The organism is Psychromonas sp. B3M02 (assembly GCF_003318165.1).
GTDB lineage: Bacteria > Pseudomonadota > Gammaproteobacteria > Enterobacterales > Psychromonadaceae > Psychromonas.
Map to the genome: position 1 here is coordinate 1 of NZ_QOCB01000013.1, position 88,279 is coordinate 88,279.

The window sequence follows — 88,279 nt, forward strand, 5'->3', positions numbered from 1 at the left end:
CAAGTAAAATAGATCAGTTAGTTACTATGATTGGTATTATTCAACTAAGCTTCTTCTACAGTTAATACACCCACTTGCATATTCACTATTTTCACTTCAGTACCTGCCATTAAAGGTTGTTTCGATTTTACTTTCCAATCAATTCCTGAATAACGATGGGTCACTGTTTTACCCAATAAAAGATCTTCTTCTAGCGTAAATGTTTCACCCACCATGCCATTATCAACTTGATGCGATTCAACTTTATTCTGCATACGTTTCATTGGCTGCCAACTGATTAATGCCACCAGCGATGAGATCACTGCTGTTGCTAATAATGCATTCACTAAGGTTTCAGGTAACAAACCCAAGGCCATCAATACGCCGGTAATAATGGTGCCTATACCCACAAATAATAAAACAAAAGTGGAAAAGCCTAATACTAAGACCTCAATCACCAGAAAGATAAGCCCCAGTACTACTAAGCTTTGTGGTAAATGTGTAAGAAAGTAGTCAATCATTAGCTTTTACCTTTATTCAAGCTAGTAATAATAGTCATCGCCTGTGCAACCATTGATGCAGCATCATTGCCGCTATCTGGTAGTAATACCACAGATGACTCTTTAGCAATGGCTTGTTTAGCCTGAATCGCTTTAGTTGCAAGGTCTAACTGAATCGCTTTTTGTCCTGACTCTGTATTCGCAGCCTCACCGACTTTATTTAAGGCTTCAGCTTGTGCTTCTGCCACGGCAATAATCGCTTCCGCTTCACCTTGTGCACGTAATACTTGCTCTTCTTTTTCAGCTTGAGCTTGTAACACCACAGATTGTTTTTGACCTTCCGCCACATTAATGGCCGCTTGACGGTCACCTTCAGACTCTAAAATTTGCGCACGTTTAACACGCTCTGCTTTCATTTGTGTTTCCATCGCTTCCATTACGGTGGTTGGTGGCACGATATCTTTGATCTCATAACGTAAAACCTGAATACCCCATGGTCCTGCCGCCTCATTAATTGAAGCAACAATATTAGTGTTTAATACATCGCGCTCTTCAAAGGTTTTGTCTAGCTCCATTTTACCCAGCTCTGAACGCATAGTCGTTTGTGATAATTGCGTTACTGCAAAGACATAATCATCAACACCATATGTGGCTTTGTAAGGGTCTAATACGCGGAAGAACAGCACACCATCAACACTTAATGAAATATTATCTCGCGTGATCGCACTTTGACTTGGTACATCAACGGCTTGCTCTTTTAATGAGCGGTCAGCACCAATATGATCAATAAAAGGCACTAAGAAATTTAATCCGGCTTCACGTGTTGATTGATATTTACCGAACCTCTCCACTAGGTAAGCACGGTTTTGTGGCACAAAAATAATCGATTTCTTTAAAATGATCACCACTAATATCAAGATAAAAACCTGTATATTGAATATATACTCCAATAAGATATCCATGTTTGCTTCCTTTTGTAGATGAGATAAATAATAGATTTAGTAAATTTTAAAATGCCCTGACAACAAGCTAACAACCGTCACTATCAGCCAATTTTATGAATGCATTTCAATATCATACAGTAAAGGATATGTGAAATACGTTGCACCATTAACAATATTTCCATTAAGCTTGTTTATATTAATACGCAGCTTTGCACTATTCAGCTCACTATATAAAAAAACCTACATCCAAAAGATGTAAATATCTCTCACAAAGGAAAAGTAATGTCACAAAAAGTTTATTGCATCGCCATGTTTCGCGCGAAGCCAGGTAAAGAAGACGCATTATTCAAGATACTTCAATCACTAGAGCCTAACTCTCAACGAGAAGATGGCTGCATTCAATACTTGGTGACAAGACAAATAGAAAACCCATTTGCAACAGGTGAAAGTTACCCTTTTGTGTTTAATGAAATTTGGGCAAATAAAGCGGCTTTTGAGGCACATTGTCAACGTAAAGAGATAGTGGCTTTTTTTGAAGAACAATGTGTTGCAGAAGATGGTTTAGTAGAAGCACACAATGTCTGTGTTTATAGTGATCAGCCTGCGAACTTCGACGCGCCGAAGCTATAACTTCACTGTAATGAAGAGTCAAATTTACTGACCAAAGCCAGCATTACTGCTTTGGTCGCTTAATTAAAGAGGTTAGTTAAGTAATAAGGCCTTTTTACTTAATAATTTTGTCCAGCCCCCCACAAACTGTTATTGTAGCGATCATTATTAGCCGATCAGGAAATTATTATCGTGAGTGACACCTCTTTTGCAAGTTTGCCTTTATCAAAGAGCCTTTTAAGTAATCTAGAATCATTAAAATATCAGCAAATGACTGAGATACAGGCACAATCTTTACCGCTCATTCTAAAAGGTGAAGATGTGATTGCACAGGGTAAAACCGGCTCAGGTAAAACTGCGGCATTTACGCTTGGTATTTTACATCACTTACGTGTTAAACAGTTTAATATTCAGTCTTTAGTGATCTGCCCTACGCGAGAATTAGCCGACCAAGTGGCCGCTGAGATAAGAAAATTAGCGCGTGCTATTCATAACATTAAAGTACTGACTTTATGTGGCGGTACACCGTTGGGCCCACAAGCGGGATCTCTAGAACATGGTGCACATATTATCGTTGGTACACCAGGGCGTATTCAAGATCACCTAAAGCGTGGTTCATTAAACTTACAAAACCTATCAGTACTGGTGCTTGATGAAGCAGATCGTATGTTGGAAATGGGTTTCCAAGATGCCATTGATACCGTGATTGAACATTGTCCAAAACAACGACAAACACTGCTGTTCAGTGCAACTTTCCCAGAAGGTATTCAACAAATTGCTAAGCGTATCTTAACAGAGCCAAAACAGGTCACAGTGGCTGCAACCCATGATAATGCCAGTATTGAGCAAACCTTCTATTCAGTTCAAAATAACCAGGACCGTATGCTGGCCTTACGTTTATTACTGAATCGTCACCAGCCTGATTCAAGTGTTGTGTTTTGTAATACTAAGCGCGAAGTACAAGAAGTAGCAGAAGAGTTAGCAAACCGAGGTTACACTGCGCTGGCTTTACATGGTGATTTAGAGCAAAAAGATCGTGACCAAGCCTTGATCCGTTTTGCCAATAAAAGTGCTCGCATATTAGTGGCAACAGATGTCGCGGCGCGTGGTTTAGATATTGATAACTTAAGTGCGGTATTTAACTTCCATGTTGCACACGATCAAGAAGTGCACGTTCACCGTGTTGGACGTACTGGCCGTGCAGGCAGTAAAGGTCTTGCGTTTACTTTTTACAGTAACAAAGACGATTACCGTATCAAATTATTAGAAGATATCTTAGATCGCAATATTAGCGCCAGTGAGTTACCTGACCCAAGCCTTTTAGATGTGTCTCCTGCTCCATCGGAGATGGTGACTATCCGCATTGAAGGAGGTAAGAAACAAAAAATCCGTCCAGGTGATATCGTAGGTGCATTAACTGGAAATGATGGCATTACAGGACAACAAATCGGCAAGATATCAGTGTCTGATTTTTGGTCTTATGTCGCCGTTAGCCGTGAACATTTAAAAATTGCCTTTAAAAAGCTCAGCGAAGGTAAGTTAAAAGGCAGAAAATTCCGAGTAATGGTAGTGCGCGGTTAATTTTTAACAATGTGAATACAATGCGCTATTGAGAGATATAAGAATTCAATGGCGCTTCATAAACATATCAAATAAACCAGGTTTAAATTTAAAAACAATAACTTAATCTAAAATTCACCCTGCCTATTTTGTAAACCTTCATCCCATTAAAAAAATAACGATTTGTTTAATTTCCTTGATTATTCCTTTTGTAACAGAATGTATCATCGCAAAAAAATAAAGTAAGTAAATGTAACTTAATCGATTTTAGTGTTGGGCTTCAATAACGCCCTCCCCTTATCTCTATATACTCCATTTCAAGTTAGCAGCAGCGCTTTTAAACATTTAATCAACGACGATTATGAGCAACAATGGAGAATCACTCATGAACTTATTCGGCAATTTACAAAAAGTAGGGAAGTCATTAATGCTTCCTGTATCCGTATTACCTATTGCAGGTATTTTATTAGGTGTGGGTGCCGCTAAATTTAGCATACTACCAGATGTAGTATCACAGCTAATGGAGCAAGCAGGCGGTGCAGTCTTTGGTAACATGGCATTATTATTTGCTATCGGTGTAGCACTTGGTTTTACTAAAAATGATGGTGTATCAGCCCTAGCTGCTGCAGTGGGTTATTACATCATGATGCAAACCATTGAAACATTAGCACCAGGCGCGAACACAGGTGTACTAGGTGGCATCATCGCCGGTGGTATTGCAGCAGCCATGTTTAATCGCTTCTACAATATTTCATTACCTGATTACCTTGGATTCTTTGCAGGTAAACGTGCAGTGCCAATTATGACCGGCTTTGCTGCGATTATTATGGGTGCAATATTAGCCGTAGTTTGGCCTCCAATTGGTGCAGGTATTGCCTCATTCTCACATTGGGCAGCAAACCAAAACCCAACGGTGGCATTCGGTCTTTACGGTGTGATTGAGCGTTCATTAATTCCATTTGGTTTACACCATATCTGGAATGTGCCTTTCTTCTTTGAAGCAGGTTCATGTGTGAATGCTAATGGTGAGCAACTAAACGGTATTTTAACTTGTTACCTATCTGCTGATGATGCAACACGTGCTGCAGGTAATGGTTTCGGTCAATTAGCCGGTGGTTACATGTTCAAAATGTTTGGTCTACCAGCAGCAGCGATTGCTATTGCACACTCAGCTAAACCTGAGAACCGCGCAAAAGTAATGGGTATCATGTTATCAGCTGCATTAACATCATTCTTAACAGGTATTACAGAACCAATCGAATTCTCATTCATGTTCGTAGCACCAGTTTTATACGCAATCCACGCTTTATTAGCAGGTTCAGCATTTGTTGTAACAAACATGTTAGGTATGGTTCACGGTACTTCGTTCTCACACGGTTTAATTGACTTCCTAGTACTGTCAGCAAACGCTCAAAAAATCGTTTACTTTGTGATTATTGGTCTAGTTTACGCAGCGGTTTACTACACATTATTCAGAGTAGTAATCAAAGCACTTAACCTTAAAACACCAGGTCGTGAAGATGAGGAACAAGAAGCATCAGCAGTATTAAACAACGAAGAGATGTCTTCAGCGTTAGTAGCTGCATTCGGTGGTAAAGAGAATATCGCAAACCTAGATGCCTGTATTACACGCTTACGTATCAGCGTTGAAGATATCAAGCTAGTTGACCAAGCTGGTCTTAAAAAATTAGGTGCCGCAGGTGTTGTTGTCTCTGGTAACGGTGTACAAGCTATCTTTGGTACGCGCTCTGATAACTTAAAAACGGATATGGAAGCTTACTTAGGCAGATAATCCAATCAAAAACTAACTTGCTAATGACGGATGATTAGCAAGTTGCTAAGCAAGGTGGTCATAAATTCAGAGATAATACTGAATAGATGACCACCTTTTTTGATTTCCACTATTTTTCCCCCTCAATCCCGTTAAACTATCAAACTTCAACATTGTGTGTTAAAAAAGTCATATTGTTTATTGTTTTATAACCATAAAGGATATGCGATTGACCACGCCAATAACGATTCAATTCAATGATGCTATTGATACAATCTCTGAACAAGACTGGCAAACCTTAAGCCATTCCAACAACCCTTTTGTTGATTATCACTTTTTTAAAGCACTTGAAACGAGTCAATCCGTTAGTATCAATCAAGGTTGGCAAGCACACCACCTGGTAGCAAAGTCGCAGGAGCAACCTGTTGCGGTAATGCCCATGTATTTAAAAAGTCACTCTTGGGGCGAATATGTCTTTGACTGGGATTGGGCGGATGCTTTTGAGCGTTATGATTTAGATTATTACCCTAAACTCGTGTCTACTATCCCTTTTACCCCCGTAGAAAGTAACAAAGTACTCTCATCTACTTTGCAGGTCAGCGACCTATTTTCAACCTTAATTGAGTATTGTGAACAGCAGCATATTAATAGCTGGCACATTTTATTTACTGAGCAAATAAAAACACCTTTACCTGAAGATGTGTATCAACGTAATACGGTTCAATTTCATTGGTTTAATCGCGGTTACCAAGATATTAATGACTTCTTTGCTACTTTCACCTCTCGTAAAAGAAGAGCAACCAGAAAGGAAAGACTATCTATTGCTCAACAAGGTTTGACAATACGTCATTTAAACGGTCATCAAATCACTGAAAAAGAGATAGCGTTTTTCTATTTAACCTACCAAATCACCTATTTAAAGCGTGGCCATCAACCACATTTAAATATCGATTTTTTTAAACAGATCATCTCCTCTATGCCAGATAACATTTTATTAATCATCGCCAGTGACCAAGATGAAGATGTTGCCTGCGCGCTATTTTTTCACGATGACTCACAATTATATGGTCGTTACTGGGGCGCAACGGGCTACTACAACAATTTGCATTTTGAGCTCTGTTATTACCAAGGTATTGAGTTTTGCATCAATCACAACCTGAGTCGTTTTAACCCAGGAACACAAGGAGAACATAAGATCCAAAGAGGCTTTGAACCCGTATTAACCTATTCATATCATTGGATTATGCATCCTGGCTTTAAACAGGCAATCAAAGATTTTTGTCAACAAGAGCGATCGCATATGCTAACGTACCAAGCACAATGTCGTGCATTATTACCCTTCAAAAAAGCAGATAAATAACGATGACAAACAAACCTTATTCGCAAGCTTCTGAAAATAATAAAACACCTATTCTAGCTATTTTAAAAGAGGTTTTTGCAGACAAGAAACAGATACTAGAAATAGGCTCGGGTACAGGACAACACGCCATTTTTTTTGCACAGCATTTACCACATCTATTGTGGCAAACCAGTGACCTTATTATTCATCATCAAGGGATTAAAATGTGGTTAGATGAGTGCACTTTAAGTAATGTCCAGCCCCCTATTTTACTCGACTTGCATCATGATTGGCCGACACCAACTAATCATATTCCTCTTGATGGTGTCTATACTGCTAACACCTTGCATATCATCAGTTGGTCATTAGTTATTAAGTTCTTTGAAGGTATCTCAACAAACTTACCCGTCGCAGGTAAAGTGTGTATCTATGGCCCTTTTAAGTATCAAGGTGAATTTACCAGTGACAGTAATGCGGATTTTGATTTATGGCTGAAGGAGAGAGATAGCCACAGTGGTATTCGTGATATAGAAGATATTTTATTACTGGCCGATTCCGCAGGGCTTAAGTTGATAGAAGACTACAAAATGCCTGCCAATAATCAATTATTATACTTTGAGAAAATCATATAAAAGGCAGTCAGAAGAGACTAAATTTTAATAGCATTGTAAAATGCCTATAATTAATCAAAAATAATCATCACAATAATATATGATTGTTGGCATACAGATAGGGTTATACCCATTACATTAATTAAGTGGACCTATTAAAGTAGGTCAGTAATGAGTTTGATAGGTATTATACCTCCTAATACAAGTGTGAGACATAAGATGAAAGATTCGGAAAACTTCAGCGTCCGTGTAAACTTTAGGCCACAACAGAGTGTTGCTGTGCCTGCGGAAACAAGCTTACATTGGGGGAGAATTATCACCTGTTTATTGCTAGTTGTATTAGTGATCGCCTTAATAATTGGACTTTCACAACCCTTTTTAATCCAACAAAAGCCAACTATCGAAAACACTAATGATGCTAGTGCTTTGAACTCGACTAATACTTCACAACCTAATCAAGATATCGCTAAACCGGATACTAAACCTCTCAATGCACCACTAGCGTTAAACACTGAAATATCATCTAACCAACAGGCTATCAATGTAAATAAAACAAGTGTTGTTGCCGTAGCAGAAAATAAGCCACAACTAAATATAGCACCCAAGCAAGAGCAGATTATCGATACCAATGATGTTGCACTAGCTAGCGTTACAGAAAATCTACAAGATCAGAATATTGATGCTAAACAACTACAAACAACGATTGCCGAGGATCCAACAGTCATTTCTGAAGATGAAGATCAGGCATCCATAGCCTTAGAAAGTACTCAACAAGCGGTTATCGACATCAACAACATTGATCAGATACAAGCTGAATCAATACCTGAAACTGAAGCCGTTAACTTAGCAACAAACAACATTAACCAGTTTTCAGAAGAAACAAGTAAAGGCGATGATGCTTTTACTGATATAGATGCCCATGTTAGCAATACTAATATTGAAGACACTTCAACCGCTGACCTTGACGCTGTAGAAGAGCCACAACAGGAAAAAGTGGTTGAGCGTAAACCAACTATTATCGTGGATAATGAAACAGAAATTAATGAGCAACACCTTCTTGCACAACATATCACTCTGCCACCTTCTACCTTATTAATACAAGGCACAGTGCAACGCTTATCAGATCATATTAATCGCTTTCAAATAGCCCCTATGGTGGAAGATCATGAACCATTAGGCACCATTAATGATATCGAATTTGAAGATGGAACACTCACGATATATGCCTTTTCTGAAGTCTACGACCTTAAAGATACCGTGCTCTATTATGTTTGGAGTTTAAATGGGCGAGATGTTGCAACTGTACCGATTAAGATAGGCGCTGACCGATGGAGAAGTCATTCCACCAAATTTATTGAACCAAGCATGAAAGGTCAATGGTCAGTAAAGTTACAAAACTCACAGGGTGACACCTTAGCTATTAACCAATTTACTTATGAGCCATAGTAAAACCAGTAAAATAGTAAATTAAAGTAATGTCCTCAAATAAAAAAGCCACTGATAAACGCTATCAGTGGCTTTGTTGTTTATAGCAAACGAGTCATTAATGTAACTTAGGATCAAAGGGTTTTGATAAGCTCATCGGTGTTGATAGTTTCTGTTTTAAAGAGTTGGAGCTGATTAATACCATCACAATCAAGGTTGCTAGATAAGGCATCATCGCTAGCAAGTTAGGTGAGATATCAAAACCAAAACCTTGCATCACTAAATGCAAAATAGATGCAATACCAAATAGGTAAGCCCCTAACATCAAATACCCTACTCGCCATGAAGCAAATACCACCAGTGCAAGTGCAATCCAGCCACGCCCTGCGCTCATATTTTCCATCCACATAGGTGTATAAGAAAGTGATAAATATGCACCAGCTAAACCAGCCATTGCACCGCCAAATAAAGTGGCTAAATATCTAATTTTAATCACCTTAATGCCCAGTGCATTAGCCGAATGAGGGTTTTCACCTACTGCTCTGACGGTTAAACCAACACGGGTTTTGTGTAATACCCACCAGGTTGCGCCTGCAATGAAGAAACTCAAGTAGATTAGAATATCTTGATTAAACAGCAGGTCACCAATAAAAGGAATATCACTTAAAAATGGAATCGCTATCGCTTTAAAACCAGGGATAGTTGAGCCGACTAAACTTCCACCCATAAAAGAGCTTAAACCGATGCTGAAAATCGTTAAAGCTAATCCCGTTGCTACTTGGCTCGTATTTAAACTTAACGCTAATGCACCAAATAAGAGGGCCATGATCATACCGGCAACCATGGCTAGTGACATCCCTAAAAATAAGTTACCAGTATAATAAGCACCAGCAAAACCTGCCATTGCGCCCATTAGCACCATTCCCTCCTGGCCTAAATTAAGCACACCTGATTTTTCAGTAACCAACTCACCTAGGGCTATGAGTAATAAAGGTGTACCGGTTTTCAATGCAGCAATTAAGATTTGTTGAATGAGTTCCATATCCATGTTGAGATCCTTTCTATTTATTGCTGTCACTGTTAGTGACTAATTCACTATCAGCTGAACTTGGTAAAACTGGTTTTTCAGGTAACGCTTTAGACTTGAATGAGACTTTATAATTAATTAAAAAGTCACATGCGAGCATAAAGAACAATAAAATGCCTTGAAATAAACCTGTGATGGCAGTAGGTAAACCTAACTCTATTTGCGCTAAATCACTGCCCATGTATAAACAGCCCATAAATAACGCTGAAATAATAATGCCAAATGGATTTAAGCGGCCTAGATAAGCCACAATAATCGCAGCATATCCGTAACCAGGTGAAACAGAAGGAATCAATTGACCTATCGGACCTGTTACTTCAGCAGCGCCAGCAAAACCAGCTAATGCACCGGCAAATAACATCACACCCCACACCACTTTATTACTGCTAAAGCCTGCATAACGAGCTGCAGCTTTATCTTCACCATACACGCGCACAATAAACCCAGGTAAGGTTTTAAACAGTGTAATTCCTGTAATAATCGCAATCACAACTGCGATAACAATACTGATCGATGCACGCCCTTCTTCTTGAATTAGGGGTAATAAAATGGCATCCGCAAACATTGCTGATTCAGGAAACCCAAAACCTTGCGGATCTGCTAAAGGCCCATGCACCGCCCATAGCAAGGTATATAAACCAATATAATTGAGCATAATAGTTGATAGAATAATATTGGTTTTGAAGAAACGATCTAAGGCTGTTGGAATAGCTGCCCACAACGCACCTGAAATAACACCTGACATCAAGATCAGCGTAATCATACCAATGCCGGCATCTTCACCAGCTTGAATGGCAAAATAACTACTGACAACAGCACCGATCAATAACTGCCCTTCCGCACCAATATTCCAAATATTGGCGCGAAAACAGATAGCTAGACCAGTAGCACAGAGCATTAAAGGAGCTGCTTTTACCATTAACTCGCCGATATTATAACTATCGCTCAGTGGCATGATCACAAACACTTCAAAGGCTTTGATTGGGCTCACTTCCAATAATACAAACATTAAACTAGACGCTAACATGGTTAAGGCAATGGCAATAAAGGGTGATAACCAAGCCATTAATTTTGCGCTTTCTATGCGCGGTTGAACACTAAGCATGGTTTGCCTCCTTGTGATCGATAAAGCCACCAGCAATCCATTTTCCGATCTCTTCAATATCTGTGTTTTGTGTTTCTACAATAGGAGATAAGCGCCCTTCATATAATGCGGTTAATCGGTCGCAGACAACAAACAACTCATCAATATCTTCCGATACGATCAGAATGGCTGCACCTTGCTCTCGTAATGCAATTAACTGCCGATGAATCGCACTGGCAGCACCTATATCAACCCCCCAAGTCGGATGAGCACAAATTAATACGCTAGGTGCTTGCTGCACTTCTCGACCAATTATAAATTTTTGTAAGTTACCACCAGACAAACTTTTTGATTGCGAGGTTTGATTATGGCATTTAACGTTATTATCACTGATAATTTTCTTGGCTAAGGCTTTGAGTTTGTTACCAAGAATAAAACCACCTTGAGTCAATGAAGCAGTATTAGTGAGTAAAGTATTATCAGTCAGGCTCATCTCTGGCACGGCTCCCTGACCTAATCGATCAGCAGGCACATAAGCCATGCCTAACGCTCTTCTTGCTCCAGCGTTTAAATGACCAATCTGTTTATCGGCGAAGGTAATACTGGCTTTATCAGCCCGTGTATCTTCACCACTTAAAGCTTCTAATAAATCCTCTTGTCCATTACCTGCAACACCTGCCACCCCTAATATTTCACCTTTTCTTAGGGTTAAACACACATCCGTTAACCCACAACCAAAGGGGTTGGTAGGTGCTAGGTTCAATTGTTGTGCAGAGAAAATAACTTCCTCGGTTAACACTTTAGGGTAGCTTTCAGAGAGTATCGCTTCACTCCCAACCATCATTCTGGCAATCGATTCTGGCGTTTCCTGAGCAGGGATACATTCACCCGTTACTAGACCACCACGTAAAATAACAGCTCGATCACATAGCTCCGTGACCTCTTTTAGTTTATGGCTGATAAATAAAACACTACCGCCTTCACTGGCGAGTTTTTTTAATACTCTGAATAAACCAGAGACTTCGTGGGGTGTTAATACGGAAGTGGGCTCATCTAAAATCAGTAGTTTTACGTTTTGAATGAGACAACGAAGTATCTCAACCCGTTGTCTTTCACCAATACTCAAGCTATGAACATAACGATCCGGATCAACATGCAGGTCATACTTTTTACTGATATCAATGATCTCTTGGCGTAGATCGGTTAATTGCTCAACAAACTCTTTATCTAAGCCGAGTTCTATATTTTCTTGAACAGTTAAGGTTTCAAATACTGAAAAGTGTTGAAACACCATACCGATGCCCATGGCACGCGCTTGATTTGGGGAGTTAATATCAACTTCTCGGTTATCCCAAAAAATAGCACCAGTATCGGGTTTATTCACCCCATAAATCATTTTAACTAAGGTGGATTTACCTGCACCATTTTCACCTAATAATGCTAATATTTCGCCCTTGTTCAGGCTCATATTGACATTGTCATTGGCAATCACACCAGGAAAGATTTTACTCACATTCCATAGTTTGAGTAGCGGAAAATTTGCCATATTATCGTTGCTTCCTTATTCGACTTCCATGCACTATATTGCTCATTCAATGCTTTACTTTGATTGTGTCTCTTCATTACGATATTCATAGGTATCTGCAAAACGGGATAATATCCATTCACCGGCCGTTACTTCCTGGTAAGGAGAAACTTCACCTTTGTCTACACAAGAGGCAATCGTACTCACCGGTGTATCAAAATTTGGCTCGACAAAAAATGGCATTGAAAAACGTGTTGTTTGAGAAGATGGGCTAGTCACGCGATGCTTTGTCGATTTATAACAATCGTTTGTCCAACGTTGCATCAAATCACCAATGTTGACGACGAAACTATCTTCAACCGGTGTGGCATCAATCCAATCACCCTCTCTATTTTGTACCTGTAAACCACCTATTTGATCCTGATACAACAAGGTAATACAACCATAATCCGTATGTGCACCTGCACCATTTTGTTGCCCCTGTTGTGGTGGGTAATGAATCAGACGTAATACACTCACTGGGTAGCTAAAATACTGACTAAAAAAATCAATGGGCAGTGATAATGCAAGAGCCATTGCTTTTAAAATTCTCAAAGCAACTTCCATACTGAGTTGATACTGTTGTTGCATTAGTTGAATAAAACCATCTACATTCGGGTATTGATTTGGTCCATATAAGTCGCTGCAACGAGCGACTTGAGGATGATATGGGCTAAGGTCTAAGGCCATATCAAAGGTTTCTTTATAGTCGCTTGGACCATTTGGGTCTAGTTTTTCAGCACTCACTTGCCCCCACCCTCGGTGATTGCTTGAATGCTGAATATTAATTTTTTGTTTAGCAAACTCAGGTAAAGAGAAAAAGGTGTTTGCCATCGCTTGTACATTAGAAAATTGCTGTTTAGGGATACCATGACCCGTTACGTAAAAGAATCCAGTATCTCGGCATGCTTTATCAATAGCTTCAATAACATCAGACCATTGGCTAATATCATCACTTTGCAACGCCGTAATATCAATAATGGGAAGGTTTAAGGTCATCCGATTTTCCTAACATTTTATTTATGGGTAGAGGGAAACTTAGTGTTAGCGCACTAACACTAAGTGAGGTTATTGCTTATTGAGGAATTTTGGCATCGATACCTTCTACGTACCACATCACACCCGCTAACTCTTCATCAGTTAACGTTTTACCTGCAGGAATAACTTCATTACCTTGGTTATCATTCATAGGACCAGTGAATGGATGGAATTCACCTGATTTAATTTTTGCTTCAGTCTCGCTGATGGCAGTTTTAATCTCATCACTTAGGTTTGGATTAACAGAAACGATTTGTAAAATCTCTTCTTTAAATCCCCCCCAGTAATCTTCTGGTTTCCATGTGTTATCCATGATTTTTTGCACTGTATCTATGTAGTATGGTCCCCAATGGTCACGTACCGAAAACATATGTGCATTAGGTGCAAAGTGGCTCATATCAGAAGCTTGACCAATACCCATTTTGCCACGTTTCTCTGCAGCAATAAGCGGTGCAGGACTATCTGTATGCTGTATGATCACATCAGCACCTTGGTCCATTAACGCATTGGCAGCATCTGCTTCTTTGCCTGGATCGTACCAAGTACTTACCCAAACGATTTTCATTTTAATATCTGGATTAACACTTTTAGCGCCCAAGTAAACGGCATTGATATCACGAATAACTTCTGGAATTGGGAATGAAGCGATGTAACCAAGCACGTTAGACTCTGTTTCCATACCCGCAGCAACACCTGATACATAACGGCCTTGATAAGTACTTAATAAATACGTACCAACATTCTTACCACGTTTGTAACCAGTAGCGTTTTCAAAATGCACTTTAGGGAAACGTTTTGCCACTTTAATGGTTGGATTCATAAACCCAAAAGAGGTGGTGAAAATAACATCATGACCTGATTTTGCTAACTGAGTAATAACACGTTCGGCATCGGCTCCTTCCGGCACATTTTCTACATAGGTGGTTTCCACTTTGCCATCAAAATGTTTCTCTAACTCTAAACGGCCTTGGTCGTGCTCATAACTCCAACCATGGTCACCTACAGGGCCCACATACACAAACCCCACTTTTAGTGGATCATCCGCAGCTTGTGTTGCAGGTAATAAAAATGCATTAACGGCTAATGCTGCCGCCGTCACTAATTTGTTGAACTTCATAAATAACTCCCTTTTATTTAACATCAATTAACATTTAACCTAAGGGCTGAAGCAAAAAGCAGACCAAGAAACGTTCAAAAAATAAAAAGCCTGCTATACCTAGCGGCACAGCCCTTTTCGGAAAATATTAGTACGAGTTATTCATCACTTTTTATGTTGACTTGTCCCCTTTTGGTGCATTTTCCTGACCATTTGCACAAATTATAAGATTCCCATTATTGTGAATTTACAAAGCATTGTTCACGCATCTAACAAACTCAGAAAATAGCCCTTCACCTATTATTTCGCTCAATAATAGCCTTAAATTCTGCAACGTTCATTTTCACTTTGTAACCAAATTTTTTTCAATGTTACAAAGTAAAAAAACATCTCAAAAAATAACAATGGCCCCTAATATCCAAACTCAATAAAACAGATACATATCAACTACTAGGCTAGTTTTTAAGCATAAAAACACAAACCTTAATAGGCCAACTATGTTGAGTTAAATAGCGTTAATTGCCTCTCTCCCCCTGCTTACTTCACCCTATAACTCGTTACATACAAGTTACTTTTTGTTACTTAAAATCAATAACATAAGTGACAGTGATCGCTTTTTGATTATCTATCTTCCCTATAATGCTCAGCCACTTATCGATATCGACATCACAAGTAAACAAGCTAAATGTTCGGTATCGCTGGCACTTTATGGATAAAACAATATTTAAATATTCTGCTTTATCTTCAAACGACAAGGAAAATGTATGCATTATCAAAGATCAGTCATTTCATGTGTTGTCTCTCTGGCATTACTCACTGGATGTAACAATGCAGTTGATCAAACCACAGAGGATGAAACCATTACATCTAGTGTTGAGTCTAAAGTCCCTTATTTTGCCGATTGGCCGCAAATCAATAGCGCCGTTGCCGTTGACCCAACTATTGAAGCGGCTATTGTTACTATTCTTGAGCAAATGACCCTAGAAGAAAAAGTAGGTCAAATGATTCAACCCGATCTACGTGAAGTGACCGTAGAAGAAGCTAAACAATATAAGTTAGGTTCATTATTAAACGGCGGTGGAGCTTGGCCGAATGATGATAAATATGCCACGGCATCTGATTGGGCAGAAAAAGCAGACGAATATTATGACGCCCTAGCAGAAGCCTATGAAGATAGACCTTTTAAGATCCCTTTTATGTGGGCAACAGACGCCGTTCACGGTCATAACAATGTCTACCGAGCCACAGTATTTCCACATAATATTGGTTTAGGTGCAGCCAATAACCCTGACTTAATCTATGAGATAGGTGTTGCCACTGCACAAGAAATTGTAGCAACTGGCCTAGATTGGACCTTCGCGCCTACCGTCGCTGCACCTCGCGATTACCGCTGGGGGCGTGTCTATGAAGGTTACTCAGAAGATCCTGAAATTATTTATCAATTTGCAGGGCAAATGGTGGCAGGCCTACAAGGTGGTGCAGAAGGACTAAAAGGTCAAACCAATGTTATCTCTAACGTAAAACATTGGGTGGGTGACGGCGGCACTTATGATGGAGAAGACCGAGGCGAAAATCACTATAGCGAAGAGTACCTTAGAAATATCCATGCAACCGGATACTTTGCCGGCTTAGATGCGGGTGCGCAAGTGGTAATGAGTTCCTTCAATTCATGGCACAACGAAGCTAATTATGACCAGACAGAAAGCGGTGAGTACAATTATAAACTACACGGTAGCAAATACTTATTAAATGATATCTTGAAAGAAAAAATGGGATTCGATGGAATTATTGTCACCGACTGGAATGGCCAACAAGAGATCACAGGTTGTACTGCTGCAAACTGTCCAGAAGCAGTGAATGCCGGTAATGATGTTTTCATGGTAACGTCAAGAAGTGATTGGCAAGCTTTCTATAATAATGTCATTGATCAAGTCAATGATGGCACTATCTCAATAGAACGCATTAATGATGCCGTTACACGTATCCTACGTGTGAAAATGCGAGCAGACCTATGGAACAAACCTAAACCGTCAGAGCGTGAATTAGCCGGAAATACGGATATCTTAGGCTCAGATGAACATAGAGCTTTAGCGCGACAAGCAGTGAGCGAATCATTAGTGTTACTTAAAAACAACAATGATCTATTGCCTTTAAGTAAAGAGGCGACTTATATAGTCACGGGTAGTGCTGCTAATGACATTCAAAAGCAAACCGGTGGATGGAGCTTAACATGGCAAGGCACTGAAAATACTATTGAAGATGATTTCCCTGGAGCAACCACGCTGTTAATGGCGCTGCAAGATACAGTAGGTACTGAACAGGTATTTACCGATGCCTCTGAAGCACCTGAAGATGCGATTGCCATCGTGGTGATAGGTGAAGATCCTTATGCAGAAATGTTTGGTGATATCAAATCAACACAAACACTACAATTTTCATCTTTAGATAGCACTTACGCTGCAGACCTTGCAACGGTGCAAGCAATGAAAGAAGCGGGCCATAAAGTAGTGACTGTCTTCTATTCTGGTCGCCCTCTTTATGTCAATGAAGAGATCAATGCCTCAGATGCCTTTATTGCGGCTTGGTTACCAGGTACTGAAGCCGGCGGTATCACTGATGTGTTATTTGCAGAAAACGACATGGACTTTACTGGACGCCTCTCCTACTCATGGCCTATGACAGTTTGCTCAACCACTATCAATCGCCATGCTCCGAATATTACAGATTACAGTACGCCTGTAGATGGCAGTACTGGGGAATTAATTGAACAAGATATTGAAGGCGAAAATAAACCGCTATTCCCTTATGGTTATGGATTAGGTTACGCTGCTAGCGATACCCAATCAGTGACCACTGACTTAGACAATATTGAACTTGATCAACGTAATTATGGCTGTGGTCAAACCGAACCTGACACAGATACCGCGACGGTCAATTTAGAAATATATGGTCGAGAATCATCTGGTGAATTCACCGCTCGTATCAGTGGTGAAGCCAATGGATGGGCCGGTGTAGAGGTATCAAATGGTTCAGAAACGACCATTGGTTCCGTCACCACTACACCTATTAACTACTTACATCAACAAGATGCAATTAGTGTGAACTTTAGTGGAGAATCAGCAGCACAAGTGTATTTACAGACCAGCGATACCAGCGGTATCGATAAATACAGTTATGTGAATGCCGAGGCTACTTTGCAATTTGATATCGACATGAAAAGCACTGCGCCAGAGAGCCTTATCCTAGCGGCACATTGTGAATGGCCATGTTTAGGTGAAATCGCGATCAATAAGGTATTACCCGATGCAAGCGCGGCAGATGAAAGTAATTGGACAACTATCAAGATCCCGTTATCTTGTTTAGTTGACGAAGGCATGGACTTTTCTGTAGTGAATACTCCTTTCTTACTGTATTCAACGGAAGCCGTAGAATTTAACTTAGGTGAAATTCGTTACGTACCCAACAGCATAGATGCAGCGGAAGACGCGATCAGCTGTGAAGCATTACAAGAAGATGCCCTAGCACCATTAGATAGTGATGACCTAGCCGTGCGAGATACTTGGCTTAATATCAGCACTTATCAAACCACAACAGAGGATTGGTCTAGTATCGACGGTCATGTCACTTATAGTGAAGAAACTATCGACGACCAAACAATCTTATCCATTGTTTACGATGCAACTAGCCCTGAAAGTTATAAAGGTATTGTGAGTATTGATGGAGATGCGCAAAACCTATCTAACTATGCAGACGGGACGCTAACTTTTGACTTATATATTGAAAGTTACGGAGAGCCTGCGAATGAAGGGGAAACCGCTACGGAAGGATTGGTGATCAAAATGGAATCTGAAAATGGAGTTGGCAATGATTTCCTACTTCCTAAAGCCAACTACAACACCGGAGAATGGTATACAGTGGTCACTAACGTGAGTGATTTAAATACTGGTACTTTGGATATCACCACTATCAATAAACCCTTAGCATTACTCGCTTCTTGGGGATCTTCTCAAGCTGGCTTTAGTTTTAAAGTAAAAAATATACAGTTAACTGAATAAAGCTAATCAACCTTAAGGTACTAGCCGTTCTGCTAGTACCTTATTTTCCTTTCCTTTCCTTTCCTTTCCTTTCCTTTCCTTTCCTTCAAAATTTATTGCAATTGATCTAAAGTAAGCCAATAAGCGTAATAGTTAAAAAGCATTTTTAAAGGAATAAAATCATGTTTAAACATCTATTACCTGCACTATTTTTGTGCCTCACATCAATGAGCAGTTACGCTAATATTGAAATCCAATTTCGCGATGGTGCACCAAAAGATAAATTTACCATCAGCAATAACAGTCAATGTACGCTTCAAAACTTGATGATTAACATTGACCTAACTAAGAGCGCGGGACGCTTAATTTTTGATACCAGCGCCTCAGGTCAAGGGGTAGAAGTCTTCCAACCCTTCGAAGTTACTGCAGGTAACATCACGCTGCATACTAGCGATAAAGTCAACGATGGCGATAAACAACTAGCTTTACTGATTAAAACCATGAATGCCCAAGAGATTGTAAGCTTCACCATTGACGTTGATGACACATTAAGTAATAGCGAATTAGGCAATATTCGTGTAACCAGCTCTGAAATTGCACAAGGTAATGTCAGCGCAAGCATTAGAGGAAACAAGGCCATCCAAGCTGCTTTTGATAATAGTGGTAAAGCGATACTGCTCATGGAAGGCTGCTCTGTGTAAGTGTCATTGTTCGGATTTCACGGTAAAACCCGAACACTTAAACGCCAAACAGCAGCTTCATGGCATATCAATAGCGCTTTATTTAGAGGTTAACGCTTTGACCATCACACTAAGTTGCTGCACAGCCTCTTCAGCGCTCAAAGACTCGCTATTAAAGTAATCACTGATAAGCTGAATAATTTGCCCCTGCTGATGGCTACTGGTTGCCATATTTTGGGTAAATGATGGTACTTTCACTTTATTATCAAAATCTTGTGCTGACTGTTTTGAACAAGCATCAAAACCGCTTAAGTCTACATTTTGGCGTGCTGGAATAGACCCTTTTACCTTGCTAAATTCAATTTGAAACTCAGGTGAGATTAATGTGTTGACGAAGGTTTTTTGATTCGCTAATTCAATCTCTGTATTGACTTTTTTAAACAAAACAAAGCTATCAATATTATAGCTAAATACCCCTTCTGTGCCCGGTGCTGGTACACATTGGTAATCTTTTAATGCTTCTTTACCCGCAGCAGTCCAGCTCCCTTTCACCCAATCTCCCATAAAGAACATTGCGGCTTGATCATTAATAAACGACTGTGAAGCCCAAAACCAATCTTGCCCCTGTTGTGCAATGGACGTGTAAGCATGTAAACGCTTAAATAGCTTAAAAGCTTCAACCATCTCAGTAGAGTTAATGACGCTATTATCAAAGTGAACAAAGGCTTTAATATAGTTCTCTGGACCTAATACAGAAATAGCCACAGATTCAAATAACAATGCATCTTGCCAAGGTGTGCCTCCCATGGATAAAGGTTTAACTCCTTTGGCTTGGATAAAATCAGCCACAGCAAAGAACTGTTTCCAGGTTTTAGGCGCAGCTAAACCAAAACGTTTAAAAATGTTGCTATTTAACCATAACCAGTTAACCCGATGAATATTAATAGGAACGCCCATATATTCTTGGTCAACGGAAACATCATCAATCACTACTTCCGGTAAAAAGTTAGTCCAAGCCTGGGTATCCACTAGCTGATCGATGGACACTAACATGCTTAACTTATCCCATTCATTAATATCTGGCCCTTTGATCTGAGCTGCTTCTGGTGGTGTGCCTGATAAAGCGCGCATCTGTAATACATGGATAGCGCCATCACCGCCGCCGCCAACAATTGCAAAGTCTTCAAACTCAATATCATTGACTTTAAGGTGATCAACCAACACTTGTTTTGATTGTAATTCTCCGGGTTCCGTCCACCAGTGTAATACTTCAAAAGGCGCTGCTTGCAAGCTATTAGAGAGCACCAATGCTCCTGAGCACACAAGTATCGATAAAGGAGATAAGATAGTTTTTTTCATTAACATGCTCTTGGAAGAATGACACATACCGCTAAGCCACCCTGCGGATGATTGAACAGATGGATTTCACCACCATGTGCTTGAATGATATTACGAGCAATACCCAAACCTAAACCATGCCCTTGTTTATCATTATGTAAACGCACATAAGGTGTAAATATTGAACTTAAATCAGAATCTGCAATACCCGGACCTTGGTCCCTTACTGTAATCACTAATGAGTGCGCGGAATCTTTGACAAATACATCAACTTTGCCGCCATATTTCACACCGTTATCAATAACATTAGATAAGGCTCTTTTTAAGGCATGCGGTTTGCCTCGGAAGGTTTCATTGGTATTAATATGTAATGAGATAATCTCTTTTTGTGTACCAACAATCTGCTTTAACAATTTATGGATATTAATATTCTCAATATTTTCATGGATATTGGTGTCTTTCACTGTTTGTAATGCCGCTTTAACCAGCATTTCTAGATCTTCTAAATCAACATTAAAAGCATCTGTTTGTTTTTCATCTTCTAATAACTCTGCGCGTAAACGTAAACGAGTGATCGGTGTTTTTAAATCATGTGATATTGAACGAAATACCTCTTCTCTATCTTTGATATAGCTTTGCAGTTTTTGCTGCATATGGTTAAAGGCACGCGTAGCGGCAACAATTTCAGTTGCCCCCTGCTCTACTAAAGGTGGTTTAGTGAAGTCGATACTGAACTCACCTACCGCCGATGCTAAATTCTTTAAGGGCTGTGTTTGCCAATAAAAAATCAGATAGATAAACATTAATAAAATAAAGGTAGTCACTGTTATCGACACAAACTGCTGTGTTGATATTGGAGACGGATCATCTAATAAATAAGGGGGTGGTAATACTGCCGCTAGGTATAACCATTCATTTTCACCTAACTCCATTTGTAACACCAAAATTGGCGGACTCACCGACGGAATCATTAAACTATAAGCGCCCCAAGATGGTGGTAAATCTTTAAGTAGAATATTGTTATTAATAACATGCAAGTCATCAGGACTAGAAAACTCTAGATAAAGCGCTCTATGCTCCCCCAATTTTTTCTGCACAATATTTTTCATATCACCCAACACTTGCTGCTTTAAATCACTGTCATTAATCGGGTTAATATCGATCATCTTTTTATTTAAAGACACAAAGAAACGGGAGCCACCTAAATCACGAAGTTGCTCTAACACCAAGTGACGATAACTATTGGGTAATTTTTGAAAAAACGAGATAGTACTGACGGCACTGTTCGCTAAGTTTTGGGCATTAGCGATCACCGCATTTTTTTCAGTATCAGCGATCTGTGTTACCCAAAAAAGGCTGGTTAAGCTTTGTGCCAATACCACTGACACTATGGTCAGTAACAACATTCTCGAGATTAAGGAACCAAATAGCTTTCTAATATAGGCCATATTTTACCAAATTTACTTATTCAGTGAGCTGCTGTATTTCAGCAATAAAAACGTAACCCGCACCACGCACTGTTTTAATGATTTGCGGTTGCTTTGCATCGTCGCCAAGGTTCTGGCGTAAACGACTTAGGTGTACATCAATGGCACGTTCGTTTGAAAAGGCATCACGACCATGAAGAGTTTGGCAAATTTTATCTCTGGAAATAGCCTGATTAGGGTTTTCTAAGAATAACATTAGTAGTTGGAAATCCGCGCCAGTTAAGGGCAAGCTCTCACCGTTATCATTTAATAAAGTTTGTTGTAACGCATCCAGCTTCCACTGCGCAAACTTCATAAAGCGTGGTTTTACCGAATCAATGGCTGCTTTATGGAAAGCACTGCGACGTAATAAAGCTTTGATCCGTGCCAATAATTCACGCGGACTAAAAGGTTTCGCCATATAGTCATCCGCACCAATTTCTAAGCCTAAAACTCTGTCCACTTCGTCGGAGTTTGCAGTTAGCATAATAATAGGCACATTAGAGGTTTGACGAACACGCTGACATAATACAAAACCATCATCACCTGGCATCATAATATCTAGTACAATCAAGTCTGGTTGATGCACTGATAATTGCTTTTCCATCGCAACACCGTCTTCAGCAGCAATCACTGAAAAGCCTACTTTACTTAAATATTCAGATAACAACTCTCGAATTGTTTTATCGTCATCGACCACTAAAATCTGTTTACTATTTGACACATGCACTCGCTTATTAAAGAAAAGATTTACTCAGAAAAATATCACCGAAAGAGAAACCATTTTAAACTAAACAGATGATCGCAAACAATAAACTGCATGGTTTTGTTGTAGAGTATTGATTCAACCCGCAAAAACACAACAAAATCACTAAAAAAACACACAAATAAAAAGGCTATTATTCAAACAAAAATATAGTTAAGCGATTTAATTTCAACAACATAGAGACACTACTAATTTTAATTTAAATAAACCTGTTTTTTAAGCTTGCACTGACTAAAAACGATGATAAAATGCGCGCGTTTTCAAATTCAACTCAAATTATTTTAACGATTAACTATTAAACGGAGGCCTATACAATGCAAACACTTAACATTGACTCATCTAGATCTCTGAATCGTTATTTTAACCCCCAAAAACAATACTCATTACAACATCGAGAACGTACAGTCGAACCTTGAGCCATTTGCCTTAAGAAACTGTAAAACCCGTACCGAATATTTGTAATTAATCTATTGCTATGCCCTATTTACTCAATTTATTTTTATAAATTGATGTATTTTAATTTTTCCAATTTAGTGGAGCGTAAAATGCCAAACGTCCTAAATTTAGCACCAGAATGTCACTCTTTAAACGATTCAGAAGTACCTGTTGTGACTTCACCGTATGACTTAACACCCGATGAAGTGTTACTAAGTCAAGAACACTATGAATCTGAAGTGCGTTCATACCCACGTCGTTTGCCGATTGCTATCAAAAGCAGTCGAGGTGCAATTGTAGAGGACACTAAAGGTCAAGTGTATCTGGACTGTTTAGCATGTGCTGGTGCATTGCCATTAGGTTATAACCACAGTGAAATTAACCAAGTATTGATTAACCAAATTAATATGGGTGTGCCTCACCAAACGTTGGATTTAACCACACCAAGCAAAGATGCATTTATCAAAGCTGTGATGCAGTTTTTACCGACTAACTTTGCTAAAACAGCACGTATTCAATTTTGTGGTCCTTCTGGCGCAGACGCTGTTGAAGCGGCAATAAAATTAGCTAAGTTGTACACTAAACGTAATACCATGATGTCATTCCAAGGTGCTTACCACGGCATGACGAATGGCTCACTAGCATTAACGGGCAACTTAGGCTCTAAAAGTCGTCGTACAGGCTTAATGTCAGACGTGCACTTTATGCCATTCCCATACAGCTTCCGTTGTAAGTTTGGCTTAGGTGGTGAGGCTGGCGCACAGCAAAGTATTCGTTATATTGAATCAGTATTATGTGATGACGAGTCAGGTATCACTAAACCTGCAGCGATTATTGTTGAGCCAATCCAAGGTGAAGGTGGTGTGATCCCAGCGCCTAAAGAATGGTTACAAGAGTTACGTCGTATTACTACCGAGCATGGCATTTTATTGATCTTTGATGAAGTACAATGTGGTATTGGTCGTAGTGGCGATCACTTTGCTTTTGAAGAATCAGGCATTGAACCAGATATCCTGATCCTATCTAAAGCGATTGGTGGTGGTATGCCGATGTCGATTATTCTTTACCATGAGAAATTCGATTGCTGGAATGCAGGTGAGCACACAGGTACGTTCCGTGGTAACCAATTAGCCATGGCAAGTGGAGCAAAAACATTAGAAATCATCCAACGTGATAATTTAGCAGACAATGCAGCACAACGTGGTGAGCAACTACGTGACGGTTTACGACGCGTACAAGCCAACTTCCCACAGATTGGTGATGTACGTGGTCGTGGGTTAATGAATGGTATTGAAATAGTTAAACCAGGCGAAACAAATGGTTTAGGGCAAGCCGTTGCAGATCCGCAATTAGCTATCGCCATCCAACGTGCCGCGTTAGAGTTAGGCTTGATCATTGAAAAAGGTGGACGCCAAGGTGCGGTATTACGCTTCTTACCACCACTCGTGATCAGTGAAGTACAAATTAACTTTGTGATTGAAACGATCGAAAAAGCGATCAGTATTGCAGTGGAAGCACAATAATGACAGCAAGCAATAACTGGTCAGCGTATTTTGCTCAGCTTGGTGAAAACCAAGCTTTTGAGCAAGCAACGGCACAGACTAAAGCAGCCATTGACGGTTTATTTCAACATGCAACTAAGCCCTACTCAGGGCTTGAACCTGCATTATTAAAACAGCAACTTAACGGCGTTGATTTTTCACAACCTGCACCACTTGCAGAAGTGATTGAAACCACCAACGAATTAATCGCTAAAAATTCATTATTGGTACAGCACCCGCATACTATTGCTCATTTACATACGCCGCCTTTAATTGCGTCGATTGTCGCTGAACATTTTATTGCTGCATTAAACCAATCTATGGATTCTTGGGATCAAGCACCTGCTGCTACGTTTGTTGAGCAGCAAATGGTTGATTGGTTATGCGCAACATACCAACTTGGCGAGCGTGCCGATGGTGTATTTACCAGCGGTGGCACACAAAGTAACTTAATGGGTTTATTATTAGCCCGTGACTGGTATGCATACCAACAATCGCAACATGATATTCAACAAGATGGTCTGCCACACTATGCTCAAAAAATGCGTATTATTTGCTCTGATAAAAGTCACTTCACGGTACAAAAATCAGCGTCATTAATGGGCTTAGGTGAGCGCAGTGTTGTATTGGTAAAAACCAATGTACAAGGTCAAATTGATGTTGATGAATTACAGCTAACTATTGATGCATTAAAAGCGCAGGATCTATTACCTTTTGCAGTTGTAGCTATGGCAGGAACAACCGACCATGGTGCAATTGATGACTTAGAAGCGGTTGTTAATATTGCACGTAACGCAGGTTGTTGGTCACATGTTGATGGCGCTTATGGTGCAGCATTACAATTAAGTGAACAACATAAAGGTCGCCTTAAAGGCATTGAACTTGCTGACTCTGTGAGTGTTGATTTCCATAAACTGTTTTATCAAACAATCAGTTGTGGTGCTTTATTGATTAAAGATAAAGCCAACTTCAATACCCTATTACATCACGCTGATTACTTAAACCGTGAAGGCGATGAACTGCCAAACTTAGTAGACAAAAGTATCGCTACTACCAAACGTTTTGATGCATTAAAAATGTTCATGACATTAAAAGCAGTGGGTGAAAAACAGTTCGGTGAATTTTACGACCACCTGTTGTCATTAACCCAGGAAGTGGCAGATAAGATCAATCAAAACCCACACTTTGAGTTATGTTGTACACCATTGCTGTCAACAGTATTATTCCGTTTATCAAGTAAGATTCAAGGTGAGCTTAATGATGTCGAGTTCAATCAATTACATCAAACCTTGCGTTTACAACTATTAACTAGCGGTGAAGCTGTGATTGCAGAAACGAAAGTTGATGGTCAACTAGTGCTTAAATTTACGTTATTAAACCCATGTTTAAACAGCGCAGATTTTGATTCATTAATCGCTAAGATTGAAACTACTGCCTTGCAGTTAATCAATCAGTAACAATTTAAAAGTCGTTTTAATATAACAACAGACTAACAATGAGATTACTAACACTAGCGTTTCTCGCTAGTAGTTAGCTAAGCAATACACGAAAGAATAAATATAGGGATCAACATGTCTGTACTACAAATAGGCGCCGGTGGCGTAGGATGGGTGATAGCACATAAATGTGCACAAAATAACGATGTTTTTGGCGATATTACTATTGCTTCTCGTACTTTATCTAAGTGTGAGAAGATCATTACTTCTATCAAAGGTCGTAATAACCTAAAAGACAGTAGTAAATATATTAGTGCCGTTAAAGTAGATGCCGATGATGTGGCTGCTTTAGTTGCATTAATCAATCAAGTACAACCTGATTTAGTGATAAATGCAGGCCCACCATGGGTTAATGTGGCCATCATGGAAGCTTGTGTACAAACTAAAACCGCTTACCTAGACACGTCAGTAGCCACTGATTTATGTAGCCCAGGTCAACAAGTACCTGAAGCTTACGACCCACAATGGGCCTTTGCTGAGCGCTTTAAAGAAGCAGGTATCACAGGCATTTTAGGTGCTGGTTTTGATCCTGGTGTGGTGAGTGTATTTGCTGCCTATGCACACAAACACCTATTTGATGAAATTGACAGCATCGATGTAATGGATGTTAATGCCGGTGATCACGGTCAGAAGTTTGCAACCAACTTTGACCCTGAAACCAACATGCTAGAGATCCAAGGTGACTCTTTCTATTACGAAGACAAACAATGGCATCAAGTGCCTTGTCATAGCCGTATGATGGAATTTGATTTTCCAGTAGTTGGTAAGCAAAAAGTCTACTCAATGGCCCATGATGAAGTACGTTCAATGGCTGAATATATTCCAGCTAAACGTATTGAGTTCTGGATGGGTTTCTCAGACAGTTACCTAAACTACTTCAATGTAATGCGTACTATCGGTCTATTAAGTACAGAGCCAGTTACCACTTGTGACGGCATCACTGTTGAACCATTAAAAGTATTAAAAGCGATCTTGCCTGACCCAACCTCTTTAGCACCAGGTTACACAGGTAAAACCTGTATTGGTACTTGGTTACGTGGTAAAAAAGATGGGGTGGCAAAAAGTGTGTTTATCTACAACATATGTGACCATAAAGCCTCATACAATGAAGTTGAACACCAAGCGATCTCTTACACAACAGGTGTACCTGCGATCACTGCTGCATTACTTTACTTCCAAGGAAAATGGAGTGATAAAGGTCTGTTTAATGTTGAACAGTTAAACCCAGATCATTTCTTAGAGCTAATGCCAACAATTGGTTTAACGTGGGAAGTAATGGAACTACCAGCCGAGTAACCAGACCCCCCTTTGTATCTACTATGGCGAAGTATTTACTTCGCCATCTTTTTATTCGAGTAAATAAAAGACTATGGCAGTACTTGATAAATCATCAAAAGACAGTTTAAACACCCCTTACTTTATGATTAACGAACAAGCGTTAATTAATAATCTTGAAAAAGCCAAACAGTTAAAAGCGATCTCAGGCGCTAAATTAGTGCTGGCTTTAAAGTGCTTTTCAACTTGGGGTACCTTTGACACTATCAAACCCTATTTAGACGGCACAACCAGCTCAGGGCCTTATGAAGTAAGATTAGGACACGAAAAGTTTGGTGGTGAAACTCATGCTTATAGTGTTGGTTATTCCGATGCGGATATCGAAGCAGTAAAACCACTATCAGATAAGATTATCTTTAACTCATTATCACAGCTAAATCACCATTATCAGCAGTGTAAAGAGGATGCCTCATTAGGTTTACGTATCAACCCTGAAATGAGCGTAGCCGGTCAAGACTTAGCCAATCCAGCGCGCCCATATTCACGCTTAGGGGTGAAGCAATCATTATTAGACTTATCTGTGACTGATAAAGTAGATGGTTTTATGTTTCATATGAACTGTGAAAATAAAGATGTAGATGCGTTTATCAAGGTATTAGATCATATCTCCTCTACCTTTGCTGCTTACTTAGATAAATTGTCATGGTTAAGTTTAGGGGGAGGTATCTTTTTTACTTACCCTGGTTACCCAATTGAAAAGCTTGGTTTAGCCTTAAAAGCCTTTGCTGAAAAACATGATTTGCAAGTGTACCTTGAGCCTGGTGAAGCCATCATTACTCGTACTGCTGACTTAGTGGTAAGCGTCATTGATATTGTTGAAAACGAAAAGCAAACCGCCATTGTAGATAGCGCCACAGAAGCACATCGATTGGATACATTAATTTATAATGAGCCTGCTTCGGTAAAAGAAGCGTCAGAAGATGGTCAATTCCCCTATGTGATTGGCTCTTGCTCTTGTTTAGCAGGCGATCAATTTTGTGAAACTCAATTTGCACAGCCTTTACAGATAGGTCAAAAATTGCATCTATTAGATAGCGCTGGTTATACCATGGTTAAACTTAACTGGTTTAATGGCCTGAAAATGCCAAGCATTTACTTTGAAAAGGTAAATGGACAAATTGAAGTATTAAATGAGTTTGGTTATGAAGACTTTAAAGGCACTTTAGGGCGTTAAAGCATCAATCCCGAAAAGTAAAATGCCCATCAATCAGAGTAAAAGATGGGCATTTTTAACTAAAGATTAACTGGACAAAAACTATTCCTACTGAGTAGCACCTTGTTCTTTTGCCTCTTGCACTTTAGCCACCTGTGCTTGTAACTTTTTCTGAATATTATTTAAATCAATCAGCGAATATTTATATTCAATAAAGTCTTTTACGTTAGTCGCAGCACTTAGTTTTAAGTAATAAATGGCTTTATCCAAGGCATTATTATTCATGTGCCAATGTGCTAAGTAATAGTAAGCCTCACATAAACGTTGTGCTAACTCTTCGTTAGTTTGGATGCCATTAGCAATATTATCGAAGAAATCTTCCTCCGATAAATCACCATTAATCACTTCTACAATCGCCCAAGCAAAACGCTTATCATCATCTGCCTTCTGCACATTATCTAATTGTGTTTCTGCAGCAGCTAAATCCACTTGTGAATTGATAATGTAACGCCACAACACACGATAAGGGTCACTTTTATCAAGGTCATAGAAGTGCTCTATATCCTGTTGCGCGCCATCCAATCGCCCGACTAATGATAAACCAATGGCACGGTGCAAATAGCTATATTGCATAGTATCTGATAATTCAATCGCAGAATCAAAGGCATCAAAGGCTTCATCGTAGGCTTCCCCCAATAATAAATACACACCCAGTGAGTTATAAGACTCAGCTAGAGTAGGATCTAAATTAATGGATTGGGTAAAGTCATAACGACTGTGAGCGCTAAGTCCCATACGGTCATAGATTAAACCACGTTCGTATAATAATACTGCACGTTGTTTATCATCAATATTTTCTTTATCTGCAATAAGTTGGGTAAGTCGCAACAGCTTTACTTCATCTTGGTAAGTAACCTGTACTGGTGTTGCAATAGGGAAGACGGAGTTTCCTTGTCCCGTGGCGGCTAGTGTATAACTTTTATTTTCATTATTTAAGCTTGAACAAGCAGTGAGTGTAACAACTGAGAAAACTAGAAATAATTCTTTTAAAGATATTTGCATGGTTAAACCCTTCTAAACAAGAGTTTCAAGAGTGTACTATATCTAAGATAATGTAAAGTTTTGCCTTACAATTGAACAATTAATCAATGAATTACGTTTAAAAATACTACTGAACTGGTATTGGTATAACAAAAAAGCACTGCAATGCAGTGCTTTTTAGTGGTGAAAATAACCTTATCAATTACATAATGGCATCTTGATCTGCGCCTTCTTTTTCCACAACTTCTGGAATCATATGGTCGCGAGAAATCCCTAATTTAATGGCTAATGCACTTGCCACGTAAATAGATGAGTAAGTACCAACAAAAATACCAATCAATAATGCGGTTGCAAACCCATGAATAAGCTCACCACCCACTACAAACAATGAAACCAAGGTTAAAATAGTTGTACCTGAGGTAATAATCGTACGGCTCAATGTTTGCGTTAAAGATTTATCAACAATATCAGAAGGAGTATCTGATGCTAATAAACGGAAGTTTTCACGAATACGGTCAAATACTACGATAGTATCATTTAACGAGTAACCAACTACCGCTAGTAACGCCGCTAATACCGTTAAATCAAATTCAATTTGGAATAACGAAAAAATACCTAAAGTAATAATGATATCGTGTGCCAGTGCTAATACAGAGCCCATTGCTAGACGCCATTCAAAACGCATACTTACGTATAACATGATACAGACCAGTGCGATAATGATAGCGATACCGCCATTTTCAGCTAGCTCATCTCCTACATTGGGACCAACAAACTCGATACGACGCATATCTACGTTACCAAAGTCTGCATTTGTTAATGCATCTAACACTTGGTTACCGATCACTTGCCCTTTTACACCTTCGCGAGGCGCTAAACGCACCATCACTTCATGACTACTGCCAAAGTGTTGCACAACTGCATCTGGGAATTCAGCATCCGCTAAAGTAGTACGCACATTTTCAAGGTTAGCAGGTTGTTCAAAACCTACTTCAATCAATGTACCACCAGTAAAGTCTAATCCCCAATTTAGCCAGTTAATGCTTAGCGTCACAACAGAAAGGATCACTAGTATTAACGATAACCAGGTTGCAGGATTTGCAAATTTCATGAAGCCAATAGTTTGCTTCGTTTTAATTATTTCAAACATAGTGCCCCCTGCTTAGATAGAAAGTTTTTTAATGTCATTACGTCCACCCCACACGGCATTAACAATTGCACGTGTACCGAAGATAGATGTAAACATTGAAGTTAAAATACCGATTGCTAGTGTTACCGCAAACCCTTTCACTGGACCTGTACCCACTGCGAATAAAATAACCGCTGTAATAAAGGTAGTAATGTTTGCATCTGCAATGGTTGATAACGCATTTGAGTAACCTTCGTTTATTGAGCGTTGAACAGATTTACCTGCTTTCAGCTCTTCACGAATACGCTCAAAAATAAGTACGTTAGCATCAACCGCCATACCAATTGTTAGCACAATACCTGCAATACCCGGTAAGGTTAATGTAGCCCCTGGAATGAGCGACATGAAACCAACAATCATCACTAGGTTTAGAATCAAAGCCGCATTCGCCACTACGCCAAACTTACGGTAATAGATGAGCATAAAGATCACCACAGCTAATAGACCATAAATCATCGCTTTCATACCATTATCGATATTTTGCTGACCTAGGCTTGGCCCGATAGTACGTTCTTCTACGATTTGAATCGGTGCAGTTAAGGCACCGGCACGCAGTAATAAAGCTAAATTATGTGCTTCAGCAGTATTATCTAAGCCAGTAATACGGAAACTACGACCCAATTGTGCTTGGATAGTCGCAACGTTAGCCACTTCAATACGTTTTTCAGTTTCAGCTTTACCGTTAGCTTTTTTCTTACCCGTTGGTAAATACTCAATGAATAGTGTAGCCATTGGTTTACCAATATTATCTTTAGTAAAGCGAGACATTTTACTGCCGCCTTGTGAATCTAAAGAAATATTAACCTGTGCACGACCATATTCATCTGCGCCAGACTGCGCATCCACAATGTGGTTACCGGTTAAAATAATTTTCTTCTTAACAACAACAGGTAAACCATCACGTTCTTTATATAACGCAGAAGATGCAGGAATTCGTCCAGCTAATGCATCAGACACATCAGTATCAGAATCAACCGCATGGAATTCTAACGTTGCTGTCGCACCTAAAATTTCTTTAGCACGAGCAGTATCTTGAATACCAGGTAGCTCAACCACGATACGGTCTTCACCTTGACGTTGTACTAATGGTTCAGCAACACCTAACTCATTAACACGGTTACGTAAAATACCTAAGTTTTGCTCTAACGCATCATTTTTTGCAGACTTGAGTTTTTCATCTGTCATGCTAACGGTTAGGTAGAAAGTACCACCCGTCTCTTTTTCTGCGAAGCTGTAACCTGGATTTAGTGGCTTCAAGTAATCAACAGCATCATCTAAGATATCTTGAGAAGTAAAACGAACAATCACGCCCGTTTGTGTTGATGCTTTTTCAATGCCACGATAACGGATTTTTTGTTCACGCAATTCAGAACGTAAATCTTGAACTAGCTGATCTTGCTCTTTGCTGATCGCTTCGTCCATGTCAACTTCCATTAAGAAGTGAACACCACCACGTAAATCTAAGCCTAATTTTAATGGCCCACCACCAATAGCTTCTAACCATCCAGGTGTTGCAGCCGCTAAGTTAAGGGCTGTTACAAAACCATCACCAATGTTGGCGCGGATTGCTTCGCTAGCGAGTAATTGATCTTCACTTGAAGTCAATCTAACAAGAATTTGTCCATCTTCTAGGATGGTAGATTTTGGTGAAATATTAGTTTGTTTAAGGATATCTTGTACTTTGTCTAAAGTAGATAATTCAACTTTAGCACCACGAGTCGCTGAGACTTGTACAGCAGGATCTTCACCATAAAGATTTGGAGCAGCATAAACTAGGGTAAATAAAACGATAAACCCGAGTAGTAAATACTTCCAAAGAGGGTATTTGTTTAACACGATAATGTCCTTTAATTGACGCTAAAGGTAAAAAACTAACACCGTAGTATTGGGAAATACATTATCACGATGTTAGTCGTCAAAAAGGCAGGATAACCTGCCTTTTTTATTTAGATTGATTTAAGCGTACCTTTAGGTAGTACAGCTGTAATAAAATCTCTTTTGATTACGATAGTGTTATTTTCATTTAACTCTATTTGAACGTATTCACTTTCAGCACTGATTTTAGCAACACGGCCGATTAAACCACCAGTTGTTAGTATTTCATCATTTTTGCTGATGCTTTCCATCAGGTTTTTATGCTCTTTAGTACGACGCGCTTGTGGGCGGTAGATCATAAAGTAGAAAATAGCTGCAAAAACTACCAACATAAAAATCATTTGCATGCCGCCGCCATCTGCTGGTGCGCCTTCAGCTGCTGCATGTGCTTGAGAGATAAATAAACTCATGTTATATCCTTTATTGTATAAAAATTAAACTATCTAATGGTTTGGTAATAGTATTGTGTTATCAATTATTTAGAACTGGTTTTTCTTTTCCAATTCGCTTATAAAATATATCAACAAACTCGTCTAATGTACCTTCTGAAATGGCATCACGCAAACCTTTCATCAAACGTTGGTAATAACGTAAGTTATGGATCGTGTTTAAGCGTGCCCCAAGGATCTCTCCACACTTGTCAAGATGGTATAAATAAGCACGAGAATAGTTTTTACAAGTGTAACAATCACACTCAGCATCTAATGGACTTTGGTCTTCACGATGCTTAGCATTACGAATCTTAACCACACCATCAGTAGTAAATAGATGGCCATTTCGTGCATTACGTGTTGGCATTACACAGTCAAACATATCCACACCACGACGCACACCTTCAACTAAATCTTCAGGTTTACCTACGCCCATTAAGTAACGTGGTTTGTCTTCAGGGATCTTAGGTGCAATGTATTCTAAAATGCGGTGCATATCTTCTTTTGGCTCACCTACCGCTAAACCACCAATGGCATAACCGTCAAAACCAATTTTCGCTAGGCCTTCTAAAGACACATCACGTAAATGCTCATAACAACCACCTTGAATAATACCAAACAATGCATTTGGGTTTTTCTGTTCATCAAAACGTTTACGGCTACGTTCAGCCCAACGTAATGATAATTTCATTGAAACATCCGCTTCTTGCTCAGTAGCAGGGTAAGCAGTACATTCATCAAAGATCATCACAATATCTGACCCTAGGTCATATTGAATATCCATTGATACTTCCGGTGATAGGAACACTTGGTCACCGTTTACTGGGCTTCTAAAGTAAACGCCCTCTTCTTTGATTTTACGCATTTTACCCAGGCTGAATACTTGGAAACCACCTGAGTCAGTTAAGATTGGACCTTTCCAGTTCATAAAATCATGTAAGTCACCGTGCTGACGGATCACTTCTTGCCCTGGACGTAACCAAAGATGGAAAGTATTACCTAATAAAATTTCTGCACCTGTTGCATCCACTTCTTCAGGTGTCATCCCTTTTACCGTGCCGTAAGTACCCACAGGCATGAATGCAGGTGTTTCAACCGTACCGCGGTCAAAGGTTAAACGGCCACGACGTGCACGGCCATCTGTTTTAATTAATTCGTATTTCATGGTTTTCCTTATCAGAGAAACAGTCTGATTTTAATTGTACAAACATCGCATTATGCGCTGAGCTTTAACTCAACAAAGCGCTAAAGTGAGTTTTTATGTTGATTTTTTAGTTAAGAACATAGCATCACCGTAACTAAAGAAACGGTATTTTTCTTGTATTGCTGTTTGGTATGCATGGTCAATATTTTCTTTACCAGAAAACGCACTCACCAACATCAACAAGGTTGATTCAGATAAGTGGAAGTTAGTCACCATGGCATCAACCAATTGAAACTCATAACCCGGATAAATAAAGATACTAGTTTCAGAGAAGAACGGCGCTAATGGCAGCCCTTTTGCTAACGTGACACTGGCAGCACTTTCAATAGAACGTACTGATGTAGTTCCTACGGCAATGACTCGTCCGCCTGCTGCTTTGGTAGCAATAATTTTATCAACCACTTGCTGTGACACTTCTGCGTATTCACTGTGCATTTGATGATCGAGTATATTATCTACTTTTACTGGCTGAAATGTACCTGCACCTACATGCAAAGTAACAAAGGCTGAATCCGCACCTTTAGCAGCTATTTTATCAAGAATAGCTTGATCAAAATGTAAGCCAGCTGTCGGTGCAGCCACGGCACCTGGATTTTTGTTATAGACAGTTTGGTAACGTTCTTTATCAGCATCTTCATCAGGTCTATCAATATAAGGCGGTAACGGCATATGCCCGATACGCTCCAATATTTGTAACACACTGTCATCACTGTCTACTTTGATTTCAAACAAAGGACCTTGACGTTGTACCATTTCCGCGTTGACAGCATTTTCTAATAATAATTTGCAGCCTGGTTTAGGAGATTTAGAACTACGGACATGCGCAAGAAAAGTTGTTTCATCAATAACACGCTCTACCAATACTTCTATTTTGCCGCCTGTTTCTTTAGTGCCAAATAAACGAGCTGGGATCACTCGCGTATCGTTGAAGATCAACAGGTCTTTTTCATCCACTAAGTCGATAATATCAGTGAAGTTTAAATGCTGTAATTGGCCGCTATTAGCCTCTAATGAAAGTAGACGGCTATTAGTACGTTCTGGCATTGGATAACGCGCAATCAATTCTTCAGGCAGGTGAAAAGAAAAATCAGCAACTTTCATGTAACGGTTCCAGTAAATAAAAGGCGCAGTATACCTGATGCTAGAAAGGCTGCAAAGGGTTGTCGTTAAAATGAAAAAAGGCGTAGATAATCAGATTACCTACGCCTAAAAAGTGTGCAAAACATGGTCGTATCAGTTAATTAACCTGTTTGCTATCACTCTTCAATCAGAGAATTGATCTCTTCTTCTGTTGCATGACGAACATCGATACCTTTAACTAAGTAAACGACTTGTTCACAGATATTTTGACATCTGTCACCAATGCGCTCAATCGCACGTGCAGATGCTAGTACGTTAAGTACAAAAGGGACAGAGCGCGGATCTTCCATCATGAAAGTCATTAATTCGCGTAGGATACTTTCATACTGACGATTTACTTTTTTGTCTTCGTTATGTACTGCAATCGCTGTATTAAGGTCTAAACGCGTGAATGAATCCAGTGAGTTATGTAGCATTTTAATAACAATTTGCCCCATGTTTTCTAGCCCGATCAACGACGGTACTTTTTTACCATGGTTTTCAATTGCCATTTTAGCGATAGCTGCAACACTGTCACCTACACGTTCTAACTCTGTCACCGTTTTCATAATCGTTAAGATTAAACGAAGATCCGTTGCAGCAGGTTGACGTTTAGCGATGATACGAGAACATTCTTGGTCAACACGTGTTTCAAATTGATTCACTTCGTTGTCTTTTACAATCACTTCACGCGCGAGCTCTAAATCGTTGTCTGCCATTGCAGTTAATGCATCAATTAATTGCTGTTCAATTAGGCCGCCCATTTGCATAACTTGGTTACGCACACTCTCCAGCTCAGTATTAAACTGACCTGAAATGTGACGGTTTAAATTTAAGTTTTCCATTTTAGCTCCTTATTTAACCGTAACGTCCGGTAATGTAATCTTCTGTTTGTTTTTGAGTTGGTGAAGTAAATAGTGTATTCGTATCAGAATATTCAATTAGCTTACCCATGTACATAAATGCAGTTTGGTCTGATACACGCGCAGCCTGTTGCATATTATGCGTTACAATCACCACCGTGAATTTTTTCTTCAATTCTGTAATCAGCTCTTCAACGGTTAATGTTGAAATTGGATCCAATGCTGATGTTGGTTCATCCAGTAATAAGACTTCTGGACCAATCGCAATCGCTCGCGCAATAACAAGACGTTGTTGCTGACCACCTGATAAACCAAACGCGTTATCGTGTAGACGGTCTTTCACTTCATTCCATAATGCGGCACCACGTAATGAGGTTTCACATGCTTCATCTAATGTGCGACGGTCATTGATACCCTGTAGGCGTAAACCGTACACAACATTTTCGTAGATAGACTTTGGAAATGGATTCGGGCGTTGGAATACCATACCAATTCGGCGACGTAGTGATGCCACATCTACTGATTTATCGTAAATGTTAATGCCATGTAGTTCGATATTGCCATCTACTCGACAGATTTCCACTAGGTCATTCATACGGTTAATACAACGTAGTAACGTAGATTTACCACAACCAGATGGGCCGATAAATGCAGTTACTTTACCTTTCGGTATTTTCATTGATACGTTGTGAAGTGCTTGTTTATCACCGTAAAACAAGTCTAAGTTTTTAATTTCTAACGCTGTATTCTCAGGCGTTAGCGTATTTAAATCATTTGTTTTCGCGTTTAAGTTTGATAAATCAATCATTGTCATTCCTACTCTTTATTCACGCACACTAATGTGCGTGATTTTGTAATGTCTAATACGTTAATAGTTAGTGTTAACTTTTAATCACTCTTACCTGTTAATGTTCTAATGCTCTGTATTTTTCACGTAAGTTATTACGAATTGCGATAGCTGCTAAGTTTAAGCCGATAATCACTGTCACTAATAAGAATGACGTTGCATAAACTAATGGACGTGCCGCTTCTACATTCGGGCTTTGGAAACCAACATCATAGATATGGAAACCAAGGTGCATGAATTTTCTTTCTAAATGCAAGTATGGGAAGTTGCCATCAACGGGTAATGTCGGTGCAATTTTTACCACCCCTACCAGCATCAATGGTGCAACTTCACCAGCAGCACGTGCTACCGCTAAAATAAGACCTGTCATAATTGCAGGGCTCGCCATAGGAATAACAATTCTCCATAACGTTTCAGATTTTGTTGCACCTAATGCTAACGAACCTTCACGTAATGTGCTTGGGATACGGCTTAATCCTTCTTCTGTTGAAACGATAACAACAGGTAAAGTAAGAATAGCTAATGTTAAAGCAGCCCATAAAACACCTGGAGAACCAAACGTTGGTGATGGTAATGCTTCAGGGTAAAGTAACTGATCGATACTGCCACCCAAGATATAAACAAAGAAACCTAAACCAAATACACCGTATACAATTGAAGGCACACCCGATAAGTTAATTACCGCTATACGAATGAATTTAGTGATACTGTTTTTACCTGCATACTCATGTAAGTAGATAGCAGCAACGACACCAAATGGCGTCACAATCACAGCCATTAACATTACCATGAATACCGTTCCGAAGATCGCAGGGAATACCCCACCTTCTGTATTTGCTTCTCGTGGATCATCATGTACGAACTTGTACACTTGATGTAACCAATGTCCTACTTTTTGAAAGAAGTTCATATCGTTTGGCTGATAGAAATCAAGTATATAAGATAAAGGCATGCTAACCGAGCGCCCTGTCATATCTTTAACAACAACACTATCGCGTTTCGCTTGGTCACGATAACTAAATAACTCGTTCTCTAAGCCTAAATACTCTGCGCGTAATGCGTCACTTTGCGCTTTAAACTCAGCGATTTTAGCATCGGTTAATTCACCATCTAATTCAACCTTACGTTGCTCTAAACGAATATTCGCTAGGTCATTATTAATACGGCCAATATCACCGGTTAATAAGTCATGTTCTTTATCACGAAACTCTAATGCACGGTCAAGACGCTGATCTAATTCATCAATTAAGTTTGCTTGATCGATTGGTAGTGTTGTTTCACCTTCTTTTATCGCTTCAAGATAACCGTAAAAGTTACCGTTTTTAGTACGCTCAAATACAACAATATCATGAGCTACTTTTTTATCTTTAATATAAGTTTCTAGAATCCATTGAAAATCTAAATCAACATATTCACGGTTACCAATTTTAAGTAAGAAGCGATCTAATGAATCGGCTTCATCTTCTAATCCAGTCACACCACCATCAATTAATTGTTGCTTCAATACATGTTCAGTATCGTAAATTTCACCGATTAATACCGACTTTTCTGCCTGCTGATTTTCAATTGAAAACTCATACACAGTGGCAGGCCAGAAGAAACTTAACCCTCTCCAACCTATTAATAAAATTAACCCAATTACTGCGATTAAACTCAAACTTACAGCACCACCTGTCATCCAAATCCACGGTGTGCCTGATTTAAACCATTTACCCATAATAACTAACTCCTATTTATAGGCTTGAATATTTTTCACGCAGACGCTGACGAACAAACTCAGCGACCGTGTTGAAGAAGAAGGTGAAGATAAACAGCACAAATGCAGCGAGGAACAATACGCGATAATGTGAACTACCTACTTCTGACTCTGGCATTTCTACGGCGATGTTAGCCGATAACGTACGCATACCTTCGAATATATTCCAATCCATAATAGGTGTGTTACCTGTTGCCATTAATACAATCATTGTTTCACCCACAGCACGTCCCATACCCATCATAACAGCAGAGAAAATACCTGGACTAGCAGTTAAAATAACCACTTTAGCCAATGTCTGCCAGCGCGTCGCACCTAATGCCAGTGAACCCATCGTTAAACTTTTAGGCACACTGAAAATGGCATCTTCAGCAATTGAGAAGATAGTTGGAATAACCGCAAAGCCCATCGCAATACCTACGATTAATGAGTTACGTTGGTCAAAGTTGATACCTAGGTCATTGGTTAGGAATACGCGTGTATCGCCATTAAATAACCATAACTCCAAGGTTTCACTAAAGGCCATTGAGAAGTAACCAGTGAAAACTAGGATAGGTAATAAAACTAAAGGTAATACGCCTTCACTAACTTTATCGCTCATTGATTTAGGTAAATTCGTCCAAATTATCGCAGCCACTAAAATACTGGCTGGTAAAGTAATTAATAGAAGAATAATACCCGGTAACTGATTTTCAACGATTGGTGCTAACCATAGTCCAGCTAAGAAACCGAGAATAACCGTTGGCAATGCTTCCATGATTTCAACGGTTGGTTTGATGTAAGAACGAATCCCCGGAGACATGAAGTATGCCGTGTAAATCGCCGCTGATATAGCAATAGGTACCGCAAATAACATGGCATAAAATGCAGCTTTGATAGTACCGAATGAAATAGGCACTAAACTCATTTTTGCTTCAAAATCATCACTTGCAGAGGTTGACTGCCAGATATATTGTGGCTCTGGGTAACCCTCATACCACACTTCTTGCCATAGTGCTGACCATGTAATTTCAGGATGTTCATTATCAACAGAGTACAGTTTGATAACGTCTTTATCTGATACTAGAATTGCATTAGCACGTGGAGAGATAGCAATATTCAACGCACCCGCTTTAGAGATAGACTCAGTTAATAATTCAGTATTACCTGTTGTATGGAAAATCGACAACTCACCTGCTTCTGTTGTAGTCAAAAAACCTTTACGGTAAAACTCAGGAACAATATGAGTCACTTTAGCAGGCGCTTTAAAATCACGAATAAAGGTAAATTCACGTTTGTTTTCACCCAACACTTCAAACCACTGGCTAATCACACCATTTTCATTGGCAACCAGTAATGAGCTTGCACCAGTAAGTAACTGAATATTATTAACGTTAGTGCCTTTAGCATTCACTTTAAACACCGAATCAATATGGATATCATCGGTATCACTAATGTCGTAGACCATTAAGTCATTAGCGCTACGTACAAATAACTTACGCAGATTAGGCGTTAACAATAACTGGTCAACCTTGTTTGGAAAACCAGGTAATGTAAATAACTCTTGAGACCATTCAACGTCACCGGTCATGAAGTTTTCTTCACCTGATACCAGCATGTAAACGCCTTCGCCATCATCATTTACCGCAGCAATACCCGCGTTTTCTTCATTCATTTCAAAGGCTAAATGATGTAAAGGTTGTTGATTTTCTGAAACGACAAAAACGTCTTCTCCCAATGGGAAATCCAATTCAGGTGTAATTAATCGTTTATCATTTGGATAACTTGTTGCAAAGCTAGGCTTAACGATTTTTACTTCACCTTGCATATTAGTTAATGCAAAAATGCCACTTGCAGGCATTGTTTTAGTGATTTCGTTAGTATCTTCAAAGGCTTGATATTGGAGTAACGACTGACCTAAATCATCGTCCCTTAAAGAATAAAAACGTAATAAACCTTGCTCATCCATTTGGTAAGCAACTTCATTTTGTTCATCTATACCCTGTGCATAGATTGGTGTCGCGTCTTTACGTTGAAATGATTGCGTTTCTTCGATACTTACTGGCGCAAAAATTGGGAAAACAACGTATAAAAGGTACCCGAAAATTAGCAACAACGTGACCAGCACTAACGAGCCGCCTGTTGTTACCCCATATTTTACTAATTTATCCTTAACCACTCGCTTTTTATTTGCTTGTAGCGTGGTCGCTAAATCACGTTCCATTTACTATCTCCAACATCATTGATGGCGAGGATTATATTTCTCTTTTGTGACAGTTATATTACAGCTGTCATGATACTGCTATTTAGCAAGGAGATAGTTTATATTTTAAACAAACTGAAGTGAGAAAGCGCTTTTGAGGAGTTCGAAAGGTAAATTTTGAGCAAAAAAAAGGAGACATAAATGTCTCCTTCTTCAATACTATTTAATCAATAATGATTAAGCTAGCGCTTTTTTAGCAACTTCTACTAAATGTGCAAATGTTGCTTTATCAAATACAGCAATATCAGCTAAGATCTTACGATCGATTTCAACAGAAGCCTTTTTAAGACCATTGATGAAACGGCTGTAAGATAATCCGCTTAAACGAGATGCAGCGTTAATACGTGCGATCCATAGTTGACGGAACTGACGTTTACGTTGACGACGGTCACGGTAAGCGTATTGACCAGCTTTAGTTACTGCTTGAACTGCTACGCGATAAACACGTGAGCGAGCTCCGTAATAACCTTTAGCTTGTTTTAAGACTTTTTTATGGCGTGCACGAGCTTGTACACCGCGTTTTACTCTTGGCATTTTATATATTCCTTACTTAAGCGAATGGTAACATTCTGTTAATACTAGGTACGTCTACTTTTGCTACCATGCTTTGAGCACGTAGGTGGCGTTTACGTTTAGTAGATTTCTTAGTAAGGATATGACGTAAGTGAGATTGCTTACGTTTAAAACCACCAGAAGCAGTCTTTTTAAAGCGCTTTGCAGCACCTTTGTTAGATTTCATTTTAGGCATTGCGAACTCCGCATTGTTAAAATATTTAAATTAAACCAGTAAGGCGAGTAAATAATGCGAATACTTTCATATTCGCACTTCAATACTTCTTTATGCCTTAGCTAGCACGTTTAGGGCCAAGTACCATCACCATTTGACGACCTTCCAGTTTAGGGAAAGATTCGACAGTCGAGATTTCTACTAAATCGTTTTTAACGCGATTTAATAATTCCATCCCAAGTGATTGATGCGCCATTTCACGACCACGAAAACGTAGCGTTACTTTGGCTTTGTTACCCTCTTCTAGAAAGCGAACCAGGCTGCGTAGTTTTACCTGATAGTCGCCATCATCAGTCCCAGGACGGAATTTTATTTCCTTCAACTGAACCTGTTTCTGATTCTTCCGTTGTTCTTTAACGGATTTACTCTTTTCAAAGAGAAATTTGCCATAGTTCATGATGCGACAAACTGGCGGCTCGGCATTTGGACTAATTTCAACCAAGTCCAGGTCTGCTTCAAATGCCATGTCTTTAGCTTCTTCTAAAGAAACAATACCAACAGGTTTGCCTTCTGCGTCAGAAAGACGTACTTCAGTACCAGTTATTTCATCGTTTAAACGATGTTTGTTAGCCGTTTGAGGGCCTTTTTTTGCACCTTTTATAACAAATTCCTCCAAGTAATTAATGTTATGAGCGGGAAATGATCTCTTGCTTCACATGGTCAATGAAATTATCAACCTGCATTTTACCAAGGTCATCACCCTTACGTGTTCTTACTGCTACTTCGTTAGCTTCAACTTCTTGGTCACCGATAACGAGAAGGTATGGAACACGCTTTAATGTATGCTCGCGGATTTTAAAGCCTATCTTCTCATTTCTCAAGTCCGAAATGGCTCTAATACCCATTTTTTTCAATTTATTGACTACTTCTGTAACAAATTCTGACTGTTTATCAGTAATATTCATTACAACCACCTGTTGAGGTGATAACCAAGTTGGGTAAATACCCGCATATTCTTCAGTTAAGATACCGATGAAACGTTCTAAAGAACCTAAAATCGCACGGTGAATCATAACCGGAGTATGACGTTCGTTATCTTCGCCTACATAAGTAGCGTCTAAACGACCTGGCATTGAGAAGTCTAACTGTATTGTACCACATTGCCACGCACGACCTAAACAATCATATAAAGTAAATTCGATTTTTGGACCATAGAAAGCACCTTCTCCTGGTAAGTATTCGAATTTAACACCATTTTCGTCTAATGCATGTGCTAACGCAGCTTCAGATTTATCCCATGTTGCATCATCACCAACACGTTTTTCTGGACGAGTAGATAATTTAACCACGATATCTTCAAAGCCGAATGTTTTGTAACATTCAAATACCATGTTGATACACGCAGATACTTCTTCAAGGATTTGCTCTTCAGTACAGAAGATATGTGCATCATCTTGAGTGAAACCACGAACACGCATTAATCCATGTAAAGAACCTGATGGTTCATTACGATGACATGAGCCAAATTCAGATAAACGCAATGGTAAGTCACGGTATGATTTTAAACCTTGATTAAAGATTTGTACGTGACCAGGACAGTTCATTGGTTTAATTGCGTAATCACGGTTTTCACTACAAGTACAGAACATACCGTCTTTGTATTTATCCCAGTGACCCGATTTTTCCCATAATGAACGGTCTAAAATTTGTGGTGCTTTTACTTCTTGGTAACCAAAGGCAACTGTTTGCTCACGAATATAGCTTTCTAGTTCGCGGAAAATAGTCCAACCGTTTGGATGCCAGAACACCATACCCGGTGCTTCTTCTTGCATGTGGTAAAGATCTAACTGTTTACCAATTTTACGATGGTCACGTTTTGCAGCTTCTTCAAGACGCTTGAGGTAACCATTTAACTGTTTTTTATCTGCCCAAGCCGTACCATAGATACGTTGTAGCATTTTATTGTCCGAGTCTGCACGCCAGTATGCGCCCGACACTTTCATTAATTTAAACCACTGGCTAAATTTCATCATAGGTACGTGTGGACCACGACACATATCTACATATTCTTCGTGATGGTACAAACCTGGGCGATCATCTTTATCAATACCTTCAAGAATCTCTAATTTGTATGGTTCATTACGCTCTTTAAATACAGCGATAGCCTCATCAACGCTTACTTTCTTTTTCACAACTTTATAATTAGTTTTCACCAACTGTTGCATGCGTTTTTCAATTTTAGCTAACTCTTCATCATTAATGGTAACCTCTAAATCTACGTCGTAGTAGAAACCATTATCAATGGTAGGACCGATTGCCATTTTAGCTTCAGGGTACAATTGTTTAATTGCATGACCTAATAAATGTGCACATGAGTGACGTAATATTTCTAAACCTTCATCATCTTTACTGGTGATGATAGCTACTTCAGCATCGGTTTCAATCGGATCACAAGCATCAACAAGTTGACCATTAACGCGACCAGCGATACAAGCTTTTGCTAAGCCTGGGCCGATATCTGCAGCGATTTCCATTATAGAAGTAGTGTTGTCGAATTGACGTTGATTTCCATCGGGAAGAGTAATAATTGGCATGCTATTTTCCTCACAGTGATGCTTCCAACCAAAAAGCATATGTATTTTAGTAATTTAAAACGAGCATGCATTCTAGACAAATAGCAAACAGATTAAAAGTCTGAATTAACTTAATAACAGAAGTTTAATAGTAGAAATAGTAAATAAATTAAGACATAGCGCTAATTTAATATTTTTGCTAGTGTTTCAATTGGTATGCACTGAAGATGTTTAATGCTGAAATAATATTTTTATTAAAGGCCATGCTTATGATGAATGTTTCTGCTGTAATCCCTGCCTACAATCGCCCCGATTATTTAGAGAGTGCGATAAAAAGTGTATTAGCCCAAACCTACCCTATATCCGAAATTATTGTTGTTGATGATTGTTCAACAACGGACCTATTACCTGTCATTTTAGCTTTTAAAGATGAGCGAATTCACTATCATAAATCAACAACAAATATGGGTAATGGTTACTCTAGAAATCAAGGTACTAAAATGGCCAATGGTGACTGGATAGCTTACTTAGATGATGATGATATTTGGTATGAAAATAAAATAGAGTTACAAATACAGTCCATTGAAAAACATAACTGTATTGCATGTTTAACTTCATTAGAACATTTAGAGACAGGAAAAATACATCAACCTGAAGTTGGTGAATTTGTTGAGGATAAACACCTTCGATTAGGTAATCTATATTGCGGCACATCAGGGCTACTTGTATCTAAGGCTGCGATACTCCCTTTACTTTTTGATGAAACATTAAAATGCGGAGTAGACTGGGATATTTATATACGGCTTAATCAAATTGGTAAAATTTATTATCTACAGCAACCTTTATTTTATTATCGTCAAGGTACTCACAGCGGGATAATAAGCAACTTAACTAAAATGAAAATTGAGAACTACGATTCTCGATTAACCGCTATTAAGAAACATCGTCATTGGTTAGGGGAGCACAAATATAAAAAAAGATTAGCAAAACAAATTTTATATTATGCTTTTTCAAAACCTAAGCCTCAAGATTGGATTTATTACTCTATTAAAGAAGCGGGGATCCCTGCTACTTTAAATGTCATATTTAAAAAGTTTTATGAGAAAATAAAAACAAAATTGGGCTTCACAAGTAAGGTCGTATAACAAGCAAATTTCATAGTTTCTAAGTTGCTACTAACCAGCTATTACATGAATAATTTTAGCGAATTATTCCTGTTCTTTTTCTATTGCTTCAGGGCTATATAACTGCCCTTTAAATAGGTTTTGTAATACATCTTTATTACTTGCGATATATAAACCTAACTCTTCCAGTTGCTGATCATCCAGTGAAACTGGACTATCACTTAGAAATAATGCAATTTGATCAGCGCTATCTAGCATCTTATCGTATGCATCGGCTTCTTTCTTACTGGTAAAGGTCATTTTTTCAACACCCTTTCTTTCTACAATGTATTTAATGATGACTGCCACGGTGGCCTCTTTTTTTATAACAATTAAAGATGGTTTATGCCCATACTAATTTAAGGTAGGTGGTGATTTTCAACACTGCATAATAACATGGGTATATATACAGTACTACTTGTGCTTTGAGAATGCAAATTTTGTCATCTTATATTTAGTTTGCTATCTTATTGCATATCTCAAATTACTGATAAGTAAGTATGAATACAATTATTTGTAGGCACTGTGACCTAGTGTCAGAACGCCCAGCTTTAACAAAGGGTTACGTTGCTAAATGTTCTCGATGCCAACATACGTTGTACAAAGCGAAAGTGGCTAATGTAAAGAAAATACTCGCCTTAGCTCTCAGCGCATTATTACTTGCAGTCCCTGCTTTTTCTTTCTCTTTAGTCTCAGTGCATTTACTTGGTGTAACAGAGCAGACTAGCTTATTACAAGGTGCACTATTATTAATCGGTTTTGCACCTATTGTCGCGCTTGTAGTGATTTTTTGTGCGGTAGTCGCCCCTGTACTGCTCGCTGCTTGTATGTGCTTCAGTAGTGCTTGTGTTGTTTTAAACAAACGCCCTCGTTTATTAAACCCTGTGCTTAAATTAACCAGCGTATTAATTCATTGGTCTATGTTAGAAGTTTACATCGTCAGTTTTATGGTGGCTCTGTTCAAACTAAGTAGTTATGCAGATATCTATTACGATAGTGGACTATTCTTTTTAGTGGCTTTATTGATCCTTAACATGAGTATGATCTGTGAATACAGCAATGCTTATTACTGGAGCTTCTTAACTAATGAATAAACCATTAAAAAGTGGATTAAGTGCAATTCAGCAAGATACACAACTATGTAAAGAGTGTGATCGCTCTTCTACTATTAGTCAGCATAAAACACACTGTCCGCATTGTGGCACTCCTATTTCAGTGAGAACAAAACACAGTATTCAAAAAACCTGGGCATTGTTATGCATTGCATTTATTTTTATCTTTCCCGCAAATATTTACCCAATAACGTTTTTAGTCAAAAATAATGAAGCTTACCCAGACACTATTTTTTCTGGCATTATGACCTTAGTCTCCACGGGCATGCCAGGTATTGCGCTTATTGTATTTGTCGCTTCAATGTTAGTACCCGTATTAAAGATCATTGCCTTAGCCGTGATCTCTTTAGCCGCGCATTTTAAATGGAAGATGAACCCTAAAAGGCAACTTCTTGCCTATACTATTGTCGATTGGATAGGACGCTGGTCAATACTCGACCTGTTTGTTATTTCTATCATGATGGCCGTATTTGATAAAGGTAACCTTTTATCTGTATACCCAGGAATTGCCGCAACCTCTTTTACCGTAGTGGTGATCACTACCTTATTCGCCGCACAAAGTTTCGATACTCGCTTAATATGGGACGCTAACCTCGATGCCAACTAATTTAAACTCCTCCACTGACTCAACTTCTCAGCCAGTGATTGCGCCTGCTAGATCCATTTCTCCAATATGGTTTTTACCATTTATCGCCGCCGTGTTAGCGATTTGGATCCTATTTCAAAACATTACCCATCGAAATGTGCAAATTAGCATTCACTTTACCAATGCTGACGGGATCATTGTTGATAAAACCAAAGTACGTTACAAAGGTGTGATTGTAGGTACAGTGAAAAAAGTCGAGTTAGATGAGGTGGATGGCGTGAATGTGATCGCTGAAATTGAATCCCATGCAACCTTCTTATTAAAAGAGAAAAGCAAACTCTGGTTAGTCTCGCCTAAAGCCTCTTTAACCTCTATCACGGGGTTAGATACCCTATTCTCAGGCAGTTATATCAACATTTTACCCGGTGAAGGTGAAGATGCCACGGAATTTATGGCCACTGCAGAGCAACCGATCATCATTCCCGATAATGCGCTATTAATCAATTTAAGTAGTACTAATGCTGACTCAATTACCGTAGGCACACCGATTTTCTTCAAAAAAATACAAGTGGGTGAAATCGCACGCGTTAGATTAGATAAATCAGGGAAGCACGTTAATATCCAAGCATTTATTGAAAAGAAGTACAGCAGCTTAGTTAAACAAAAGAGTAAGTTTTGGAATATTAGTGGTTTGAATGCCAATTTATCTCGTTCAGGAGTGGAATTTAAATTAGATAGCTTAACCACCTTGATTGCCGGAGGCATTACTTTTAGTAGCCCAGAAGGGTCAGCATCAACAGATCAAGATAAGGTCTATCAGTTGTTTGAAAATATTGCCGATAGCCAACAGGGATTAAGCATTACTTTACAATTAAACAATACCAACAACTTACCTAAAAGAGCCGGTATTTTATTCAAAGGACATGGTATTGGACGTATCGATAATATTCGCTATGACTCAGCGAGCCAATTGTTTGTTGCAAATGCGACAATCAACCCAGCATTTAGTGAGCTAGTCACTGAGAGCGCAGAATTTTGGGTAGAGCAAGCCGCAGTGTCATTTTCTAAAATAGAAAACTTGAGCAACTTGATCACCGGTGATTTCATCAGTTTTTCACATGGCGATAACTACCTAAATGAAAAACAACAAACCACATTTATGGTTAAATCTGATCAGTCTAAGGAAACATTATCGCTTACCTTAATAGCAGATAATGCCAATGGATTAAGTGAGAACGCACCGATTACATTTAAAGGGTTAACCATAGGCCACATTAATGGTTTAACCTTAAGTAATGACAGTCAGCATGTACAAGTTAACATGGATATCGACCAACAATTTGCTTACCTAGTCAATCAGGACAGTAAATTTCACTTACTCAGCGGCGTTAATATTAAAGCCTCTGTTCAAGGTGTAGAGGTTGATAGCAAACCGATCCAACATATCATTCAAGGCGGTATTGCGTTATATAACCCAACGCCATCTAATCAAGAAACTGCGCCGTTAACAGAAGATCGTAATTTCTATTTATATGCTTCTAAAGAGATGGCGAAATTAGGTAAAGATGCCTTTGCTAGCCCATTACAAGTTAACCTATTAAGTAAAGAGTTACCTTCCGTCAGTATTGGGTCGCCTGTTTACTACCATAAACTCGCGATAGGTGAAGTAAGTGCTCTGAATTTACACGATAGCAGTTTGATGCAAACCACTATCAATATAAACCCAAAGTTTAAACACCTGATCACCGAGCAAACTATCTTTTGGAATATTAGCGGTTTTAGCGTTAACGCTGGCCTATCTGGCATCAAAGTCGATGCACAATCTTTATTGTCTATTGCTACGGGGGGCATTGCCTTAGCCTTTTCACCTGATGCAACGGGTAATAAGACTCAGAATGGTGCGTACCGTTTGTATAATAGTTACCAAGATGCAACGCAACCTTTAAAACAAATCACCCTCTTATATGACGATGCCTCTGACTTAAAAGTCGGTAATAAAATTAAATTAAAAGGGCTAGAAATAGGTGAAATCAGCGCCTTAGATTTAAATAACAACAATCAAGTGGTTGTCACCTTAGATATTATGGAAAACTACTTTGATAAGGTCGCAAAACAAGGTAGCCGTTTTTGGATAGTTCGCAGTGATATCTCCTTATCAGGAGCCAAACACCTATCAACCTTAATCAGCGGCGTCTTTATTAATGTTGCACCAGGACAAGGTCAAGTCAGCAAACAATTTGTAGGGGAAGTCGCACCACCTACATTAGATAAAGATAAAGTGGGTCTCTCTCTGATTTTAACCGCTGATAATGCAGGCTCTACTAATATCGGCAGCCCTATCTACCACCGTAAAATTCAGATTGGTGAAGTGACGGATAAACGCCTGAACAGCAATGCATCAGGTGTGGAAATAATGATCAACATATACCCAGAATTTAGCCATTTAATTCGAGAAAATAGTATTTTCTGGCCGGCCTCAGGCTTTAATCTAGATATTGGTATTACCGGCGCTGCATTAAAAGCAGCCTCATTAACCTCACTATTAAAAGGAGGGATCAGCATGAGCACAACCGACAATAAACCATTACAGCCAGCGGCAGCTGATTATTCAACCTTTAAATTAAAATCTGGATTAGATGAAGATTGGTTAGATTGGAAACTTAATATTCCTAATTAAAATCAGATTATGGTATCTTGCGCGCATTAACCGTGCGCGTTTTGTAAGGATCCAAATGGACAGCAATACTTTTATACCTCAAGCTTTTATCGATAAGATGATCAACATTTTACCTGAACAATTAAATATTGATGATTTGCTCAGTGCCTGTCGCCGTCCGCTGCGCCGCGCCATTAGAATTAATACACTGAAAATAAGTATTAATGCCTTCAAACTTATTGCACAAAAGCACGCTTGGTCCTTAACGCCTGTACCTTGGTGTAAAGAAGGTTTCTGGATTGATATTGAAGATGAATCAATCCCACTGGGTAATAGTGCAGAGCATCTAGCAGGTTTATTTTACATTCAAGAAGCCAGCTCAATGATGCCCGTTGCCGCTTTATTGAGTCATTTTCAACCGAACAAAACCTCTACCTTATTAGATGCCGCAGCAGCGCCCGGTTCGAAAACCACGCAACTTGCATCAGCAACGAATAACCAAGGTTTGGTGATTGCCAACGAGTACTCTTCAAGCCGTATCAAAATGTTACATGCCAACATACAACGATGTGGCATACAAAACGTAGCATTAACGCACTTTGATGCTGCCGTATTTGGTCAATGGTTGCCGAATACCTTTGATGCTATTTTGTTAGATGCGCCCTGCTCTGGTGAAGGCACAGTGCGTAAAGACAAAAACGCCATGAAAAATTGGCAGCAATCAGCGATTGACTCCATTGCATTAACACAAAAAGAGTTAATAAAAAGCGCCTTTCAAGCGCTTAAACCAGGCGGTGTAATGGTTTATTCAACCTGTACATTAAGCCTTGAAGAAAACCAAGAGGTCTGCCACTCCCTACAACAAACCTATCCTGAGCAGGTTGACTTCCTTTCTCTTAACAACTTATTTGAAGGCGCAGAAAAAACCTTAACGGAAGAAGGCTTTTTACATATTTGGCCACAGGTTTACGATACGGAAGGTTTTTTTGTCGCGGCAATCCAAAAAACTGGATTTGTAGAGAGTGAGCCTGCAAAGAAACGATTAGGAAAATTCCCATTTCAACCTGCACCAGCAACCACTAACAAGAGCCTATTAAATTACTTTAGTGAGCAATTTGGCATTGATGAATTTAATGGAGTTCTCTACCAGCGTGATGATGAATTTTGGATCTTCCCTGAAAATATAATTCCATTAATTACAGAATTACGTTTTTCTCGATTAGGTATAAAAGTCGCAGAGCAATTTGGTAAAGGCCATAAATCGGGGTTCAGGGCAAGTCATGAGTTTGCTACTTGTTACGGACAACAAGCGTCAAATAACAAAGTATCTTTAACCGCTGAACAAGCAAAATCCTATTATCAAGGCCGCGATATTCACGACATTGATACTTCAAATACCAAAGGTGAAGTGCTATTAACCTATCAAGATCACGTCATAGGTTTAGGTAAATCACTAGATAATCGCATTAAAAACAGTCGACCTAGAGACCTGATCATCGACCAAAATTTATTTGATTTTTAACACTAGAGATTAAGTCACACCTACCAGCTTGCTTACTGTGAATAGTGGGCAAGCTTGGAATATGTGACTCATTTTAGTTATATCAGAACACGAAACGTCTAAGGTACAGCACCGCAGTGATTTAGGGTATAAATAGTCACTTGTTATGTTTTAAGCAACTCTTTAATCAATGTGCTTTCTTATGAAACGTCGAAAGTCGAATGTATCACCAAAGTAGTTTGGATAAGCTTTCTTCAATGTTCTAGCATCTGTTGTTGCTAAAAGAACTGATAGTGAAATATCTTCATCTTTTTCACTTTCATTTAACTCACTCAAGGCAATTCTAGTGTCACTATTTTTAAACTGTTTAGTCTCAAACTTTAGATCGTTAATACCTGTATGCTTTGGGTCAAACAATTCGTCTTTTCTCAGTATTACTAAACACATACCTATATTTCTACTGTAAGATAATTTTTTTGAAGAGTTTGTTGCTGCTTTTATAGCAAAAGAAAAACTAGTAAGCTTACGTGTGACTTCTAATTCAGCCTCTAGAGTTTTCAGCTCCTTTTTAGCTTCAACTAGTTCTTGATCATTTAAGGTGCAAGCTGATTCATCATGAGCAACAAGCTTTCCTGAAACCTTAAAAAAATGCCTCCACTTTTCATGCCCAGTTATACTTGTTTTTAATTCGATTTTTTCTAAAGTATCAATTATCTCAAGACTAGTAGCCCAAGCATGCTGCAACTTAGTCCTAAGTTGAACTTCTATCTTAGTTTTTTTCCAATTATTCCCAGTATCATCTTCATCAAAACAACTATAAACTAAATGAACTCCACCATAACCACTTTCTTTTGGAGTGAGATAATTAGATTTATGAATAACTTTATGGACTGATTTACTTTTCTCAAGTCTAAGCTGAAGAGCAGTAAGTTCACTTAAATTTTTTACAATCGCTCTGCATCCTCCAATATCCTGCATCCTAGTGAGTTTAATAGCATTACCTTGAGTCCCATCAAGTGTTGGCCTCTCAAGTTTATTAATTATTGTAGGTAGACGCTTTAATCGTCTTGCAATAACAATATCCTTATTTATTTTTTTTGCAGTTCTCGCTAGATGGTTTTTGATTAACATTAGCGGATACATGTGTAATTCACGAAAATTTTGAATTTTATTTATAGCATCTTCTCGAACTTCACTTTCGCAACCATGACGAATACCTCTAGCTGCCTTATCGATAGATTTTTTTGAATAAATAAGTGTAACTTTTTGGTTTTCGTATGCTTGATTTGCCAATGGATAATCCTTTAAAACATAACGCCGCAATAAGCGGACTAAAATAGTGAGTTAAAATGTGTAGCGAAGCGAAACATAACCCACTGTTTTAGTTCCGTTTAATTGCCTTGTTAAATTTCTGGGTAATGGTTAATCCACCAATCATCGCAGCCTTTTTCTTTATACAGCGTAATTGTCTTCTCCAAATATTCTGAGACTAATTGTAGAACGATCTGGACATCCATTAATTTATTATAATGATAATACGATTTCGGTTATCAAAAAGCTAAGTAAAAAGCTAAGTGAACAATACACATTGTTGAACTATTCGAGATAATACGTTTAATTTAGAAGAAAAATCTTAAACATATCAATTTTTGTATGCGGAAATGCTTAGCGAGCGCTAATTAGGGCATTATTGTTAATGAAATAAACTACCGATTAGCTAATGCAGCCGTAATTGATTTTTACTGGCTATCCAACGCTTTCCTGTGTGGCTTGCATAAACGGCTAATGCTTCTAACGACCCGACCGCTCCGTGATAATCTTTACCAAAGCGACTGGCTAGTGATAACCAAGTGTCATCATCTAACCCAAGCTGAGAGAGTATGCTAGGACGATGCATTGAAATAGCGCCACGTTTATCCTCCCTTATAATACGACCACTCCAATCCACTAACTCAATATAATCTAATAGCGAAAATGGAATACCTCGTGTTGATTGTTCGTTTTCATCACCTATAAAACCAAATAAAGGTTTTTTAGTAAAAGTATATGCTAGTGGCTTTTCGTTTTGTTGGGCAACACCATGAATGCGCTCATAAGCAGACGTATATTCAGAGGTCTCTACACTATCACTGATTTTTGCTCGTACTGGATTTAAATCCACATAAGCCATACAAGTTAACAAGGCATCTTCATCTAGTAGCGCTTGAGATTTAAAACGCCCTTCCCAGAAACGACCTGAGCATTCATCTTCTTTATTGGCTTTACGTGCGATGAATTCGTTTAAACAACGCATAAACCATGAGATATCAGCGAGCCTATCTCTCCAATTATCAATAATAGATAATGCCACTTTATTTTCTGCTTCTGATATGGTTTGTGTTGATTGCCAACGTTCAACTAATACAGGCTTTGAATATAGCTGACACCAGCGTTCACAAACTTCCTCATGACTTAGCGCTTCATTGGATGCTTCATCGACATGTAACACCAGATGATAATGATTGGACATAATAGCATAGGCACAAATATCAATACTAAACAGCGAAGCAAGGTAATGCATTCGTTCAACCACCCATTGACGCCTATGCTCAAAAGACTTTTCAGTGTATTTATCTTCCCCGCACAAATAAGCGCGGCGAACACAGCGTGAAATACAATGGTAATAAGGCGTATCAGATAACGATACTTGTGATTGGCGGGATTGAGTCATAAAAAACTACCTCCTAAATGCAACAATAAGCTCATTTAAAAGATAGTTTACGTTTTAAATTAATTCAAAATTGATGGGTGTCCAGCATTCCCTGCTCTCCAGCATTCCCTTACGATTATAACGACTCAATAATTTCTTTCTTTTTGCTTTTAAACTCTTCTTCGTTTATTAAGCCTGAGTCTTTAAGTTCCTTAAGACTTTTCAATCGTTCTAAAATAGACGCATCAGAACTCTCTTTTTTAGCTGACTTAACTAAATTAGTTGAATTTTTTTTCTGTGGTAATTCTACATTAAAAAGCATAACTTGACTTTTCAAGAGTGCATCTTCAATTGCACGTCTACCTGCAATACCATGCTCAGAAAGCTTTTCACTTGTACTTGCACCACCAGTGCCGACTGCCCGTGGTTCACTGATTATTTTCCCATCAACACTAGTTATTGTATTAGTTAGATCAACTGAGAAATTTGTTGGTGGCCATGTAAAGAAACCAGTACTACCTGATGTAGTGATTATTTTCGGTGTTAATATTAAGTCTATTTTATTTTGCAACTGGGAATCACTTTTATCGATAGAATCCAATTTTGTTACTGATACAAAAACATTTGATAACATAGCTTTGTAACCCTTTTCTATGTCTCGATAAGGATAATATCTTACATTATCTCCGCCACCGCCAAGTGTGGTAACTTCCAATGCTTTATCTTTAGGCGAAATATAATACCCTACGGTATATTCTCGATTATCATTTGATGATAAGTTTGATGATATTTTTTGCTCATCTGGTGAGATTATGATTGGATGAGCACATCCTGTAAGCAGAGCAGAGATTACCATAATTGCAGAACAATTTAATTTCAAAATATTACTTCCTTAAATGTATAAAAAAATATTGAATTTTGTCAACACCAATGGCTGACGAATTTGTCATCGCTAGATTATAAAAAAACCTAACATCTTATTAGATAACAAAATGCCACATTTCAAGCGTAAAGATGACAAAAATCTAATGATTAATAATAGACCTAGACTACTGCAATTATCATTTTAATCAATAATTTAAAATTAAAGATGAAATATAAGTCATGTAAAAAGACGACAAAATGCAATATTGACGGCGGAAATGTTGTAAATACTCTAGGTGTATAAATAAACGTATATTTCTTTATCGTAAACTCACTGAATAACTCTTCTATCCAATTAAGAAAATACAAATAGAAACTTTGGTTTCAGCTTTCTACTGGTTTAAAAAAAGTAACCCACCGACAAAGCGATACTAGTAATAATAAGATTAAAGTAGATTGGACAAACGTAAGCATTAATTAATACTAAGTCTTTATTGCTCTAAGTATATAAGTGCCGACGGAGGATCGCGGAAACGAGGTAAAGTCAAAACAAGCAGGCTGAAGCCAGCGCCCCTAAAACCCATATATCATGAGTTGTGTACTAAGCTAAAAAATTGTTATAACAACTTTTTAGCTGCAACAAGGCCTATTCAATGCCGCGACTAAAAACCTAGCTGGACCACGAAAAACGTTAAAATATGAAACAGGGCTAAAGAGAATGGCTCAAATCAACGGGAGTGATTAACCAACACACTTTTTACTGTGCCTAATATTCAGACATAATACTTATGTAAATAATCATTTAGTAAGAACATCAAGATCAATCCTTTTCTTTATCACCAATAGCAATATTAATAAGCATTCTTATCTCTAAAGCCACGGACTATGGTTAAGCAAATAATTTTGAGATCAAAACTAATTGACCAGTTACGGATATACTCTAAATCAAATTCAACACGTTTTTGCATTTTAACTAGGGTATCTGTCTCGCCTCGCCAGCCGTTAATTTGCGCCCAGCCTGTGATGCCTGGTTTGACTTTATGGCGCAACATATAATAGTCCACCAGCTTTCGGTACTCTTCATTATGTGCAACAGCATGAGGACGTGGGCCAACTAATGACATGCTGCCAAACAACACATTAATGAATTGAGGTAATTCATCCAAGGAAGTTTGACGCAATATTGCCCCTAACTTAGTGATACGGACATCGTTGCGTACGGCTTGGTTCACTACTTTGCCATTTTCCATGGAGTGCATGGATCGGAACTTCCATACCTGTATCGCTCGACCATCTAACCCATACCGTAGTTGTTTAAATAAAACAGGCCCTCTAGAATCGATTTTTATTAACAAGGCGATTAATAACATAGGTAGTGCAATAATCGTTAGTATCACTAATGAACCAAGGATATCTTCAAGTCGTTTTAATAATCTTGAGGGGCCGGTCATTGGCGACTCATAAACACTGATTGTTTGAATGGCACCAAGGTGTGATAAACGAGCATTCAATAAGTTAAAGGTAAAAAAGTCGGGCACAATAAACACATCAATGGTGGTATCGCCTAAAGATCTCAACACCCCTTCTATACGCTTTTGGGCAGCTAAAGGTAATGCGATATAAATAACCTCGATCCCTCCCGCTTTTGCGAGCTCAATACCTTGATTAATACCACCTAATAAATGCTCTTTGTATTTAGTGGGTGAGCGAGTATCAGCTCGGTCATCATAGAAGCCAGTTAATATATAACCCGTCTCAGGCTTATTAATGAATTGTTCAGCCAGTAATACCCCTGATTGGGTTAAACCAAAAATCGCCACTTTACGTGTATAAAACCCAGCTTGACGACGTTTGTAAAGAAACAGGTAAAGCAGGAAGCGCCAACCCGCGAGGGCAATACTATTAAAAACAATCCATAACCCCACAATTAGTCGAGAGATATCTAAACTGGTTTTACTAAAAAACAGGAAAATAACCACACAGAACACACCTGCTACCCAACATAGGAAGGTATAACTGGCGATTCGAGAGAACTCACCAAGGCGCCAACAACGATATAGTTGATAACTTTCAGCGGCAAATAAGAAGCCGATTGAGGCAATCAAGCCAACGACTAAGTAGGTATGAATATAGGCTTCTTCTCGTAGCGAGAGGATCAGAAATAAGCTTGTTTGAATAATGAGGAAATCAATACATCGGTATAGTGCTGAATAGGCATTGGCACTATCTTTTACATAGCGAGGCTCAGACATCTACTCTCCTTAGCAAATGAGACCAATTATATAAAATAAGTAACCTAAATGTTGCTAAGGAAAATAGTGTAGATTTAAACGAAGTTGAACCTGTCGAAGAGTTAACAAAAGGTATTAACTCTTTAATGGTTGTTCCTTTCAAGAAACGTACAACGAAGCAATAAATTATTTACACAAGCAAAATAGATCAATTAATAAATATTATTGGTATTAACTTGCTTCATTATGGCGCAAAAGTTAAATAATGCCTCGGGTGTCTATCACAACTTTGGTAGCAAATTTAGTACGGTCGGTTGCTTTGAATTGTTTATGGTCCACTAACACAACGATCACATTCGCTTTTTCCAATGCATCTTCGAGTGTGGTTAATTTCACACCAGACTTAGATAAGGACGCAGGTAAGGTTTTAATATTTGGCTCAACGGCAAGAATATCACCAAAACCTTTAGCAACCAGATCTTCCACAATGTCCAATGCAGGACTTTCACGTAGGTCATCAATGTCTGCTTTAAATGCTAACCCCAAGCAAGCAATCATAGGGTGTTTGAATTGATCAGCCGCTTTATAAATTTGATCAACTACGTAATGTGGTTTGGCATCGTTAGTTAAACGCGCTTGTTTGATTATATTCGCCTGTTCAGGACAGCTATCAACGATAAACCATGGGTCAACAGCAATACAATGCCCACCAACACCCGGACCAGGGTTTAAAATATTCACTCGCGGATGGCGGTTGGCTAGTTTAATTAACTCCCACACATTGATTTTCAATTGGTCACAAATCACCGATAACTCATTCGCAAAAGCAATATTCACATCGCGAAATGAGTTCTCTGTTAATTTTGCCATCTCAGCAGTACGCGCATTGGTCACAATGCACTCACCACGTACAAATTTTGCATATAACATGGTCGCTAACTTGCTACATGTACTCGACATCCCACCAATAACACGGTCATTAGACACAAGTTCATGCAACACATGTCCAGGCAATACACGCTCTGGACAATGTGCAACTTTAATATCAGCAAGGTCACCTTTATCTTGCGGGAAAGACAGGTCTGGTCGAGCTGCTTTTAACCAAGCAGCTAATTTTTCAGTCGTCCCCACTGGCGAAGTTGACTCTAAAATAACTAGGTTACCTTTAGCGAGTACTGGCGCAATCATCTGAGCAGCAGATTCAATGAAAGAGATATCGGGAGTAGGTATTCCGCCTTCGTTTAACGTTAAAGGAGTAGGTACTGCAACCATAAATACATCAGCAGGCTCTGCTTTAGTTGTCGCACGTAATTTACCTGTGGTGACCACACTGCGCACCACGATATCTAAATCAGGTTCAACAATATGAATTTTACCAGCGTTGATCGTTTCAACAGCTTCACTATTTACATCTACACCTATTACATCCATACCGCGTGAAGCGATCACTGCAGCAGTGGGTAATCCAATATATCCTAGTCCAATCACTGAGACCGTCTGAAATGGCATAATTAATCCTTTAATAATTCGTTTACTATTCGTGCACAGGCTAAACCATCCCCATAGGGGTTATGTGCTTTAGCCATGGTTTGATAACTGTCTTTTTCTGTTAATAACAGCAAGGTTTCCTCAGTAATACTTTGCACATTTGTCCCAACTAACTTTACTGTGCCAGCAGTAATTGCTTCAGGACGTTCCGTGGTGTCCCGCATCACAAGTACAGGCTTACCTAAAGATGGCGCTTCCTCTTGTACACCGCCAGAATCCGTGATGATTAAATAACACCGAACCATCAAGTAAACAAAAGGTAAATACTCTTGAGGTTCAATTAAATATACGTTGTTAAATTTACCTAATAAGCGGTTAACAGGCTCTCTCACATTAGGATTTAAATGCATCGGGTATACTATTTGTACGTCAGGCTGTGCTTTGGCAATATTGGCTAAGGCTTCACAAATACGTTCAAATCCATTCCCAAAACTTTCTCGTCTGTGGCCTGTCACTAAGATCATCTTTTTATTTTTATCTAAAAAGGAGAATTGAGCATCCAAATGCTGTTGTAAACGAGTGTCAGACAGTAATTTATTTTTTACCCATAACAATGCATCTATAACGGTATTACCTGTTACCGTAATATGCGCATCTGGCACATGCTCTTTTTCTAGGTTCTTTTTGGATAATTCAGTAGGTGCAAAATGATAACGGGTTAATACTGCCGTCAATCTTCTGTTCGCCTCTTCAGGCCAAGGGGAATAAAGGTTACCTGTACGCAAGCCTGCCTCTACATGACCTATTTTAATATTATTATAGAATGCAGCTAATGAAGCAGAGAAAGTAGTGGTTGTGTCGCCATGTACCAACACAACATCAGGTTGAAACTCATCAAGGACAGGTTTTAAACCACCTAAAATGCCTTCGGTCACATCAAATAGGTCCTGCCCCATTTTCATAATGTTTAAATCATAATCTGGAGTAATAGCAAATAGAGCTAATACCTGATCTAGCATTTCTCTATGCTGAGCCGTGACGCAGACTTTACTCTCTATATTTGGTTCAGCCGCTAATCGATGGACTAGTGGCGCCATTTTAATCGCTTCTGGACGAGTCCCAAAAACGGTTAATACTTTTTTCATGAATCACCCATTGAAATGGTATTAATTATAATAAGAACGACATAAATTGGGAAAGTAGAGAATACTTCCCTGTACATAAAGACAAGAAAACCAATCAATAGGACGCTAAGGACGGTTAATAAGATAACATTCTTGTAATATATATAAAAAGTCAATTTTTTAGAGATGCAGTATACAAATTATGCCCACTTAAGTATCTACTCATTAAGATAGAGAAATACACCTAACTAGCTATTCTCTCATGATATTTAATGATGAAGACAGGTTAAACTTTGAAACTTATTTTCATCTGTTAGCTGTAACTCAAAGTACCCTCTTACTCCTAATTGCGTAAAGAATGGGACAAAGCGCATTGCAGGCAACTGAATAGTCGCGCCTTGTTCACTGCGTACTTTAACCACTGTGTTAGGTACTCGGTATAACTTTTCAAACTCTTGATAATTGATATTAATTCTAAAATGGTATGACTGCATTAACTTTCCCTCGCTAAGGTTAAATGCGTATATCGCCCCAAGGAAGCATAGGGCTCTTGGTGACAATAGGTCATTTCCATACTTAAAATCTGTTCAAAATCATTTTCAGCCACCTCAGGTGATTTCATATAATCGTGAATAACACGCACTCCAGTTTTACGTAGGGTTTGCATCTTAGCTTGTGTAAGCCAATCTACCACATCTCTTTCATATAGCGGGTTAGTTGGCGATAAACGCACTACTTTTTTGCGAGGCATGCCTAATTCTACAAAATTCAAGTTACCTGATACTAGATTAAAAAAGCGTTGTGCTTCCTTGTTATAAAACATCAATGACAACAAACCATCATCCTTAAGCCAATCTAACAAGTTTAATAAGGTGGCTTTCGGTTCTGCTAACCACTCTAATACGGCATGATTAAGAATAAGATCAAATTGCCCAGAAACATATTCTGGAAGCGATTGAATTGAGCAATGTAATAAGGTCACATTGTGTTGATAATCTTGTCCTTCCAGCTGTTTTTTTGCTACTTTTAATAATTCACCAGAAATATCACATAACACAACTTGGTGTCCTAATGCGGCGAGTTTTTGACTAAAAAAACCAAAACCTCCACCTGCATCTAAGACTCTAAGAACAGGTTTATTTAAGCGCTGTATACAATATTCCAGTTCTCGCCAAACCACTTCTTTACGGATTTCACCTTTGTCACTCCCGTAAATGTTTTTTACAAATTTTTCTGCGATTGGGTCAAAATTATGGTCACTCACTGCTATTTCTCGTCTATTCTTTAAAGCCATTAACTCATACCAATCATGCTAATTAACGGTTCTATTTACTGGTTAAAAATTTACTGGTTAAAAACTTATTTATGCGTTGTTATTTCATTCATAGAGTAACTGTTTAATTAAAATGACGCCTTACACTGAGTCAGTTTTTCTGCGCAAATTAAGCTCATTTACTTTAATATGATTGGTATAAGCTAGTATACGGGATATAACTGAATTATTGTTAACAATCATCAACATAAGCCAATGAGCTTATTACTAAATTGACTATTCACTTAGTGTTATAAAAAGTGATATTGTAGAGCAAGTCATTTCTAAAAAATACCTAACAAAGTGAGCTAAATAAAAACAGTCAACGTATTATGCTAATTGATTAACAATAACGCTAAGCTATTGATTAAAATATTTTAAATATATAAATAACAAAAGGAAGCACAATGGAGTTTATAATAAAAAAATGGATCGGCGGATTATTAATGCCACTGCCTTTCGCTTTATTATTATTGTTTGCCAGCCTTTTAATGCTGTTTTTTAGTGATCGCCAAGTCATAGCCAAACTACTAACACTGTGCAGCTTCTTAATCTTGTTTAGCTTTAGTTTACTGCCTAGTGCTTATCATCTAACCAAACCCTTAGAGCGACAATACCCCCCCTTATTAAAAGCCGATCAATCTTTCGATTATATTTTAGTATTAGGCTCTTCAGGTATTGATGACCCAAATCTACCTATTACCGGACAACTTTCGGCAACCGCATTAAGTCGTTTTAGTGAGGTGTTGCGTTTACATTATGCCAATCCTGATGCCATGATAATTGTTTCGGGATCGGGGTTTGGTGATACACAAAGTCATGCTCAACTTTTAGAGCAACTTGCCGTTACCTTACAGATCCCAAAACAGAAGATAATTCGCCTAGATTACACACTTGATACCGCGCAAGAAGCAAAAGTGATGTCATTGATTATTGATGGTAAAAAAGCAGCCTTAGTGACGTCAGCAACACATATGCCAAGAGCAATGCAATTGTTTAAGCGTTTCCATCAATCCCCTACTCCGGCTCCAGCCATGTATCTGGCTAAAGACCATAGCAATGGTTTGCCTTGGTACAATTACATTCCATCAGCTTACCAGTTGTATAAATCAGAACGCTCTATGCATGAATATTTAGGGCAATTACAGCAGTGGTTACTTAAGAAGATGCGTGAAGAGGATATATTACCAGCAGAAACGACCATAGAATAAAGCAAGCCTATCACTAAGCTTGCTTTTAATAGCTTTATACCAATTAAATTGATTCGTTAATGAGTATGATTGGTATTAGACCAATTGAGAGGGTCTTTTGATCACAGCTTGCCCTACCACAACATGTTGACCATTAAAGGTCATTGTTGGTGACCCATAAAGCTCATAACCTTCACTTAATGCTTTAGTAATACGCTTACAAAACTCTGAATCATCTTTACCCGTAATTAATCTATAGTTATCAATTGAATGTGGCATTTTCCAGTATCCTTTTCGTAATTTATGAACGTAACTTCAGGATACGACTTTTTAGCTAGAATCACCTATTAATTTTCAAAAAAACTGTGAATTAACAAACCACTTGCATAAAAAAACGGCATATTTAATGCCGTTTTTCGATAATCTGCTTTTAAAGCTTAAATTATTACCAAGGTCTGATGACTAAGGTCTATATACCTTCACATTTTCAAAACCAGCTTCTTTTAAGTATAAGGCTTGTAATTGACTCATCACGCCACGGTCGCAGTAAAGCAAATAGGTTTTACTTTGATCTAAGCTTTCAAATTTAGATGCTAGCTTGAAGAAAGGTAGATGTTCAACTTTTACATCATCAAGTTCTAATGGTTGGTCTTCTTGCTCTTCTGCAGAACGGATATCTAATATCACTTCGTCAGCAGTAAAGGCAGATACAGACTCTACCTCAGAAACTTGTTCTTTAGCTGCTGTCGCTATCTCCTTGATATCTAATGTTGCTGCATCGGCAACAACTTGATCAATCAGTGACATATCAAAGTTAGCTTCCTCTTTCTCAACTTTGGCCATCACCGCTTTCACAGTAGGACGTTGAGAAATAACACCACAATATTCAGGGATAGTTTCAGATATTTCAGCAGTACCAATTTCACGAGCGCAATCGATAATTTCTTGTTTATCCGTTGCGACTAATGGACGTAAAATTAAAGTCTCTGTCACTTGATCGATAACCGAAAGGTTACGCAATGTTTGACTTGAAACTTGACCTAACGCTTCACCCGTCACTAAACCTTCAATCGCTAAATTATCAGCGACTTTACTTGCGGCGCGCATCATCATACGTTTTAACACAACACCCATTTGGCCGTTATCTACTTTTTCAAGGATCTCAGCAACAACGGGTTCAAAAGGGACAGAAACAAACTTAACACGGTGTGAAGCGCCAAAACGCTCCCACAAATGATAAGCCACTTGCTTCACGCCAATTTCGTGTGCCGCACCGCCAAGATTAAAGAAGCAGTAATGTACACGTGAACCACGTTTCAATAACTTGTAACTCGACACACCTGAATCAAAACCACCTGAGATAAGCGATAATACAGACTCTTGTGTACCTAATGGGAACCCACCCAGCCCTTGATGACGTTGGTCAATCATAAACAATTTATCGTCGTTTATTTCAATATTGACCGTCACATCAGGATTTTTTAATTTAACAGAAACAGCTTCAGTATGTTGGTTTAAACCACCACCCACGTAACGCTCTACTTCGTTTGAGCCAAAGTCATGTGTACCAATTCGTTTTGCACGAACACAAAAGGTTTTTCCCGCTAAGCTATCACCAAAACATGCTTTTGTTTGTTCATAAATATCATGAATATCCGTAAATTTAGATTCAGTGACTTCTAAAAAGTGTGCGATACCTGGCGTACTTTTTAGATAATGAATCACTGTTGCTTTATTATCTGGATCATCGTTAGTACTGCGCACGATGATTTTATCCCACTCTAGAATTACCTTAATATCTTCGTCATGACGAGTTAATACATTACGGATATTTCCCTGTAACATTTTACTAAAGCGCTTACGCACAGGTTTACTTTTCATCATGATTTCAGGAAAAAGCTTAACGATAAATTTCATGGGGGTACCAACTTTGGATTCAGGACTGTGTTAATTTTAAGAAGTGCGGATTATACGCTGTCAATTGCAGTGTGCAATGTTTATACCTATTACTCACTTTTTAAAGTAGTTAGGTTCACTTCACAACTACCTTTATCAGTCGCAATATAAAAAACATTATCAGTAATAGTAATACTAAAATCCATAGTACGTTCAACTAATGCGGCAAAAGCCTGAATCTGTTCAAACTCAAATTGATAAACCTGCGCTTTAGTTGTATTAAACTCTTTCTCAGATTGTTTCCACCACACATTGGACTTAGTATTAAAGGTATACACTTTCACGCTTTTAGCTTGATGGCAGGCTTTTCTAATTCGCTCAAATGCAGGTTCACCCACATCAATCCAACACAAAAACTCGTCGCTGTAATTTTTTGCCCAGATATCAGGATCGTCGACTTCACTTAACCCTTTCGTAAAGCTGAGAAACTCTTGATTATTTAATACAAAAGCTAATGTTCGGGTCACCATACGTTCAGTGGTTTCCGATGGATGTTGAGCGATAGTTAAGGGAATACTTTCATAAACATCATCGTCTAAATTAGAGACATTGATGTTCATTTTAATAATAGTCGGCTTTAGTGCCATTTTGCTTTCTCCAAAAAAAAACCACGTTATATAACGTGGTTTAACATTATTTAATCATTGATTAACAATGATTATACAGGCATTTTAGCCAATTCTTCACAAACCATATCACCGAATTCAGCAGTACTTACTAAGTTTGCTTCACCTTCTTTAGATAGGTCTGATGTTGAATAACCGTTTGCAAAAACACTTTGCATTGCTGCCCACAGGTTTTTCGCTTCTTTTTCCATACCAAAGCTCATTTCTAGCATTAACGCCACAGAACCGATCATTGAGTATGGGTTAGCAATACCTTTACCAGCAATATCTGGCGCAGAACCGTGCGATGGTTCGTAGTATGACTTTTCAGGGCCTTTACAAGCTGAAGGCATAAGGCCTAGAGAACCTAAGATGCCGCCGCCTTGGTCACTTAAGATATCACCAAACATGTTTTCCATTACCATCACGTCAAACATAGTTGGTTTTAGACATAAGTATGTTGCAGCAGCATCAACAAGAATATTGATCACTTCAACTTCAGGGAAGTTTTTGCTTTCTTCTTCAACGATTTCATTCCATAAAACACTTGATTTTAATACGTTTGATTTATGGATGTTGTGCATTACTTTTTTGCGTTTCATTGACACTTCAAAACCAACGCGAATGATTTGGCGAATTTGATCTTCATCGTATTCTAATACTTCACGAACAAAACGCTTACCTTCAGCGTCAACACCCGTTTCTTTCTCACCAAAGTATAAACCACCGACTAATTCACGGATTAGCATGATATCGATACCGTCACCCACTACAGACTCTTTTAATGGAGAAAAGTGAGCAAGGCCTTTTGGTAGGTATACAGGGCGGAAGTTAGCATAAGTATTATAACGACGACGTAGTGGTAATAATGCGCCACGCTCAGGTTGCTCATCAACTGGAATCTTTTGAGAATCTTCGTGATTTAAACCAATCGTACCTTTTAAGATTGCATCTGCTTTATCACAAGCCGCTTTTGTTTCTTCAGGGAAAGATTTTCCAGTTGCAAAGTAAGCAGCAGCACCAAATAATACGTCGTTTAATTCAAAGTTAACGTCAGCGTTACGCGCTTCAACTAGTTTTAAAACCTTTACCGCTTCCTTCATAACTTCAGGACCGATGCCGTCACCAGCTAATAAAGCAATGTTATATGTAGTCATTATAATTCCCTAAATGATATTCGATTGTTTTTCTTGGGGCACATCATAAGGTATAACTGGCGAGAATTTCAATGCAAGATGATAATTTTTACAATTTAATGAAGATAATAAGAAGATTTGAAGTCGTAAAATATTGGATTGATTGACAATACTCCAGTAATCAGATCAATCATCTGATTACTGGAAAGTGAAGTTACACCGCTAAAATACACGCAGTAGCATGACTTTCACTGCCCTTTAAAGGTGTTTCGCATTGACTACAATTAGACTCAGCAATCGGGCAACGTGTCCTAAACACACAACCCGATGGTGGGTTCATCGGTGATGGCAAATCCCCTTCTAACATTTGCACTTTTTTATTTCGTTCAATGTTAGGATCAGGAATGGGCACAGCCGACATCAAGGCTTTGGTGTATGGGTGTTTAGGATCGGCAAACAGCTCTTCTGAAGTACCAAATTCGACTGCGTTGCCTAAATACATAACCAACACGCGATCTGAAATGTGTTTCACCACAGATAAATCATGCGCAATAAATATCAGGCTTAGCCCTAACTCTTTCTGTAAGGATTTGAGTAAATTCACCACCTGAGCTTGAATTGAGACATCTAACGCAGACACAGGCTCATCACAGATGATCATTTTTGGTTTCAGGATTAATGCGCGAGCAATACCAATACGCTGACACTGACCACCAGAAAACTCATGTGGATATCGATTAATGACATTAGGCAATAACCCTACCTTATCCATGATCTCCTTAACCTGTGCTTTCACTTCTTCTTTACTTAATTTTGGATAAAAAGTACGCAATGGTTCAGCGATAATATCACCCACATTCATACGTGGATTTAAAGACGCTAAAGGATCTTGGAAAATCATTTGAATCTGCTTACGTTTATCACGCATCGCTTTTTCGCTCAAACTGGCAAGGTCTTCACCTAACCAAACGACTTGCCCAGAACTAACTGGTACTAAACCAATAATAGCGCGAGCAAGGGTTGATTTCCCACAACCAGACTCACCTACAACGCCTAAGGTCTCACCTTCATAAAGCTTAAGATCAATGCCATCGACTGCTTTTAATGGGGTTGGTTTCGCCCAAGGTAACAGTGATTTAGAAGGGATATTAAACTGTACTTTTAATGATTTAATATCGAGTATTAATTTTTTATCTGCTTCCATTACCATGACTCCCAATTAGAAAAACAGGCACGTGAACGCCCTTCTGCAAACGCGGTTAACTGTGGTGTTTGATCGCATTCGCCCTGCACTACTCGATGACAGCGATCTTGGTAAGGACAGCCTTGTGGTAAATTTAATAAGTTAGGTGGATTACCGGGAATGGTGGGTAATTCATCCGCTTGACTATCTAAGCGTGGAATGGCTTTCAATAACCCTTCCGTATAAGGATGGCTTGGTTTGTAAAAAATTTCGTTTACTGAACCGTACTCCATTGTGCGCCCAGCATACATCACTAGCACTTTGTCACAACTTCCCGCAACAACGCCTAAGTCATGAGTGATCATAATAATCGCTGTATTAAACTTATGCTTTAACTCATTCAGAAGATCCATGATTTGTGCTTGAATGGTCACATCGAGTGCGGTAGTTGGTTCATCGGCAATAAGTAACTTAGGGCGACATAATAACGCCATGGCAATCATGACTCGTTGACGCATCCCACCAGAAAATTCATGAGGGTACATATTAATACGGCTTCGTGCTTCAGGTATTTTAACCGCTTCAAGCATTTCTACCGATTCTTCAAAAGCGGCTTTTTTACTCAAGCCTTTATGTAGAATCAGTACTTCCATCATTTGAGCACTGACTTTCATATAAGGATTCAATGATGTCATTGGGTCTTGAAAGATCATGGCTATTTGTTCTGCGCGGACTTTATTTAACGCTTTTTCAGGTAGGTTAAGAATTTCATTTCCTTCAAACTTTGCGCTCCCAGAAATGATCCCATTTTTGGCCAATAATCCCATTAAGGCAAATACCGTCTGTGATTTTCCAGACCCTGATTCCCCTACAATACCTAACGTTTCACCCTGTTGAAGTGAAAAAGTTAAATCATTAACGGCTGTTACATTACCATCTTGGGTAGTGAACTCCACACGGAGATCTTGTACATCTAATAAACTCATTTTTTGTTTCCTTAATGCAACTATCGGTCTTTTGGATCTAACGCATCGCGTAGACCATCACCAATGTAGTTAAAACAAAATAACGTCACTACCATAAAAGCAGCGGGAAATCCTAATTGCCAAATGGCCACTTCCATACTTTGGGCACCTTCTTGTAATAAAGCCCCCCAACTGGTCATGGGCTCTTGCACACCTAAGCCTAAAAAGCTTAAAAAAGATTCAGTAAGGATCATGCTTGGTACTAACAGTGTTGAGTAAACAGCAACGATTCCCAATACATTAGGAATAATATGACGGCGAATGATATTCCACTTGCTCACGCCAGAGACATGTGCCGCTTCAATGAACTCTTTGCCACGCAAACTCAGAGTTTGACCACGCACAATACGCGCCATATCCAACCAAGCAATCGCACCAATAGCGACAAAAATCAGTACAATATTTCGACCAAAAAATGTAACTAATACAATGACCAAAAACATAAATGGAATCGCATATAAAATTTCTAGAATTCGCATCATAATACGGTCTACTCTGCCGCCAATGAAGCCTGAAGTAGCGCCATATACCGTGCCAATGATCACTGCTACAAGCGCACCTAACACCCCTACCATCATGGAAATACGACCGCCAATAAAGGTACGGACAAAGAGGTCTCGGCCTAAACTATCAGTACCAAATAAGTGCGTAGCAGAGGGGCCTTCATGCAACGCGTACCAATCGGTGTCGTCATAAGCAAATTCCGCCACCATCGGGACAAAAATAACGGCCAATACTATCAAGACTAAAATGACTAAACTGACCATCGCAGCTTTGTTGCGCATAAAACGGATTCGAGCATCTTGCCAAAGGCTGCGGCCTTGTATTTCTAGATTGCTAGAGAAGGCTTCTACTGCTTCCACATTTTGTTTTTTCGTAAACATCTACTCAGTCCTTAATAGCGAATTTTTGGATCAACATACGCCAATAAAATATCGACAATGGCGTTAAATACGATAAACAACAATCCAATTAAAATGGTGATCCCCATGACTAACGAGTAATCTCGATTAAATGCTGCATTAACAAACAGTTTGCCAATACCGGGTAAACCAAAGATGGTTTCAATCACCACGGACCCCGTAATAATCCCAACAAAGGCAGGCCCCATATAAGAAACAACAGGTAACATGGCAGGTTTTAAGGCATGGCGCAGTACAATATAAGAGAAGCTTAAGCCTTTTGCGCGGGCTGTTCTGATGAAGTTACTATTGAGCGTTTCAATCATGCTGCCACGTGTAATACGCGCAAAAGTTGCCACATACATCATGGCCATCCCTAACACAGGCAACACCATGTATTTCAACGATCCATCAAACCATCCACCAGCTGGGAACCAACCTAAGCCAATGGAAAAGATATAAATAAGTACAGGTGCTAATACAAAGGATGGCATTACAATGCCGAGCATCGACGTTGACATTAAGCCATAATCAAGCCATGTATTTTGCTTTAGTGCCGCAATGGTGCCAATTGCAACACCACACACTAGGGCAAAGATAAAAGCAAACGCACCAATTTTTGCTGAAACGGGTAAAGCAGCAACCACCAACTCATTAACGGTAAAGTCTTGGTATTTAAATGATGGTCCTAAATCACCTTGTAGCACATTGGTTAAATAGGTGGTGTATTGTTCAAAAACAGGTTTGTCCAAACCATATTTTGCATTGATGTTTTGCATTACCTGCGGGGGGAGTTCACGTTCACTTGAAAAAGGACTTCCTGGTGCAAAGCGCATCAAAAAGAAAGAAACAGTAATTAAAACTAGTAATGTTGGAATAGCCTCAATGACTCTCTTTAAGATAAATTTAAACATAACATTCTCAGTTTATAGGTCACAAAAAATACGCCGACGCATAGTGTCAGTGTATTTAATATGACTAAAAAATGGGTAATGAGGGAGCTAGCCCCTCAGCTTAAAGTAGTATAAAAAAGTAACGCCTAGTCTGCGATGATGTACATATTTTTAGAGTAGTTTTTATCTTCAGCATTGTGATGGGCATAACCACCTACATGCGGGTTAAGTAGACGAGCTTTAACATATTGATAGATTGGAATAATTGGCATATCTTTAGCCAGTAAGGCTTCTTGTGCATAATATAGCTTCTGGCGCTCTTCCTCTGAAGTACTGAGAATCGCTTGTTCCGTTAGCTTATCGTACTCTGCACTTTTATAATGTACGCCACCAGTGGTGTTGTTACCTTCCATTAACGAAGTGAAAGTAGACGCTTCATTGTAGTCACCACACCATGAAGCACGTGCAGCTTGGAAGTTACCTTGATTTTTAGTTTCTAGGTAAGTTTTCCACTCTTGATTTTCTAACGTCACTTCAACACCTAGGGTTTTCTTCCACATTGAGCCGATTGCAACGGCTAATTTTTTGTGGTTTTCACTGGTATTGTAAAGTAGCGAAAACTTAAGTGGATTAGCTGCGTTATAACCGGCTTCTTCTAATAATTTCTTAGCTTCTGCATTACGCTCTTTTTGAGTGAGTTTTGCATAAGGGGGCAATACAGGATCAAAATGCGCCACAATTTCAGGTGTTAGCCCATAAGCTGGCTTTTCACCTTTACCTAGTAAAAACTTAGCGATGACATCACGATCGACGGCATAAGACACGGCTTTACGTACACGTAGATCGTCAAAAGGTGGTTTATGCGTGTTTAAACTATAGTAGTAAGTACACAGGTCGCCTTTTATCGCCAAAGACTCTGCATGCTCTTTCTTCAAGCGTTTAAAATGCTCATTAGGTACGTCGTAAGTCATATCGATTTCACCGGCTAGAAAACGATTCATTTCCGCTACATAATTTTCAAGTGGAAGGTAAGTCACTTTGGTCAAAACGGTTTTATCGTTATCCCAGTAGTATTTATTAGGCGTCATTTCGATGCGTTCATTCACTACCCATTTACTCATCACAAAGGCGCCATTACCCACGAAGTTTTCAGGTTTAGTCCATTGCTCACCATATTTTTCAACCGTTGCTTGATGCACTGGCATCATTGTAGTGTGACCCATCATCATCACGAAATAAGGAACAGGTGTCGCTAATTTAACTTCAAAGGTGTAATCATCTATTGCTTTAACCCCTAATGTACTTTTATCTTTTTTACCTGCAATAATATCCGATGCATTCAACATCGTTGTCATATCCAGATACCACGAATAAGGGGAAGCTGTTGCAGGGTCTACGGCACGTTGAAAACTATATACAAAATCATGAGCGGTAACAGGGTCACCATTAGACCATTTAGCATTTTTACGAAGATGAAAAGTAAAGGTTTTATTGTCCGTTGTTTCCCAACTTTCAGCAACGCCTGGAATGGTATTACCCTCTGCATCCTGGGTCACTAATCCTTCTAACAAATCTAAAATAACATTAGATTCAGGCACGCCTTGTGTTTTATGCGGATCAATGGAAGCGACTTCTGAGCCATTACCTTTAACTAATTCCTGTTTTGCTGCTAGTTTAGTGCCAGCAGGTACATCCGCTGCAATGGCATTAAAAGAAGTAGCAGAAAAAGTAAGGCCTAGACTAACGAGTAATGCTTTAGTTATTTTATTTTTATTCACATTTAATTCCTTTAATTGTAGTTAACTTCCAATTGCTCATATTATTTTTATACTTTTTGTTGAGGTACTGAGCCACTCTAAAAACGTGACTTTTATTGGGTAAGCAACAGTCAATGTGGCTGAAGTAAAGCAATATAGAGGCCAATAAAAAAGGCTTTCAAAATCATAGATATAATTTTTAAAGTCTTTTATATCTTTATTATTTGCACCAATATGTTACTTACATTTCATCAATCCAACGCGTTCAGAACCGTAAAATATTATTGATACAATATCAAAAATATTTTACTCACTGATAAAAGTAATATGAGTCACTTTGACGTTATTTTTATGAAGCATCTATTCGAAGTCAAACACTGTAATAGAAAAATAAATAGATATTTTTGATCCAGTGCATAAAAATAACTTTTCAATAATTTCGGCAGTAAGTTACTGAACTATTCGCTGTTTGTTAATGAACATGGTCAGTCTTTAACCATATTAATTACAAATTAATCAATACGTTAACATTATTTTTTTGAGCACTAAGGAACATACACCCTTAAAACTATCATTCAAATCATTAAAAGTGATGGAATGCATAAATATTTTTTATGCGCAATGATTTTTGGGCGTAATAAATAACGACTTTATGCCCTGATAAATAGCGTTGTAGTCAGGTAATTTCTCATAAAATAATGAATAGAAAAGGCGAGTTCAACGGGTAAACAGAAGGATATTTTCAGGTTAAGGTCATTTAATGAAACGAGTAAAAAGTAAATCGAAAGAAGCCATAGAGGTGATCAGCAATATAGTCTCTATGGCAGGTTGATTAGCGTTATTAATCGCTTATTACACCGGATTAGGAATATCAACAAAAATGACATCAAAGCCCATATTACTTGCTAACCATTCCCCTAATGCTTTTGCGCCATAACGTTCAGTTGCATGATGACCCGCTGCAAAGTAATGAATGCCCATCTCTTTTGCAATATGTGTAGTTCGCTCTGAAATTTCACCACTAATAAAAGCATCAATTCCCTGTTCAGCAGCGATGGTAATATAATCTTGTCCACCACCAGTACACCAAGCGATGGTTTTTATCTCTGGCTTACCACCATCAATCCATAAAGGTTCACGGTTTAATTGCTGTGTAATAGTCTCTGATAATGCTTGTGGTGTAACAGCTTGCTCAAATTTACCAACGCGACCAACACTGCGTTTATCCCAAGGCTCTAAAGGACGTCTATCGGTAATACCTAATAATTTAGCAAGTTGTGCGTTATTACCTAACTCAGGATGTACATCTAAAGGCAGATGATAAGCATACAGGTTAATACCATTTTCAATTAAGGCCTTAATACGATTGTATTTCATGCCCACTATCTGCTGTGCTTCACCTTTCCAGAAGTAACCGTGATGCACTAAAATTGCATCGGCATTTAATTCAACGGCGGCATCAATTAACGCTTGATTAGCTGTCACACCTGTTACTATTTTTTTTACTTGCTCTCGGCCTTCAATTTGTAAGCCATTAGGGCAATAATCTTTAAATTGGTGGATTTCTAAAAATTGATCTAGTTTGTTGGCAAGTTTACGATTGTTCATAGGCTTCACTTTTAAATTAGGAGACTTTAGTTATAACCTACCATGATAAAGGTAAAGATTACTTTTGAACATATTCAAAGGCACCAATATCTGGCTTTTCACCAGAATAAGCTAAGGAAATTTGATCTCCTTTTTTCCAAGTAACAGCTTTATCCAGATAAAGTTGTCGTTGTTCATTATCAACTTTCACTATCTGTGCTGATTGCAAACTAGCTGTTTCCTTTGAAAGGATCATCACCTTATCTCCGGAGATTCCTGCAATGCCCTGTCCATCAAAGAAGAACTGACTATCTGCAACGGTCAATACATCACCTGTATCATTGTCACTGGTGATTTCTGTCAATAACACGCCTTTGTCAATCATAGGGCTCGCTGCACTAAGTTGATAATCACCCTTGGCTGAATTAACAAAGAGTGGGTCTTGAGCCAAACTATCTTTAAACTGTACCGGGATAAAACTGCCCTCAAAGTCATAAACACTCATAGCAGGACTTTTGCCCCATAAACCAATCACCTTATCACTGTTGGTGTTACCTATATTATTGTTTAAGAACCATTGGTCACCTTGCTTAGCCACAAAGAGGATCTGCTGAGTACCTTGATCTTTACATTGGTTCTTGGTTAACCCTTGATTGTTCCAAAGTAAATTATTAACAAACTGGTTATCTTCGAAGCGTTTTTTCCAACGCCCTATTGCAATCCCAACACACCAGTTATCATGAAAAGTGTTGTTATAAATACGATTCCCATAATTATAAGCCGCTTCCGTTTGATAGCTCGACAAACTAAATCCCACATTCGTGTGGTAGAAAAGGTTAAAACGCACAATTCCCTGTTGCCCAGCGTATTGGATACCGTTGCCGCCACTGGCAGAATAATACCGTACAGCATCTTTAAAGATATTATGCTCAATCAGATTATGTTTACTAGCATCTAACACAGGTTGAATCTGTTTAAACTGCCCATTGCCATGCCAATTCATGGTCGCTGACTCACAATCAAATACAGAGCCAATTTTCTGCTTTTTGTTACTGAAAACATTGCCTCTAATCACATTAAAATTACCACACTTTATATTCCATAGATCATGGCCAGCTAATGACATCTCGTTACCTTCGACCAGATTGTAGTTGGAGTGCACTAAGGCTAAGAGATCCGTGCCCTTCTGAAAGTGGTTATTAAGAATGCTATTGTGATCACTAAAAGCAATGTATAAACCGCCACGTTTACTTGCCCCTTTACCGTTATTATAAAGACTAGAACCACTGAAGTGATTATCAGAAAAGATATTATGATGGGCATTAATAAAGCGCCCAAATCCAATGCTCTTTTCTACTGTTAATCCATTAACTAAATTATAAGAAACTTCATCTAACCATATAGCACCGTATTGTTCGCCTTGATCCTGAGAATTGACGCCGGAAATAACCACTTTTTCATCTTGATAGGTAACAAAGCCGATATAAGCAGATGCTGTTCCACTTTTGGTCAAATGTAGTACTTGCTGATAACGGCCAGCACGAATCAAAAAAAGATCGCCCGGCTCGGCCATCGCCGTTGCTTCAGCCAAGTTAGTAACTGCTAAATGCAGGCCATTAGCACAGTGGCGGCGAGCCGTATCATAGTTTTCACAAGCTTGTTTAAGCTGCCGATCAACAAAGATTGTGCGAGTAAAATGAGGGATGGAAAAGCGTTGTACTATGTCTATAAACTGTGACGTAACAAAACCATTGGCTTGTACTGATAAAGTTGCTAACAGTAACAAACAACCCACCATCAATAGATAAAGACTACGTAGCATCTTTCTACTCCTTAGGAAATTGTTTTAAGGCGCTGACAAGTTGTTTTTGATTGTCTTGCTGCTGGTCATATAAAGCCGCTTGTGACAACCTAGCTAAACGCTCGCAAGCTGTATCAAGTTGTGGCTGCACACCCCTTAAGCGTAAGCAAAACTGAGCAATCGTTTCACTATTTTCTCGTTGTACTTGCCACTGTTGGCAAGTGTTATCAAAGGTTTTTAATGCCTGCTGTAAGGGAGTTCGTGCTTGCCATTTAGGGCGAATAACAAAAACGATATAAGCCCCCATTAAACTGCCCAGAAACAGTAAAAAGATTAAACCAATACGCCATGGCTCTTTACCACCAAACAACTGTTTAAGTAATTGGCTTTGTTGCTGCGCATCATAACTGAGCACCCAACGGCTCCATAAATAGTTTGCGGCATCAAAACGATGACGTAAATTGGTTAGCCATTGCGGCGCACTAAATTGCCCTGCGGCGACTCTATTTCTATCATCAGCTTGTAACGCATTATCTATACCTTGTTCCACTCGCTGCGGTGCCACAGCGCTAGTTGGATCAACACGCAGCCAGCCAATGCCAGCTAACCACACCTCTGTCCATGCGTGGGCATCGGCTTGACGAATACTCCAATAATTTTCAGATGCATCGTAACGCCCGCCTTGGTATCCAACCACCACCCTTGCTGGGATATCTGCGGCACGCATTAACACCGTAAAGCTACTAGCGAAATGCTCACAAAACCCTTGCTTAGAAGAAAATAAAAAGTCATCAACACTATTTTCACCTAGTAATGGTGGGCTTAACGTATAGTGGAAGTCTTGATGATAAAAAGCCAAGGCTTTATTAATGATCTCTTCAGCAGAGTCTGATGCTTGGCGCCAGCTTTCTGCCAACGCCACAGTTTTAGGATTAAAACCAATAGGTAATGCCGTTAACTGCTGCCTCTGTTGTTTTGATAAGGCTTTGTAAACAGTCTCTCGAGGTCTAATACTACTCACTTGATATTGTAAACGAGTGGTCAATGGCTCTCTTGTTATCAATAACCCTTCACTGGTAATACGTGAGCGTACCGACCCTGTATCTGATTTTATTGGTTCCGCTAAACTAAATAACCAAGGGTAACGGTGTGGCTCTATCAAGATTTCATAATTAACCGTCGATTGACTTGCTCCATTAGGCACAGGTGCTCCCGCAAATTGCAAGTGAGACTGTCGCGCCCATGTTCGACCATCAAAGGTATCTAATATTAACCCTCGCCAATACAATTCACTTTGTCTCGGCGTAGTCTCATCAAGAAAAGTCACTCTAAATGCTGTTCCCGTTGATTGTACTAAACTCCCTATATCACCAGGTGATAAGGTTTCACTAAATCCTGTTTGTGCCTGTTGATTTAATAAAGGCGTATGCCATAACGGACCAAGACGAGGCATTACCACAAACATCACCAACATTAATGGTATCGCTTGTAATAATAACAGCCCGCCTCCAGTTAGCTTTTGTTTAACCGGTAACTCACGTGTCACATAAATAGTTTTCCAGGCGGTGATCAGCACAACACAAGAAAAAGCGGCATACAAGGTCGCCCATATCGATTGTACAAATAAAAACTGGGCGGCAACGGCAATAAAACCGATACAAATAATTAATAAACCATCTTTTCTACTGCGCAGCTCTAATAGTTTAATGATAAAGGTAAACACTAAAAAGCCTACCATGGCTTCCACACCATAAGCGCCTTGATAATTCAAAAACAAGCCAACAATCGCCAATGCACTAATCAAGAATTTACTGATGCTATTAGGAAATGGTCGTTTCCCCTTAAAAATTTGATAACGCCAATATAATGCACCGCCCCATATCAACCATAACCATAAGGGTAACTGAAATAATAGGGGTAATATCACCACTCCTTGTGCGATCAATAACCACAATAAATTGTCATGTCGAATCAACTGCTGTTGCTGGAAAATATCCTGTGGAGTGTGCATAGTATTAAACACCTCGTGCAAGATTAAAGCGTGCTAATAGCGTCAGCACTGTTAAACGATGTTGCTCACCGATGGCTGGTTTTATCTGAGTATCTGGCATGATTAAACCGTAAGGTTGCTGAGTGCGCTCAAAATGAAGTACCCAATAACAGATTGCACTTAATCTTTGCTCAACTTCGAAGTGGGCAAAGTCTTGCCAATCCAACCAACAATCTTGATGTAATTGCGCACTATATTGTTTGGAATATAAACCTTTTTCGCGGGCATAATGCTTCCAGGCTATATGTTTGATCGGATCTCCAGGACGATAAACTTTCAATCCATCAAAATCCTCCATACCTTGCCCTCCTGTACCATGTTCTCCAGCATTTCCGCAGCCTAACTGCACCGGAAAAGGCACTTTCAATGGACGAGGAAATACCACCGCAGAAGTTTGTAAATTAACCCAAGTCCAGCAACGTATCACCCCTAGAGGGAAACGACTTTCAATTAATAACTTGCCTGGCGTTAATATGCCTCGCTTTTGAGCATCTAGTGCGACCTGTATCGGTAACACTTGACCTGGTTGAAGATCAAAACAAGCCGCTTCTCCTTGCCACCAGCGAATGGTTAAGTTTTCATAATGCTTATGCTGTGCAGCCGAAAGCTGTAAACTAAAATAAGCGGTTTCATTAGCAAATACAGGCTTAACACCTAATACTTTAATGGTTAAGCCCGCTAAATTGGCATAGGTATGAAAAATGGCGACCATCATTAAACTGACTAACAGGTAACTTAAGGCCAAAACGAGGTTATTTTGATAGCTGGTGCCCAACAACCAAAGAATACTACTTAAAGTAAATACACAAAGCCCAGTTAAGCTTGGGAATATATATAAGTTTCTTCTATTCAAAGCGACTGTTGTGGCCACTGGATTACGTATATCTACCCAACTAAAAAAGAGCGCTTGCAACACCTTTATTGGAGAGAATAACCTGTTAGTTAGGTTTAACATCCGTTAGATTACCGCAACCGATGCTAAGAGATAGTCGATAAGATTATTATGCTCATGCCCTTGCTCTACTTCATCACCTCGTACTCTATGGCCTAATACAGCGGGCGCCACCGCTTGAATATCTTCTGGGATCACATAATCTCGATCTGCTAATAATGCCCAAGCTTTCGCTGCGCTTAGCCATGCCAGTGCCCCGCGTGGCGATAATCCATAGGTGAAACGACCATCTTCACGGGTAAAGGTCACTAACTTTTGTAGATAATCTAATAATGGATCACTGCAACGCACTAACGTCACCTGTTGTTGTAATGACTGAAGCTGTTGATGTGTTAAGACTGGTTGCATCTCATTAATACGGCTGCGTGGATCTATACCCTGTAGTAATAAACGCTCTGATTGTTGATCTGGGTAACCTAAACTGAGGCGCATTAAAAACCGATCGAGTTGCGATTCAGGTAACATAAAAGTACCCGATTGAGAGGTCGGGTTTTGCGTGGCAATCACAAAAAAAGGAGTCGGTAATTGGCGAGTTTCTCCCTCTATGCTGACTTGTCCCTCTTCCATCGCTTCTAATAAGGCGCTTTGTGTTTTTGGTGTACTACGGTTAATTTCATCGGCCAATAATAACTGAGTAAAAATAGGACCAGGATGAAAGTTGAAAGTTGATTGTTGTTTATCAAATACTGCAGCACCAAGAATATCGGCAGGCAATAGATCACTGGTAAACTGCACTCGCTGGTAATCTAACCCAAGTACTTTTCCTAAGCAGTGGGCTAAAGTGGTTTTACCCATTCCCGGTAAATCTTCTATTAACAGGTGTCCGCGACCAATCAAACACGCGATGGCTAATTTAACCTGTTGATCTTTTCCTAATAATACATGACTAACCGCGGTAACAAGCTCACTCAGCAATGGTTGCATTGATAATCCCTATCATAATGATACCGATCTTATACCAATTGTATTAAATAACTGATCTAAATTTTGCGCCGGAAAAATGGCTTAGTTTGAGGCGTAAGTTGATGTAAATGGTTGTTCCCTATACGAAACTTACAACGAAAAAATAAGTTGTTTTAACAAGTAAAATAGATCAGTTACTTACTATGATTGGTATTATTAATCGGTATTACAGTTATATTAAATATTGCTAATCATAATAGAGTAGTTATTAACGTTAATGAAGTGTTTTAAATAATTGAAAATTAATAAAAGATATTTTGATAGGAAGGTTAATTAAAGCGTAAAGAATCACAATATTAGTTGAATAATGATCACTTACTAAACAAAAAGTAAATAACCATATTCAACTAATCGCACCAGTTACCGCTCACGACTAATGAACGTAACTATTAGGAATGATAAATGAAAACTGACTGCCTTCGCCCACATTACTTTCAATTTGCAACTGAGTATCATAATGGGATAAAGCATGCTTAACAATTGACAAACCTAGCCCTGAACCACCAGTATCTCGTGAACGTGATGCATCCACACGATAAAAACGTTCTGTTAAATGCAATATATGCTCAGACGCAATACCATCACCTGTATCCATCACACAGAAATAAGCGCCTTCTGGTAATTTTTTCCATAACACTTTAATACTGCCACCTTCTGGTGTGTAATTAATGGCATTATAAACCAAGTTAGCCATGGCACTTCTTAACTGCATTTCATCACCAACAACCGACAATTTAGGATCCACTTTAAATTGAACAGATTGCGACTTTTTACGCCCGAGTGTCACCGCTTCATTTTCAATTTGAGTTAATAAAGCCGGGATATTAATACTTTCATAGAAATCTAAGGTCGCAGCACCTTCAATTTTTGAAAGGGTCATTAACTGTTCAACCAGAGAGCACATTCTCGCCGTTTGTTGATCTAATACGTTGATGGTCTTTAACTGCATTTTATTGTCTTGAGCGCTCATCTCTAAAATTTCAATATAGCCCTGTAATACCGTTAATGGCGTACGCAGCTCATGAGAAACATTAGCGACAAAGTTACGTCTTGTTTCATCCATTTGACGATAACTTGTTACGTCACGGACAATCAATAAACGCTGATTTTTAGCGTAGGGCATAACCCTAAACTCAAGTATTTTTTCAATATTAATAGGAGAGATAAGATCCAATGGTTCGTTATAAGCTTCACTACGTAAATACTCAACAAAATCAGGGTGGCGGATCAGATTAGTAATTTTATCACCAGCATCATCAGGCCATTTAAAACCCAGCTGATATTGTGCTAAGCGATTACACCAAACAATTTCACCATCACTTTTAAAGACAACAACCGCATCTGGCAATGCTTCTGAACCTTCACGAAATCGGCTGATTACATTGGCTAAACGGTTACGTCGTTTACGATTTCGTTGTTGCATATTGTGAATACCAATATAGGCATGTTCCCATACTGATTTACCTTGTGGCAACACCGTACTTCTACTCACCCACAACCAATCATTTAATTTTTTAAGAAAATAATAGTGCCAGCCAATATGCACTATGGTAGAAACTAACAATAACTCCACTAACCAACCGGTTATTAAACCTAGAATAATAACGGGCACATAGATAAGGAAAATGGCCCAGGACAACTGTTTCCATGTATATACTTTCAAATGCACTACTCTACATTAGGACGACTATTCTTCGTCATTTATTACTTTTATTCACAACACTTAAACCGACTATGAACGCGTTGAAAAACGGTATCCAGCACCACGAACAGTTTGCACTAAATGGTCATGATCAACTAATGCTTTTCGTAAACGACGAATATGAACATCAACGGTGCGATCTTCAACATATACATTAGTGCCCCATACATTATTTAGCAATTGTTCACGGCTATAAACTCGTTCAGGGTGAGTCATGAAAAAATGTAATAATTTAAACTCAGTAGGCCCCATTTCTAAAGCTGAATTATTTAACGTTGCACGATGTGAAACTGGATCTAACTTTAATTTACCCACTTTCAACGTGTCATCTAATGACGTTGGGTTTACACGACGCATTACGGTTTTCAAACGTGCCATCAGCTCTTTAGGAGAGAAAGGCTTAGTGACATAATCATCAGCACCATTTTCTAAACCACGTACTTTATCTTCTTCTTCACCACGTGCGGTTAACATCACAACAGGTATTTGACGTAAGATTTCATCTTGTTTGAGGAATTTAAGTAACTGAATACCACTGCCCCCAGGGAACATCCAATCTAATAAAATCAGATCTGGATATGGTTCATGTAAGTGGGTGATTGCAGCTTGATAGTTATCAGCTTCTAAGGTTTCATAGCCATGTTGCTCTAATACAAAACTTAACATATCTCTGATTGCAACTTCATCTTCAACTACTAAAATTCGACTCGCCATTAACTCTACCTACCATTATGTATTGTAAATTACAGTATTATCACCATCTAACATTACATTTATATTACAACTGTACACCAACTGTCATAAAAGTATGAATTCAACTATTAAAGCAGTTAGTTATCAATTAAATTAAGCTTAGATCGATCGGAGAACTGTGAATAAAGTATTGTCTTTTAAAGGTATCGATAGGTAAGGGTTTAGAAAACAAATAACCTTGTCCAAATTCACAACCAGCAGCAGTTAAAATTTGTTTTTGCGCTGCATTTTCTATCCCTTCAGCGACCACTTGTATATCTAAGTGATGCGCCATCATGATAATAACTTGGCATAATTCGCGGCTATTTTTCTCATTTTCCAGTTCATCAACAAATGATTTATCAATCTTTAGAACATCAACATCCATTTTTTGCAGATATGATAAAGAGGAGTAACCTACACCAAAATCATCAATTGCAATAGCCACGCCGCGTTTTTTTAATTTAGTAAGTTGTGAGCGAATTGAATCTTCACTTTCCATTAATAAGTTTTCAGTGATTTCGATAATAATTGAGTCTCGTTGTAACCCCAGTGACTCTGTGTACTTAAACCAATCTAACATCCATTGCCCATCACCTTTAAACTGAACTGGTGATACATTGATACTTATTTGAAAGTCATCCGCAGCACCTAATCGTTTGAACTCAGCAAGATCTCGAGCAGCCCTGCGTGCGACCCATTCACCCATCTCTAAGATTAATCCCACCTCTTCGGCAATGGCAATAAACTCAATGGGTGGGACCAAGCCTCGCTCTGGATGATTCCAACGTATCAAGGCTTCTGCTTTACACATTTTATTAGTTAATAAGTTAACAATCGGCTGGTAGTACAATTCAAATTGGTCATTCTCTAAACTATGTCGTAAATCTTCGACTAATTGATGCTTTTGAATCACTGCATCCAACATACATTGTTCGAAAAAGTGATGGCTATTACGCCCTGCTTCTTTTGATTTATACATGGCCAAATCGGCATACTTGACTAAGTTTTCAACGGTTCTTCCATCTTCGGGAAAAATGGCGATACCAATACTAGTAGTCACAAATACATGCTTTCCTTGAATCAAAAAACCTTTAGTTAATTGTTGATTAATGGTGTTAGATAGAGAACTTAAAGCGGCTTTACCTACGGCCCCCTCCACTAAAATAAGGAACTCGTCTCCCCCTAATCTCGCTAGAATTGCCGATTCATCAAGAATATTGGTAATACAATTGCTCACTTCAATCAACAGTAGATCACCAAAGTCATGACCCATGGTGTCATTAATCTCTTTAAAGCCATCTAAATCTAAACCTAACAGGGCAAATTCATGTGTCTCACTGCGATTAACTAAAGTCGCCAGTTTATCTAGAATGTAACGTCTATTAGGTAAGCCAGACAAAGGGTCACTAAAGGCTTGAGTAGTTAATTGATTATTCGCAATTTCTAATGCGTTGGTACGCTGCTGTACTGTTTCTTCCAATGAATTATCACGCTGTTTGATGGTTTCTAGCATAGAGTTAAAACAGCTAGCCAGATTACCAACTTCATCACTGGTTAATACTTTAGAGCGTAAATTATAGTTATTGGTTTTAGTGACGCGCTCCGCAACATGCGCTAAATGAGTAAGCGGATAGATAAGACTTTTTCGCAAGAATAACGACAGTATAAAACTCAGGAGTAAAATTAACGCTAATATGGCTAATAAAAATAAGCTAAAGAATAATAGGCTGCGCTCAATCACAGAGTAATCGGCAGTAATACTTAATAAACCATGCCTTACCCCTTTCATTATTAAAGGTGTATGGCTTACCATCAATTTATTAAATATTTTAACTTCATTGTTCTTTTTTGTAGAAACCCCTACAAATAGATTGCCATCATTATCTTTAATGGTAGCGCTTACAATATTACTTTGTCCAAGTAATGACTCTAATGACTCTGAAGCACTCACTTCATCTTGAAAGATAAGGGAAGCCGTTAAGGTAGGTGCAAGAATCTTAGCGATTGAATTTAGCTTTGACTGCTCAGCTTTTGTAACAGCATTTAATTCATAAACGGTAAACATAGCCGCAATAGTCATGCTACTAAAGAGAGCTACTACCATTAAAATCATTAACAACTTAGCATTTAATGACTCGGTTAAAGCACGAGGTAAAATCATTGTGCCCTCTCTTCATAAACTCTACCCAACCGCAGTACTTTAGAGCTCATTTTTATACCTGACTTTCTTAAACGTTTTGGTGCGACCTCAAATCGAATTTTACCACTAACGATAAAAAAGTTGATATGCCCTCCCGAGGCCAAAAATCCGTCAAACTCTCCCACTAACATCATATTTGGAAAGTGTTGTTTTTCTTCCATGGTATTCCAAATATCCGTATCAGCTTTTGAAATAAATAAAGTATTACAACTCGTTAGATCCACATTATCCTTAGTTAACAATATTAAGTTAACAGGACGAGACTCCACCTTCATATGCAATAATGTTTTAGTGGCTGTGACGACAAAATCTAAATTGAAACTACAGATATTATAGTTATGTTGATGGCTAGCATTAAACCATTTCCCCTGAGAATAGCGAGCAAAATTGTATATAAATCCTGATTTTATCGCTTCTTCCCTTGGCGTAGCGAATAACTCTCCTGAGACAGTCAAGAGTAGAAGTCCAATCAATAGCATGCTAAATTTACGTGAAATTAACATGGCATGATACCTAAAATGTTGCCGTTATTTGAGCTAAATAACTCGGTTCAATATAGGTGGCAATAGTATAAGCTTCGCCTGAGTTACCATACTCAATATGCTTACCGTACAATAAGTTGTTACCAGTTAGGGAAAAAGTGAGCATTTCATTAACTTGCCAACGCCAACTTACGTCTAATACTGCATAGTCTCTTGTATCGTAAGCTTCTCCATCTTCAATTCGATAAATAACAGAAAACTGATGGTCATTGGTTAGTTCAAAATTTGCTTTGGCCATAATTTGACGCATAGAAGAATCGTAACCAATCGCTTCTTCTGTTCCCTCAGGTAAATCGTATTGGTAAGAGGTAAAACTATACCCCAGCTCAGTGCTTAATCTTTGATAAGGACGCCAATGTACAGTCGCCTCACCACCATAAGTGGTTAATTCACCCTCAGATAAAAAGTTATAAGTAATATAAGTAAAAGTATCGTTAACATTAGGCTCAATCACTAACACATTACGGGCTTTTGTATGAAATAAAGAAACATCCACTTCAACGTCACTCAAGCTATAACGGTAGCCTAACTCTTTAGATACCGATTTTTCTGCATCAATATCATTGCTACCAACAATATCGGTACGAATACCGTAAGCGGAATGAATACGAGCCATATTGTTATATTCTAAGAAAGAAGGAATTCTAACGCCCTGTGAAACGGCTCCCCAAATCGAATGGCGAGATGCCGGTGTCCATAAAAAACGCACCATAGGTTGATGCTCCCACCCCGTAAAGCTATTTCTTTCGGAACGGTTACCCACAATCAACTTAAACTTGTCAGGCACTAAATTAAATTGAAATTGAACAAATCCACCAAAGTGGTCATAGTGATTTACGTTACTGATGTTAGAAAAGTAATCACTCTCTTCAATGAACACATCGGTATAGCGATAATTAATGCCCCAATCAAATTGAGTATTTTTAATGAGCGTGTTCATTTGATAATCAATATCAGTGGTTAAAAATCGATCTCTATAATAAGCCTGATCACCACGTTGTGAACTAAAGGAAGCTTGTAACATTTGATTAGAATCAGAAGATAAACGATAGTCTAATCGGGTCATTAATTGCAAATAATCAAGAGAGTATTGATCAACAACAGCGGTCGCTAAGTTAGTGTTAAGGTCAGCAAGACGTAAATTCTGTCCCATATCTATATTGTTGTACCAGAATTGCGCTAATAAGGATAAATCATCACTGATATTTATATCTCCTCGCGCATTTATATTTTGTTTTTTACCATCATCATTTGCAGAGAGTTCTCTGTCACTTTTATTAGCAGCATCACTTTTCTCAATGCCACCTGATACTCTAAACGAGCTATAGTTGGACAGATCACCACCAACTCGAAAATCAGCTTTATAATCCTGCTTTGTCCCCGTCGCGACTTGTACAAGATTGTCACGGGTATCCATAGTGTGTTTAGTAATAATATTTACCACACCATTGGTGGCATTACTTCCCCATAATAAACCACCTTGACCACGTATCACTTCAATCCGGTCTATATCATAAAGAGGCACATTAATCGCCTCCCAGTACACACCAGCAAAGCCAGGGTTATAGATGCTCTGCCCATCAATCATCACTAATAATTTGCTGGAGTGGCGTCCTGCCGTACTTCGACTAGTAATAGCCCATTGATTATTATCTAACTTACGCACTTGCATACCCGGTACTAACGTTAAGGCTTGTGCAACTGAGGTAACACCTGATTGAATGATTTCATTATGTGTAAGTACATAAATGGAGGCCGCCGTATCGGACTTATTTTGCAGACGTTTCATGGCTGAAGTAACCTGTATATCAGCCGCCATTAAACTGTCAAAATCTAAGCTAGGTAAGTCGTCAAAAACGGCTTCAGACTCTGCGTGAGCCTGGTTAAAAAAGATAGCCTGACTTGAGAAAACCAACATAAACATTGCGAAATAATGGTGATGTTTCGATCTTAAGCTATTCATTGCTCGAGTAATTTCCATATAAAATCCATATCCTGATAAAACAATAATTTTTTTAGTTACTAATACCACTGGAGAATAAGAAGCTACTATCCTATCTCAACCTAACGACTCATTTATTGATCTATAGATTGTGTCATTGCAAATATTCCAATACAGAAAATTAGCTTTAAGGTGGCACTGTTTAATATCGTACATGCTAATCGTAACTTACCTAAAGATAACGACTATTAAAGAATTAACATATTGTCGTTATTTGGCGATTAATCAAGTTAACCTTTAAAAGACACAAGGCCCTCTTTGGGTTAATTTTTATAACGCAAAATGTTATGCATAGAATTAATAATATTCAGATAGCTTCATTATTGAGTAGATAAAAGCATAAAAATACGAAATTAACATTATTTAATCTAATAAAAAGAAGCCGTTGCACCAGTATAGCCACAAACAACAGTAAAAAAGCAAATTTATATATCAAAATGAGTAAATCATAATAAATTAATGACTGCATGGTCACGCAAATTTTGATGCTTGATATAAAATCATTTACACTCGATGCTCTTTTACCTCTTACAGATTAAGGTGCATTTCATGTTTTTTAAAAACCTTCAAGTTTATCGTTTTACTCGCCCTATGGAACAGGACGACAGCGCACTAGAAAGAAACCTAGAGGAATTTAAGTTTAAACCTTGTGGTAGCCAAGATATTTCTAAACTCGGCTGGGTATTTCCAATGGGTAAAAGTGGCAGTATGTACACTCACATCCACCAAAAACAGATTTTAATTTGCCTTAAAAAAGAAGAAAAGATGTTACCTGCTGGGGTGATCAAAGATCAACTCAATGAACGTGTTGAAGCAATTGAATTAGAACAAGGCCGCGCGTTAAAGAAAAAAGAAAAAGATAGCCTTAAAGAAGATATTATCATGCAGTTATTGCCACGTGCATTTAGCCGCACTTCTCAAACTTTCGCTTGGATAGATAATGAAACCAACATGCTATATGTTGATTGCTCAAGTGCTCGTAAAGCAGAAGAGCTTATCTCTCTTTTACGTAAAACCCTAGGTAGTTTACCAGTAGTCCCAGTTCAACTTCAAAACCAAACCGATGTAGTGATGACAGACTGGTTAGTAGAAGGCAACATCCCTGCTAACTTCCAATTAGAAGATGAGGCGGAACTATGCTCTGCGCTAGAAGGTGGCGGTATTATTCGTTGTAAGCAACAAGACCTGCTTTCAGAAGAGATAAAGAAACACCTCGATTCAGATAAATTTGTTACTAAACTAGCGCTAAACTGGGCTGATAGTATCTCTTTTGTGATTGGTGAAGAGTTTGCCCTGAAGCGTCTGAAGTTCTCTGACGTACTACAAGAGCAAAATGAACACATAGAAGCAGATGATTTTGCAGCGCGTTTTGATGCAGACTTTATTTTGATGACCGGAGAGATAAAACAACTTATCCCCTCATTAGTAGAGATATTCGGTGGTGAGCAAAGTTTGTAAATAACCAAACTATTCACCATTCAGTAAACTTCAATTAAACCTGCGCTTTAGCAGGTTTTTTTATGCCTAGTGATTAGTGTGATTAATAAAAAGACTTCAATACTTGCACGTTTCTGAAACACTCAATCGATCCAGTATTATATTAGTTTTAAGTGATGACCTCCGCCAACAAACCATTTAATACCAATTGTATTAA

At 38.7% G+C, this 88,279-nt stretch carries 71 protein-coding genes; 19 read left to right on the top strand and 52 right to left on the bottom strand.

Features of this window, described 5'->3' with window-relative positions:
• Positions 1 to 44: 44 nt before the first annotated feature.
• Together DS885_RS01580 and DS885_RS01585 are read right to left on the bottom strand one after the other, a co-directional pair.
• Positions 45 to 500, bottom strand: coding sequence for an NfeD family protein (locus DS885_RS01580; protein WP_258546821.1), 456 nt, complete (start codon positions 498 to 500; stop codon positions 45 to 47).
• The gene (locus tag DS885_RS01585) at positions 500 to 1,441 is read right to left on the bottom strand and encodes an SPFH domain-containing protein (RefSeq protein WP_113817652.1); all 942 of its coding nucleotides are present in this window, start codon (positions 1,439 to 1,441) and stop codon (positions 500 to 502) included. Before DS885_RS01585 ends, DS885_RS01580 begins: the two co-directional genes overlap by 1 nt.
• A 264-nt stretch (positions 1,442 to 1,705) precedes the next feature.
• On the opposite strand from DS885_RS01585, the gene DS885_RS01590 reads away from it, so the two are divergent.
• The 6 genes from DS885_RS01590 (at position 1,706) to DS885_RS01615 (ending at position 8,759) form a co-directional block, all read left to right on the top strand.
• Entirely contained in the window at positions 1,706 to 2,053 is a 348-nt protein-coding gene (locus DS885_RS01590) for a putative quinol monooxygenase (protein WP_113817653.1), read from the top strand.
• 171 nt (positions 2,054 to 2,224) lie between these two features.
• Positions 2,225 to 3,613, top strand: a complete 1,389-nt coding sequence (gene dbpA, locus DS885_RS01595; protein ID WP_113817654.1) for an ATP-dependent RNA helicase DbpA — start codon at positions 2,225 to 2,227, stop codon at positions 3,611 to 3,613.
• Between the two features lie 364 nt (positions 3,614 to 3,977).
• Positions 3,978 to 5,384 carry a PTS glucose transporter subunit IIBC gene (gene ptsG / locus DS885_RS01600; RefSeq protein WP_113817655.1) on the top strand — a complete coding sequence of 469 codons (1,407 nt, stop codon included), beginning with the start codon at positions 3,978 to 3,980 and terminating at the stop codon, positions 5,382 to 5,384.
• A 202-nt stretch (positions 5,385 to 5,586) separates the two neighbouring features.
• The gene (locus tag DS885_RS01605) at positions 5,587 to 6,723 is read left to right on the top strand and encodes a GNAT family N-acetyltransferase (RefSeq protein WP_258546822.1); all 1,137 of its coding nucleotides are present in this window, start codon (positions 5,587 to 5,589) and stop codon (positions 6,721 to 6,723) included.
• 2 nt (positions 6,724 to 6,725) lie between these two features.
• Positions 6,726 to 7,334, top strand: coding sequence for a DUF938 domain-containing protein (locus DS885_RS01610; RefSeq protein WP_113817657.1), 609 nt, complete (start codon positions 6,726 to 6,728; stop codon positions 7,332 to 7,334).
• 198 nt (positions 7,335 to 7,532) lie between these two features.
• Positions 7,533 to 8,759, top strand: a complete 1,227-nt coding sequence (locus DS885_RS01615; protein WP_181817675.1) for a DUF2914 domain-containing protein — start codon at positions 7,533 to 7,535, stop codon at positions 8,757 to 8,759.
• A 97-nt stretch (positions 8,760 to 8,856) separates the two neighbouring features.
• Here the strand turns inward: DS885_RS01615 and DS885_RS01620 are convergent, their stop codons facing one another.
• The 5 genes from DS885_RS01620 to DS885_RS01640 all read right to left on the bottom strand — a co-directional run bounded on the left by DS885_RS01620 (position 8,857) and on the right by DS885_RS01640 (position 14,628).
• On the bottom strand, positions 8,857 to 9,786 hold the full coding sequence (locus DS885_RS01620) for an ABC transporter permease (RefSeq protein ID WP_113817659.1): 930 nt from the start codon (positions 9,784 to 9,786) through the stop codon (positions 8,857 to 8,859).
• A gap of 13 nt (positions 9,787 to 9,799) precedes the next feature.
• Positions 9,800 to 10,930, bottom strand: coding sequence for an ABC transporter permease (locus DS885_RS01625; protein ID WP_113817660.1), 1,131 nt, complete (start codon positions 10,928 to 10,930; stop codon positions 9,800 to 9,802).
• Entirely contained in the window at positions 10,923 to 12,455 is a 1,533-nt protein-coding gene (locus DS885_RS01630; RefSeq protein ID WP_113817661.1) for an ABC transporter ATP-binding protein, read from the bottom strand. Before DS885_RS01630 ends, DS885_RS01625 begins: the two co-directional genes overlap by 8 nt.
• 54 nt (positions 12,456 to 12,509) lie before the next feature.
• Complete coding sequence (locus DS885_RS01635; RefSeq protein ID WP_113817662.1) at positions 12,510 to 13,472, bottom strand: isopenicillin N synthase family dioxygenase; 963 nt, start codon at positions 13,470 to 13,472, stop codon at positions 12,510 to 12,512.
• 76 nt (positions 13,473 to 13,548) lie between these two features.
• Positions 13,549 to 14,628 carry a BMP family ABC transporter substrate-binding protein gene (locus tag DS885_RS01640; protein ID WP_113817663.1) on the bottom strand — a complete coding sequence of 360 codons (1,080 nt, stop codon included), beginning with the start codon at positions 14,626 to 14,628 and terminating at the stop codon, positions 13,549 to 13,551.
• A gap of 743 nt (positions 14,629 to 15,371) precedes the next feature.
• Between DS885_RS01640 and DS885_RS01645 the strand changes: the two genes are divergently transcribed.
• Both DS885_RS01645 and DS885_RS01650 read left to right on the top strand, forming a co-directional pair.
• Complete coding sequence (locus DS885_RS01645) at positions 15,372 to 18,662, top strand: glycoside hydrolase family 3 protein (RefSeq protein WP_113817664.1); 3,291 nt, start codon at positions 15,372 to 15,374, stop codon at positions 18,660 to 18,662.
• 161 nt (positions 18,663 to 18,823) lie between these two features.
• Positions 18,824 to 19,342, top strand: a complete 519-nt coding sequence (locus tag DS885_RS01650) for an aggregation factor core (RefSeq protein ID WP_113817665.1) — start codon at positions 18,824 to 18,826, stop codon at positions 19,340 to 19,342.
• A gap of 78 nt (positions 19,343 to 19,420) precedes the next feature.
• Here DS885_RS01650 and DS885_RS01655 read toward each other — a convergent pair whose 3' ends face one another.
• From DS885_RS01655 to DS885_RS01665, 3 genes are read right to left on the bottom strand one after another with little or no spacing between them, the layout of a single operon-like run.
• Positions 19,421 to 20,680 (bottom strand): ABC transporter substrate-binding protein, encoded by a 1,260-nt coding sequence (locus tag DS885_RS01655; RefSeq protein ID WP_113817666.1) that lies wholly within the window; start codon positions 20,678 to 20,680, stop codon positions 19,421 to 19,423.
• On the bottom strand, positions 20,680 to 22,107 hold the full coding sequence (locus tag DS885_RS01660; RefSeq protein WP_113817667.1) for an ATP-binding protein: 1,428 nt from the start codon (positions 22,105 to 22,107) through the stop codon (positions 20,680 to 20,682). The genes DS885_RS01655 and DS885_RS01660 overlap by 1 nt, the downstream gene beginning before the upstream one ends.
• A 16-nt stretch (positions 22,108 to 22,123) precedes the next feature.
• Complete coding sequence (locus DS885_RS01665) at positions 22,124 to 22,849, bottom strand: response regulator (protein ID WP_113817668.1); 726 nt, start codon at positions 22,847 to 22,849, stop codon at positions 22,124 to 22,126.
• A 587-nt stretch (positions 22,850 to 23,436) separates the two neighbouring features.
• Between DS885_RS01665 and DS885_RS17485 the strand changes: the two genes are divergently transcribed.
• From DS885_RS17485 to nspC, 4 genes are all read left to right on the top strand, one after another.
• Positions 23,437 to 24,849 carry a diaminobutyrate--2-oxoglutarate transaminase family protein gene (locus DS885_RS17485; protein ID WP_181817676.1) on the top strand — a complete coding sequence of 471 codons (1,413 nt, stop codon included), beginning with the start codon at positions 23,437 to 23,439 and terminating at the stop codon, positions 24,847 to 24,849.
• Positions 24,849 to 26,324, top strand: coding sequence for a pyridoxal phosphate-dependent decarboxylase family protein (locus tag DS885_RS17490; RefSeq protein ID WP_181817677.1), 1,476 nt, complete (start codon positions 24,849 to 24,851; stop codon positions 26,322 to 26,324). The genes DS885_RS17485 and DS885_RS17490 overlap by 1 nt, the downstream gene beginning before the upstream one ends.
• Positions 26,325 to 26,438: 114 nt before the next feature.
• Positions 26,439 to 27,659, top strand: a complete 1,221-nt coding sequence (locus DS885_RS01675) for a carboxynorspermidine synthase (RefSeq protein WP_113817669.1) — start codon at positions 26,439 to 26,441, stop codon at positions 27,657 to 27,659.
• Between the two features lie 73 nt (positions 27,660 to 27,732).
• Entirely contained in the window at positions 27,733 to 28,872 is a 1,140-nt protein-coding gene (gene nspC, locus DS885_RS01680) for a carboxynorspermidine decarboxylase (RefSeq protein WP_113817670.1), read from the top strand.
• A gap of 87 nt (positions 28,873 to 28,959) precedes the next feature.
• Here the strand turns inward: nspC and nlpI are convergent, their stop codons facing one another.
• The 14 genes from nlpI to thrS all read right to left on the bottom strand — a co-directional run bounded on the left by nlpI (position 28,960) and on the right by thrS (position 44,739).
• Positions 28,960 to 29,913: a lipoprotein NlpI gene (gene nlpI / locus DS885_RS01685; RefSeq protein WP_113817671.1), complete on the bottom strand. Its 954-nt coding sequence runs from the start codon at positions 29,911 to 29,913 to the stop codon at positions 28,960 to 28,962.
• A gap of 181 nt (positions 29,914 to 30,094) precedes the next feature.
• Complete coding sequence (gene secF / locus DS885_RS01690) at positions 30,095 to 31,042, bottom strand: protein translocase subunit SecF (protein ID WP_113817672.1); 948 nt, start codon at positions 31,040 to 31,042, stop codon at positions 30,095 to 30,097.
• A gap of 12 nt (positions 31,043 to 31,054) precedes the next feature.
• The gene (secD, locus tag DS885_RS01695) at positions 31,055 to 32,917 is read right to left on the bottom strand and encodes a protein translocase subunit SecD (protein WP_113817673.1); all 1,863 of its coding nucleotides are present in this window, start codon (positions 32,915 to 32,917) and stop codon (positions 31,055 to 31,057) included.
• 110 nt (positions 32,918 to 33,027) lie between these two features.
• Positions 33,028 to 33,366, bottom strand: a complete 339-nt coding sequence (gene yajC / locus DS885_RS01700; protein WP_113817674.1) for a preprotein translocase subunit YajC — start codon at positions 33,364 to 33,366, stop codon at positions 33,028 to 33,030.
• A gap of 61 nt (positions 33,367 to 33,427) precedes the next feature.
• Positions 33,428 to 34,552: a tRNA guanosine(34) transglycosylase Tgt gene (tgt, locus tag DS885_RS01705; RefSeq protein ID WP_113817675.1), complete on the bottom strand. Its 1,125-nt coding sequence runs from the start codon at positions 34,550 to 34,552 to the stop codon at positions 33,428 to 33,430.
• Between the two features lie 93 nt (positions 34,553 to 34,645).
• Positions 34,646 to 35,692 carry a tRNA preQ1(34) S-adenosylmethionine ribosyltransferase-isomerase QueA gene (gene queA / locus DS885_RS01710; protein WP_113817676.1) on the bottom strand — a complete coding sequence of 349 codons (1,047 nt, stop codon included), beginning with the start codon at positions 35,690 to 35,692 and terminating at the stop codon, positions 34,646 to 34,648.
• Positions 35,693 to 35,847: 155 nt separating this feature from the next.
• Positions 35,848 to 36,555 carry a phosphate signaling complex protein PhoU gene (phoU, locus tag DS885_RS01715; RefSeq protein WP_113817677.1) on the bottom strand — a complete coding sequence of 236 codons (708 nt, stop codon included), beginning with the start codon at positions 36,553 to 36,555 and terminating at the stop codon, positions 35,848 to 35,850.
• Between the two features lie 13 nt (positions 36,556 to 36,568).
• Positions 36,569 to 37,387: a phosphate ABC transporter ATP-binding protein PstB gene (pstB, locus tag DS885_RS01720; protein WP_413692974.1), complete on the bottom strand. Its 819-nt coding sequence runs from the start codon at positions 37,385 to 37,387 to the stop codon at positions 36,569 to 36,571.
• Between the two features lie 91 nt (positions 37,388 to 37,478).
• Complete coding sequence (gene pstA / locus DS885_RS01725) at positions 37,479 to 39,140, bottom strand: phosphate ABC transporter permease PstA (protein WP_220149624.1); 1,662 nt, start codon at positions 39,138 to 39,140, stop codon at positions 37,479 to 37,481.
• A gap of 13 nt (positions 39,141 to 39,153) precedes the next feature.
• Entirely contained in the window at positions 39,154 to 41,379 is a 2,226-nt protein-coding gene (locus DS885_RS01730; RefSeq protein ID WP_113817680.1) for an ABC transporter permease subunit, read from the bottom strand.
• 216 nt (positions 41,380 to 41,595) lie between these two features.
• Positions 41,596 to 41,952 (bottom strand): 50S ribosomal protein L20, encoded by a 357-nt coding sequence (gene rplT / locus DS885_RS01735; protein ID WP_028862951.1) that lies wholly within the window; start codon positions 41,950 to 41,952, stop codon positions 41,596 to 41,598.
• 16 nt (positions 41,953 to 41,968) lie between these two features.
• Positions 41,969 to 42,166 (bottom strand): 50S ribosomal protein L35, encoded by a 198-nt coding sequence (rpmI, locus tag DS885_RS01740; protein WP_025564055.1) that lies wholly within the window; start codon positions 42,164 to 42,166, stop codon positions 41,969 to 41,971.
• A 97-nt stretch (positions 42,167 to 42,263) separates the two neighbouring features.
• Positions 42,264 to 42,821, bottom strand: coding sequence for a translation initiation factor IF-3 (gene infC / locus DS885_RS01745; RefSeq protein ID WP_113817681.1), 558 nt, complete (start codon positions 42,819 to 42,821; stop codon positions 42,264 to 42,266).
• A 10-nt stretch (positions 42,822 to 42,831) separates the two neighbouring features.
• Positions 42,832 to 44,739, bottom strand: a complete 1,908-nt coding sequence (thrS, locus tag DS885_RS01750; protein WP_113817682.1) for a threonine--tRNA ligase — start codon at positions 44,737 to 44,739, stop codon at positions 42,832 to 42,834.
• 206 nt (positions 44,740 to 44,945) lie between these two features.
• Here thrS and DS885_RS01755 point away from each other — a divergent pair, with 206 nt between their 5' ends.
• Positions 44,946 to 45,863, top strand: a complete 918-nt coding sequence (locus DS885_RS01755; protein WP_113817683.1) for a glycosyltransferase family 2 protein — start codon at positions 44,946 to 44,948, stop codon at positions 45,861 to 45,863.
• 63 nt (positions 45,864 to 45,926) lie between these two features.
• Here the strand turns inward: DS885_RS01755 and DS885_RS01760 are convergent, their stop codons facing one another.
• Positions 45,927 to 46,190 (bottom strand): YebG family protein, encoded by a 264-nt coding sequence (locus tag DS885_RS01760; protein ID WP_113817684.1) that lies wholly within the window; start codon positions 46,188 to 46,190, stop codon positions 45,927 to 45,929.
• Between the two features lie 224 nt (positions 46,191 to 46,414).
• Here DS885_RS01760 and DS885_RS01765 point away from each other — a divergent pair, with 224 nt between their 5' ends.
• From DS885_RS01765 to rsmF, 4 genes are read left to right on the top strand one after another with little or no spacing between them, the layout of a single operon-like run.
• Complete coding sequence (locus DS885_RS01765) at positions 46,415 to 46,975, top strand: paraquat-inducible protein A (protein WP_258546823.1); 561 nt, start codon at positions 46,415 to 46,417, stop codon at positions 46,973 to 46,975.
• Positions 46,968 to 47,600 carry a paraquat-inducible protein A gene (locus tag DS885_RS01770; RefSeq protein WP_113817686.1) on the top strand — a complete coding sequence of 211 codons (633 nt, stop codon included), beginning with the start codon at positions 46,968 to 46,970 and terminating at the stop codon, positions 47,598 to 47,600. Before DS885_RS01765 ends, DS885_RS01770 begins: the two co-directional genes overlap by 8 nt.
• Positions 47,590 to 50,256: a PqiB family protein gene (locus tag DS885_RS01775; protein ID WP_113817687.1), complete on the top strand. Its 2,667-nt coding sequence runs from the start codon at positions 47,590 to 47,592 to the stop codon at positions 50,254 to 50,256. Before DS885_RS01770 ends, DS885_RS01775 begins: the two co-directional genes overlap by 11 nt.
• 55 nt (positions 50,257 to 50,311) lie before the next feature.
• Positions 50,312 to 51,757, top strand: coding sequence for a 16S rRNA (cytosine(1407)-C(5))-methyltransferase RsmF (gene rsmF / locus DS885_RS01780; protein ID WP_113817688.1), 1,446 nt, complete (start codon positions 50,312 to 50,314; stop codon positions 51,755 to 51,757).
• 162 nt (positions 51,758 to 51,919) lie between these two features.
• On the opposite strand, the gene DS885_RS01785 is transcribed toward rsmF, so the two are convergent.
• The 8 genes from DS885_RS01785 to DS885_RS01820 all read right to left on the bottom strand — a co-directional run bounded on the left by DS885_RS01785 (position 51,920) and on the right by DS885_RS01820 (position 61,396).
• Positions 51,920 to 53,029 carry a RelA/SpoT domain-containing protein gene (locus tag DS885_RS01785; RefSeq protein ID WP_113817689.1) on the bottom strand — a complete coding sequence of 370 codons (1,110 nt, stop codon included), beginning with the start codon at positions 53,027 to 53,029 and terminating at the stop codon, positions 51,920 to 51,922.
• Between the two features lie 424 nt (positions 53,030 to 53,453).
• Positions 53,454 to 54,446 (bottom strand): transposase, encoded by a 993-nt coding sequence (locus DS885_RS01790; RefSeq protein ID WP_113817690.1) that lies wholly within the window; start codon positions 54,444 to 54,446, stop codon positions 53,454 to 53,456.
• A 115-nt stretch (positions 54,447 to 54,561) separates the two neighbouring features.
• Positions 54,562 to 55,305 carry an SHOCT domain-containing protein gene (locus DS885_RS01795; protein WP_220149622.1) on the bottom strand — a complete coding sequence of 248 codons (744 nt, stop codon included), beginning with the start codon at positions 55,303 to 55,305 and terminating at the stop codon, positions 54,562 to 54,564.
• A gap of 835 nt (positions 55,306 to 56,140) precedes the next feature.
• Complete coding sequence (locus DS885_RS01800; RefSeq protein ID WP_113817692.1) at positions 56,141 to 57,541, bottom strand: undecaprenyl-phosphate glucose phosphotransferase; 1,401 nt, start codon at positions 57,539 to 57,541, stop codon at positions 56,141 to 56,143.
• A gap of 237 nt (positions 57,542 to 57,778) precedes the next feature.
• A complete protein-coding gene (gene wecC, locus DS885_RS01805) occupies positions 57,779 to 59,029 on the bottom strand; it encodes a UDP-N-acetyl-D-mannosamine dehydrogenase (RefSeq protein ID WP_113817693.1) in 1,251 nt (416 codons plus the stop codon).
• Positions 59,030 to 59,031: 2 nt separating this feature from the next.
• On the bottom strand, positions 59,032 to 60,153 hold the full coding sequence (wecB, locus tag DS885_RS01810; protein WP_113817694.1) for a non-hydrolyzing UDP-N-acetylglucosamine 2-epimerase: 1,122 nt from the start codon (positions 60,151 to 60,153) through the stop codon (positions 59,032 to 59,034).
• Between the two features lie 248 nt (positions 60,154 to 60,401).
• Positions 60,402 to 60,626, bottom strand: a complete 225-nt coding sequence (locus DS885_RS01815; protein ID WP_113817695.1) for a DUF2835 domain-containing protein — start codon at positions 60,624 to 60,626, stop codon at positions 60,402 to 60,404.
• Positions 60,626 to 61,396, bottom strand: coding sequence for a methyltransferase domain-containing protein (locus DS885_RS01820; RefSeq protein WP_113817717.1), 771 nt, complete (start codon positions 61,394 to 61,396; stop codon positions 60,626 to 60,628). The genes DS885_RS01815 and DS885_RS01820 overlap by 1 nt, the downstream gene beginning before the upstream one ends.
• A 455-nt stretch (positions 61,397 to 61,851) precedes the next feature.
• Between DS885_RS01820 and DS885_RS01825 the strand changes: the two genes are divergently transcribed.
• Positions 61,852 to 62,655: an ElyC/SanA/YdcF family protein gene (locus tag DS885_RS01825; RefSeq protein ID WP_113817696.1), complete on the top strand. Its 804-nt coding sequence runs from the start codon at positions 61,852 to 61,854 to the stop codon at positions 62,653 to 62,655.
• Between the two features lie 75 nt (positions 62,656 to 62,730).
• Here the strand turns inward: DS885_RS01825 and DS885_RS01830 are convergent, their stop codons facing one another.
• From DS885_RS01830 to DS885_RS01920, 19 genes are all read right to left on the bottom strand, one after another.
• Positions 62,731 to 62,913, bottom strand: a complete 183-nt coding sequence (locus tag DS885_RS01830) for a DUF1737 domain-containing protein (protein WP_220149623.1) — start codon at positions 62,911 to 62,913, stop codon at positions 62,731 to 62,733.
• Positions 62,914 to 63,096: 183 nt separating this feature from the next.
• Positions 63,097 to 64,551 (bottom strand): tRNA uracil 4-sulfurtransferase ThiI, encoded by a 1,455-nt coding sequence (thiI, locus tag DS885_RS01835; protein ID WP_113817697.1) that lies wholly within the window; start codon positions 64,549 to 64,551, stop codon positions 63,097 to 63,099.
• Between the two features lie 89 nt (positions 64,552 to 64,640).
• On the bottom strand, positions 64,641 to 65,177 hold the full coding sequence (locus DS885_RS01840; RefSeq protein WP_113817698.1) for a YaeQ family protein: 537 nt from the start codon (positions 65,175 to 65,177) through the stop codon (positions 64,641 to 64,643).
• A gap of 71 nt (positions 65,178 to 65,248) precedes the next feature.
• Entirely contained in the window at positions 65,249 to 66,352 is a 1,104-nt protein-coding gene (gene leuB / locus DS885_RS01845) for a 3-isopropylmalate dehydrogenase (protein WP_113817699.1), read from the bottom strand.
• 193 nt (positions 66,353 to 66,545) lie between these two features.
• Entirely contained in the window at positions 66,546 to 67,535 is a 990-nt protein-coding gene (gene oppF, locus DS885_RS01850; RefSeq protein WP_113817700.1) for a murein tripeptide/oligopeptide ABC transporter ATP binding protein OppF, read from the bottom strand.
• Positions 67,535 to 68,500, bottom strand: coding sequence for an ABC transporter ATP-binding protein (locus tag DS885_RS01855; RefSeq protein ID WP_113817701.1), 966 nt, complete (start codon positions 68,498 to 68,500; stop codon positions 67,535 to 67,537). Before DS885_RS01855 ends, oppF begins: the two co-directional genes overlap by 1 nt.
• A 20-nt stretch (positions 68,501 to 68,520) precedes the next feature.
• Entirely contained in the window at positions 68,521 to 69,423 is a 903-nt protein-coding gene (gene oppC, locus DS885_RS01860) for an oligopeptide ABC transporter permease OppC (RefSeq protein WP_113817702.1), read from the bottom strand.
• An 11-nt stretch (positions 69,424 to 69,434) separates the two neighbouring features.
• On the bottom strand, positions 69,435 to 70,355 hold the full coding sequence (gene oppB / locus DS885_RS01865; RefSeq protein WP_113817703.1) for an oligopeptide ABC transporter permease OppB: 921 nt from the start codon (positions 70,353 to 70,355) through the stop codon (positions 69,435 to 69,437).
• A gap of 125 nt (positions 70,356 to 70,480) precedes the next feature.
• Positions 70,481 to 72,112 carry an ABC transporter substrate-binding protein gene (locus DS885_RS01870; protein ID WP_113817704.1) on the bottom strand — a complete coding sequence of 544 codons (1,632 nt, stop codon included), beginning with the start codon at positions 72,110 to 72,112 and terminating at the stop codon, positions 70,481 to 70,483.
• Between the two features lie 831 nt (positions 72,113 to 72,943).
• A complete protein-coding gene (locus DS885_RS01875; protein ID WP_113817705.1) occupies positions 72,944 to 73,699 on the bottom strand; it encodes a Nif3-like dinuclear metal center hexameric protein in 756 nt (251 codons plus the stop codon).
• Positions 73,700 to 73,757: 58 nt separating this feature from the next.
• Positions 73,758 to 75,500, bottom strand: a complete 1,743-nt coding sequence (locus DS885_RS01880) for a NosD domain-containing protein (RefSeq protein ID WP_113817706.1) — start codon at positions 75,498 to 75,500, stop codon at positions 73,758 to 73,760.
• Between the two features lie 4 nt (positions 75,501 to 75,504).
• Positions 75,505 to 77,490 carry a transglutaminase family protein gene (locus DS885_RS01885; RefSeq protein ID WP_113817707.1) on the bottom strand — a complete coding sequence of 662 codons (1,986 nt, stop codon included), beginning with the start codon at positions 77,488 to 77,490 and terminating at the stop codon, positions 75,505 to 75,507.
• A 4-nt stretch (positions 77,491 to 77,494) separates the two neighbouring features.
• Positions 77,495 to 78,484 carry a DUF58 domain-containing protein gene (locus tag DS885_RS01890; protein WP_113817708.1) on the bottom strand — a complete coding sequence of 330 codons (990 nt, stop codon included), beginning with the start codon at positions 78,482 to 78,484 and terminating at the stop codon, positions 77,495 to 77,497.
• A gap of 3 nt (positions 78,485 to 78,487) precedes the next feature.
• Positions 78,488 to 79,405, bottom strand: a complete 918-nt coding sequence (locus tag DS885_RS01895; RefSeq protein WP_113817709.1) for an AAA family ATPase — start codon at positions 79,403 to 79,405, stop codon at positions 78,488 to 78,490.
• Between the two features lie 412 nt (positions 79,406 to 79,817).
• A complete protein-coding gene (gene phoR, locus DS885_RS01900; protein ID WP_113817710.1) occupies positions 79,818 to 81,107 on the bottom strand; it encodes a phosphate regulon sensor histidine kinase PhoR in 1,290 nt (429 codons plus the stop codon).
• A 69-nt stretch (positions 81,108 to 81,176) separates the two neighbouring features.
• On the bottom strand, positions 81,177 to 81,860 hold the full coding sequence (phoB, locus tag DS885_RS01905) for a phosphate regulon transcriptional regulator PhoB (protein ID WP_113817711.1): 684 nt from the start codon (positions 81,858 to 81,860) through the stop codon (positions 81,177 to 81,179).
• A 127-nt stretch (positions 81,861 to 81,987) separates the two neighbouring features.
• On the bottom strand, positions 81,988 to 84,042 hold the full coding sequence (locus DS885_RS01910) for an EAL domain-containing protein (protein ID WP_113817712.1): 2,055 nt from the start codon (positions 84,040 to 84,042) through the stop codon (positions 81,988 to 81,990).
• Positions 84,039 to 84,584 carry a YfiR family protein gene (locus DS885_RS01915; RefSeq protein WP_113817713.1) on the bottom strand — a complete coding sequence of 182 codons (546 nt, stop codon included), beginning with the start codon at positions 84,582 to 84,584 and terminating at the stop codon, positions 84,039 to 84,041. The genes DS885_RS01910 and DS885_RS01915 overlap by 4 nt, the downstream gene beginning before the upstream one ends.
• A 10-nt stretch (positions 84,585 to 84,594) precedes the next feature.
• Positions 84,595 to 86,604, bottom strand: a complete 2,010-nt coding sequence (locus tag DS885_RS01920) for a TonB-dependent receptor plug domain-containing protein (RefSeq protein WP_113817714.1) — start codon at positions 86,602 to 86,604, stop codon at positions 84,595 to 84,597.
• 570 nt (positions 86,605 to 87,174) lie between these two features.
• Between DS885_RS01920 and rdgC the strand changes: the two genes are divergently transcribed.
• A complete protein-coding gene (rdgC, locus tag DS885_RS01925; RefSeq protein WP_113817715.1) occupies positions 87,175 to 88,083 on the top strand; it encodes a recombination-associated protein RdgC in 909 nt (302 codons plus the stop codon).
• Positions 88,084 to 88,279 lie beyond the last annotated feature (196 nt).

Bases quoted from the DNA above. Each gene is read 5' to 3' on its own strand.
- DS885_RS01580 (WP_258546821.1), bottom strand. From the start codon at position 500: ATGATTGACTACTTTCTTACACATTTACCACAAAGCTTAGTAGTACTG.
- DS885_RS01585 (WP_113817652.1), bottom strand. From the start codon at position 1,441: ATGGATATCTTATTGGAGTATATATTCAATATACAGGTTTTTATCTTG.
- DS885_RS01590 (WP_113817653.1), top strand. From the start codon at position 1,706: ATGTCACAAAAAGTTTATTGCATCGCCATGTTTCGCGCGAAGCCAGGT.
- ptsG (WP_113817655.1), top strand. From the start codon at position 3,978: ATGAACTTATTCGGCAATTTACAAAAAGTAGGGAAGTCATTAATGCTT.
- DS885_RS01605 (WP_258546822.1), top strand. From the start codon at position 5,587: ATGCGATTGACCACGCCAATAACGATTCAATTCAATGATGCTATTGAT.
- DS885_RS01610 (WP_113817657.1), top strand. From the start codon at position 6,726: ATGACAAACAAACCTTATTCGCAAGCTTCTGAAAATAATAAAACACCT.
- DS885_RS01615 (WP_181817675.1), top strand. From the start codon at position 7,533: ATGAAAGATTCGGAAAACTTCAGCGTCCGTGTAAACTTTAGGCCACAA.
- DS885_RS01620 (WP_113817659.1), bottom strand. From the start codon at position 9,786: ATGGATATGGAACTCATTCAACAAATCTTAATTGCTGCATTGAAAACC.
- DS885_RS01625 (WP_113817660.1), bottom strand. From the start codon at position 10,930: ATGCTTAGTGTTCAACCGCGCATAGAAAGCGCAAAATTAATGGCTTGG.
- DS885_RS01630 (WP_113817661.1), bottom strand. From the start codon at position 12,455: ATGGCAAATTTTCCGCTACTCAAACTATGGAATGTGAGTAAAATCTTT.
- DS885_RS01635 (WP_113817662.1), bottom strand. From the start codon at position 13,472: ATGACCTTAAACCTTCCCATTATTGATATTACGGCGTTGCAAAGTGAT.
- DS885_RS01640 (WP_113817663.1), bottom strand. From the start codon at position 14,628: ATGAAGTTCAACAAATTAGTGACGGCGGCAGCATTAGCCGTTAATGCA.
- DS885_RS01645 (WP_113817664.1), top strand. From the start codon at position 15,372: ATGCATTATCAAAGATCAGTCATTTCATGTGTTGTCTCTCTGGCATTA.
- DS885_RS01650 (WP_113817665.1), top strand. From the start codon at position 18,824: ATGTTTAAACATCTATTACCTGCACTATTTTTGTGCCTCACATCAATG.
- DS885_RS01655 (WP_113817666.1), bottom strand. From the start codon at position 20,680: ATGAAAAAAACTATCTTATCTCCTTTATCGATACTTGTGTGCTCAGGA.
- DS885_RS01660 (WP_113817667.1), bottom strand. From the start codon at position 22,107: ATGGCCTATATTAGAAAGCTATTTGGTTCCTTAATCTCGAGAATGTTG.
- DS885_RS17485 (WP_181817676.1), top strand. From the start codon at position 23,437: ATGCCAAACGTCCTAAATTTAGCACCAGAATGTCACTCTTTAAACGAT.
- DS885_RS17490 (WP_181817677.1), top strand. From the start codon at position 24,849: ATGACAGCAAGCAATAACTGGTCAGCGTATTTTGCTCAGCTTGGTGAA.
- DS885_RS01675 (WP_113817669.1), top strand. From the start codon at position 26,439: ATGTCTGTACTACAAATAGGCGCCGGTGGCGTAGGATGGGTGATAGCA.
- nspC (WP_113817670.1), top strand. From the start codon at position 27,733: ATGGCAGTACTTGATAAATCATCAAAAGACAGTTTAAACACCCCTTAC.
- nlpI (WP_113817671.1), bottom strand. From the start codon at position 29,913: ATGCAAATATCTTTAAAAGAATTATTTCTAGTTTTCTCAGTTGTTACA.
- secF (WP_113817672.1), bottom strand. From the start codon at position 31,042: ATGTTTGAAATAATTAAAACGAAGCAAACTATTGGCTTCATGAAATTT.
- yajC (WP_113817674.1), bottom strand. From the start codon at position 33,366: ATGAGTTTATTTATCTCTCAAGCACATGCAGCAGCTGAAGGCGCACCA.
- tgt (WP_113817675.1), bottom strand. From the start codon at position 34,552: ATGAAATACGAATTAATTAAAACAGATGGCCGTGCACGTCGTGGCCGT.
- queA (WP_113817676.1), bottom strand. From the start codon at position 35,692: ATGAAAGTTGCTGATTTTTCTTTTCACCTGCCTGAAGAATTGATTGCG.
- phoU (WP_113817677.1), bottom strand. From the start codon at position 36,555: ATGGAAAACTTAAATTTAAACCGTCACATTTCAGGTCAGTTTAATACT.
- pstB (WP_413692974.1), bottom strand. From the start codon at position 37,387: ATGACAATGATTGATTTATCAAACTTAAACGCGAAAACAAATGATTTA.
- DS885_RS01730 (WP_113817680.1), bottom strand. From the start codon at position 41,379: ATGGAACGTGATTTAGCGACCACGCTACAAGCAAATAAAAAGCGAGTG.
- rplT (WP_028862951.1), bottom strand. From the start codon at position 41,952: ATGCCAAGAGTAAAACGCGGTGTACAAGCTCGTGCACGCCATAAAAAA.
- rpmI (WP_025564055.1), bottom strand. From the start codon at position 42,166: ATGCCTAAAATGAAATCTAACAAAGGTGCTGCAAAGCGCTTTAAAAAG.
- thrS (WP_113817682.1), bottom strand. From the start codon at position 44,739: ATGCCAATTATTACTCTTCCCGATGGAAATCAACGTCAATTCGACAAC.
- DS885_RS01755 (WP_113817683.1), top strand. From the start codon at position 44,946: ATGTTTAATGCTGAAATAATATTTTTATTAAAGGCCATGCTTATGATG.
- DS885_RS01770 (WP_113817686.1), top strand. From the start codon at position 46,968: ATGAATAAACCATTAAAAAGTGGATTAAGTGCAATTCAGCAAGATACA.
- DS885_RS01775 (WP_113817687.1), top strand. From the start codon at position 47,590: ATGCCAACTAATTTAAACTCCTCCACTGACTCAACTTCTCAGCCAGTG.
- rsmF (WP_113817688.1), top strand. From the start codon at position 50,312: ATGGACAGCAATACTTTTATACCTCAAGCTTTTATCGATAAGATGATC.
- DS885_RS01790 (WP_113817690.1), bottom strand. From the start codon at position 54,446: ATGACTCAATCCCGCCAATCACAAGTATCGTTATCTGATACGCCTTAT.
- DS885_RS01800 (WP_113817692.1), bottom strand. From the start codon at position 57,541: ATGTCTGAGCCTCGCTATGTAAAAGATAGTGCCAATGCCTATTCAGCA.
- wecC (WP_113817693.1), bottom strand. From the start codon at position 59,029: ATGCCATTTCAGACGGTCTCAGTGATTGGACTAGGATATATTGGATTA.
- wecB (WP_113817694.1), bottom strand. From the start codon at position 60,153: ATGAAAAAAGTATTAACCGTTTTTGGGACTCGTCCAGAAGCGATTAAA.
- DS885_RS01815 (WP_113817695.1), bottom strand. From the start codon at position 60,626: ATGCAGTCATACCATTTTAGAATTAATATCAATTATCAAGAGTTTGAA.
- DS885_RS01825 (WP_113817696.1), top strand. From the start codon at position 61,852: ATGGAGTTTATAATAAAAAAATGGATCGGCGGATTATTAATGCCACTG.
- DS885_RS01830 (WP_220149623.1), bottom strand. From the start codon at position 62,913: ATGCCACATTCAATTGATAACTATAGATTAATTACGGGTAAAGATGAT.
- thiI (WP_113817697.1), bottom strand. From the start codon at position 64,551: ATGAAATTTATCGTTAAGCTTTTTCCTGAAATCATGATGAAAAGTAAA.
- DS885_RS01840 (WP_113817698.1), bottom strand. From the start codon at position 65,177: ATGGCACTAAAGCCGACTATTATTAAAATGAACATCAATGTCTCTAAT.
- leuB (WP_113817699.1), bottom strand. From the start codon at position 66,352: ATGACTACATATAACATTGCTTTATTAGCTGGTGACGGCATCGGTCCT.
- oppF (WP_113817700.1), bottom strand. From the start codon at position 67,535: ATGGAAGCAGATAAAAAATTAATACTCGATATTAAATCATTAAAAGTA.
- DS885_RS01855 (WP_113817701.1), bottom strand. From the start codon at position 68,500: ATGAGTTTATTAGATGTACAAGATCTCCGTGTGGAGTTCACTACCCAA.
- oppC (WP_113817702.1), bottom strand. From the start codon at position 69,423: ATGTTTACGAAAAAACAAAATGTGGAAGCAGTAGAAGCCTTCTCTAGC.
- oppB (WP_113817703.1), bottom strand. From the start codon at position 70,355: ATGTTTAAATTTATCTTAAAGAGAGTCATTGAGGCTATTCCAACATTA.
- DS885_RS01875 (WP_113817705.1), bottom strand. From the start codon at position 73,699: ATGAACAATCGTAAACTTGCCAACAAACTAGATCAATTTTTAGAAATC.
- DS885_RS01880 (WP_113817706.1), bottom strand. From the start codon at position 75,500: ATGCTACGTAGTCTTTATCTATTGATGGTGGGTTGTTTGTTACTGTTA.
- DS885_RS01885 (WP_113817707.1), bottom strand. From the start codon at position 77,490: ATGCACACTCCACAGGATATTTTCCAGCAACAGCAGTTGATTCGACAT.
- DS885_RS01890 (WP_113817708.1), bottom strand. From the start codon at position 78,484: ATGTTAAACCTAACTAACAGGTTATTCTCTCCAATAAAGGTGTTGCAA.
- DS885_RS01895 (WP_113817709.1), bottom strand. From the start codon at position 79,405: ATGCAACCATTGCTGAGTGAGCTTGTTACCGCGGTTAGTCATGTATTA.
- phoB (WP_113817711.1), bottom strand. From the start codon at position 81,860: ATGGCGAGTCGAATTTTAGTAGTTGAAGATGAAGTTGCAATCAGAGAT.
- DS885_RS01910 (WP_113817712.1), bottom strand. From the start codon at position 84,042: ATGATTTTACCTCGTGCTTTAACCGAGTCATTAAATGCTAAGTTGTTA.
- DS885_RS01915 (WP_113817713.1), bottom strand. From the start codon at position 84,584: ATGTTAATTTCACGTAAATTTAGCATGCTATTGATTGGACTTCTACTC.
- DS885_RS01920 (WP_113817714.1), bottom strand. From the start codon at position 86,604: ATGGAAATTACTCGAGCAATGAATAGCTTAAGATCGAAACATCACCAT.
- rdgC (WP_113817715.1), top strand. From the start codon at position 87,175: ATGTTTTTTAAAAACCTTCAAGTTTATCGTTTTACTCGCCCTATGGAA.